Origin of the sequence: Alcanivorax profundi, assembly GCF_003597125.1 — a bacterium.
GTDB lineage: Bacteria > Pseudomonadota > Gammaproteobacteria > Pseudomonadales > Alcanivoracaceae > Alcanivorax > Alcanivorax profundi.
This window is the reverse complement of sequence record NZ_QYYA01000002.1, coordinates 856,477-969,377: the sequence shown is the minus strand read 5'-3', so window position 1 is coordinate 969,377 and position 112,901 is coordinate 856,477. Positions and strand designations below refer to the sequence as shown.

Annotated in this window: 108 protein-coding genes and 1 riboswitch (1 of these 109 running past the window's edge); of the genes, 44 read left to right on the top strand and 64 right to left on the bottom strand. The window is 59.0% G+C overall.

What is annotated here, in order from left to right; all coding sequences use genetic code 11:
- A protein-coding gene (locus D4A39_RS09805; RefSeq protein WP_022985462.1) for a 5-formyltetrahydrofolate cyclo-ligase crosses the window boundary here: on the top strand, positions 1 to 148 show its 3' portion. Its footprint begins 434 nt before the window's first position; the window shows 148 of its 582 coding nt (coding positions 435-582); its start codon lies off the left edge, out of view; it ends in the stop codon at positions 146 to 148.
- Here D4A39_RS09805 and D4A39_RS17770 read toward each other — a convergent pair.
- Both D4A39_RS17770 and ilvA read right to left on the bottom strand, forming a co-directional pair.
- Positions 129 to 278 carry a hypothetical protein gene (locus tag D4A39_RS17770; protein ID WP_022985463.1) on the bottom strand — a complete coding sequence of 50 codons (150 nt, stop codon included), beginning with the start codon at positions 276 to 278 and terminating at the stop codon, positions 129 to 131. The genes D4A39_RS09805 and D4A39_RS17770 overlap by 20 nt on opposite strands.
- A gap of 309 nt (positions 279 to 587) precedes the next feature.
- On the bottom strand, positions 588 to 2,105 hold the full coding sequence (gene ilvA / locus D4A39_RS09800; protein ID WP_022985464.1) for a threonine ammonia-lyase, biosynthetic: 1,518 nt from the start codon (positions 2,103 to 2,105) through the stop codon (positions 588 to 590).
- Positions 2,106 to 2,270: 165 nt separating this feature from the next.
- Here ilvA and rpiA point away from each other — a divergent pair, with 165 nt between their 5' ends.
- On the top strand, positions 2,271 to 2,924 hold the full coding sequence (rpiA, locus tag D4A39_RS09795) for a ribose-5-phosphate isomerase RpiA (protein WP_119917989.1): 654 nt from the start codon (positions 2,271 to 2,273) through the stop codon (positions 2,922 to 2,924).
- Between the two features lie 28 nt (positions 2,925 to 2,952).
- Here rpiA and D4A39_RS09790 read toward each other — a convergent pair whose 3' ends face one another.
- The 3 genes from D4A39_RS09790 to D4A39_RS09780 form a co-directional block, all read right to left on the bottom strand.
- On the bottom strand, positions 2,953 to 3,240 hold the full coding sequence (locus D4A39_RS09790; RefSeq protein ID WP_119917988.1) for a hypothetical protein: 288 nt from the start codon (positions 3,238 to 3,240) through the stop codon (positions 2,953 to 2,955).
- A 73-nt stretch (positions 3,241 to 3,313) separates the two neighbouring features.
- A complete protein-coding gene (locus D4A39_RS09785; protein ID WP_233552452.1) occupies positions 3,314 to 3,799 on the bottom strand; it encodes a hypothetical protein in 486 nt (161 codons plus the stop codon).
- 123 nt (positions 3,800 to 3,922) lie between these two features.
- On the bottom strand, positions 3,923 to 4,873 hold the full coding sequence (locus tag D4A39_RS09780) for an alpha/beta hydrolase (protein ID WP_119917987.1): 951 nt from the start codon (positions 4,871 to 4,873) through the stop codon (positions 3,923 to 3,925).
- A gap of 84 nt (positions 4,874 to 4,957) precedes the next feature.
- On the opposite strand from D4A39_RS09780, the gene D4A39_RS09775 reads away from it, so the two are divergent.
- Complete coding sequence (locus D4A39_RS09775) at positions 4,958 to 5,599, top strand: flavin reductase family protein (RefSeq protein ID WP_233552451.1); 642 nt, start codon at positions 4,958 to 4,960, stop codon at positions 5,597 to 5,599.
- 16 nt (positions 5,600 to 5,615) lie between these two features.
- On the opposite strand, the gene D4A39_RS09770 is transcribed toward D4A39_RS09775, so the two are convergent.
- Positions 5,616 to 5,954, bottom strand: a complete 339-nt coding sequence (locus D4A39_RS09770) for a hypothetical protein (RefSeq protein WP_147393903.1) — start codon at positions 5,952 to 5,954, stop codon at positions 5,616 to 5,618.
- Positions 5,955 to 6,104: 150 nt separating this feature from the next.
- Between D4A39_RS09770 and D4A39_RS09765 the strand changes: the two genes are divergently transcribed.
- Entirely contained in the window at positions 6,105 to 6,536 is a 432-nt protein-coding gene (locus tag D4A39_RS09765) for an META domain-containing protein (RefSeq protein WP_199699440.1), read from the top strand.
- A 413-nt stretch (positions 6,537 to 6,949) separates the two neighbouring features.
- Here the strand turns inward: D4A39_RS09765 and fba are convergent, their stop codons facing one another.
- From fba to tkt, 4 genes are all read right to left on the bottom strand, one after another.
- The gene (fba, locus tag D4A39_RS09760) at positions 6,950 to 8,014 is read right to left on the bottom strand and encodes a class II fructose-bisphosphate aldolase (RefSeq protein ID WP_022985472.1); all 1,065 of its coding nucleotides are present in this window, start codon (positions 8,012 to 8,014) and stop codon (positions 6,950 to 6,952) included.
- A 92-nt stretch (positions 8,015 to 8,106) separates the two neighbouring features.
- Positions 8,107 to 9,270 carry a phosphoglycerate kinase gene (locus D4A39_RS09755; RefSeq protein ID WP_022985473.1) on the bottom strand — a complete coding sequence of 388 codons (1,164 nt, stop codon included), beginning with the start codon at positions 9,268 to 9,270 and terminating at the stop codon, positions 8,107 to 8,109.
- Between the two features lie 73 nt (positions 9,271 to 9,343).
- On the bottom strand, positions 9,344 to 10,363 hold the full coding sequence (locus D4A39_RS09750) for a type I glyceraldehyde-3-phosphate dehydrogenase (RefSeq protein WP_022985474.1): 1,020 nt from the start codon (positions 10,361 to 10,363) through the stop codon (positions 9,344 to 9,346).
- A gap of 34 nt (positions 10,364 to 10,397) precedes the next feature.
- Positions 10,398 to 12,398, bottom strand: a complete 2,001-nt coding sequence (tkt, locus tag D4A39_RS09745) for a transketolase (protein ID WP_022985475.1) — start codon at positions 12,396 to 12,398, stop codon at positions 10,398 to 10,400.
- A gap of 184 nt (positions 12,399 to 12,582) precedes the next feature.
- On the opposite strand from tkt, the gene D4A39_RS09740 reads away from it, so the two are divergent.
- From D4A39_RS09740 to D4A39_RS09720, 5 genes are all read left to right on the top strand, one after another.
- Positions 12,583 to 13,563 carry a metalloregulator ArsR/SmtB family transcription factor gene (locus D4A39_RS09740; RefSeq protein ID WP_119917985.1) on the top strand — a complete coding sequence of 327 codons (981 nt, stop codon included), beginning with the start codon at positions 12,583 to 12,585 and terminating at the stop codon, positions 13,561 to 13,563.
- A gap of 149 nt (positions 13,564 to 13,712) precedes the next feature.
- Positions 13,713 to 14,861, top strand: a complete 1,149-nt coding sequence (gene metK / locus D4A39_RS09735; RefSeq protein ID WP_022985477.1) for a methionine adenosyltransferase — start codon at positions 13,713 to 13,715, stop codon at positions 14,859 to 14,861.
- A gap of 87 nt (positions 14,862 to 14,948) precedes the next feature.
- A riboswitch (S-adenosyl-L-homocysteine riboswitch) is annotated at positions 14,949 to 15,026 on the top strand.
- Positions 15,027 to 15,046: 20 nt separating this feature from the next.
- Positions 15,047 to 16,435, top strand: a complete 1,389-nt coding sequence (gene ahcY / locus D4A39_RS09730; RefSeq protein WP_119917984.1) for an adenosylhomocysteinase — start codon at positions 15,047 to 15,049, stop codon at positions 16,433 to 16,435.
- Positions 16,436 to 16,548: 113 nt separating this feature from the next.
- Positions 16,549 to 17,376: a methylenetetrahydrofolate reductase [NAD(P)H] gene (metF, locus tag D4A39_RS09725; protein ID WP_119917983.1), complete on the top strand. Its 828-nt coding sequence runs from the start codon at positions 16,549 to 16,551 to the stop codon at positions 17,374 to 17,376.
- Positions 17,377 to 17,645: 269 nt separating this feature from the next.
- Positions 17,646 to 19,133, top strand: a complete 1,488-nt coding sequence (locus D4A39_RS09720) for a YifB family Mg chelatase-like AAA ATPase (protein WP_022985480.1) — start codon at positions 17,646 to 17,648, stop codon at positions 19,131 to 19,133.
- Between the two features lie 12 nt (positions 19,134 to 19,145).
- On the opposite strand, the gene D4A39_RS09715 is transcribed toward D4A39_RS09720, so the two are convergent.
- Positions 19,146 to 19,775 carry an OmpA family protein gene (locus tag D4A39_RS09715; protein ID WP_022985481.1) on the bottom strand — a complete coding sequence of 210 codons (630 nt, stop codon included), beginning with the start codon at positions 19,773 to 19,775 and terminating at the stop codon, positions 19,146 to 19,148.
- A gap of 10 nt (positions 19,776 to 19,785) precedes the next feature.
- Positions 19,786 to 24,921 (bottom strand): autotransporter outer membrane beta-barrel domain-containing protein, encoded by a 5,136-nt coding sequence (locus D4A39_RS09710; protein ID WP_147393902.1) that lies wholly within the window; start codon positions 24,919 to 24,921, stop codon positions 19,786 to 19,788.
- A 148-nt stretch (positions 24,922 to 25,069) separates the two neighbouring features.
- Here D4A39_RS09710 and D4A39_RS09705 point away from each other — a divergent pair, with 148 nt between their 5' ends.
- Positions 25,070 to 26,029, top strand: coding sequence for a helix-turn-helix transcriptional regulator (locus tag D4A39_RS09705; RefSeq protein ID WP_022985483.1), 960 nt, complete (start codon positions 25,070 to 25,072; stop codon positions 26,027 to 26,029).
- A 302-nt stretch (positions 26,030 to 26,331) separates the two neighbouring features.
- Here D4A39_RS09705 and D4A39_RS09700 read toward each other — a convergent pair whose 3' ends face one another.
- The 4 genes from D4A39_RS09700 to D4A39_RS09685 form a co-directional block, all read right to left on the bottom strand.
- Entirely contained in the window at positions 26,332 to 27,531 is a 1,200-nt protein-coding gene (locus tag D4A39_RS09700) for an acyl-CoA dehydrogenase family protein (RefSeq protein ID WP_022985484.1), read from the bottom strand.
- 33 nt (positions 27,532 to 27,564) lie between these two features.
- Complete coding sequence (locus D4A39_RS09695) at positions 27,565 to 28,320, bottom strand: SDR family NAD(P)-dependent oxidoreductase (protein ID WP_022985485.1); 756 nt, start codon at positions 28,318 to 28,320, stop codon at positions 27,565 to 27,567.
- 74 nt (positions 28,321 to 28,394) lie between these two features.
- Positions 28,395 to 28,883 (bottom strand): NUDIX hydrolase, encoded by a 489-nt coding sequence (locus D4A39_RS09690; protein ID WP_119917981.1) that lies wholly within the window; start codon positions 28,881 to 28,883, stop codon positions 28,395 to 28,397.
- A 224-nt stretch (positions 28,884 to 29,107) separates the two neighbouring features.
- Entirely contained in the window at positions 29,108 to 30,136 is a 1,029-nt protein-coding gene (locus tag D4A39_RS09685) for an AraC family transcriptional regulator (RefSeq protein ID WP_022985487.1), read from the bottom strand.
- 139 nt (positions 30,137 to 30,275) lie between these two features.
- Here D4A39_RS09685 and D4A39_RS09680 point away from each other — a divergent pair, with 139 nt between their 5' ends.
- Positions 30,276 to 31,340, top strand: coding sequence for a fatty acid desaturase family protein (locus D4A39_RS09680; RefSeq protein ID WP_022985488.1), 1,065 nt, complete (start codon positions 30,276 to 30,278; stop codon positions 31,338 to 31,340).
- Between the two features lie 65 nt (positions 31,341 to 31,405).
- Here the strand turns inward: D4A39_RS09680 and D4A39_RS09675 are convergent, their stop codons facing one another.
- Complete coding sequence (locus D4A39_RS09675) at positions 31,406 to 32,095, bottom strand: pseudouridine synthase (protein WP_022985489.1); 690 nt, start codon at positions 32,093 to 32,095, stop codon at positions 31,406 to 31,408.
- 113 nt (positions 32,096 to 32,208) lie between these two features.
- Between D4A39_RS09675 and rep the strand changes: the two genes are divergently transcribed.
- Positions 32,209 to 34,230 (top strand): DNA helicase Rep, encoded by a 2,022-nt coding sequence (gene rep / locus D4A39_RS09670; protein WP_022985490.1) that lies wholly within the window; start codon positions 32,209 to 32,211, stop codon positions 34,228 to 34,230.
- Positions 34,231 to 34,275: 45 nt separating this feature from the next.
- Here rep and D4A39_RS09665 read toward each other — a convergent pair whose 3' ends face one another.
- Positions 34,276 to 35,145, bottom strand: coding sequence for a LysR substrate-binding domain-containing protein (locus tag D4A39_RS09665; protein ID WP_022985491.1), 870 nt, complete (start codon positions 35,143 to 35,145; stop codon positions 34,276 to 34,278).
- A gap of 245 nt (positions 35,146 to 35,390) precedes the next feature.
- Here D4A39_RS09665 and D4A39_RS09660 point away from each other — a divergent pair, with 245 nt between their 5' ends.
- Together D4A39_RS09660 and fghA are read left to right on the top strand one after the other, a co-directional pair.
- The gene (locus D4A39_RS09660) at positions 35,391 to 36,500 is read left to right on the top strand and encodes an S-(hydroxymethyl)glutathione dehydrogenase/class III alcohol dehydrogenase (protein ID WP_022985492.1); all 1,110 of its coding nucleotides are present in this window, start codon (positions 35,391 to 35,393) and stop codon (positions 36,498 to 36,500) included.
- 78 nt (positions 36,501 to 36,578) lie between these two features.
- Complete coding sequence (fghA, locus tag D4A39_RS09655) at positions 36,579 to 37,421, top strand: S-formylglutathione hydrolase (RefSeq protein WP_022985493.1); 843 nt, start codon at positions 36,579 to 36,581, stop codon at positions 37,419 to 37,421.
- A gap of 58 nt (positions 37,422 to 37,479) precedes the next feature.
- Here the strand turns inward: fghA and D4A39_RS09650 are convergent, their stop codons facing one another.
- Genes D4A39_RS09650 through D4A39_RS09640 form a run of 3 tightly spaced genes read right to left on the bottom strand, consistent with a single transcriptional unit; the run spans position 37,480 to position 39,864 of the window.
- A complete protein-coding gene (locus D4A39_RS09650) occupies positions 37,480 to 37,827 on the bottom strand; it encodes a hypothetical protein (protein ID WP_022985494.1) in 348 nt (115 codons plus the stop codon).
- Complete coding sequence (locus D4A39_RS09645; RefSeq protein ID WP_022985495.1) at positions 37,817 to 38,818, bottom strand: phosphotransferase family protein; 1,002 nt, start codon at positions 38,816 to 38,818, stop codon at positions 37,817 to 37,819. Before D4A39_RS09645 ends, D4A39_RS09650 begins: the two co-directional genes overlap by 11 nt.
- The gene (locus D4A39_RS09640) at positions 38,818 to 39,864 is read right to left on the bottom strand and encodes a DUF7064 domain-containing protein (protein WP_119917980.1); all 1,047 of its coding nucleotides are present in this window, start codon (positions 39,862 to 39,864) and stop codon (positions 38,818 to 38,820) included. The genes D4A39_RS09645 and D4A39_RS09640 overlap by 1 nt, the downstream gene beginning before the upstream one ends.
- Positions 39,865 to 40,019: 155 nt before the next feature.
- On the opposite strand from D4A39_RS09640, the gene D4A39_RS09635 reads away from it, so the two are divergent.
- Positions 40,020 to 40,544, top strand: a complete 525-nt coding sequence (locus D4A39_RS09635) for a hypothetical protein (protein WP_022985497.1) — start codon at positions 40,020 to 40,022, stop codon at positions 40,542 to 40,544.
- Positions 40,545 to 40,779: 235 nt separating this feature from the next.
- Here D4A39_RS09635 and D4A39_RS09630 read toward each other — a convergent pair whose 3' ends face one another.
- On the bottom strand, positions 40,780 to 41,760 hold the full coding sequence (locus tag D4A39_RS09630) for an NAD(P)H-dependent flavin oxidoreductase (RefSeq protein ID WP_022985498.1): 981 nt from the start codon (positions 41,758 to 41,760) through the stop codon (positions 40,780 to 40,782).
- Between the two features lie 203 nt (positions 41,761 to 41,963).
- Positions 41,964 to 42,971 carry an AraC family transcriptional regulator gene (locus D4A39_RS09625; protein ID WP_022985499.1) on the bottom strand — a complete coding sequence of 336 codons (1,008 nt, stop codon included), beginning with the start codon at positions 42,969 to 42,971 and terminating at the stop codon, positions 41,964 to 41,966.
- A gap of 92 nt (positions 42,972 to 43,063) precedes the next feature.
- On the opposite strand from D4A39_RS09625, the gene D4A39_RS09620 reads away from it, so the two are divergent.
- Positions 43,064 to 44,041, top strand: coding sequence for a sterol desaturase family protein (locus D4A39_RS09620; protein WP_031226494.1), 978 nt, complete (start codon positions 43,064 to 43,066; stop codon positions 44,039 to 44,041).
- Positions 44,042 to 44,142: 101 nt separating this feature from the next.
- On the opposite strand, the gene D4A39_RS09615 is transcribed toward D4A39_RS09620, so the two are convergent.
- The 5 genes from D4A39_RS09615 to D4A39_RS09595 form a co-directional block, all read right to left on the bottom strand.
- Positions 44,143 to 45,477 carry an MATE family efflux transporter gene (locus D4A39_RS09615; protein WP_031226495.1) on the bottom strand — a complete coding sequence of 445 codons (1,335 nt, stop codon included), beginning with the start codon at positions 45,475 to 45,477 and terminating at the stop codon, positions 44,143 to 44,145.
- Positions 45,478 to 45,658: 181 nt separating this feature from the next.
- Positions 45,659 to 46,747, bottom strand: a complete 1,089-nt coding sequence (locus tag D4A39_RS09610) for a hypothetical protein (protein WP_022985502.1) — start codon at positions 46,745 to 46,747, stop codon at positions 45,659 to 45,661.
- 77 nt (positions 46,748 to 46,824) lie between these two features.
- Entirely contained in the window at positions 46,825 to 47,721 is an 897-nt protein-coding gene (locus tag D4A39_RS09605; RefSeq protein WP_022985503.1) for an alpha/beta fold hydrolase, read from the bottom strand.
- A 59-nt stretch (positions 47,722 to 47,780) separates the two neighbouring features.
- A complete protein-coding gene (ppnP, locus tag D4A39_RS09600; RefSeq protein ID WP_022985504.1) occupies positions 47,781 to 48,062 on the bottom strand; it encodes a pyrimidine/purine nucleoside phosphorylase in 282 nt (93 codons plus the stop codon).
- 63 nt (positions 48,063 to 48,125) lie between these two features.
- Complete coding sequence (locus D4A39_RS09595) at positions 48,126 to 48,512, bottom strand: OsmC family protein (protein WP_022985505.1); 387 nt, start codon at positions 48,510 to 48,512, stop codon at positions 48,126 to 48,128.
- A 118-nt stretch (positions 48,513 to 48,630) separates the two neighbouring features.
- Here D4A39_RS09595 and D4A39_RS09590 point away from each other — a divergent pair, with 118 nt between their 5' ends.
- Entirely contained in the window at positions 48,631 to 49,581 is a 951-nt protein-coding gene (locus D4A39_RS09590) for a pirin family protein (protein ID WP_022985506.1), read from the top strand.
- Here the strand turns inward: D4A39_RS09590 and D4A39_RS09585 are convergent, their stop codons facing one another.
- The 7 genes from D4A39_RS09585 to D4A39_RS09555 form a co-directional block, all read right to left on the bottom strand.
- Positions 49,582 to 50,328: a DUF4397 domain-containing protein gene (locus D4A39_RS09585; protein ID WP_022985507.1), complete on the bottom strand. Its 747-nt coding sequence runs from the start codon at positions 50,326 to 50,328 to the stop codon at positions 49,582 to 49,584.
- Positions 50,329 to 50,441: 113 nt separating this feature from the next.
- Entirely contained in the window at positions 50,442 to 51,185 is a 744-nt protein-coding gene (locus tag D4A39_RS09580; protein WP_022985508.1) for a DUF4397 domain-containing protein, read from the bottom strand.
- On the bottom strand, positions 51,182 to 52,285 hold the full coding sequence (locus D4A39_RS09575; protein ID WP_119917979.1) for an AI-2E family transporter: 1,104 nt from the start codon (positions 52,283 to 52,285) through the stop codon (positions 51,182 to 51,184). The genes D4A39_RS09580 and D4A39_RS09575 overlap by 4 nt, the downstream gene beginning before the upstream one ends.
- A 13-nt stretch (positions 52,286 to 52,298) precedes the next feature.
- Positions 52,299 to 53,279, bottom strand: coding sequence for a calcium/sodium antiporter (locus tag D4A39_RS09570; RefSeq protein ID WP_022985510.1), 981 nt, complete (start codon positions 53,277 to 53,279; stop codon positions 52,299 to 52,301).
- A 197-nt stretch (positions 53,280 to 53,476) separates the two neighbouring features.
- Positions 53,477 to 56,545, bottom strand: coding sequence for an efflux RND transporter permease subunit (locus D4A39_RS09565; protein WP_102791886.1), 3,069 nt, complete (start codon positions 56,543 to 56,545; stop codon positions 53,477 to 53,479).
- A gap of 3 nt (positions 56,546 to 56,548) precedes the next feature.
- Positions 56,549 to 57,616: an efflux RND transporter periplasmic adaptor subunit gene (locus D4A39_RS09560; protein WP_119917978.1), complete on the bottom strand. Its 1,068-nt coding sequence runs from the start codon at positions 57,614 to 57,616 to the stop codon at positions 56,549 to 56,551.
- A gap of 368 nt (positions 57,617 to 57,984) precedes the next feature.
- A complete protein-coding gene (locus D4A39_RS09555; RefSeq protein WP_022985513.1) occupies positions 57,985 to 58,431 on the bottom strand; it encodes a Dps family protein in 447 nt (148 codons plus the stop codon).
- Positions 58,432 to 58,650: 219 nt separating this feature from the next.
- Here D4A39_RS09555 and trhA point away from each other — a divergent pair, with 219 nt between their 5' ends.
- The 5 genes from trhA to D4A39_RS17885 all read left to right on the top strand — a co-directional run bounded on the left by trhA (position 58,651) and on the right by D4A39_RS17885 (position 60,888).
- Entirely contained in the window at positions 58,651 to 59,325 is a 675-nt protein-coding gene (gene trhA / locus D4A39_RS09550) for a PAQR family membrane homeostasis protein TrhA (protein ID WP_031226497.1), read from the top strand.
- Between the two features lie 89 nt (positions 59,326 to 59,414).
- Positions 59,415 to 59,735 carry an ArsR/SmtB family transcription factor gene (locus D4A39_RS09545; protein ID WP_119917977.1) on the top strand — a complete coding sequence of 107 codons (321 nt, stop codon included), beginning with the start codon at positions 59,415 to 59,417 and terminating at the stop codon, positions 59,733 to 59,735.
- Positions 59,732 to 60,169 (top strand): YeeE/YedE family protein, encoded by a 438-nt coding sequence (locus tag D4A39_RS09540; protein ID WP_119917976.1) that lies wholly within the window; start codon positions 59,732 to 59,734, stop codon positions 60,167 to 60,169. Before D4A39_RS09545 ends, D4A39_RS09540 begins: the two co-directional genes overlap by 4 nt.
- Positions 60,169 to 60,597 (top strand): DUF6691 family protein, encoded by a 429-nt coding sequence (locus D4A39_RS09535; RefSeq protein ID WP_119917975.1) that lies wholly within the window; start codon positions 60,169 to 60,171, stop codon positions 60,595 to 60,597. The genes D4A39_RS09540 and D4A39_RS09535 overlap by 1 nt, the downstream gene beginning before the upstream one ends.
- A gap of 132 nt (positions 60,598 to 60,729) precedes the next feature.
- Positions 60,730 to 60,888: a hypothetical protein gene (locus D4A39_RS17885; protein ID WP_022985518.1), complete on the top strand. Its 159-nt coding sequence runs from the start codon at positions 60,730 to 60,732 to the stop codon at positions 60,886 to 60,888.
- Positions 60,889 to 60,891: 3 nt separating this feature from the next.
- Here the strand turns inward: D4A39_RS17885 and D4A39_RS09530 are convergent, their stop codons facing one another.
- Both D4A39_RS09530 and D4A39_RS09525 read right to left on the bottom strand, forming a co-directional pair.
- Positions 60,892 to 61,368 (bottom strand): glutathione peroxidase, encoded by a 477-nt coding sequence (locus tag D4A39_RS09530; protein ID WP_022985519.1) that lies wholly within the window; start codon positions 61,366 to 61,368, stop codon positions 60,892 to 60,894.
- Positions 61,369 to 61,405: 37 nt separating this feature from the next.
- On the bottom strand, positions 61,406 to 62,077 hold the full coding sequence (locus tag D4A39_RS09525; protein ID WP_022985520.1) for a type 1 glutamine amidotransferase domain-containing protein: 672 nt from the start codon (positions 62,075 to 62,077) through the stop codon (positions 61,406 to 61,408).
- A 119-nt stretch (positions 62,078 to 62,196) separates the two neighbouring features.
- Here D4A39_RS09525 and D4A39_RS09520 point away from each other — a divergent pair, with 119 nt between their 5' ends.
- The gene (locus D4A39_RS09520; RefSeq protein WP_119917974.1) at positions 62,197 to 63,546 is read left to right on the top strand and encodes a deoxyguanosinetriphosphate triphosphohydrolase; all 1,350 of its coding nucleotides are present in this window, start codon (positions 62,197 to 62,199) and stop codon (positions 63,544 to 63,546) included.
- 102 nt (positions 63,547 to 63,648) lie between these two features.
- On the opposite strand, the gene D4A39_RS09515 is transcribed toward D4A39_RS09520, so the two are convergent.
- From D4A39_RS09515 to D4A39_RS09485, 7 genes are all read right to left on the bottom strand, one after another.
- Positions 63,649 to 64,353, bottom strand: a complete 705-nt coding sequence (locus D4A39_RS09515; protein WP_119917973.1) for a hypothetical protein — start codon at positions 64,351 to 64,353, stop codon at positions 63,649 to 63,651.
- A gap of 40 nt (positions 64,354 to 64,393) precedes the next feature.
- Positions 64,394 to 66,583: an InlB B-repeat-containing protein gene (locus D4A39_RS09510; protein WP_119917972.1), complete on the bottom strand. Its 2,190-nt coding sequence runs from the start codon at positions 66,581 to 66,583 to the stop codon at positions 64,394 to 64,396.
- A gap of 119 nt (positions 66,584 to 66,702) precedes the next feature.
- Positions 66,703 to 67,203 (bottom strand): NUDIX hydrolase, encoded by a 501-nt coding sequence (locus D4A39_RS09505; protein WP_119917971.1) that lies wholly within the window; start codon positions 67,201 to 67,203, stop codon positions 66,703 to 66,705.
- A gap of 239 nt (positions 67,204 to 67,442) precedes the next feature.
- Positions 67,443 to 68,345, bottom strand: a complete 903-nt coding sequence (locus D4A39_RS09500) for an endonuclease/exonuclease/phosphatase family protein (protein ID WP_119917970.1) — start codon at positions 68,343 to 68,345, stop codon at positions 67,443 to 67,445.
- A 3-nt stretch (positions 68,346 to 68,348) separates the two neighbouring features.
- Positions 68,349 to 68,984, bottom strand: coding sequence for a thiol:disulfide interchange protein DsbA/DsbL (locus D4A39_RS09495; RefSeq protein WP_022985526.1), 636 nt, complete (start codon positions 68,982 to 68,984; stop codon positions 68,349 to 68,351).
- 194 nt (positions 68,985 to 69,178) lie between these two features.
- Complete coding sequence (locus D4A39_RS09490; protein WP_022985527.1) at positions 69,179 to 69,829, bottom strand: c-type cytochrome; 651 nt, start codon at positions 69,827 to 69,829, stop codon at positions 69,179 to 69,181.
- Positions 69,830 to 69,853: 24 nt separating this feature from the next.
- Complete coding sequence (locus D4A39_RS09485) at positions 69,854 to 70,120, bottom strand: c-type cytochrome (RefSeq protein ID WP_022985528.1); 267 nt, start codon at positions 70,118 to 70,120, stop codon at positions 69,854 to 69,856.
- 206 nt (positions 70,121 to 70,326) lie between these two features.
- Here D4A39_RS09485 and yihA point away from each other — a divergent pair, with 206 nt between their 5' ends.
- Positions 70,327 to 70,977 carry a ribosome biogenesis GTP-binding protein YihA/YsxC gene (yihA, locus tag D4A39_RS09480; protein ID WP_022985529.1) on the top strand — a complete coding sequence of 217 codons (651 nt, stop codon included), beginning with the start codon at positions 70,327 to 70,329 and terminating at the stop codon, positions 70,975 to 70,977.
- Positions 70,978 to 71,802: 825 nt separating this feature from the next.
- Here the strand turns inward: yihA and D4A39_RS09475 are convergent.
- Genes D4A39_RS09475 through D4A39_RS09450 form a run of 6 tightly spaced genes read right to left on the bottom strand, consistent with a single transcriptional unit; the run spans position 71,803 to position 77,552 of the window.
- Positions 71,803 to 72,135 (bottom strand): Na+/H+ antiporter subunit G, encoded by a 333-nt coding sequence (locus D4A39_RS09475; RefSeq protein WP_022985530.1) that lies wholly within the window; start codon positions 72,133 to 72,135, stop codon positions 71,803 to 71,805.
- 30 nt (positions 72,136 to 72,165) lie between these two features.
- Positions 72,166 to 72,435: a K+/H+ antiporter subunit F gene (locus tag D4A39_RS09470; protein ID WP_022985531.1), complete on the bottom strand. Its 270-nt coding sequence runs from the start codon at positions 72,433 to 72,435 to the stop codon at positions 72,166 to 72,168.
- A complete protein-coding gene (locus D4A39_RS09465) occupies positions 72,429 to 72,926 on the bottom strand; it encodes a Na+/H+ antiporter subunit E (RefSeq protein WP_119917969.1) in 498 nt (165 codons plus the stop codon). The genes D4A39_RS09470 and D4A39_RS09465 overlap by 7 nt, the downstream gene beginning before the upstream one ends.
- Positions 72,923 to 74,401 carry a monovalent cation/H+ antiporter subunit D gene (locus tag D4A39_RS09460; protein WP_119917968.1) on the bottom strand — a complete coding sequence of 493 codons (1,479 nt, stop codon included), beginning with the start codon at positions 74,399 to 74,401 and terminating at the stop codon, positions 72,923 to 72,925. The genes D4A39_RS09465 and D4A39_RS09460 overlap by 4 nt, the downstream gene beginning before the upstream one ends.
- Entirely contained in the window at positions 74,398 to 74,754 is a 357-nt protein-coding gene (locus D4A39_RS09455; protein WP_022985534.1) for a Na+/H+ antiporter subunit C, read from the bottom strand. The genes D4A39_RS09460 and D4A39_RS09455 overlap by 4 nt, the downstream gene beginning before the upstream one ends.
- A complete protein-coding gene (locus D4A39_RS09450; RefSeq protein WP_119917967.1) occupies positions 74,754 to 77,552 on the bottom strand; it encodes a monovalent cation/H+ antiporter subunit A in 2,799 nt (932 codons plus the stop codon). The genes D4A39_RS09455 and D4A39_RS09450 overlap by 1 nt, the downstream gene beginning before the upstream one ends.
- A 199-nt stretch (positions 77,553 to 77,751) precedes the next feature.
- Here D4A39_RS09450 and D4A39_RS17765 point away from each other — a divergent pair, with 199 nt between their 5' ends.
- Both D4A39_RS17765 and polA read left to right on the top strand, forming a co-directional pair.
- Positions 77,752 to 77,889, top strand: coding sequence for a hypothetical protein (locus tag D4A39_RS17765; RefSeq protein ID WP_158586926.1), 138 nt, complete (start codon positions 77,752 to 77,754; stop codon positions 77,887 to 77,889).
- 229 nt (positions 77,890 to 78,118) lie between these two features.
- Positions 78,119 to 80,887 (top strand): DNA polymerase I, encoded by a 2,769-nt coding sequence (polA, locus tag D4A39_RS09445; protein WP_119917966.1) that lies wholly within the window; start codon positions 78,119 to 78,121, stop codon positions 80,885 to 80,887.
- 67 nt (positions 80,888 to 80,954) lie between these two features.
- Here the strand turns inward: polA and D4A39_RS18230 are convergent, their stop codons facing one another.
- A complete protein-coding gene (locus tag D4A39_RS18230; RefSeq protein WP_199699438.1) occupies positions 80,955 to 81,347 on the bottom strand; it encodes an SIR2 family protein in 393 nt (130 codons plus the stop codon).
- Between the two features lie 242 nt (positions 81,348 to 81,589).
- Here D4A39_RS18230 and D4A39_RS18225 point away from each other — a divergent pair, with 242 nt between their 5' ends.
- Positions 81,590 to 81,775 (top strand): zinc ribbon-containing protein, encoded by a 186-nt coding sequence (locus D4A39_RS18225; RefSeq protein ID WP_368731517.1) that lies wholly within the window; start codon positions 81,590 to 81,592, stop codon positions 81,773 to 81,775.
- Between the two features lie 257 nt (positions 81,776 to 82,032).
- Here the strand turns inward: D4A39_RS18225 and D4A39_RS09430 are convergent, their stop codons facing one another.
- Both D4A39_RS09430 and D4A39_RS09425 read right to left on the bottom strand, forming a co-directional pair.
- Positions 82,033 to 82,119: a YHYH domain-containing protein gene (locus D4A39_RS09430; protein WP_232222028.1), complete on the bottom strand. Its 87-nt coding sequence runs from the start codon at positions 82,117 to 82,119 to the stop codon at positions 82,033 to 82,035.
- A gap of 153 nt (positions 82,120 to 82,272) precedes the next feature.
- Positions 82,273 to 82,632: a winged helix-turn-helix transcriptional regulator gene (locus D4A39_RS09425; RefSeq protein WP_022985539.1), complete on the bottom strand. Its 360-nt coding sequence runs from the start codon at positions 82,630 to 82,632 to the stop codon at positions 82,273 to 82,275.
- A 131-nt stretch (positions 82,633 to 82,763) separates the two neighbouring features.
- Between D4A39_RS09425 and D4A39_RS09420 the strand changes: the two genes are divergently transcribed.
- From D4A39_RS09420 to D4A39_RS09405, 4 genes are all read left to right on the top strand, one after another.
- Positions 82,764 to 83,357, top strand: coding sequence for an NAD(P)H-dependent oxidoreductase (locus D4A39_RS09420; protein WP_119917965.1), 594 nt, complete (start codon positions 82,764 to 82,766; stop codon positions 83,355 to 83,357).
- A 13-nt stretch (positions 83,358 to 83,370) separates the two neighbouring features.
- Positions 83,371 to 83,748, top strand: coding sequence for a cupin domain-containing protein (locus D4A39_RS09415; protein WP_119917964.1), 378 nt, complete (start codon positions 83,371 to 83,373; stop codon positions 83,746 to 83,748).
- Positions 83,749 to 83,809: 61 nt separating this feature from the next.
- Positions 83,810 to 84,211: a GFA family protein gene (locus D4A39_RS09410; protein ID WP_119917963.1), complete on the top strand. Its 402-nt coding sequence runs from the start codon at positions 83,810 to 83,812 to the stop codon at positions 84,209 to 84,211.
- Positions 84,212 to 84,459: 248 nt separating this feature from the next.
- A complete protein-coding gene (locus D4A39_RS09405) occupies positions 84,460 to 85,209 on the top strand; it encodes an outer membrane protein (RefSeq protein WP_022985543.1) in 750 nt (249 codons plus the stop codon).
- Positions 85,210 to 85,281: 72 nt separating this feature from the next.
- Here D4A39_RS09405 and D4A39_RS09400 read toward each other — a convergent pair whose 3' ends face one another.
- On the bottom strand, positions 85,282 to 85,734 hold the full coding sequence (locus tag D4A39_RS09400; RefSeq protein ID WP_022985544.1) for a pilin: 453 nt from the start codon (positions 85,732 to 85,734) through the stop codon (positions 85,282 to 85,284).
- Between the two features lie 515 nt (positions 85,735 to 86,249).
- On the opposite strand from D4A39_RS09400, the gene D4A39_RS09395 reads away from it, so the two are divergent.
- Together D4A39_RS09395 and D4A39_RS09390 are read left to right on the top strand one after the other, a co-directional pair.
- The gene (locus D4A39_RS09395; protein WP_119917962.1) at positions 86,250 to 87,539 is read left to right on the top strand and encodes a hypothetical protein; all 1,290 of its coding nucleotides are present in this window, start codon (positions 86,250 to 86,252) and stop codon (positions 87,537 to 87,539) included.
- Entirely contained in the window at positions 87,536 to 88,414 is an 879-nt protein-coding gene (locus tag D4A39_RS09390) for a hypothetical protein (RefSeq protein WP_119917961.1), read from the top strand. The genes D4A39_RS09395 and D4A39_RS09390 overlap by 4 nt, the downstream gene beginning before the upstream one ends.
- A 108-nt stretch (positions 88,415 to 88,522) precedes the next feature.
- On the opposite strand, the gene katG is transcribed toward D4A39_RS09390, so the two are convergent.
- The gene (gene katG / locus D4A39_RS09385) at positions 88,523 to 90,703 is read right to left on the bottom strand and encodes a catalase/peroxidase HPI (protein WP_022985547.1); all 2,181 of its coding nucleotides are present in this window, start codon (positions 90,701 to 90,703) and stop codon (positions 88,523 to 88,525) included.
- A 238-nt stretch (positions 90,704 to 90,941) separates the two neighbouring features.
- On the opposite strand from katG, the gene D4A39_RS09380 reads away from it, so the two are divergent.
- The 3 genes from D4A39_RS09380 (at position 90,942) to D4A39_RS09370 (ending at position 95,732) form a co-directional block, all read left to right on the top strand.
- The gene (locus D4A39_RS09380) at positions 90,942 to 92,120 is read left to right on the top strand and encodes an efflux RND transporter periplasmic adaptor subunit (protein ID WP_022985548.1); all 1,179 of its coding nucleotides are present in this window, start codon (positions 90,942 to 90,944) and stop codon (positions 92,118 to 92,120) included.
- Complete coding sequence (locus D4A39_RS09375) at positions 92,117 to 95,260, top strand: efflux RND transporter permease subunit (protein WP_119917960.1); 3,144 nt, start codon at positions 92,117 to 92,119, stop codon at positions 95,258 to 95,260. The genes D4A39_RS09380 and D4A39_RS09375 overlap by 4 nt, the downstream gene beginning before the upstream one ends.
- Positions 95,261 to 95,333: 73 nt before the next feature.
- Positions 95,334 to 95,732, top strand: coding sequence for a sulfatase-like hydrolase/transferase (locus D4A39_RS09370; protein WP_022985550.1), 399 nt, complete (start codon positions 95,334 to 95,336; stop codon positions 95,730 to 95,732).
- Between the two features lie 19 nt (positions 95,733 to 95,751).
- Here the strand turns inward: D4A39_RS09370 and D4A39_RS09365 are convergent, their stop codons facing one another.
- Genes D4A39_RS09365 through rph form a run of 3 tightly spaced genes read right to left on the bottom strand, consistent with a single transcriptional unit; the run spans position 95,752 to position 97,741 of the window.
- Entirely contained in the window at positions 95,752 to 96,366 is a 615-nt protein-coding gene (locus tag D4A39_RS09365) for a hypothetical protein (protein WP_022985551.1), read from the bottom strand.
- Between the two features lie 4 nt (positions 96,367 to 96,370).
- Positions 96,371 to 97,021: an orotate phosphoribosyltransferase gene (gene pyrE, locus D4A39_RS09360; RefSeq protein WP_022985552.1), complete on the bottom strand. Its 651-nt coding sequence runs from the start codon at positions 97,019 to 97,021 to the stop codon at positions 96,371 to 96,373.
- Between the two features lie 3 nt (positions 97,022 to 97,024).
- Positions 97,025 to 97,741 (bottom strand): ribonuclease PH, encoded by a 717-nt coding sequence (rph, locus tag D4A39_RS09355; protein WP_022985553.1) that lies wholly within the window; start codon positions 97,739 to 97,741, stop codon positions 97,025 to 97,027.
- A gap of 159 nt (positions 97,742 to 97,900) precedes the next feature.
- On the opposite strand from rph, the gene D4A39_RS09350 reads away from it, so the two are divergent.
- Positions 97,901 to 98,764 (top strand): YicC/YloC family endoribonuclease, encoded by an 864-nt coding sequence (locus D4A39_RS09350; RefSeq protein WP_022986093.1) that lies wholly within the window; start codon positions 97,901 to 97,903, stop codon positions 98,762 to 98,764.
- A 3-nt stretch (positions 98,765 to 98,767) separates the two neighbouring features.
- On the top strand, positions 98,768 to 99,271 hold the full coding sequence (locus D4A39_RS09345) for a CPCC family cysteine-rich protein (protein WP_119917959.1): 504 nt from the start codon (positions 98,768 to 98,770) through the stop codon (positions 99,269 to 99,271).
- Here the strand turns inward: D4A39_RS09345 and D4A39_RS09340 are convergent.
- Positions 99,268 to 100,215 (bottom strand): LysR family transcriptional regulator, encoded by a 948-nt coding sequence (locus tag D4A39_RS09340; RefSeq protein WP_022986091.1) that lies wholly within the window; start codon positions 100,213 to 100,215, stop codon positions 99,268 to 99,270. The two genes, D4A39_RS09345 and D4A39_RS09340, sit on opposite strands and share 4 nt — an antisense overlap.
- 243 nt (positions 100,216 to 100,458) lie before the next feature.
- Here D4A39_RS09340 and D4A39_RS09335 point away from each other — a divergent pair, with 243 nt between their 5' ends.
- The gene (locus D4A39_RS09335) at positions 100,459 to 101,874 is read left to right on the top strand and encodes an acetyl-CoA carboxylase biotin carboxylase subunit (protein WP_022986090.1); all 1,416 of its coding nucleotides are present in this window, start codon (positions 100,459 to 100,461) and stop codon (positions 101,872 to 101,874) included.
- A 26-nt stretch (positions 101,875 to 101,900) separates the two neighbouring features.
- Positions 101,901 to 103,718 carry a sodium-extruding oxaloacetate decarboxylase subunit alpha gene (oadA, locus tag D4A39_RS09330; protein ID WP_119917958.1) on the top strand — a complete coding sequence of 606 codons (1,818 nt, stop codon included), beginning with the start codon at positions 101,901 to 101,903 and terminating at the stop codon, positions 103,716 to 103,718.
- A 354-nt stretch (positions 103,719 to 104,072) separates the two neighbouring features.
- Here the strand turns inward: oadA and D4A39_RS09325 are convergent, their stop codons facing one another.
- On the bottom strand, positions 104,073 to 105,476 hold the full coding sequence (locus D4A39_RS09325; RefSeq protein WP_102792315.1) for an aldehyde dehydrogenase: 1,404 nt from the start codon (positions 105,474 to 105,476) through the stop codon (positions 104,073 to 104,075).
- A 319-nt stretch (positions 105,477 to 105,795) separates the two neighbouring features.
- Between D4A39_RS09325 and D4A39_RS09320 the strand changes: the two genes are divergently transcribed.
- On the top strand, positions 105,796 to 106,965 hold the full coding sequence (locus D4A39_RS09320; protein WP_119917957.1) for an amidohydrolase family protein: 1,170 nt from the start codon (positions 105,796 to 105,798) through the stop codon (positions 106,963 to 106,965).
- A gap of 17 nt (positions 106,966 to 106,982) precedes the next feature.
- Positions 106,983 to 108,410 (top strand): putative porin, encoded by a 1,428-nt coding sequence (locus tag D4A39_RS09315; RefSeq protein ID WP_022986086.1) that lies wholly within the window; start codon positions 106,983 to 106,985, stop codon positions 108,408 to 108,410.
- A 103-nt stretch (positions 108,411 to 108,513) separates the two neighbouring features.
- On the opposite strand, the gene D4A39_RS09310 is transcribed toward D4A39_RS09315, so the two are convergent.
- Both D4A39_RS09310 and D4A39_RS09305 read right to left on the bottom strand, forming a co-directional pair.
- Complete coding sequence (locus D4A39_RS09310; RefSeq protein ID WP_022986085.1) at positions 108,514 to 108,780, bottom strand: hypothetical protein; 267 nt, start codon at positions 108,778 to 108,780, stop codon at positions 108,514 to 108,516.
- Positions 108,781 to 108,794: 14 nt separating this feature from the next.
- Positions 108,795 to 109,754 (bottom strand): hypothetical protein, encoded by a 960-nt coding sequence (locus tag D4A39_RS09305; protein WP_119917956.1) that lies wholly within the window; start codon positions 109,752 to 109,754, stop codon positions 108,795 to 108,797.
- Positions 109,755 to 109,985: 231 nt separating this feature from the next.
- Between D4A39_RS09305 and D4A39_RS09300 the strand changes: the two genes are divergently transcribed.
- The gene (locus tag D4A39_RS09300) at positions 109,986 to 110,471 is read left to right on the top strand and encodes a YajQ family cyclic di-GMP-binding protein (protein WP_022986083.1); all 486 of its coding nucleotides are present in this window, start codon (positions 109,986 to 109,988) and stop codon (positions 110,469 to 110,471) included.
- A 51-nt stretch (positions 110,472 to 110,522) separates the two neighbouring features.
- On the opposite strand, the gene D4A39_RS09295 is transcribed toward D4A39_RS09300, so the two are convergent.
- Together D4A39_RS09295 and D4A39_RS09290 are read right to left on the bottom strand one after the other, a co-directional pair.
- Positions 110,523 to 110,837 (bottom strand): hypothetical protein, encoded by a 315-nt coding sequence (locus D4A39_RS09295; protein WP_022986082.1) that lies wholly within the window; start codon positions 110,835 to 110,837, stop codon positions 110,523 to 110,525.
- Positions 110,838 to 110,957: 120 nt separating this feature from the next.
- Complete coding sequence (locus tag D4A39_RS09290) at positions 110,958 to 112,205, bottom strand: oxygenase MpaB family protein (RefSeq protein ID WP_022986081.1); 1,248 nt, start codon at positions 112,203 to 112,205, stop codon at positions 110,958 to 110,960.
- Positions 112,206 to 112,544: 339 nt separating this feature from the next.
- On the opposite strand from D4A39_RS09290, the gene D4A39_RS09285 reads away from it, so the two are divergent.
- Positions 112,545 to 112,883 (top strand): hypothetical protein, encoded by a 339-nt coding sequence (locus D4A39_RS09285; RefSeq protein WP_233552450.1) that lies wholly within the window; start codon positions 112,545 to 112,547, stop codon positions 112,881 to 112,883.
- Positions 112,884 to 112,901 lie beyond the last annotated feature (18 nt).

The window sequence follows — 112,901 nt, the reverse complement described above, 5'->3', positions numbered from 1 at the left end:
CCGCACGCTGGCAGACATGGCAAGGCGACCGCGACGACCGAGGCTGGTGGCGGTGGGGTACGATTTTCAGCGAGTGGAAAAAGGTGTGATACCGCTGGCCCCGTGGGACCAGCCGGTGGATCTGACCGTTACTGCTGGCTGTGGCTGACGACGATGCCCGCACTGTCAGCGTAGTGCTGATAGTCCGGCTCATTGCCACCGTGGGTGAGACTACTCACCAACACGCCAAGCCCAAACACGATTGCCAGTAGCACCAAGGCATCCGGCTTCTTCTTCATTGTTTTTCCCCAAAGTGGTACAGCAATATGAAAAAAGTGACCCAAAAGTATTAACAGGATTGTCACTTTAGTCTGATCGGCGTGCAGAAAATGCCAACCGGGTCAAAATTTGACCATTGCGAAATGTAAAGTCAAGCAGTTATGGCGCTCTGTTGACGCTTCTTAACAGAACTTACTCATAACTGATGCCAACCGCCCTCATCAATATGCATTCATGCGCACATTGATGCCGGCCTAAAACGCCAGACGCCCCGCTTTTGCGGGGCGTCCGGGAGTGTGTGACCACCGACTTGCGGTCAAGTTCATCGTTCAATTCAAAAACAACCGATACGCCGGGTTATCGCTTTCTTCCACCATGGGATAGGGCACTTTTTTTACATCTGCCAGAAAGTGCGCCTGTTGCGCCTCGGCCACCTGAAAGCCCACCAACACCCGCCCATAGGCCGCACCGTGGTTGCGGTAATGGAACAGACTGATATTCCACTTGCCACCCAGTGACTGCAAAAACGCCATCAAGGCGCCTGGCCGTTCGGGGAATTCAACCCGGAAAAGTCGCTCCTGCAGGTCTTGCCGCGGGGTATGACCACCCACCAGATGGCGGATATGCAGCTTGGCCATTTCGTTGCCACTCAGATCCACCACCGGATAGCCCTTTTCGGTGAGTTCCTGCATCAGGGCCTGCAGCGCCTTGCCCCCGGGCTTGAGCTGGATGCCAACGAAGATATTGGCATCGCGGTCATCGCTGTAACGATAGTTGAATTCGGTAATACCCCGGCGCCCCAGCGCCTGACAGAACGCCTTGAACGCACCGGGTTTCTCCGGGATCGTCACCGCCAGAATGGCTTCCCGCTGCTCACCCAGCTCGGCCCGCTCGGAGACATGGCGCAAGCGGTCAAAGTTCACGTTGGCGCCACTTTGGATCGCCACCAGGGTCTGGTTCTCGACGCCGTGTTTCGCTACCCAGTTTTTCAGACCGGCCAGCGCCAATGCGCCAGCAGGTTCACAGATCGCCCGCGTATCTTCAAAGGCATCCTTGATGGCCGCACAGATCTCATCGGTGGTCGCGGTAATCACTTCATCCACCGTGTCCTTGAGCACCCGGTAGGTTTCCTTGCCGATCTGCCGCACTGCCACCCCATCGGCAAACAAGCCGACCTCCTTGAGCGTGACCCGGCGTTTCTTGTCCATGGCGGCTTTCAGGCAGGCCGCATCTTCAGGCTCCACCGCGATGATCTTGACGTCCGGGCGTACGTATTTCACATAGGCGGCCACGCCTGCCGCCAGACCACCCCCACCCACCGGGATAAAGATGGCGTCCAGCTCACGACTTTGCTGACGGAGAATTTCCATGGCCACCGTGCCCTGCCCGGCGATCACATCCGGATCATCGTAAGGGTGCACGAAGGTCAGACCATCGCGCGCCTCCAGCTTGCGGGCATGCGCCAGTGCTTCGTCAAAGCTGTCTCCGTGCAGCACCGCCTTGCCGCCATGATTACGCACGGAATTAACCTTGATGTCCGGGGTGGTACGCGGCATCACGATGGTCGCCTTGACCCCCATGGACGTTGCCGCCAGCGCCATGCCCTGAGCGTGGTTACCCGCCGAGGCACAGATGACCCCACGGTCAAGCTGCTCCTGGTTCAACTGGCACAATTTGTTGTAGGCGCCTCGAAGCTTGAAAGAAAACACCGGTTGCAGATCTTCACGCTTGAGCAGTACACGATTGCCGATACGTTTGGAAATCAACGGTGCTGCATGAATGGGCGTCTCCACTGCCACGTCATAGACGCGGGACTGCAGTATCCGTTTAACGTATTTGTCGAGCATCGAAGGGTCCGGGTTGGTGTGACAATTTTAAGCCCATGGGCAAAGACACTAGTCTAGGGGGTGGCTGGAACAAATGCGATAGCCTGGGGTCGAGTCCCTGCAATGGCTGGCTTATAATCGCTGCACATCCCCCGATAATTCACACCGATCTCAAAGGATCAGTTCATGGATCAGGATACGCTGAAAAAACAGGTGGCCGAAGCCGCGTTGCGCTTTGTGCCGGAAGGCGAATTCATCGGCGTCGGCACCGGTTCCACTGCCAACTTCTTCATTGATGGCCTGGCCACCATGAAAGATCGCATCAAAGGAGCGGTTGCCAGCTCTGATGCCACCGCCGCGCGACTGCAGGCCCACGGCATTGATGTGGTCTCCCTGAATGACGTCGACCGCCTGCCGGTGTATGTGGATGGTGCCGACGAAGTGAACCGCCATCGGGAAATGATCAAGGGGGGCGGTGGCGCACTGACACGAGAAAAGATTGTCGCGGCAGTAGCAGACCAGTTTATCTGCATTGTCGATGGCAGCAAGCAGGTCAAACGATTGGGCAAGTTTCCACTACCGGTAGAAGTGATTCCCATGGCCCGCTCTCATGTCGCCCGCAAGCTGGTCGCGCTGGGCGGTCAACCCCAATACCGGGAAGGCTTTGTCACCGATAACGGAAACCTCATTCTGGACGTACATAATCTGGACATTCTCAACCCCATCGAGCTGGAAGAGGCCCTCAACAACATCGTTGGCGTAGTCACCAACGGCCTGTTCGCCAAACGCCCCGCCAATGTGGTTCTGGTAGGCGACAAGGGCGGCGTCAGCGAATATTGAGCTCATTGCCCGGCAACCAGGACAACCGCTATGAGTCAGGCTGGCGGCCAGGGTTGAGATTTTTCATCATCTCATCACGGCGCTGCTGAATGTTGTCCTGGAGCGCCTTCTCCCGGGATTCAGCACGCTCACGATGGGCATCACGCTGATCCTGCATTTGCCGTTGCTCTCTTTGCCGTTGTGCTTCGGCTGCGTACCCGGCAGTCCCACCCTGTGCAGCCGGTCGCCCACTCTGCGCTTCCAGGCCTGCTGCGCAGACCATGGGCGCAAGCACTATTGCAACGAACAGAACCACCGCTTTTCGATACCCTGTCATGTGAATACTCCTGCCTGAAACAACAAAGGCCGCAACGGGTGCGGCCTGGGTTAACGTAGCTAGCGAGGGACAGTTAATCCCAGAAGTTGTACCATGGTTTCGCCTTGCCTTTGGCGCTGGCATTTGCCTCGCCAGCGTCACCTGCCTCGACACTGGCACTGACTTCAGCGCCGGCACCCGCATCCAGCGCTTCTTTTGCAGCATCGCGTTGCGCTTTGGCATTGTCTTTTGCCGCTTCAGCGCGGGCCTGGCCGTCATCACGGTGTGCCTCGCCCTTTGCTTTCATTTCATCACGCTTGGTTTTCATCTCCGCTTTCTTGGCATCACGACGCGCTTCCATCTCTGCCTTGGTAGCATCGTGCTTGTCTTCCATGGCCCGCTTGTGCGCCTTGGCGTCCGCTTTGGCCTGATCGCGCTGATCACGCACTTGCTGCTCTACAGCCTTGGCATCCGCTTCTGCATTCATCGCCGCGTTCACTCCGGCATTGATATCAGCAATCGCCACCTGGCTCATCATTGCCGCACCGGCCGTCAGGGCCAACATCACTTTCTTGTCCATTACTCTCTCCTTGGGCCGTGCTTTCCAGCACGCATAAACACGTCAAACACACCTTAACGACAGTGTGGCAGTCCGTGCTTCAGCACAAGTAACAAAGCGTAAAATTGGGCAACCTGACATCTGCTATCCGAGATGCTCATCAAGAATGGAAAAAATTTTCTGACGAAATTCTTCTGCTTCATTCGCCAGTTGATGGCGCGCCCCTGGCAGCATATGAATCTGGGGATCCTCAAATTTTTGGCGAATAACACTCAGGTTGTAACGCCAGTCAACCGTTTCATCCAGATCCCCCTGAATCACCACCGGGGAAAATTTTATCCGAGTTGCTTTCTCGAAACCCGGCAACCATTTTTTCAGCGCACCAACCCAAATGGCCGATACCCGTCTCGCCTGAAGGGGATCTTTTCTTTCCAGAAAATCCAGAAAATCCGGATCATTGGAATTGATGGTAAACACCCGTTTTATGCTTTTCGCAAAGGGGCTGATCAACGTGTGCAACCAACGGCCGGTGCTCCACTTGAAAGGCCGAACCAGTGGCGCCAGCAGAATCACTTTTTCAAAAGGATTATCATCGCCATCACCACGACTGGTCAGGTAATCCATGATGATGGCACCACCGGTACTCTGGGCAATCACATGCCAGGGGCGAGGAAGATGATTCGCCGCCAGCGACAGACACTGCTCCAGTACATCCCGGTAAGTGCGGAAATCATCAATCACGGCTTGCGCACCAGAGCTTAAGCCATGACCCGGCAAATCATAGGCCAGCACCGCATAACCCAATTCGAGTACATGGCCGATGACATGCCGGTACAGCCCAACATGGTCGAAGTAACCATGGCACACCAGCACCGTACCGCGGGGATGTTTGGGACGCCATGCATGCACTGAAAGCTGATGACCTGCCGCCTCGAAATAACCAAACCCATGCTCCAGTTCCGGTAGATGGTCGGCAAAGTTCAGACCGTAGTAGGCAACGTATTGCCTGCTGGCATCACTGAGCGGGTCAAATTGCTCCCAGTTCAGGGGCTGCCAATCTTGCAGAATATGGTCACGATCAAAAGGGTTATCCATGGCCGGCCAGGCATCTCCACGGGTTGCTCACGGTATCTACCGATAATACGGTGCGAAAACCAACAGAAAAAGTGACGTAACAGAATGGCTTCTACAATGCAGTTCGATGAGCAACATCTCAAGGGCATGGATCCACGGCAGCGAGTGAATCTGGTCAACAGCCTCTCCGGCTTCAAGAGCGCGAATCTGCTAGCCACCCGGTCCGCCACCGGGCAGGAAAACGTTTCCATTGTCAGCTCCTGCTTTCATCTTGGCGCGGATCCGGCATTGATGGGAATGATCATCCGCCCCCATTCCGTAGACCGGCACAGCCTGGAATACCTTCAGGAAACCGGCGTCTATACCCTCAATCAGGTGCACAAGGATATCGTCGCCCAAGCCCACCAGACCTCCGCCCGCTACCCGCGCGAGGTGTCGGAATTCGATGCCACCGGCCTGACACCAGAGTACCTGGCCGACTTTGCCGCCCCCTTCGTTTTGGAAGCGCACATCAAACTGGGCATGGCCGTGGCGGAAGTTCAGGAATTGGCGATTAATGGAACCGTGCTGGTGATCGGAGAAATCCGCTTCGTCACCTTGCCGGCAGGCGTCATGGCAGACGACGGTTATGTGGACATTGAGGCCGCCGGTACAGTCGCGCTGTCCGGCCTCGACAGCTATCACCGCACACAGCGCGAAGGGCGCTGGCAATACGCCAAGCCCGACAAGGCTCCCGCGACCTATTAGGGTCGCAATACTCTTCTCATCCCTGAGCGGTCAGGGCCAGCACAGCCCACCAGGCGGTGAGAGCCAGAATCGGCAGCGACAACACCAGACCCCACCAAACCAGGCGGTTCGCCCATGGATTCAGGGTACGGTAACGCAGGGCAAACCCCTGCGAAGCCGGGACTGGCAAGAGCAGGATGGCAAAGCCCCAAAGCCAGAGCTTTTGCCCAAACGCCGTGATCATCAGAGTCAGCCAGCCCATCCAGAGTAACCCGACACCCACCGCGGAAAGGATCGCCAACGGCACTACCAGCCAGGGGTGCTGGGTGTAATACTCCAGAAAGGTATTGAGCATGGCGTTTTCCTGAGGGTTCATGGCATGACCAGAGCATTGTGCCTTCTGCCGCGTTAGCGTCAACGGCTACGCACCCTTTCCTTGTCCTGAATCAAGACACTATCGAAACTAATCAGCAAAACGGCACACTAATCTTTTGACAGGATCATGGATCATCACAGGAGCCATCACATGACGCCACGACTTCCCCATATGCTGCTGGCCGTTTCCGCCACCATACTGGCCGCCTGCAGCACCCCTTCCGGCAGGTCAACAGAAAAGGCGGCCATGCTTGAACATGAACAGCTCGCCGGGGCAGCCTGGCAGGTGCAACAGCTGAATGGCCAGCCCGTCACCAACGCCACCCTTACCCTGAACTTTCATGAGCCCGGTAAACTGGCTGGCAAGGCTGCCTGCAACAACTACATGGCAAGCTACGAGCAGCTCCCTTCCCGGTTCTCGATCCAGACCGGCGGCATGACCATGAAAGCGTGTCCGCCACCGCTGATGGACCTGGAAAAGCAATTTATGAAAGCACTGAAAAGTATCGATAGCGCCACCATTGATGATCAGGGAACATTGTTACTGAGTGGAGAGGGTGTAGAAATCAAGGCGACGCGGTAATAGGCCTGACGTCTGACGCCAAGAATGAAACCGCTGTGGGAACGTAGCGCAGCGGAGTAACGCACGGAGTGCGGCCCCGAAGGGGTGAGCGCAGCGAATAACTTGCCTGCAAGCAATCCTGCCAACCGCGAGGTAAAGATTTCCAAAACGGGTTTCAACGATCAGAAAACCCCCTGCCAAGCACGTGGGTTGCGGGTCCGCCTCCCGAAACGCGCGATTCGGAACTCGAAACGACGCCCTCGCTTAGACTCGGATCGCCTGCTGGCAGGCTCCTACAGCGGCTCCGAACCAGCGCTTTCGAACCACTAAAAAGGCCGCACCCGATATTCGGGCGCGGCCTTTTTGTTTTCCGCTGGCAACCACCTAAACCGCGTTCTTGCCTGTTGCGTGAAGCGTGGTACGTGCAGCGTCTCTTATTTGACCCGCGGATCCAGCTCGCCGGATTCGTAACGCTGGAACATTTCTTCCAGGTTGATCGGCTTGATCTTGCTGGCGTTCCCGGCAGTGCCAAACGCTTCGTAACGGGCGATACAGATATCGCGCATGGCAGTGACAGATTCCTTAAGGTATTTGCGCGGATCGAACTCGGCGGTGTTATTCGCCAGAAAACGACGAATCGCACCGGTAGAGGCCAGACGCAGGTCGGTGTCGATGTTGACCTTGCGCACACCGTACTTGATGCCTTCCTGAATCTCTTCTACCGGCACCCCGTAAGTTTCCGGAATTTCGCCACCGAATTCGTTGATCACCGCCAGCCAGTCCTGCGGCACAGAAGAGGAACCGTGCATTACCAGGTGAGTATCCGGAATACGCGCGTGGATCGCCTTGATCTGCTCGATGGCCAGAATGTCACCGGTGGGCGGACGGGTGAACTTGTAAGCACCATGGCTGGTGCCGATGGCGATGGCCAGGGCATCCACCTTGGTCTTCTTCACGAAGTCAGCAGCTTCTTCCGGGTCAGTGAGCATCTGCTCGTGGGTCAGTTTGCCCGCCGCGCCGATGCCATCTTCTTCACCGGCTTCGCCGGTTTCCAGGGAACCCAGACAGCCCAGTTCGCCTTCCACAGACACGCCACAGGCGTGAGCCATTTCCACGGTACGACGGGTCACGTCCACGTTGTACTCGTAGTCGGTGGGGGTCTTGCCGTCTTCACCCAGGGAACCATCCATCATCACCGAGGAGAAACCCAGCTGGATAGAACGCTGGCACACCGCAGGGCTGGTGCCGTGATCCTGGTGCATCACCACCGGGATATGGGGGAATTCTTCTACCGCCGCCAGAATCAGGTGACGCAGGAAAGGGGCGCCGGCGTATTTACGCGCGCCGGCAGACGCCTGCACGATCACCGGGGAATCGGTCTTGTCCGCCGCTTCCATGATGGCGCGCATCTGTTCCAGGTTGTTTACGTTGAAAGCCGGAACGCCATAGCCAAACTCGGCGGCGTGATCCAGCAGCTGACGCATGCTTACAAGTGCCATTGTCGTTTCCCCTTCGTCTATTCCTGTGCAGGACGACTGCGCCCTGCCTTGAAAACCCGCCGGACGTCCAATCTCAGACGCCCGATCCACCATTAATCTTTCGCTCGTGCTTCCAGCATGGCCACCGCAGGGAGCACCTTGCCTTCCACAAATTCCAGGAAGGCACCGCCACCGGTGGAGATATAGCTGATTTTTTCGCTGATACCGTACTTGTCCACGGCGGCCAGGGTGTCACCCCCGCCAGCGATGGAGAACGCATCGGAGTCGGCAATGGCTTCCGCCATTTCGCGGGTGCCTTCACCAAACTGATCAAACTCGAACACGCCCACCGGGCCATTCCAGATAATGGTTTTGGCTTCTTTCATCAGCGCCGCCACGATGTGGGCCGTCTGCGGGCCAATGTCGAGAATCATGTCATCGTCGGCCACGTCTTCCACTTTCTTGGTGACCGCTTCTGCAGACTCGGCAAATTCCTTGGCAGTGACCACGTCCACCGGGATCGGGATATGCACCTTGTCAGCAATATTTTTGGCCGCCGGAATCAGGTCCGCTTCATACAGGGACTTGCCCACCGGATGCCCGGCAGCCGCCAGAAAGGTATTGGCAATACCGCCACCCACCACCAGCTGATCGACCTTGTCGGACAGGGCCTCCAGCACTTCCAGCTTGGTGGACACCTTGGAACCACCGACGATGGCCACCAGGGGTTTTTCCGGATTCTGCAGAGCCTTGCCCAGTGCATCCAGTTCATTGGCCAGCAGCGGGCCCGCGCAGGCCACCGAAGCGAATTTACCCACCCCGTGGGTAGACGCCTGGGCACGGTGCGCCGTGCCAAACGCATCCATCACATAGATATCACACAGTGCCGCCATTTTTTGTGACAGCGCGTCATCGTCTTTCTTTTCGCCCTTGTTGAAGCGAACGTTCTCGCACAGCACGACCTGGCCGGCATCCACCTCAACACCGTCCAGCCAGTCCTTCACCAGCGGCACGTCACGGCCGAGCAGCGTACCCAGGTGATCCGCCACCGGCTGCAAGGAAAACTCCTCGGCGTACTCGCCCTCGGTGGGACGTCCCAGATGGGACATCAGCATCACCTTGGCTCCCGCCTTGAGGGCATGCTCAATGGTCGGCAGAGAGGCACGGATACGAGCATCGCTGGTGACCTTGCCGTCTTTCACCGGCACGTTCAGGTCTTCACGGATCAGAACGCGTTTGCCTGCCAGATCCAGGTCGGTCATGCGCTTGAAGTTCATGGTCTTGCTACCTCGTTTGGAACCATCCGCTGAGGATGATGCTGTCGTCTCGGTTTACAGATTCTTGCAAACGTCAGTCATCCGACGCTTGTTCGGCCATGGCCGCCACCCAGTCCAACAGGCGGTTGGCATAGCCCCATTCGTTGTCGTACCAGGCCACCACCTGCACCATGTCGCCCTGCACCCGGGTCTGGGTGACATCGACAATGGCGGATTCCGGGCGGTGATTGAAATCCACGCTGACCAGCGGGGCGTCATTGTAGCCAATCAGACCACCAGACGCTGTTGCCTGTTGGTGTAACCACGGGTTGAGACTGGCTTCGTCCGGTGTCTGTTCCAGTCGCAACGTCAACTCCACCATGGCCACGTTAAGGGTAGGCACACGGATGGAGCTGCCACTGATCTTGCCTTCCAGCTGCGGCAGCACCTGCTGCACCGCGCCAATGGCACTGCTGGTGGTGGGCACGATGTTCTGTGCCCCGGCCCGACCCCGGCGTGGATCCCGGTGGACATGGTCCAGCAGGGTCTGATCCGAGGTGTAGGCATGGATTTCCTTCATCAGCACCTGCTGAATCCCGAAGCTTTCATCCAGCCGTGCCAGCAAGGGAGCAATGCAATGGGTGGTGCAGGAACCCGCAGACATCACCTTGTGGTCGGCCGCCACCGTCTCGTGGTTGACCCCATAGACCACCACCTGATCGGCTTGATCAAACGGCACGGCGCCAATAATCACTTTCTTCGCCCCCGCGTCCAGGTGCCGCGATGCGCCGGCATGGCTGCGAAAATGGCCGGAGCATTCCAGTACCAGATCCACCTCCATCTCGGCCCACGGCAACTGTTCCGGCTTGGGCTGCTCCAGCAGGCGCGGCGCTTGCTGGCCAATGCGCAGCATGCCTTCGATCAGTTCCGCCGGCTCCGCCAGACGTCCGTGGGTGGTGTCGTAGCGGGTCAGGTAGAGCAGATCTTCCGGCCGCCCCTTGTCGTTGATCGCCACCAGGCTGAACGGCGCCTGCCACCCCGCCCCCTCGCGCTCGGCGAGGGCACGAACAAAGGAACGACCGATACGGCCATAGCCGTTGATGGCAATCCTCATAGCAGTCTGACGTCCGGCACCCGGCCCGTTTCTATCAAAGCAAGGACTCCACAGCACCCTGCACCGCTTCGGCGGTGATGCCAAAGTGCTTGAACAAATCACCGGCCGGGGCAGAAGCGCCGAAGCTGGTCATGCCGACCACCTTGCCGTCCAGGCCAACAAAGCGATACCAGTAATCGGCGATGGCCGCTTCGACCGCTACACGGGCGCGCACGGAAGAGGGCAGTACGCTTTCCTGATAGGCCGCGTCCTGTGCCAGAAACTCTTCCACGCAGGGCATGGACACCACACGAATGTTCTTGCCCGCCAGCGCTTCGGCCGCTTTCACTGCCAGCTCAACCTCGGAGCCGGTGGCGATGATGATCGCATCGGGGGTGCCTTCGCCGGTCTGCAGCAGGGTATAGCCGCCCTTCTCGATCGCGGCCAGCTGCTCACTGCCACGCGCCATGCAGGGCAACCCCTGACGGGAGAAGATCAGGGAAGAGGGGCCGTCCTGACGGAGGATCGCTTTCTTCCAGGACACGGCAGATTCCACCGTGTCACAGGGACGCCAGGTGCGCATGTTCGGTGTCAGGCGCAGGTTGGCAATCTGTTCGATGGGCTGGTGAGTCGGACCATCTTCACCCAAACCAATGGAATCGTGGGTGTACACCAGAATGTTCGGCTGGTGCATCAGTGCGGCCATACGTACGGCATTCCGGGCGTATTCCATAAACACCAGGAAGGTCCCGCCGTAAGGACGCAGGCCGCCGTGCAGGCACAGGCCGTTCTGCACTGCGGTCATGCCGAATTCACGCACACCGTAGTGAATGTAATTGCCGCTGGCATCTTCGGCGCTTACCGGCTTGCAGCCTTTCCACAGGGTATTGTTGGAGCCGGCCAGGTCGGCAGAGCCACCGGCCAGTTCCGGCAACAGCGGGCCGAAAGCATCCAGGGCATTCTGGCTGGCCTTACGGGTGGCCACTTTTTCGCCCTTTTCCTGACACTCGCGGATATAGGCATCGGCCTGCTCGGCAAAATCTGCCGGCAGCTCGCCCGCCTGACGGCGCAGGAATTCAGCGGCCAGCTCTGGATATGCGGCTTTATACGCCTCGAAGCGCTGCTGCCACTCGCCTTGCGCTGCCGCACCGGTATCGCTGGCATCCCAGGCCTGCTTGATGTCTGCAGGAATCTCGAACGGCCCGTGCTGCCAGCCCAGCTCCTTGCGGGTCAGGGCGATTTCGTCGTCACCCAGCGCAGCACCGTGAGACTCTTCCTTGCCTTGCTTGTTGGGACTACCAAAACCAATGATGGTCTTGCAGCAGATCAGGGTCGGCTGGTCGGTGTTGGCGCGGGCATTCTCGATGGCGACCTTCACCTCTTCGGCATTGTGGCCATCCACATTGGGAATCACCTGCCAGCCATAGGCACGGAAACGCTCCACGGTGTCGTCGGTGAACCAGCCTTCCACTTCACCGTCGATGGAGATGCCATTGTCGTCGTAGAAGGCAATCAGCTTGCCCAGCCCCAGAGTGCCCGCCAGGGAGCAGGCCTCATGGGAAATGCCTTCCATCATGCAGCCGTCACCCAGGAAACAGTAGGTGTTGTGATCCACGATAGTGTGGCCGTCACGATTGAACTGACCGGCCAGCATCTTCTCGGCCAGCGCCATGCCCACGGCGTTGGCAATGCCCTGCCCCAGCGGGCCTGTGGTGGTCTCGATTCCTGGGGCATCGCCGTATTCCGGGTGACCGGCAGTGGGGCTGCCCAACTGACGAAAATTCTTGATGTCCTCGATGCTGACCCCGTAACCGGACAGGTGCAGCAGGGAATACAGCAGCATGGAGCCGTGGCCATTGGACAGCACAAAGCGGTCACGATCGGCCCAGGTCGGGTCCTGCGGGTTGTGCTTCAGGAAACCGCGCCATAACACCTCGGCGATATCGGCCATCCCCATGGGGGCGCCGGGGTGGCCGGAGTTGGCTTTTTGAACCGCATCCATGCTCAGGGCACGGATGGCATTGGCGAGATCACGGCTGGCGGGGGCACTGGACATGCAGGGCTCCAAACTGACTGGTGGCTGAAAAGGGGCGCTATTGTCCCTCAAGGGCGGGTTACGGGCAAATGTGATGAAGGCGAACAGCCCCGGGGACCACAGACCAGACCGGCACCTCGATCCGGCATGACAACCTATATCAATTTATTTTGATTTAGGTGTGAAATGCCGTAGACTCCGCTCCATGACTGCATTGGCCGCCACCCCTCCGGCACTGCCGGACATCACCGATCATCTGGCGGGCTTTCTCAAGGCCGCTGGTGATCCGTTGCGTCTGCAGGTTTTGCAGGTGCTTGGCCAGAGCAGTTTTGGCGTTCTGGAGCTGTGCGACATCATGGCCATGAAACAATCCGGCATGAGCCATCACCTGAAAGTGTTGGCCAGAGGCGGCCTGGTCGAAAAGCGGCGGGAAGGCAACTCCATTTTCTACCGCCGCCGCCTGCCCCAGGCGGAGAACGTAGAAGGCGCCATTCACAGCGCCTTGCTGGACGAACTGGATGATGGGGCTCTGGACGACGCCGTGGCTGCGCGTCTGGAGCAGGTCCAGCAGCAACGGGCCGAGCAGAGCCGGGCGTTTTTTGCCCGCCATGCGGAGCAGCATGACGCCCAGCAAGAGCTGATTGCCGATTACGAGCAATACGCCGAGCAGGCCTGCGAGCTGTTGTTGCGCGCCTGCCCCGAGGGCAAACGCGCTCTGGAGATCGGCCCCGGTGACGGCCGCTTTCTCTGCGAACTGGCCGGGCACTTTGAACAGGTAACGGGGCTGGACAATGCCCAGGCCATGCTCGAACGTGCCCGCAAGACCGTCGCCAAACGGTCAAATGTGCAACTGATACTGGGTGACTGGCCCGATAGCGCCCGCACCCTGCCCACGGTGGATGCCGTGGTGCTGAACATGGTGCTGCACCACCTGCCTGCCCCGGCCAGTGCCCTTCGCGCCGCCTCACGGCAGCTGAATGATGGCGGCACCCTGCTGATCACCGACCTGTGTCATCACGATCAGCACTGGGCCCACGAAGCCTGTGGCGATTTCTGGCTCGGCTTCGAGGAAGCCGATCTGGTGGACTGGGCCGGCCGCGCAGGCCTGGCCTTACAGGAAAGTCAGTTCCTGGCACTGCGAAATGGGTTTCAGGTGCAAGTGAGAACATTCAAGCGCCTCGATTAGGGCACGAAGATTGTTCCAGGTGTTATTACTTGGAGAGGGGTCGGACATCTGACATCGAAAGTCAGGGGACGAAATCCAACCCGCTCTGTTTTTTAGCGTAAGACTTCTGACGTCCGACGTCAGACCAGCAACCAAGGAGCACTCCAGCAATGAGTGAATATTCCATCTTTACCTCCGAGTCCGTGTCCGAAGGCCATCCCGATAAAATGGCTGACCAGATCTCGGACGCCATTCTGGATGCCATCATCAAGGATGACCCCCAGGCACGCGTTGCCGTGGAAACCCTGGTGAAAACCGGCATGGCCGTTGTCGCCGGTGAAGTACGTACCAATACCTATGTGGAACTGGAAGACATCGTTCGCCAGGTGATCCTGGACATCGGTTACGACAGTTCCGAAAAAGGCTTCGACGGTGCCAGCTGTGCGGTACTGAACGGCATTGGCAAGCAGTCTGCCGATATCGCCATCGGCGTGGACGAAGCAGAAGACAAGGATCTGGGCGCAGGCGATCAGGGCCTGATGTTCGGCTTTGCCACCAACGAAACCGACACCCTGATGCCGGCACCGGTGTATTTCTCTCACCGTCTGGTGGAGCGTCAGGCAGAACTGCGCAAGAACGGCACCCTGCCGTGGCTGCGTCCGGACGCCAAGAGCCAGGTCACCCTGCGCTATGACAACGGCAAGCCGGTGGCCGTGGAGGCCGTGGTGCTGTCCACCCAGCACGCGCCGGAGATCAAGCTGGCCGAGCTGCGCGAAGCGGTGATGGAAGAAATCATCAAACCGGTATTGCCGGAAGAGTGGCTGCACAAGGACACCCTGTACCACGTCAACCCCACCGGTATCTTCGTGATCGGCGGCCCCATGGGCGACTGTGGCCTCACTGGCCGCAAGATCATTGTGGACACCTATGGCGGCATGGCCCGTCACGGTGGTGGCGCGTTCTCCGGCAAAGATCCGTCCAAAGTGGACCGCAGCGCGGCTTACGCCGGTCGCTATGTCGCCAAGAACATTGTTGCTGCTGGCCTGGCCAGCAAGTGTGAGATTCAGGTGAGCTACGCCATCGGTGTGGCCGAGCCCACCTCTATCTCCATCAACACCTTTGGCACAGGCAAGCTCAGCGACGAGGCCATCGTGACACTGGTACGCGAACACTTCGACCTGCGTCCGCGCGGCATCATCGAGATGCTTGACCTGCGCAAGCCGATCTATCGCCCCACCGCCAGCTACGGCCACTTCGGCCGCGAAGGCTTCAGCTGGGAAAAAACCGACAAAGCCGAGGCACTGGCCAAGGCACTGTAAAACCTGCCGCAGGAGTGGCGCGTCGCTGCAAATTGCCGAGAGGCTTTCACGGCTCACGCGCCACTCCTGCAACACAATTTTGACTCACCCCGCGAGGGGCGCTGCAGCGGCTGGACCGCGAGGCTCGCCAGGTGAGTTCACACGATAGAACGGCGCCCATTCGTCATAAACGAATGGAGACTCTCATGAACGCGAAAGCGGACACCTTTACCGACTATAAAGTCGCTGACATTTCCCTGGCCGCCTATGGCCGCTCCGAAATCGATATCGCCGAAACCGAAATGCCGGCCCTGATCGCCATCCGCGAAAAGTACCGTGCCGAGCAGCCGCTGAAAGGCGCTCGCATCATCGGTTGTATCCACATGACCATCCAGACCGCCGTGCTGATCGAGACTCTGCAGGCACTGGGCGCGGAAGTGCGCTGGTCCTCCTGCAACATCTTCTCCACCCAGGATCACGCCGCTGCCGCCATCGCTGCTGCCGGCACGCCGGTCTTTGCCTGGAAAGGCGAAACCGAAGAAGAGTACATGTGGTGTATCGAGCAGACCTGTCGCGACGGTAACGGCGAACTGTGGGAAGCCAACATGATCCTGGATGATGGTGGCGACCTGACCGGCTACATCCACGAGACTTACCCGCAGATGCTGGACAGCATCCACGGCATCACCGAAGAAACCACCACCGGTGTGCACCGCCTGTACGAAATGCTCAAGAAAGGCACCCTGAAAGTGCCGGCGGTGAACGTGAATGATTCCGTCACCAAGAGCAAGAACGACAACAAGTACGGCTGTCGTCACTCTCTTAACGACGCCATCAAGCGCGGCACCGACCACCTGCTGTCCGGCAAGAAGGCCCTAGTCGTCGGTTACGGCGATGTGGGCAAGGGCTCTGCCCAGTCCCTGCGTCAGGAAGGCATGATCGTGCGCGTTACCGAAGCCGATCCGATCTGTGCCATGCAGGCCTGCATGGACGGTTTCGAAGTGGTGAGCGCCTACAACAATGGCGTGAATGACGGCACTGCAGCCTCTGTGAACGCCGAGCTGCTGGGTACCACCGACCTGATCGTGACCACCACCGGTAACTTCAATGTCTGTGACGCCAACATGCTCAAGGCGCTGAAGAAAGGGGCTGTGGTCTCCAACATCGGTCACTTCGACAACGAAGTGGACACCGCTTTCATGCGCGAAACCTGGGAATGGGAAGAAGTGAAGCCACAGGTGCACAAGGTGTGGCGTAACAAGGCCGAAGGCGACTTCCTGCTGCTGCTGTCTGAAGGCCGCCTGGTGAATCTGGGCAACGCCACCGGTCACCCCAGCCGTATCATGGATGGCTCGTTCGCCAACCAGGTGCTGGCGCAGATGTACCTGTTCGACCAGGCCTACGCCAGCCACTCCGACACCGTGAAAGCAAACATGCTCAAGGTGGAAGTACTGCCCAAACATCTGGACGAAGAAGTCGCCCGTTACATGGTGGAAGGTTTCGGTGGCGTAATCACCCAACTCACCAAAGAGCAGGCTGACTACATCGGCGTGGACGTGAACGGCCCGTACAAGCCCGAGCATTACAAATACTAAGTCGGACGTCTGACGTCGGAAGTCGGATGCCAAAAGCATCAGACCGCCGACGTCCGACCCGGCCATCGAAAGCACTACGCTTTCAACAACGACAAACGCAAATGGCAAGCACCATGAAACGAATCAGTTTTGAATTTTTTCCGCCGAAAACCGATGCGGGAAAAGAGAAACTACTGGCAACACAGAAGAAATTGCTGGCCAAGAATCCGGACTTTTTTTCCTGCACCTTTGGTGCCGGGGGCTCCACCCGTGACAACACTCGCGATATGGTCAACAAGCTGCGCGCGCAGCATGGCGACACTGCTCCGCACCTGAGCTGTATCGGCCAGAGCAGGGACGAAATCCTGGAACTGGTGAACGGTTACAAGGAGGCCGGCGTCACCCGCATCGTTGCCCTTCGTGGCGACCTGCCTTCCGGCATGGGCTATGCGCAAAGTGAAATAAAGTACGCCGACGAGCTGGTGGCCCTGATCCGCCAGGAAACCGGCGATCACTTTCAACTGGAAGTGGCCGCCTACCCGGAAATGCACCCGGAAGCACGCAGCTTCGCCGACGACATTGATCACTTCAAACGCAAGATAGACGCCGGCGCCAACAGCGGACTGACGCAGTATTTCTACAACGCCGACGCCTATGGTTACTACCTGGATGCGCTGCAGAAAATTGGCTGCGACGCGCCGGTTTACCCTGGCATCATGCCGATCCTGAACGTGGCCAACTTGCTGCGTTTCTCTGCTAACTGCGGTGCTGACGTGCCTCGCTGGCTGAGCTGCAAACTCAACGACCTCAAGGATGATGATGCCGCGGTAAAAGCCTATGGCGAAGAGGTGGTCACCCGCCTGTGCGAGCGACTGCTGGCCATGGGAGCTCCGGGACTGCACTTCTACACCATGAACCAGGCCGGCCCCAACCTGCGTATCCTCGACAACCTGGGACTGTGATGTAACCCCCGGAAGTGGTGACGCCTCTATATCAGGGTCACCACCGAGGGCACAGAGATCACCGAGACAACACAGGCATCTCTGTGGGTACGCCCCATACCGGATTGGTCCTCATCACCAGCAAGGGTTCATGAAATCCCGCCACTCCGCGATACGCCATTTCTTACGCGTTACGATCCAGCGTCTTACAGCGTTTGACGGTGAACGCGCACAGCGTTATTGCCCACCGACTTCTACACTGCGTCCTGTCTCAATGACCGGAAGAACGTGTGACCCACGCCTTGCTCTACAGCCGCGCCCCGGTGGGCATTGATGCCCACGAAGTGCGCGTGGAAACCCACCTTGCTCCGGGCCTGCCGGCCTTCACCATTGTCGGCATGGGCGACACGGCCGTGCGCGAGAGCCGCGACCGTGTACGGTCCGCGCTGGTCAACAGTGGCTTCGACTTTCCCCAACGGCGCATTACCGTCAGCCTGGCCCCTGCCGACCTGCCCAAGGATGGCGGCCGCTTTGACCTGGCCATTGCCCTTGGCATTCTGGTGGCCAGCGGCCAGCTGGGTACCGTCGCTACCGACCGCTATGAATTCATTGGTGAGTTATCCCTCAACGGTCAGCTCAACCCGGTATCCGGCATGCTGCCTTCCTCGCTGGCCTGCCTGGCGGAAGATCGCAGCCTGATCGTCGCTGCCGATAATGCCGAAGAAGCCAGCCTGCCCGGCACCCCCACTCTGGCTGCCAGCCAACTCGCCCGTATTGCGGCCCACCTGACCGGCCAGCAGCCCCTGGAACCCCATCCCTGTCAGCCTCCCTCCCAGCAACGGAACGAAGGAGGCTGCCTGTCCGAAATTCGCGGGCAACAAACGGCTAAACGGGTACTGGAAATTGCTGCCGCGGGTGGCCACTCGCTGTTATTGTGCGGGCCGCCTGGTGCAGGCAAAAGCATGCTGGCCTCCCGCCTGCCCGGCCTGATGCCTCCCATGCGCACCCGACAGGCCCTGGAAGTGGCCGCCATCCACTCACTGAAACAACCCCGCAGCAGCCAACAGTTTTACCAGCGGCCCTACCGGGCACCCCACCACACCTCATCGGCCACCGCCCTGGTCGGTGGCGGCAGCTACCCGCGACCGGGCGAAATCTCCCTTGCCCATCACGGTATTCTGTTTCTCGATGAGTTACCCGAGTTTGACAGAAAGGTGCTGGAGGTCATGCGAGAGCCATTGGAGACCGGCGAAGTCAGCATTGCCCGTGCCGCCCAGCAGCTCACTTTCCCCGCCCGCTTTCAGCTCATTGCCGCCATGAACCCCTGTCCCTGCGGGTACCTCGGCGACCCGGACAAAAGCTGCGGTTATCGCTGTGAAAAAGCCAAACGTTACCAGGGGAAATTGTCCGGGCCGTTGCTGGACAGAATTGATCTTCATCTGGATGTTCCGGCCGTCAATGCCAAAGAATTGCTGGGCGACCGGGAAGGCGAAACCAGTGAGCAGGTCGCAAGTCGGGTACGCCTCGCCTGGCAACGCCAATGGCAGCGCCAGCAATGCCTCAACCGGGAGCTGCGCAGCGACAAACTGGACCCGATGCTGCGGCCTCATCGCGACTGGCTGGCAGGCGTCATGAACCGCCTTGGCCTTTCCGCCCGCGCCCTGCACCGCAGCGCCAGAGTGGCGCGCACCATTGCCGATCTGGCCGGCAGCGCAGAGGTGGAACGCGATCACCTGCGCGAAGCATTAAGCTATCGGCAGAACGTGCAGCAGGGCTAACGAATTTCGGTCTTATTGAATACGCAACTCGACCCGTCGATCTTGCTGATAGCAGGCTCTCATCTCATCAGCCGGTACCGACTGGCAATGCAGCCCCGAAACGCCCGCATCCTCGCCGTGACCCTCGACCTGCAGAGCAGCAGTACTGTCACCTTGTTCTTCCCACCAGCGAGCTACCGCTCGCGCACGCTGTTCAGCGAGGTTCCGGTTATAACCGGCAGGCCCCAACGGGTCACTGTAGCCATTCACCGTCACCACCACCTCCCCTTCAAGCTTGGCCACCGCCTGGTACCAGGCTTTCAGCGCGATCCGGGCTGCCTCGCCCAGCACCGCTGAGTCAAACGCAAAGGTCACCCGCACAGGCGCCGGTGCGACATTCTCTGCGACTGCGTCGCGGCTTGACGCTTCACCCTCCACTGCCACAACCGGCTCCCCTGTGATAGCCACATCACATGCTGGCACCGCCTTGTCTTCCGTCCAGTCCGCCGTCCGCCAACAATGGCCGTCGGCGGTTTTCAACAACTGACCCTTTCCGTCGGTGCGATACCCCGGCCAGGGATCGTCAGGCGCCTTGCCCGCACAGCCCCCCAGAACCAGAGCGGCACAGCTGGCCACAGCCGCCAACACGTTGCTTTTTCTCATGGTTAATTCCTTACCAGGTCAGGTTGGCGCTGAGCAAGCCACCGTGGCTTTCGGTGTCTCCACCAAAGCGCCCTCGATACCCCAGCCAGAGGGAAAAATCCGCCGTCATAAACCATTCGGCACCGGCATTGGCGGCCAGCTGGGTATCGTCCTGGTCGGCGCCGTACACGGTGAAGCCCTGCTGCGCGCCGGCAAAGCGAGCAGTCTGTTCGGCCTGGGTATCGCCAAAGGGTTGCACCACCGCCAACCCGCCTTCTGCCACCAGCCAGTCGCCCCCCACCACAAAGGCGCGTGACAGGTCCGCCCCCAGCCAGGCTTCGCCACTGTTTAGCTCACTGTCGTCCACAGTCAGGCCGGCGATGCCGCCGCCGGTTTCGCGAAAGCCGTCCCGCTCGATACGGGTCATGGAAACCATCGCGTAGGGATGCAAACCATTTTCCCCCCAGGCCAGGTCCCAACCGGATTCCAGCGCCACCCGCAGGGCATCCACGCTGCTGTCCGATTCCGCCGGTGCCCCCATGACAATGCGCTGCTGGGACACATCGCTGCTGCCATAACTCAGATCGCCGCGCAGGAACCAGGCCCCCGCACTGCTCCAGCGGCCATACAGGCCAGCAAACCACGAGGACACATCACCATCGGCCTGACGATTGTCGTAATCCAGCGTGCCATCCGCACTTCCCGCTGCAACACCTAGCAGCCAGTGATCCCACTGATGATCGACACCCAGTGCTAGCTGGTCTCCCCGGAAAGCATAGGCTGCATTGCCGATATCTTCCTGGCTATCCTCTTCAAAACGGGAGGATTGGGCCTGCACCCAGACACCGTTACGCTTGCCCACTGCTCCAGCACTCGCGGTCTGGTTTACCGAACTGGCTGCGGCGGCCTGCGCATAAGGATTGGAAGGCGCCGCCAGCGCCTGCAGTTTTCGTGACAAGCGTGTGTCCATGCCGCCGCCGGAATGACCACCGGCATTTCGGCCACGCTGACGCATGCCGATGGCGAATCGTTGCTGCAGTTGCTGCCCAGCCGTTAAACCCGCCAGCAAACTGTCACCACTGAATGCCTGGAACGCATCAGCCGCCTGCGTTTTGCTCATCTGCAAGACCTTCCGATAGAGACTGTGGGTAATGGGCATGCCATCCACATTCAAGGCTACCGCACGCTGGTTTTCAGTCAGTGCGGCGCTGGCAAACGACAGATCATTGCGCAGCAATTCCAGCGACGCGGTATTGCTGCCGTAGCTCAATACCGGGTTCAGGAAGGCATAGTTAGACGTAACACCATCGAACTGGCCGTTGATGCCACCGGCAGCGTTGAGAAAGGTATAGGTGCTAAAAGGCTGGTAGGTGCCGTCGTTGCCCACATGCAGCACCGAGCCTGCCAGATTGGCCTGGCCGCTGACCTCGATCCGGTCGCTGTTGATGCTGGCCGGATCCACTTCCAGTGCCAACTGACTGCCACTGTTGAAAGTCAGGTCACCGTTGATGTTCAAGGTGCCAATGGAGTTGCCTGCGGCCAACGTACCACCGGACTCAATGGTGGTATCCCCCACTTGGCCTGTACCGCCGAGCACGGCGTTGTTTTCTACAGTAAAGGTACTATTGCTCCAGTTGCTGTTGGCGTTGACGCGCCCCTGCTGAATGACGGTATTGCCGCTGAAGGCAACCGCATCCTGCTCCAAACTCACGGCTCCACTGCCGGTTTTTTCCAGGTCGCCGCTACCGGACAGGGTGTTGTCAAAAATACCGTCCGCCGCTTGATCCAGCACCAGTCGAGACTGGTTCTCGATGGTGGCGCTGCCAAAGGCATTCGCGTCACCGATCAAGGCGCCATTAAGTAGACGGAAATCGCCGCTGAACAGCGCATTATTACCGGTCAGTCGAACCTCGCCCCCGCCGCCCATATTGATCAAGCCGGAGCCGGACAGGTCATTGCCCAGCTCGGCTTGCCCGGCATCTAGCAGCGCAAGATAAGCGTTATTCTCGATGAAACCGGAGCCCAATGCGCTGACCTCACCCTGCACAATGCCGCCGGCAATCATTAGGCCGCCGGAGAAGTCATTGCTGCCTTCCAGGTCCAGGGTGTTGGGGCCCTTCACGATTAGCGCCCCGGTACCGCTCAGGTCGCTGCGGATAGTCGCATCCTGATACATCACGAGGGTGCCGCCCTGGCTGCCCAGTGCCAGTTGATAACGATTGAAGAGGCTGGTCATTGCTGCCCCCTCTACATGGAACGCACCACCGTCCAGAACAAGGCGGTTACTGGCATCCCCCAACGCGTCATGCTGCACAGTACGCAAGGTGCCGGCAGTGATAACGGTGTCTCCGACATAGTCGTTGCTGCCCCCCAGTACCAGCGTGCCTTCTCCGGTTTTCATCAAGCCGTTGCTGCCACTGATTACACTGCTGATAGAGGCTTCGTAGCCACTACTGGCCGCACTGCCATCGCCAACACGAATTTCACCGCCCGCACCAGTCAGCGTGAGGCCGTCACCCTCTACGTGGTAACCATCGCTGGCGAACTGAATCCCTTGCGCTTGCACCGCGCCATCCGCGTCGGACACCGTTACCGTGCCGGCATCCCCCGCAAAGATGGCAAAGCCCGGGCTGGGGATCATGGGGCCGGTGACGGTGCCAGTGGCATCGGCCCAGACAGAGTTACTGGCCGTCCAGGTGCCGTTGCCTCCGCCCTGGGTGGTGCCGCTTGCCAAGCCGTTGGCATTCCAGAAATTCAGCGTCATGTCGCCGGTGTTGAGCAGATTGATCTGCCCGGGGCCGGACAGGTATTGCAGGGTGAGTGATGAGTCCGGGTTGGCCAGTTGCAGGCCGCCGTTGCTTTCGGAAAGCGTGCCGGTGTAATCAAACAGGCGATACAACCCCGGGCCGAAACTGCCAGCATCGTTGAGCGTCAGCGTCGTGCCATTGATGGCCAGATCACCGTTCACGGAGACACTGTCACTGGAACCCGGCGTGGAGAAATCACCGCTTGGCGCACCGAACTGGAAATCCAGCAAACTGCCCTGTTCCAGGGTCAGATTACCGTTGATAGTGAGCGCACCCAGACCATCCCCCGGTGCCAGAGTACCGCCTGACAGTACGGTGGTATTGCCCAGCGAACCATTACCGCCCAGCAGGCCGCCATTGCGGACAGACATCATCAGGCCATTCATGGCACCGTTTACGTACATCCCGCCTTCGTAGACACGGCCCTCGCCGTTAATGGCATGGTTTGCCGACAGATAAAAATTGCCGTCACCGAATTTGAAGAGATTGCCGTTGCCGGAGATCACGCCATCGTAGTGATAGTCGTTACCCCGATCGATGATGAGGTTACTGGCTGCTGAACCATTGAAGACCACGTCCCCAATGATAGATCCCGTATTCCCCCCGTTTCCCAGTGTCAGCTGAAACAACTTGTCAGTGCTTCCAGAGATATAGGTCGTCCCCGTAAAGTCATGATCCGCCGTCCAGATGATGCGGCTGTCAAACAGGTTGACGTCTCCGCCACCCGAAATCCTGCCGTCATACTGGCCCGTACTGTTGTAGAAGTAGGTTAATGCTGAGACAGCATCCAGAAGGATGTCACCGGCAAAGGTATTGGCCGAAAACACGTTCACCATGCCATTCAGGATAAGAGTAAGCCCGGTGTAAGTCTGCGGGTTGCGGACGAAGATCGGCCCTCCCTGCCAGGACACATCGCCACTGCCACTGATCTGGCCGTAATAATCTGATACTCCCAGAGAATCCATCACTCGTAAATGCGCATCGTTGCGGATATCACCACCAAGAGTGCTCAGCTCACCACTCAGTGTTCCTTCCCGCACCCACCAGTCCTGAGCGCTTGCGCCTGTCAGCGTCCAGTTGCTGACACCGGTTTTTTCGTACCCTTCAAAACCCTGAAAGGTAACTCCCACAACACTCGTATCGAAGGTGCCATCATCATCCCCGCCCAGCGCCAGCACATCAATGCTGCCATCGGCCAGCACATTGCCACCCAAGCTGTAACCGCTTTCCAGGGTCAGGCGGTTGTAGCCACCGGCAAAGTGAATGGCGGTGGACTGGTTGGCCCCGGGGTTCACGGCCCCCGCCAGGGTCATATCCAGATCGGCCCCGGTGATACCGTATCCGCCGATACCATGGGTGCCCGGAGAGCCACCGGTTCCGCCCTGGCCCCCATCCCCGCCTACAACCCGCGCACCGGCACTGATGGTGATTTCGGCACTCGCGTCGGCCTGAATGCCTGCGCCGCCGTCTCCGCCATCGCCGCCAATGCCCTCCGCACCGCCCGCGCCGCCGTCGCCACCGTTACCGCCAAGAAATTCCGCACCGTTGAACAGGGTGAAGCGATCCCCCGCAGAGGTGATATGCAATCCGGCCCCGCCATTGCCGCCGTTACCGCCATTACCGTAAAAGTAATCCGAGAAACCGCCCGCCCCGCCATCACCGCCCGAGGTATCAAAGGTGAAGTAGTAATCCCCTGGACTGAGGACAGAACCAGCGCCGCCATCACCGCCGTCACCACCATGGCTAAAGGGGCGCGAGGCATCCCCCAAGGAACCAGGCAGGTTCACAAAATTAATCCCCGTGGCCGAAATTGGCGTGCCCGTGATATTGGTAATCTGCAGATCCAGGAAGTTCTGCGCGCCCTCGATGATTAGCTGGTCACCGCCCGACCCGCTTTCAGTCACACTGGCGCTCATCTCAAAGGGGGTGATGATCTGGTCAATGGCTGCGGCCAGATCAATCAGTTTATCGCCCGTATTGATGGTGATATTGGTAACAACACCATTCACCGTGACGCGGAGTTGGTCACCATTATTGATACCCGCCAGGGAGGTCAGATCCGTTATGTCCGCGTCAATACCGGTTGTGGTCGACGCTTCATAGGCAGGAGCGTCCGAGTAAACAAGACTGGCACCATCGCCACCGTTGCCCCCATCATCAAACGGCCCGCCGTCACTGCCATCCTGCCCCTGCCCACCGGTCACACCGTCATGCCCACTGCCATCGGTACCATCCGCCGCCGCGCTTGCTGCTCCCGGCAGCAGCAACAAGAACGCCAGCGCCGTCCCGAAAGCACACAGTATTTCTGCGCGAACAGCGCGAGACTCGCCACCATGGTGACGTCGATTAAAAAAAGACATGACCTACCCCGACATGATTTTTTTGCTTCTGCGTTGTAGGGTAGAGATCGGCTTGAGTGAGAACCACTTGCTGCCTATGTCATTTTCCGGGGTTTTATCATTTTCCCGGGGCTTTCATTCTTTTTAGTGCCTTCAGGCCATTTTCATTATGGAAAATCAAAACAACAACGAAACGCCATCCAGCCTGGTGGTAGCCCATATGAATGGTGGCCAGACCTTTGATCTGCCCGGCATTCGCGGACGCATGGAGCGGCTGCAGTTTGCCAGCGGCATGGTGCTGTACCGCATGGAATACGAAGCCCTGGATGACTGCCATGTGCAGGTACAGAACAGTTTCAGTGAGCCCTGGATCGGCTCCGCCATGCACCTGCAAGGCCATTCTGAATTGAGTTACCCCAATGGCAACACCTTCAGCCTGAGCAACGATTCCGCCTTGCTGATGCGTGTGGATCCATCAGGCAGCCGCTTCCGGTTGTTCAAGGGGCAACTGATTCGCCATGTGGGCGTGGCATCCACGCTTGCGCCCTTGCTGGAGCGCTTCGGTGGCGAACTACCGGAAAAGCTATCGCTTTTTCGCGACGAAAATTTTGGCGAGATTCAGATTGGCCAGTCGTTTTCCCCCAGCAGCCGTTTACGGCAACTGGGCGGAAACCTGTTTGATCACAACGCCCGCGGCACTGCCCGCATGCTGAAACTGGAAGGTATTGCCAACCTGTTTCTGGCAGAAATCATCGAGCTATTCTGTGATGATGACTTTAATGAAGATCGCATTATTGTCTGGGAAAAGCAGGCGCTGACGGATATCATCAACCACATCGAAAACCATCTTCACGATGACCTTTCCATCGCCCCCCTGGCTAGCCAGGGGGGCATGACGGAGAGTCGTCTGGATCAACTTTTCCGGCAAAAGTTTCACCTCAGTTGTGCCGAATATGTGCGCAACGAAAGAATGACCGCCGCCAATCGCTGGCTGGAAGGTGGCGAGCTATCGGTGAAGGAAGTCAGCGAAAAAATCGGCTACAGCCACGTCAGCAATTTCTCCCGCGCCTACCGCGCGCGGTTCGGCGAAACCCCGGCTCGAACATTGCGCCGGGCGACCAACGGGTAACACCAATCAAAAAAATCTGGCGCTCTTTAGGTGCGTCGCTTGAGACGCCAACCGGGCACAGCGAGGCGAACGAAGGGTGTTTTCAGTACATACCTAACGAACCCGTATATCTCTGATCGCCCTCTGCCGATTCCGTGCTTCGCACGGTTCGTTCCTCAAGCGGAACTCCTACAATAATCGTTTGAGCGGCACTCACGATTCTGGCACTAAAAAAGCCCCGCAAATGCAGGGCTTTTTAGTTTTGCATGATCCGTGGTGCGTGAAGCGTGTTGCGTCTCACGTATTGCCGCTGCGAAGCAGCGCTACACGCCCCACTTGAAGAAACCGCGTTTCTCTTTCAGATAGAAACGGGACAGCACCATCTTGTGCACCTCGCTGGCGCCGTCTACCAAACGGGCCTGACGGGCATAGCGGTAGATCCACTCCAGCAGGGTATCCTTGGAGTAACCGCGAGCACCGCACAGCTGAATGGCGGTATCCGCGGCCTTGTGCAGAGTATCGGCCACGTGGATCTTGGCCATGGAAATTTCTTTCTTGGCGAAGTCACCCTGATCCAGCATCCAGGCAGCCTGCATGGTCAGCAGACGGCCCACTTCGATTTCCTTGGCCACATCACCGAGCATCCACTGCACGCCTTCGTGCTCGGCCAGCGTGGTGCCGAAGCTCATGCGGTTTTCCACATAGCCTGCCGCTTCTTCCATGCAGCGCTTGGCCAGACCCAGCCAACGCATGCAGTGGGTAAGACGGGCCGTGCCCAGACGGATCTGGGTAACCTTGAGACCGTCGCCCACTTCCAGCAGGCGGTTTTCGTCCGGAATCACCAGCCCATCGAATTTCAGTTCACAGTGACCACCGTGCTCTTCCGGACCCATGATCGGGATACGACGTACCACTTCCCAACCGGGCTGGTCGGCATCGAACAGGAACGCCGTCAAACCCTTGCGCGGATCGTCGCTGGTCTTGGCGATCAGGATAAAGGTCTGCGCTCCTTCGGCACCCGTAATAAACCATTTGCGGCCATTGATGACCCAGTTGTCACCGTCTTTGGTGGCGGTGGTATAGGTCAGTGACGGGTCAGAACCGCAACCGCCATCGGGCTCGGTCATGGCAAATGCGGAACGCACCTTGCCGTCGATCAACGGCTGCAACCAGCGCGCTTTTTGTTCGTCGTTGAGAATCTTGTTGAGCAGGATCATGGTGCCGTCATCCGGCGGCGCGCAGTTGAACACCACCGGGCCAAACGGACTGCGAGCCGCTTCTTCATACAGCACGGCCATGCCGGCCACACCCACGTCCTGGCCACCACGTTCTTTGGGCAACTGGAAACCCCACAGGCCCTGGGCCTTGGCTTTGTCGCGCAGTGCGTCGACCACGCTTTCCTTGAAGTTTTCGTGCTCGTCGTAGTTCGCCTTGTCGCTTTCCAGCGGCATGATTTCCGCTTCAACAAACGCCGCCACTTTCTGACGCAGGTTTTCGATTTCCGGGCTCAGGGAGAAATCCATGATCTGTCCTCGGTGAATTCAGTGAAACGCTGTTTACAGCGTATTGCAGAGGTGCCCGCCATCCACGGCAATGATGGCACCCGTCATGTAGGAAGACGCATCCGATGCCAGCAACAGCAGCGGGCCGACCAGTTCATCGATTTGTCCGAGACGGCGATAGGGGATGCGCTTGAGCATTTTTTCTGCCTGCGGGCTATCGAAGAAATCCTTGTTGATATCGGTTTCGACATAGCCGGGGCAAATGGCGTTACAACGAATGTTGTAGCGGGCAAAATCCAGTGCCAGGGATTTGGTCAGCTGCACCACCGCCGCCTTCGATGCGGTGTATGCCGCAACACGGCCACCCACACGCAACCCCAGAATCGAGGCAATGTTGACCAGGCTGCCAGGACGCTGATCCTGCTTCCATTTCTGGATCGCAAACTTGGAGACCGCCCAGACCCCTTTCAGGTTGGTGTCCACTACCGCATCCCACTCTTCTTCGGTGAGACTGTCAGTGGGGCCTTCGTGGGAAATGCCCGCGTTATTCACCACCACATCCACTGGCGGCATGCTGTCGAAGGCGGCACCCACACTGGCGTGATCACTCACGTCCATGGCCACCACCGTGGCCTCACGGCCAAGCTTGCGCACCGCCTCTGCGGTCTGTTCGAGCTTTTCCACTCGACGGGCCGCCAGCACCACATCCGCCCCTTCCTCTGCCAGGGCAACGGCAAAGCGGGCACCAAAACCACTGGAGGCACCGGTAATCAAAATTCGTTTGCCGGCCACACTGAATCGCTGGGTCATAACGCTCTCAACTCTTTCCTGCTAGAGGGGGAAACGCTACCCAGCGGCACCGTGGATCACAAGGACGAAAACGCTCAGAAGGTCGATGACAACAGCAAGGAAAGGGCATGGCGGGTATCCGGCGTTGCCTCCGGCAGGGCCAGTGCCTGGCTGGCTGACATCCACTTCACGTCAACCACTTCGTCACTCAGGGACACCGCCTGCTGACAGACCGTTACCGACGCCAGCGCCCCCCAGACCTGATGGTGCGGATTGGCGAACCAGAACCATTGCCAACGGGAAAATTGGCGGCGCACACCCAGCTCTTCATGCAATTCCCGGCTGAGCCCACGGGCCACGGATTCATCCGGACGCATCACCCCACCCGCAGCAAGATCCCAGCCGCACGGGTAGAAGTGCTTGTCTGCCGACCGTTGCTGCACACAGATGCGCCCGGCCAGATCCTGCACCACCACATAAGAGGCACGATGCATCAACCGCTGACGCTGCATGCGCCCGCGCTGGCAACTGCCAATGGGACGATTGTGTCGGGAGACCAGCAGGACGGGTTCGTGATTGCTCATGGTCGTTGTTATTCACGAGGGTGGACGGGCCACACTAGCGTTATGGGCGAGTGATTGCCAGATGAGACTCTCTGCGCGTCAACCACCGTGGCAGCGGCCGTTCGACCGCGATACCCACACATTGGAAAAGATCGCGGTGGGACCACCGCTCCCACAGGACAAAACGGCCCACAAAGGAAAACGGTTTTCCACAGCCGTCTATGTGTGGTGCGTGAAGATACGAATCAGGGCTGGAAATGGCTCGGCGGATGACCGGTCCACTTACGGAAGGCTCGGGCGAAGTTGCTGGGGTCGGCATAGCCCAACCGCATGGCCACCTGTTGCACGGTGATGTTGGCCTGCAGGTAGCCCATGGCCTTGGTCATGCGGACTTCTTCCAGCAGCGAGCGATAACTGACACCCAGGGCGTTCAGGTACCGGCGCAGGGTCCGGGAGGTCACATGGAAGTTACTGGCCAGCTGTTCCAGGCTGGGCAGCATGCCTTCGGCCTGCATCAGACGGGCGCGCACCCGGCTGGCCCAATCCTGGTCTGCCTCCAGGCGCTGCAGCTCTTCTTCGCACTTCTGCGCGGCCATCTGCCGGGAGGCCGGATCCGACAGGGTGAAGGGCTCGTCCAGCAAGCGCGACGGCAGACGCAGCGCGGCGACGTCGGCATCGAACTCCACGGGCATGTCCAGAAGCTGGTGATACCGCTCCGCATGGGCCGGCGCCGGATACGGCAGCTCCAGTACCGCGCCCCGGAACCGGTCGCCCAGCAGGTAGCGAATCCCGCCAACCACGGCGGCCACCACCACTTCCAGATACGTCTCACGGATGTCGCCCAGCGGTACGCTTTCGATCAGGCAGAAACGCACCCCGGCATCCGTGGGCTCAATACGCGGGACACACAAACGGGTGCGGGTGCGGAAATAGCGCTCCAGCAAGCGCAGGGCATCGCCCAGATCCGCACTGCTGATCGCCGCATAGCCCAGCAGGCCGTGCGCCGTCAGTGTCAGCTGCTGGCCCAGAGTCAGGCCCAGCGCCGGGTTGCCGGTCATCTCGCGGGCGCCCACCATCACCCGGCGGAACTGCTCAAAGCGCAGTGCCGGCTCCGGGTTGTACACCTCGGCTTCGTTCAGGCCAACGCGATTGAGCAGGCGGCGGGTGTCCACACCCACGTCCGCAATCAGCTCCACCAGGTTCCGTACGTAGTTGACGGGAACCGGTGAACGGCCAGTGCCGGGGTCCAGTTGTATGAAGCGTTCGCGACTCATGCCCTCTACTATACGCTACTTCTACCCCTGTCCGAAAATGACCGAATACTGTCCAGCCCTGCACTTCGCCTGAATACGACTGTTCACCAAAATGCGCAGCATCAAGATTCCCTGCCGGTGCTCGCACCAAGGACCGAAGATGAACAGCAACCAAGCCAGCTACAGCCGCCAGTTTGGCGCCGACGACGCCCGCGCTATCCGTGATGCCGTGAAAAAGGATCTGGGGCCGGACACCTTCCGCGCCCGCCCCCGTCGCGCCCTGTGGTTCATCCCCATGACCAGCATCATCGTGGCCAGTCTGACCGCCATCCTGATGCTCGACCTGCCCTGGTGGGGCAATCTGCTGCTGAGTCTGTTGGCGGGGCACACCCTGGCCTGCCAGGCCCTGCTGGCCCATGAAGTGCTGCACGGCGCGCTGGGCATGAGCCGCAAGATGCAGGACCTGCTGGGCTGGATCGGCTTCGGGCCGGCGCTGGTGCCGCCGGAATTCTGGCGCCGCTGGCACAACGTGGCCCACCACGCGCACACCAATCTGGGCGACAAGGACCCGGATTCGTTCGGCACCCTGGTGCGCTACGAAAAGCACCCCGGCACCGCCAACTTCACCAAGCTCGCCCCCGGTGGACGTACCTGGTACAGCTACCTGTTCCTGTTCTATTCCTTCATGTTCCATGCCCAGCTGGTGCTGCGCATGCAGACCCGCAAGCGTGAGGAGTTCAAGGGATTCAACCGCACCAAGGCCATTCGCCAGTCGTACCTGTGCATGGCGGCGTGGATTGCCCTGGCCATCCTGTCCGGCCCGCTGGCGGTCTTTACCGTGCTGATTCCCATGGCGATCATCAACTTCATCGGGCAAAGCTACATTCTCACCAACCACATGCTGCGCCCACAGATGGACAACAACCACCCGGTGGATAACTCCATGAGCGTGCGCGCCTGGCGCTGGATCGACCCGTTGCACTTCCACTTCAGCCACCATGTGGAGCATCACCTGTTCCCGAAAATGGGCTCGGACCAGGCACCGAAAGTGCGCGCCTGGCTGCAACAGGAAATGCCGGACCGTTATGTCTGCCCCAGCCATGTGAAAGCGGTGGCGATGCTCTACAAAACCCCGCGCGTTTATAAAGATGCCAAAACCCTGATCGACCCGCTCAACCCGGAGCGCACCGTCGACGTGATGGAGCTGCAGGGACAGCTGGGGTAAAACGCACTTTCTGCAGGAGCTGGCTTGCAAGCAAGCTCCTGCAGTGAGAAACAGCGATCAGCCCATCACACGCCAGCGATCTCTTCCTCGGTGAGCTGACGGTACTCACCGGGGGCCAAGGCGGCGTCGAGAGCGATCTCGCCGATCTGTTCGCGATGCAGCCCGATCACCTTGTTGCCCCGGGCCGCCAGCATCCGCTTCACCTGGTGGTAACGCCCCTCGGTAATCGTCAACAACAGCTCCCGTTCGCTCACCCGCACTGCCGTGGCCGGCAAGGTAGGCTTGTCTTCGCCGCGCAACAGAACGCCGTCACGCAGTGACTGCAGGTCTTGCTCACTCAGGGGATCTGCACAGCGCACCCGGTAGCGTTTGGCGCAGGCATGATTGGGGGACGTCAATCGATGGGACCAGTCGCCGTCGCTGGTGAGCAGCACCAGCCCGGTGGTGTCCCTGTCCAGTCGCCCGGCGGGGTGCACATCACGGCGCAGCTCCCCCGGCAGCAGATCCAGCACCGTACGATGCTCCGGATCATCCGTGGAACACACCACCCCGGCAGGCTTGTGCAGCATCAGATAGCGCGCCCCCGGCAACGTCACCGGCTCGCCGCGCAACCATACCCCTTGCCCGCTGATCAGCGGGGTATTTGCTTTGGGCCGGGGCTCGCCCTCCACCTGCACCTCGCCACGGCCGATCAGCACCTTGACCTGCTTGCGACTGAGGCCAGTACTGTGGGCAAGAAAATAATCCAGGCGCATGGTGGGTCCGTTCACGACAAGTGGGCGATCAACTGACATCCGGTATCTGGAGTGCAGCCACGACGCTGGTATCATACCCGCCTTTGCCCCACTCCCGAACCGGACTGCACCCCATGAGCAAACTCAATCCCCGCCAACAGGAAGCCGTGCACTACGCCGATGGCCCCTTGCTGGTGCTGGCCGGGGCCGGTTCCGGAAAGACCAGCGTGATCACCCGCAAGATCGCCTGGCTGATCCAGGAGCGGGGCATGTCGGCGCGGCACATCGCGGCGGTGACCTTTACCAACAAAGCCGCCCGTGAAATGAAAGAACGGGTGCAGTCCCTGGTGAGTCGCGACCTGACCCGGGGCCTGATCGTCTCCACTTTCCACAATCTGGGTCTGCGCATTCTCAAGTCCGAGCTGAAAGCCTGCGGCCTGCGCAATGGCTTTTCCATTCTCGATGGCGCCGATAGCAAGGAGATCCTCAAGGAAATTCTTCGCCAGGGTGACTCCGAGCGGGACCTGGACGCGGTGGACGTGATCCACAAGCACATCTCCGACTGGAAGAACGCACTGGTATTGCCGGAGGAAGCGGTGAGCACCGCCGACTCCGACGAGACCCTGCGGGCCGCCATGGCCTACGGGGGTTACGACCGCATGCTGCGGGTGTGCAACGCGGTGGACTTTGATGACCTGATTTTGATGCCGGCACGCATGTTCAAGGAGCAGCCGCGCATTCTGGAAAAGTGGCGTAACCGTATCCAGTATCTGCTCGTGGATGAGTACCAGGACACCAATGGCGCCCAGTACGAGCTGGTAAAAATGCTGACCCTGCCAGAGGGCAAGTTCACCGTGGTGGGCGATGACGATCAGTCCATTTATGCCTGGCGCGGAGCCCGCCCGGAAAACCTGGCACAGCTGCAGGAAGACTGGCCCGCACTGAAAGTCGTCAAGCTGGAACAGAATTACCGCTCTACCGGCCGCATTCTGAAGGCCGCCAATACCGTCATCGACAATAACCCTCACGTATTCGAAAAAACCCTGTGGTCCGATTACGGCTACGGCGAACCGATTCGCTTTTCTGCCCTGCGCGATGAAGATGCCGAAACCGAATGGATCGCCAGCGACATCTTCCACCGCCGATTACAGCACGGCCTCAAGTGGAAAGACTTTGCCATTCTTTATCGCGGCAATTTCCAGTCACGCATTCTGGAAATGAAACTGCAGAGCCTGTCGATCCCGTACAAGGTATCCGGCGGCACCAGCTTCTTCTCGCGCAGCGAGATCAAGGACCTGATGTGCTACCTGCGGCTGCTGGTCAATCCGGATGACGACAATGCTTTCCTGCGCATCATCAATACGCCACGCCGCGAAATCGGCCCGACCACACTGGAAAAGCTGGCCACCTGGGCGCTCAAACGTGAGCAAGGCCTCTACCATGTCTGCGATGATTTTGCGCTCAGCGAGGTGATGGCACCCAAGTCCGCCGAGAAGCTGCAGAAATTCAAGGCATGGCTGGATGCCAAGCGCGAGTTCTGCTTTGGCCAGAACAGTTTGCAGGCCGTTAACGAACTGATTTCCGACATCGACTACGAAGGCTGGCTGATGCAGAACGCCTCCAGCCCGCGCATTGGTGAAAAGCGCATCGAAAACGTCTGGCAGCTGGTTCGCAGCATTGAACGTATGCTGGAAAAGCAGGAAGAGGAAGACGACGGCGCCAGCGACCTGGAGGCCGTGATCAAGAAACTGGTGCTGCTGGACATGCTCGAGCAACAGGAAGAAGAAGACGATTCCGACCGGGTGCAACTGATGACCCTGCACGCCTCCAAAGGGCTGGAATTTCCCCACGTTTACATGATGGGCGTAGAAGAAGAGCTGTTGCCGCATCGCACCAGTATCGAGGAAGACAACATCGTCGAAGAGCGACGCCTGATGTATGTGGGTATTACCCGTGCCCGCGAGACCCTGGCCATGACACAGGCCCTGACCCGCAAACAGTACGGCGAAAAAATCGATACCGCCGCCAGCCGTTTCCTGGAAGAAATTCCCCAGGAAGATATCGACTACCTTGGCATCGGCGTACAGAAAGACGAAGCCAAAGAAGATGCGGTAGCCGAAGCCAGCATCGCCAACCTGCGCGCCCTGCTGGATTGATCACGTTCTGTTTGGTGCGCCGCGGGGTCGTGGCTGAAGCGATTTTCAGGCAAACGACGCCACCAGAAAATCCACAAACTGCCGGACCTTGGGTGACAGGTGACGGTGGCGCGGGTACACCACCCAGACGGCAGTGTGGGTGCACGCATACTGGTCAAGCACACTGACCAGCGCGCCACTTTCCAGATCGGCTTCCACGTAATAATCCGGCAGCTGCACCAGCCCTAACCCCTTTCGCGCCGCATCCAGTAACGCCACCCCGGAGTTGCCCTGCCAGTTCCCCTGCACTTTCAGGTGACGGTGCTGGCCATCCACATCAAAGCTCCACTGGCTGGCGGACCCGCGCAAACAATTATGCCGGCCCAGCTCACCCAGGGTATGGGGGCGGGCATGGCGTTGAAAGTAGCCTGCCGACCCCACCACATACTCCCGACGGGCACACAGCTTGCGCGCAATCAGCGACGAATCAGGCAAGGCGCCCGTGCGAATCGCCACATCGAACCCCTCATCAACGATATCCACCCGGCGGTTGGTGAAATCCAGCTGCACAGACAACTGCGGGTGCCGGTCCAGAAAGTCATTCACCAACGGAGCGATAAAACGCTCGCCGAAGGTCGTCGCACAGGTGAGCTTGAGCACCCCGGTGGGGCTCTGCTGGAAATCACTGATTGCTGCCAGGGCCTCCTGAAAGCCATCGAACAACTGGCCACAGTGCTCAAAGTACACCTGGCCGGCATCCGTGAGCGTCAGGCGGCGCGTGGTCCGGTACAACAACTGGGTGCCCAGCTGGGTTTCCAGTCTCGCCACCAAGCGGCTGACATGGGAACTGGACACGCCCAGATGTCGCGCCGCATGCGCAAAAGAGCCGCGACGCACCACTTCCACAAACGCTTCAATTCGGTCCCAGTGCTGCATAAAGCCCCCGACCCGCTCCTGGACAGGGCGGGTGAATGAGAGATGGAAGGTCGGACATCAGGCAAATTGCTCTGCGTTATTATTGCTCAACAGCAACAATCTATTGCCATATTGTGCCTTATCCCTTCATTCGTGTCTGCGTATAGTGAATCCATCACTCGCCGGCCACGGCAGGGCGGACATCGGCACCGACCGATCGCCACCACCGCCGGCTCTCCCGACCCTCGGTTATTACTGGAGTTACCATGAAGTCACGCGCCGCCGTTGCCTGGGAAGCAGGCAAACCCCTGGTCATTGAAGAAGTCGACGTGGCCGGCCCCAAGGCCGGTGAAGTGCTGGTACAGATCGTTGCCACCGGCGTGTGCCACACCGATGCCTACACCCTGTCCGGCAAGGATCCGGAAGGGATCTTCCCCTCCATCCTCGGCCACGAAGGCGCCGGCATCGTGCAGGAAGTGGGCGAAGGGGTGACCAGCCTCAAGCCGGGCGACCACGTGATCCCGCTCTACACCGCCGAATGCCGCCAGTGTAAATTCTGCCTCAGCGGCAAGACCAACCTGTGCCAGGCGGTGCGTGCCACCCAGGGCCAGGGCTTGATGCCCGACAGCACCAGCCGCTTCTCCATGAATGGCAAGATGCTGCACCACTACATGGGCACCAGCACCTTCTCTGAATACACCGTCGTGCCGGAAATTTCCCTGGCCAAGGTGAGCAAGGAAGCGCCCATGGACAAGATCTGTCTGCTCGGCTGCGGTGTCACCACCGGCATTGGTGCCGTGTTGAATACCGCCAAGGTGGAGCCCGGGTCCACGGTCGCCGTATTCGGCCTGGGCGGTATCGGCCTGTCGGTGATTCAGGGTGCGGTGATGGCCAAGGCCGAGCGCATCATTGCCATCGACGTGAACGACAGCAAGGAAACCATGGCGCGCCAGTTTGGCGCCACCGACTTCATCAACCCCACCCAGTACAGCGACCCGATTCAGGATGTGATCGTGGAGCTGACTGATGGCGGTGTGGACTATTCCTTTGAGTGCATCGGTAACGTCAATGTGATGCGTTCCGCGCTGGAGTGCTGCCACAAGGGCTGGGGCGAATCCGTGATCATTGGCGTGGCCGGTGCCGGCGAAGAAATTGCCACCCGTCCGTTCCAGCTGGTCACCGGCCGGGTCTGGAAAGGCTCCGCTTTCGGTGGCGTTAAAGGCCGTACCGAACTGCCGGGCTATGTGGATCGCTACATGAAAGGCGAAATCAAACTGGATGAATTCGTGACCCACACCATGGGCCTGGAAGACATCAACAAAGCCTTTGATCTGATGCACGAAGGCAAGAGCATCCGCTCTGTCATCTTGTTCTAGAACACCTACACGCAACACGCTTCACGCTAACACGCCCATACGCGTGACAGCGTGAGGCGTGCCAGCGAGGGATTATTCATGTCCGATATCGAACTGGTTTCCGCCACCAAGTCCTTCGGTGGCTGGCTGAAACGCTACAAGCACCGCAGTACCGTACTGAACTGCGACATGATCTTTGCCATTTACCTGCCCCCTGCGGCAGAAGAGCACCCCGTACCACTGCTGTGGTGGCTCTCCGGCCTTACCTGCACGGACGAAAACTTCATGCAGAAAGCGGGCGCACAACGCACGGCGGCAGAACTTGGGTTGGCCATCGTCTGCCCGGATACCAGCCCCCGCGGCAGTGACTTGCCGGGCGAACACGACAGCTATGATTTTGGATCCGGTGCCGGCTTTTATGTGAACGCCACCCAGGCTCCGTGGAACCAGCATTACCGCATGTATGACTACGTCACCAGCGAATTGCCCGCCCTGGTGAGCGCGCACTTTCCGCTGAATGGCAAGCAGGCCATTAGCGGTCATTCCATGGGCGGACATGGTGCTCTGATCTGCGCGCTGAAAAACCCTGGCCGCTACACCTCCGTCTCGGCCTTTGCCCCCATCTGCAATCCGGGCCAATGCCCGTGGGGCGAAAAGGCACTGGGCGGCTACCTGGGAGACAACCGGGAACTGTGGCATGAATGGGACAGCTGTGAACTGATCAAGGCCCAGGGTAGCGACCTGCCGTTACTGGTCGATCAAGGGGACGCTGACAACTTCTACGTGGACGGACAACTGCGCCCCGAGGCCCTGGCCGCCGCCTGCGAAGAGGCCAGCGTGCCATGCACCCTGAGACTGCAGCCGGGCTACGACCATTCCTACTTCTTTATCGCCAGCTTTATTGATGAACATCTGCGCTATCACGCAGAGAAGTTACAGTAGCATTACCCGCGGGCACAACCGTGCCCGCAGCCCGAAGCTCCCGCTTGAGGGGCGAACCTCAAAGCGGGTAACGGGGGTTGTCGATAGCCAGTTTTTCTTCGGCCAGGGGAAGCCAGAGGCTCAGAATTTTCTGCAATGCATCAGGCAACACGCCTTGCGAAAACGCCTCTGCCAACGTGGCAGCATCGCTGTCTTTCAGACCCAGAATGTCCGCGCTTTGCTTGATCACCTCGCGTTCGTTTTTCTGATAGCGCGGCGATAGCGTCGCTTCCCGGGCCAGCAACGCCTCCAGATGGCGAATGATCTTGCCGTAGTAGTCATCGACCCGGGAATCCGCATCCGGCTGCTGACGGTAGGCGGCAATGGCAGCCACCAACTCACTGGCGGTGGGGCGATTAAGGGGCATGGTTCAGCTCCGTGAGATCCTGCAGGCAGACCAGCATGTCGTATTCCGTTTCCGCCACGCGGCGGCCAATGGCGGCGCGCTCCAGGCTGGGCACATGACCGCGCAGGTAACTGTACGCCTGGTACTGACAGATCACCCCCCACTTGAAGGTGCCGAGCAATTCCCAATAACGGGCATGGAGCGGGTCCACGGTGATGCCCGTGGCGGCCTGGTAGGCGAGGTATAAGGCCTCGCGGCTGTCGATACCGGCAACAGGCAGGTGACGACGACCAAAGCGCCAGGCGTTCACGCACAGCCAGCCCAGGTCTTCCATGGGGTCGCCCAGGTGCGTCAGCTCCCAGTCCAGCACGCCCTGCAAACCGTTGTCCGTGATCAGAAAATTTCCCAACCGGAAATCCCCGTGCACGAGCGCCGGGGACGCACATTCCGGGGCATTGGCTTTCAGCCAGCCATAGACCAGGGAAAAAACAGGCAAGGCTTCACCGTAATCCTGATGCATGGCGTACAGTTGCTCTACCTGGGTCAGGGCATCCTGCACCGGCAAGCCGTCCAAGACAGCGGGCGGGGTACGGTGAATGGCCGCCAGCGCCTGTGCCGCCTGCTGGCAAAAACCGTCCCGTGCCGGGCGGTAGCGATCGTCCTTCAACAACACCGGCGGTAGCGATTCACCGGGTAGCGCTTCCATCAGGTAGCCCTCCCCCAGTCCTTCCTGCCCCGACAGAATGGTCACTACCCTGGCCACCGGGCAGCCCGCTTCCCCCGCAGCCTGCTGGGCACGGGCCTCCCAGGTTTTGCCCGGCGCCATGCCAAGATCTTCGGCGCCGGCATCCAGCCGCAGAATCCAGTCCTGTGGCTGCCCGTCCAGTGTAGCCTGCACACGCCAGGTATCGGCCGACGCGCCCGCGGTCAGGCGACGACAACGGCTAATCTCGACCTGCCCTGCCAGCCGTGCCGGCAAGACCTGCCCGATACGCTCTGCGGTAATGGCCATCAGCAGTGGCGGCCTACTGGCACACCCTCGACGATCTGGTTCAGGTACTCCGACATGCCATAGCCGGTGAGCCCATCACAATGAAAGCGGCTCATGGCTTCGGTAATACGGGTATGACGCCACTCGCCGGCATCAGTCTGGCGACGGTTACGCAGGGGAATGAGCGCCAGCGACTTCCCTTCTATCTGATACTCCCTGCCACTGACCGTACGCAGGGACACAGACTGGGCCGTCGCCTGATCGCGGCCATCGAGGGTGGACGACAGTGTTGCGGTTTCCACCAGATCGTACGCCGCCTCACTGCCATCCCGGGTGTCGTACACCATGCCCCAGATATGCCGGCGACCGCTGGCCATCTGCACAATGGACACGTTGACGGCAAAGTCCTCACGGAACACCAGCGGCAACCAGCGATACCAGTACAGGTTTTGCCAGTAGCGCGGCCCCCAGGAATGATCGCGCAGCCCAAACCCGTTCAGGGCGAAGGCTTCGCCATCGATCGTGACCTCACCCTGCCCTTTCATGTGCTGCTCGTAATGGCCGCGGGCAAAGGATTCGTCCGGGTCTTCCTCAATCGGGTTACCGTTATCATCCACCGCTTCGCCACCGTACACCGGCGTCATACCCGTGAAGGTGAGCGATGCACTGACCTTTACCCGCGGGTTATTGGCAAACGCCTGCTTGGGGTCTTCCATTTGCTGGGGATCATCCAGCAGGCAGGCCTCCCCCTGGTAATGCAGCTTCAGGGTTTTGAACGGCTCGACCACCTCGAAGCGCATGCCCCCGGCCTCCAGCGCCTCATTGCTGTCGATGGACACACGCCGGAACATGAAGGCCACGCGCCCGTCAGGAAGATAAAAACAGAACGACATTTCCGCATGGCCTTCATTGGGCCGATTCCCGACACGAAACCAGCCACCGCAGGCCTGATCGTGATCAAACAGATTGATGTACATGCTTTCGTTGAAGTTGCTGGCAGCTTCAATGGGGTGCATGTATTCGTCTTCCGGTTCCAGCCGGATGTGCGCATTCTTGCCGAGATCCATTCCGTGTCTCCTGCGTGATTTTTTTCTTTCCCTCAGGGTGAAAGCTTCCCCTTCCATTTGCACTGACAAGGGCTGACAAACGCCCTTGGCGAATTGGTCATGTCACCACCGGACCGGCCCGCGTAGATTGAAGAAAAAAAGAGGGATCACACCCGATGGAAGAACTTCGCCAGCTACTGCTGCCCTGGTATCTACAAATCAAGTTTGTTCATTTACTTTTCGTGATGATCTGGAGTTTCAGTACGGCGGTGGCCTACACCTGGTACGTGAAATCGGCCTGGCTGGCCTGGCAACGCACCCCGGATGACCCCCACCGGCTGGAACGTCGCAACTGGACCATGGAACAGTTCGACCGGGGCGCATCGCTGGAACACATCGCCTTCCCGATCGTGCTGGCCACCGGCGCACTCATGGTATGGCTTACCGGTTGGGGAATGGACTCCCACTGGCTGATGGTCAAGCTGGCCATCGTCATCGGCATCTTCATCCCGGTGGAAGTGTTTGATTACTGGATTTCGCATTTCGGAGGCAGCAAGAAACAATGGCGCCTGAAAGGCGACATGAAGCGCTATGAAAAGCTGATGCAGTGGCACTGGCTGTTCTTTCGCATCAGCACCCCGCTGGTGATGATTTTTATTCCGATGATTATTTATCTGGCGGTGACCAAGCCGGGGTTTTAGCTGTGAGCTGTGGGCTTTCAACAGCATAATCCGGGAGTGAGAGGTTGGCTCGTTCGTGCGCCCTAACATTTAACAACGGCTATCGTGCCGCCACCGAGCGTAGCGAATAACCGGCGCTCCTACGGAGGGTATGGGAATGTTTCGTGTTGCGTGTTGCGACCGCAAAGCGGGCAAAAAAAAGCCAGGGGAAAACCCCTGGCTGGACTCGGGAGAGCGAGTTTAAAACCGGGAACGTTTAGCCGTCGATGAAACCGGCCAGACGTTGTTTGATGGTGGCATTACACTCGGTAATGATGTCATCAATAATTTCTGCACAGCTCGGGTAGCTGTCGATCAGGCCCTGAACAATACCGGAGGTCCAGATACCACCATCGATTTCGCCAGAGGTCAGCGCGGCCTTGCCTTTCACACCGGCCACCAGGTCAACGATGTATTCGAACTTCATGTCCTGACCTTTCTCACGCTCAATCTCGTTTACCTTGGTGGCAACGGCGTTCTTGAACACGCGAGCGGTATTGTTCAGCGGACGGAAGATCAGCGCGGTGTCCAGCTCGGACGCTTCGGCGATGGCCTTCTTCATGTTCTCGTGAACCGGCGCTTCTGCAGAGGCCAGGAAACGGGTTCCCATATTGATGCCATCCGCACCCAGGGCCAGACAGGCGGCCATCTGGGCACCGGTACCAATACCCCCGGAAGCCAGCATCGGGATCTTCAGCACCTTGGCTGCGGCAGGCAGCAATACCAGGTTGGGAATGTCATCTTCACCGGGGTGGCCGGCACACTCGAAGCCGTCCACTGACACCGCCGCCACACCGACTTTCTCGGCCTTCAGGGCGTGACGTACAGAGGTACACTTATGAACAACCTTGACGCCCGCATCGGCAAACAACGGCATGAAGGGTTCCGGGTTACGGCCAGCGGTTTCGACCACCGGAATGCCGTTTTCACAGATCACGCGCGCGTATTCTTCGTAGGGAACCGGCTTGATGGTGGGCAGGATGGTCAGGTTCACGCCGAAGGGCTTGTCGGTCATTTCCTTGCAGCGCTTGATTTCCTTGTCCAGATCTTCCGGAGTAGGCTGGGTCAGGCCGGTGATGATGCCCAGACCACCGGCGTTGGATACCGCGGCTGCCAATTCGGCGTAGCCCACGTTCTGCATGCCGCCCTGTACGATCGGATACTGGATGCCCAGCAATTCAGTAATACGCGTTTTCATGGGTGTGTTCCCCTGCTGAATTCACAACTGCCCCACAGGGCGTGATGGCAGCAAGGTAAACAAGATGCGTATCAATCAGCAATGACAGGATTGTTCAGGGGCCCGGACAGTTTTGATAGCGGCGTCTCGCCAATCACATTAACTCGCTGTTTTCTCTGACTTTAGGCCCCATTTCCCCTACACATCCTGTGACGCTTTCGTGCTCAACCTTGCAATCCCCGCAGCTGACGGCGGGCCACTGCCGGTGTGCTGCCGGTCCATTGGCGCCAGGCTCGGCTGAACGCGCTGTGCTCGGAAAACCCCAGCAGCAGGGCAATGTCCCCCAGCGTGAGGGACGGGTCGGCCAGGTAGTGGCGTCCCAATTGCTCGCGGGTCCGGTCAAGCAGTGCGCGCCAGGTCAGCTGACGTTCCGCCAATCGACGCTGCAGGGTGCGTACCGACATGTGCAGCGTGGCCGCCAGCCGCGGCAGCGTGACCTTGCCCTCGGGCATCAGCCTCACCATGGCCTGTTGCAGGGCACGATCGAAGCTGTCGGAGTCCGGTAGCGCCAGCAGCATGGCGCTGGCCTGGCGGTCCAGCAGGCTGCGCATGCTGGGGTCGCTATGCGGGAGTGGCAGGGTCAGCAGATGCACCGGGAACACCACCTGGGTCCAGGGTTGCGCAAAACGCACCGGGCAGCCAAAGAACGCCTCATGGGCGGCGCATGCCGCTGCCGACGGGGTCGCGAAGGGAAAATCCACCGCCAGCGGAGCGGGCGGATCGTCCAGCTGGCGACGCAGAAACGCCACCAGGCTGGCGATGGCCACGGTGTCTGCCAACTCACCGGTGGAGTCCTCCCCCGACCAGCGCAGCATCATGGTGTCGCCCTCGGCATGCACCTCGACCAGATTCTGGCCGTAGAACAGGGATTCATAGCGCTGGTACGCCAGCATGGCTTCGCCAAGGGTCCGACAGGTGAGCAACAGGTACCCCAGCACGCCAACATGGCGCGGCTGAATCCGCGCACCGATGGCCAGCCCCGGTGCAGGCCGGCCCGGCCGTAGCGCCACCGCCTGCGCCAGCATGTCTTGCCAGAGTGGAATCGGCACCACATCGGCACTGCTACGGCTATCGAGCAAGGTACGCAGTTCAGGGGCCGGCAGATTCTCCTGGTCCAGCCAATCCGTCAGCAGCTGGATCCAGGCTCCGGTCACCCGCATGGGGGTTGCCATGGGCGATTATCCGTTTGTCGTTTGGCATCGATTGTCAAAAATACGGCATGCATCGTCAATACCTGCCGTCAGCTGCCGCCCATAATGCCTGCATGACAACAACGCATAACGGTGGAGGCCCCATGGTGCTGCTGGAATGGTTCGAGGATGTACTGCGTGAGAGTGGATTGATGCCACTGTGGGAAGCCGTTTCCCCCTGGCTGGCCCTGGACGAGCGGCAGTTGATCTTTGTGGTTGCCACGCCCGTGTTTATCGGCCTGTTCCTGTGGGAGTACCGAAAGATCCGCCATAACCCGGCACTGGCCAATGGCCGCGAGTCCCTGCTCAACTTCCTGCTAGGCGCGGGCTACCAGACCACCGAACTGTTGTTCGCCGGCCTGATCGCGTTCCCGGTCTATGCCTTTGCCTTCCACCACCGGCTCATGGACATCGAATTGAGCTGGGCGACGGCCTTGCTGTTGTGGGTGCTGGTGGATTTCTTCTATTACTGGTTCCATCGCACCTCCCATCGGGTGCGCTGGTTCTGGGCCGCCCACGTCACCCATCATTCTTCCGAGCGCATGAACTTCTCCACCGCCATGCGCCAGAACGCCACCAATATCTTCAATGGTGGCTGGCTGTTCTACGTGCCGCTGGCCTTCGTGGGTTTCAATCCGGTATGGATCGGGGTCTGCTATGCCCTGTCGCTGGTGTACCAGTACTTCATCCACACCACCCTGGTGGACAAGCTTCACCCGGCCATTGAAGCTGTCTTCAATACCCCAAGCCACCACCGTGTTCATCACGGCCGCAACCCGGAATACATCGATCAGAACTACGCCGGTGTCTTCATTGTCTGGGACAAGATGTTCGGCACCTTCGTGGAGGAAAAACAGGATTTGCCGGTGGAATACGGCATCACCCGCCCGGTCTACAGCAACAGTCTGATCGTCAACTGGTGCCACGAATACGCCGACATGTTCAAAGCCATGGCAAAACGCGGCCCCCTCACCCAGCGCCTGAAACACCTGTGGAAACCACCGGAGTGGGAGAGGGAAAGCAGTGAACAGTTAACCGTGAAAAGTGAATAGCTGCGCGAGCAACCTTTTCGGTTTTCAACGCATGAGGCCGCGCCCAACGTCTGGACGCGGCCTCATGCGTTCTAAAACCCCGGGTCGCTTCCGCGACGCTGTTAACTGTTCACGGAAGAAAGCGCCTGTCGATACATCCCCCACGCCATCACACCAGCCATCAGGTTGCCAAAGGCCGCGCCCAGGGCGAGGCCGCCGAAGTCGCCGAGGTGGAAGCCCAGCCATAACAGCGGCAGGTAGCACAGGAACAGACGCAGGAAGGAAATCAACATGGCACGCATGGGCCAGCCGAGGGCATTACTGGCTGAGACCACCAGCATGCAGACACCCAGCAAACCATAGCTGGGAGGCAGCCAGCGAATCAGCACGGTGAGGTAGGCCTGCACCGGGGCCGAGTCTACCAACATCCCGGCCAGCGGCCCGGCCAGGACCGCCAGCAACAGCCCCAGCAGCACCTGCCAACCCACCACCATGGCCGCGCCCACTTTCATCAGCCGTTGCACGGTGTCCCAGTCATTGCTGCCGTAGCAACGCCCCAGCCAGGGCGGCAGTGCCATGGTCATGCCCAGCACCAGAACGATGGAGAAGCTCTCCAGACGACTGGCCATCCCCCAGGCAGCCACCGCCTGGTCCCCACTGCGCGCCACCAGCGCGGTGGCCAGCATGGCCGCCAAGGGGGGCATCAGCTGGCTGATCATCGCTGGCCCGGCAATATGAAAAAACGGCAGGGCCGAGTCGCGCATCTGCTGCAACATGCCCTCACGTTGCACCCAGCCCTTGCCCTTCAGAGACAGCACCAGCAGCACGCCCCCCAGCGCAAACGCCAACAGGGTCGCCAGTGCCGCCCCCGGCAGACCGAAACCCTGCCACTCCCCCACCCCGAAAATCAGCAGCGGGTCGAGCACCAGATTGAGCAGGCTGGTGACCACCATCATCAGACCCGGGAAGCGGGTATTGCCGTGGGCCCGGAACAGGCTGTAGCCAAAATACACCACACCGCCCACCCACATGGCAGGCAATTGCAGGGCCCAATAGGGGCGAATCAACGTCTGGATTTCCGGCGACGCCCCCAACAGGGTGAACACCGGGGTCTGTACCAGCCACAACAGCCCCACCAGCAACCCCTGGAGCACGCCACCGCCGACCAGCACCAGCGCCCCCAGCCGGTTGGCTTCGGTCTGCTTGCCGGCGCCGATGGAGCGTGAAATCAGCGCGGCAATGGCGATGCCCACCCCCACCTGCACCCCGATCACCAGAAACGCCAACGGGAAGGTAAAGGACTGGGCCGCCAGCGGCGCCGTGCCCAACCGCGCCACAAAAATGCTGTCGACCAGATGAAACCCGAGCAACGACATCACCCCCAGCGCCATGGGCCAGGTCTGCTGCCACAACTGGCGGGCAAGCGCGGTATTGGAAAGAGAAGCAGTTGAGTTCAAAGGCACGCTCGGCGGGTGGTAGAGGGTAGGGGGAGACTAGCAGGGGTTCAGTGAACAGTTAACAGTTGCGCGAGCAACCTTTCCGGTTTTTCAACACATGAGGCCGCGCCCAACGTCTGGACGCGGCCTCATGCGTTCAACAACCCCAGGTCGCTTCCGCGACGCTGTTCACTATTCACTGTTAACTGTTCACTACCTTCAACCGCTCTTCCCATTTGCCGGTTTCCACCAGCTCCAGGAATTCATCACCGAGGCGCTCGCTTTCGGCGATGGCGGTTTTCCAGTATTGCTCGCGGCCGGCGTCGTCGCCGAGGTAATGCTTGAAGTCGGTACGGTCTGGTAGCTTGCCGTGGGGCAGGCTGGCCAGGTACTCGGGGGACGGCGAGACCAGCAGCATTCGACGCAAGCGGTGCGGGTCGCCGTTACGCCAACGCAAAGGCTTGTCGAACCAGCCGGGGATGACCCGGTCTGTAAAGTGCGGGTACAGCACAATGCCGTTGCTCTGGTAAGGCAGATCCAGGTGATAGTCGAGCATGCCTCCATCGCGGTACACCCCTTCAGGCGCACCAGGAAACTCGGTGACGCCATCGAGCACCATGGGAATGGCAGCGCTGGCCAGCAAGGCAGCACGCAGGTTATCGGCGGACAGCGGGATACGGTGGGTGGTGAAGTCATTCAGCGGCCCCAGTGGCAACGGCGCGTCGCCACTGCACACCAGCCCCCGCTCCATGAACAGACCGGTGGCACGACGGCTGAACAGATTGGTTCCGATCAGGCCAGCCAGCCCCAGGCCCAGACCCAGCGGCCCCTGATGAGCCATCAAGCCGCGGCTACGGATCACCACAATCACCAGCCGGTAATCGGAATGACGGAGAATATGCTGATCCCGGTCCTGCAACAGTTCGGACAACATGGCCGCGCAGCGGCGGGATACGTCCGTGGCAGTAATGCCCTTGGGGAAACGTTGACGGGTATAAAGCTCCGCCAGGCGGTCCAGCGCCGCTGCCGGGTCCTGACTCATGCTGATGGCGGCGAAACGCCAGCTGCCAATAGACGCACCGATCAGGGTCCGCGGCACACGGGCACGTGTCAGGAAGTCGCCGAACACGGCCTTGTCCAGGCCATTGATGCCCAGCGCCTTGGGACCCCCTGCCGCCCCGGGCAACAGATCCACATCCTCGGGGCGCAAGCCGTGTTCGCGCAGATGGGCAATCGCCTCGCTGCCAGCACGCAGGGTCAGTGAAGGTGCAGAGGAATGAATGGCGGCCACCCCGATCTCCCGTTCAGGCGTTGTCTGTGACGCCCGCATGGTACCGACAATCCGCCAATTTGCGAAACCCGATTCCGTTATTCGTTTAAAAAACGTCCCAGGGCGCGGGTGAACGCCACCGGCTGACTCATCAGTGGCACATGCCCCGCCTTGTCCAGCACCACATGGCGGGCACGGATATGGCGGGCAAACTCAGCCTGCCCGGCTGCAGGGTATAGCGGTGACAACGCTCCCGTGAGCACCGTAGCCGGAACAGGGAAGTTACCGGAGGTGGTGCGATAGTCATGGGTATGGGACAGGTACGCGCGCAGGTAGGCACGCAGATCCGCCACATCGGCCACCGGCAGCAGCCGGGCCCACATCCCGGACCAGCGCCGGGTGGACTGGTAGGCAGAGCGGAGTTCGGGCCGCCCTGCGACCTGGGAAAAGATATCCAGCAACTGCCCCAATACCGCCTCTCTCAGCCCCGTGGCAAGACGGTTGAGAGGGCCTGCGTCAGGGGCACCGTCCAACAAGGCCAACAGCGCTTCCAGCTGGGAAAAAAAACGCACCTGCTGGTCACCAAACAGCCCATAGGCCCAATCACTGCCATTGGCAATGCAGGGCGACTGATCGATGTGCAGGTAACGGCGAACCGGAGTGAAATCGCCATAGCCATGCCAATGGAGGCTGGTGGTGGCACCCAGCGAATACCCCACCAGTGAGAAGTCACTCAGACCGAAATGGCTGACCAGGTCTTCCATATCCTGCATGTGATTATGAAACACATCAGGCTGGTTGAAACGCACCCGGGAAGAGCCACCCGCACCGCGAAAATCTGGCAGAAAGAATTGATAGCGCCGCGTAAACGGCAGTACAAAAGGCAGCCAGTCCCGGCCTTGCATGCCCAAACCATGCAGCATCAGCACAGGCTGACCACGGCCGATAATTCTTACCTGTAGTGATTCACCATCCCTGGCCGGGAAAAACGGCATCCCTTCCCCCCCCTTTGCGCTCTTATTGTGGTGTTGCTTTTTTGGTCGTGCCGTGGCGATCAGCCATACAGGCACAGGTACGCCGTATCTACCGCTACCTTTACCTGAAACTTGCTGTTGGCTTCCACTTCGAAGGTCTCACCGGCAGCAAAGGTCTGCCAATCGGTCGCGCCCGGCAGTTGCACCGTCAGGGCCCCGCTGACCACGGTCATCACTTCGTGCTGGCTGGTGCCGAATTCGTAATCGCCCGGGGCCATTACGCCCACGGTGGCCGGCTTGGTTTCGGTTTGAAAGGCAATGGATGCCACCTTGGCATCGAAGTATTCGTTGACCTTGAACATGGCAAACGCCTCCGTTGAATCAATGGAGGCGCGAGTATGCCAAAAGAGCGTGGCGGGCGCCGCTTATTTCCACTGTGTCGCGACTGCCGTGCCTTGCAGCAAGGTACGGGTTACCGGGGTCCTGGCGGCAATCTCCAGCAAGCGTTCTTGCTGGGCTACCTCCAGCTCACCACTGCAGTGAAGGGTGCGCTCAATATGCTCGCCCCCTTCTTCGTCCCGGTAAAAACGCAGGTCCACGTGGATCTCACCGAGCGACCAGCCCTTTCGCTCGGCATACATGCGTAAAGTGATCGAAGTGCAGGCCCCAAGGCCTGAGAGCAGCAATTCATAAGGGTTCGGCCCCTGGTCATCACCACCCAGCGCAGCACTCTCATCGGCACTCAGCTGATGATGGCGGGCATGGATCGCCTGCTGGTATTTGTGCGTGCTGTGAACGGCGACTGTTGCCATGCTGAGCTCCTGTCTGCGAGAAGATGAGCCACACCCGAGGGGCGGCCTTTGCTTTGCGATCTGTGAGTACCATACTCCTGAAACAGGCTGCCGCGAACACACTGCCCTGGAGGTCACCATGAGCAATACCGGTCACGACGGTGAAGTGGTGGAATGCCCCAACCTCACCACCACCCTGACACTCAATGCTGTTGCCTCACGCCGGAGCATTCTCGGTAATGGCCTGCCCATCATTCGCCACCTGCCCAGTCGCACTCAACGATTGATCGGCCCCTGGTGCTTTCTTGATCACATCGGCCCCACCTCCCTCAATCCGGATAACGCGGTGGATGTGGGCACCCACCCCCATACCGGCCTGCAAACTGTCACCTGGCTATTCGAAGGCGCATTGCTGCACAAGGACAGCCTGGGGTATGAGCAAATCATTGAGCCCGGCGAACTCAACCTGATGACCGCCGGCTACGGCATCTGCCACTCCGAAGAAAGCCCGCCGGGGTTTAGCGGCCCCATGCATGGCCTGCAATTCTGGATTGCCCTGCCTGCCGAGCACGAAGACACCGCTCCGGCCTTTTCCCATCACCGTGACCTGCCCCAATGGGAACAGGACTGCGCCCAGCTTACTCTGGTTGTCGGCGAGCTGAACGGCCACCGATCCCCGGCCCAGGTCTTTTCACCGCTGGTGGGGGCGGACATCGTCGCTCGCGAAGGCGGCGAGTTGTCGCTGGCCGTGCCTGAGCACTTTGAGCTGGGATTGTGCATCAACGCAGGGGGGGCGACTCTGGAGGGATCCACACTGGAAACCGGCGAGCTCTACTATCTGGGGCAGGGACGGGATCGACTACGGCTGTCGCTGGATCCCGGCAGCCGGCTCATGCTGCTCGGCGGTGAGCCCCTGAGCCAGCCGGTATTGCTGTGGTGGAATTTTGTGGGCCGCGACCAGACCCGGCTGGAAAACGCCCTCAAGGACTGGCAACAGTGGCCAAACACACGTTTTGGTGATGTACCCGCCTACCAGGGCGGGCCCCTAAAGGCCCCCGCCCTGGACCCGACGGTGAGACTGAAAGGATGATCAGCCCGCATCCACTTCCTGACAGTACAGGGCGACACCCGTACTGTCCGGGGCGGGATGGGCAATGATCGCATCGTAGCTTCTGCCCAGCTGAATCGAACAGCTGCGATCCACCGCACTGGCTGCGCCCACCTGCAATGTCACGGTCAGCGTGGAGGATGATTCAGGCGCGCCGGTCTGGTAGCTACTGACCGCGCCGTAGTCCAACCCGGAGGCCAGGGTCGAGGCACCCACCGAAACGTCGATGTTCTGGTCTGCCTTGTCGGCCAGGGCATGAACAAAACGAACCCGAACCTGACCGGCGTCAACAGAGGCGGGGATCTGCTCATATGCCTTGAGCTTCGGCACTTGATCGCCACTGCCGGCCAGTAACCCCATCAGCACCAGGGTATAGTTTTCCCCGGCGGCAAGGGCAATCCCGGTGTCATCGACCAGAGTGGCAGTGGCGTTATTGATATCGAAAAGCACGGTTTCCGTATCCGACTCCAGCTTGAATGCCATGCCGTCTTGCTCGGTAGTCGAGTACTCACGGGCTTCAAACAGGGGCCCGGAAAGATCATTGCGAATAATCACATCGACAGTGGTGTCTTGCTGCTCATTGCCACTGCCACTCTGGTCGCCCAGTTGATTGTGGAAATAGATCCCGGTGCGCTCACGGAGAAACGATTCCACATCGTCATCACTATCACCGCCACACCCTGACAGCACCACCGTTCCGGCCAGTGCAAGCCAACCCCATTTCTGCATACTTCCTCCCAAATACTCGCGTTCTGAAGCGGCCATCGAGCTAACGATGAACCGAATTCGTTATTGTCGCAGGTAGGAAACAGAAATACGAAGAAAGTTCCAGCTAACCTGATTCAGCTATAGGGCTGGCAGTAAATCGAAATCTGATCATCGTCACTGTCAAAGCGCGTATAGGCGATGATGGCATCGTAGCTTCGGCCACTGCTGACATTACAGCTGACCTGGTCAATCAGGATACCCTGGGTCTGGTTGTTGACGTCCACTTGCAGGGTGCCACCCGCAGAGAGAGTGGTGTAACTGCTGGCGCTGCCATACTCCAGATCTGATGCAAGCTGCTGGGTGCCGCCGGGCAAGGTCACACTGAGGTCATCACCGGACAAGCGGGAAAGGGTATTGATAAAACGCACCCGAATCTGGCCACTGGCCACATCTACATCCTGGTAACGAAAACTTCTTAATTGGCGATTATCGAGTGTCGTGTCCCCCATCATTACCACCGTATAGCGGTCACCGGCTACCAGCGTCTGGTTGATCGGCCCATTGATCAGTGTTGTCCCTGAACTACGGCCACGAACATCAAACTGGAGGTTTTCGTTGTCGTCATCCAGCTCGATCTGGTTGCTGCTGACATTACCCGATTCGGTATAGCCACGATCCTCGCTGAGGGGGGTATTCATGTCGTCCACATAAAAATCCACCACCACATCATCACTACTGCCGCCAGAGCTCTGGGTTAGCTGGTTGTGGAAATACAGGCGGGTGCTGTCGCCAAAGATATCCTCGTCTTCATCACAGCCGAAGGCAGACAAACCGGCTATGGAAGCCGCCAGCACCATGCGCAGAAAAATCACGGTCATTCACTCCCGGAGCGGTCTGACTGCTGTTCCAACAACGCAGCAGCAGGTTCGCCCTCATTGAATTCACGAATAAAGATACCCCAGAACGCCACAAACAACGCAGCCAGAAGGGGACCAAGAGCGAACCCGGTAATCCCGAACATGGCCAGCCCGCCCAGGGTGGAAAACAGCACCACGTAATCCGGCAACTTGGTATCCCGCCCCACCAGGATCGGACGCAAGATATTATCGACCAGACCGATCACGAAGATACCGTAAAGCAACAACACGGTAGCACTGATCACGTCACCCACGGCATACAGATACACCGCCACCGGCAACCAGATAAGGCCAGCACCTACCGCAGGGATCAATGACAGCACCGCCATCACTACCCCCCACAAAAACGCACCCGGAATTCCGAGCCACCAGAAGATCAACCCACCCAGGGCCCCCTGGGTAATGGCCACCACCAGATTGCCCTTGATGGTGGCACGGGTGACTTCGGCAAACTTGGCGAAAAGCAGCTTCTCGCGTTCGTCACCCAATGGCAGGGCACGAATCAGCATGGCCGCCATGGCGTCGCCATCACGCAACAGGAAAAACGCCAGATACAACATCAGGGCCAGGTTGAGGAAAAACTGGAAAGTATTCTGCCCCACGGCCAGTGCCCGTTTGGCAAGAAACTGTCCGGCGCCGGTAAAGGCCTGGACCGCCTGTTGTTTGATGCGCTCCAGATCAATATCAAAGCGCTCGGCCAACGCTTGTATCCCGGGAAACGCCTGCTTGATCTTGTCGACGTAGTCGGCCAGGTTGACCTCGCCACTCTGGACTTTCTGGAACAACCCGACCCCTTCTGTGACAAAAGACGTTGCCACGAACAACACCGGAATAATCACCAGCACCACGCACAGGGTGAGCGTTAACAAGGCCACCAGGTTGCGCCGATTGGGCCAGCGCGCCAGCACACGCTTCTGGAACGGATAGAAGATCACGCTGATGGCACAGGCCCAGAAAATGGGGGCAAAGAAGGGCTGCATCATCAGGGCAAATACCAGACTTACCCCAATCAATGAAAACAGAAATGCGCGGCGTTCCAGCTTGTCAGACGTCCCTGCCATGATTGAATCCTTGTTATGCAGCGGTCACCAGCAGACTGGTCCCCAGATAGGCCATATAGGCCACATACACCACCAGCAAACCGACCCCGTTGCTGCGGGTGATTTGCCCCTTGCGGCCCCACAGGCCAAAGCCCATCACAAACAACGCCAGCGTCAGCGCCATCATCAGGCCCCAGTCCCGCTGCAGCACACCGGGCTCCACCGCCATCGGGCTAATGGCACCGGCAATACCGACCACGCCGAGGGTATTGAACAGGTTCGAGCCTAGCACGTTGCCGAAGGCGATATCGTGTTCGTTCTTTTTCACCGCCGCGATACTGGACGCCAGCTCCGGCAGCGAGGTGCCAATGGCCACGATGGTCAGGCCGATGATCAGATCACTGACCCCAAGGCTCTGGGCAATGAACACCGCTCCCCACACCAGCAGCCGCGAGCTGGCCACCAGCAGGATCAGCCCTACCACCAGCCAGAACAGCGCTTTTTTCAAAGGTAACGGATGGTCGGCCAGATCTGTTTCCACCTCGCCACCGAGCACATCCCCCTTGCCGCTCATGGCCGCGTAGATCGACCACCCCATCAGCACCGCCAGCAGCGCAATCAGAATCCAGGCATCGGTGCGGGTGATATTGCCGTCGATGAGCTGGTAACCGGCAATCAGGGTAATCACGGCCAGAATCGGCAACTCTTTCTTGAGGATCGCGGAGTTCACCGCAATGGGGCTGATTACCGCCACCACCCCCAGAATCAGGGCGATATTGGAAATATTGGAACCGTAGGCGTTACCCAGTGCCAGGGAAGGATTGCCTTCGAGGGCGGCCAGCGCCGATACCACCATCTCCGGCGCCGAGGTACCGAAACCGACAATCAGCATGCCGATCAGCAACGGCGGCATACCCGCATGGGCCGCCGTGCCCGCAGCCCCTTCCACAAATTTGTCGGCACTCCACACCAGCAGAATCAGCCCGCCAATCACGGCGGCAATGGCCAGCAACATCGGTACTCCTTGGGGTCATGTAGTCGTCAGGCTGGCACATTGTGGCAGAGAGCCGGGACAGAGGCACCCTTGAGACGCAAGTTTCGACAGGCCGAGCCGGCACGCTTGCCGGCCAGCGATGCGGCCCTGTTAACCCGGCATCGCTGGCAGGCAAGCTGCCCCAGAAATCAGCATCCCTGCCCCGGGGCCGTCACGACTCACACATGCTGATCCTTACCCGGCTTGATGCCATAGGCGAGGGTATACAGCACCGGGATCACGATCAGGGTCAGCACGGTGGCAAAGCCCAGACCAAACATGATTACCACGGCCATGGACTCGAAGAAGGCGTCGAACAGCAACGGCACCATGCCAAGGATGGTAGTAATTGCCGCCATGCAGACCGGCCGCACCCGGGAAATGGACGCCAGCACCACTGCCTCGAACGGCTCGCGACTCTCCATTTCGAGCTTGATCTGCTCCACCAGCACAATGCCGTTCTTGACCAGCATCCCGGACAGACTGAGGAAGCCCAACAGCGCCATGAAACCGAACGGCGCATTAAGCAGCAACAAGCCCAGGGTCACCCCGATAATCGCCAGCGGCACCGTGGCCCAGATCACCAGTGGCTGGCGCAGGGAGTCAAACAGCAACATGGTGATGATGAACATGAACAGATAGCCCATTGGCAGGCTGCCAAACACCGCCGCCTGGGCATCACTGGAGGCCTCATATTCGCCCCCCCAGGTGAGGGAATACCCCGGCGGCAGCTCCAGCGCCGCAATCGCCGGGCGAATCCGTCGCAATACCTGGTCTGCGGTTTCCTCACCCAGCACATCGGGCTCCGCCTGCACCGTCAGGGTACGCTTGCGATCGCGACGCATGATCAACGCGTTTTCCCACTCGGTCTCGAAGTCACCTACCACCTGACTAATGGGAATGTAGGTGGAATAGACCGGCGACCAGACCTGCACATCGTTGAGATTATTGGCGCTTAACCGTTCATCATCCGGCGGCCGCGCCACAATCGGCAGCAACTTGCTGCCATCACGGTACAGGCCCACCGTGCGGCCACTGAAGTTCAGCGCCAGGGTATTATCCAGATCCTCACGGCTGATCCCGGCCCGCCGGGCCTGGGCTTCCAGAAACTGCGGACGAATCACCTTTTCCTGCTGACGCCAGTCGTGGCGGATACTTTCCAGCGCGCCATCGTCGGCCATGATGGCCTGCGCTTTCAGGCCCAGCTCGCGCAACACCGTGGGATCCGGGCCACTGAAACGCGCCTCGATAGAGGCCGCCGGGCTGGGCCCGATCATCAGCCGCTTCACCTTGGCAAACGCCTGCAGATGTTCACTGCGGATCAAGTCACGGGTCGCGGCCAGGGCCGGATCAATGCTGTCACGGTCTTTCACTTCCACAATCAGCTGGGCGTAACTGGGGTAACTTTTTTCCGGCGCGTAAGGCAGCATGAAACGGGCCGCCCCCTGACCAATGGTGGTGGTCACCTGGGTGACGCTGTCCATCTCCAGTAACGAACGCTCCAGACGCTCGGATGCCTCACGGGTAGCGCGAATATCACTGCCCTGGGGCAGCCAGTAATCCACCAGGAACATGGGCGTGTTGGACGGCGGAAAGAACGCCTGCTTGACGAAACCGAAGCCCAGCACCGCCAGCACCAGCAACACCCCCATGCCGGACAGCGTCAGTACCCGATGATGGATGGCCCGGTCCAGCAAGCGCCTGTACAAGACAAACACCCGGCCCTTGTAGGGATCCTCGGCTTCTCCATCTGCACCGCCCACATCCTTGTCACTGAAGAACTGTTCGGCGAAAAACGGCACCAGGGTAATCGCGGTAATCCAGCTTAACAGCAGGGAAATCAGCAACACCCAGAACAGGCTGTTGGTGTACTCGCCGGTGGCATCATCAGACAACCCAATCGGAGCAAAGGCCATAATGGCAATCACTGTGGCGCCCAGCAGCGGCCAGACGGTCTGCTTCACCACCTCGCTGGCGGCCTGCAATTTGGACAGCCCACGCTTCATGCCCACCAGGATCCCTTCGGTGACCACGATGGCGTTATCCACCAGCATCCCCAGCGCAATAATCAGCGCCCCCAGGGAGATTCGCTGCAGATCAATGGCCAGCATTTTCATCACGATGAACGTGCCCAGGATGGTCAGCAGCAGCACGCCCCCCATCAGCACCCCGGAACGCAAGCCCATGAACACCAGCAAGACCGCTATCACGATGGCCACGGCTTCGCCGAGATTCAGCATGAAGGCGCTGACCGACTTGTCCACTTCGTTGGGCTGGTTATAGACGGTGGCCAGCTCCATGCCGGCTGGGCGCTGGTATTCCAGTTCCGCCAGACGCTGGTCCACTCTTGCCCCCACGTCCACCACATTGACCCCTGAAGCGAACGAAATGCCCAGCGTCAGCGACGGCCCTCCATTAAAGCGATACAGGTGTCCCGGCACTTCCGCATAGCCGCGCTCGATGGTGGCCACATCCCGCAGGTACACCAGCTCGTCGGCCCCCGGGTCGGAGATAAGCAAATTCCCCATGGCCTGAACCGTGGGGAATTCACCAGTGGGGTAGATGCGGATGTATTCGTCACCCACCCGCACCTTGCCCGCCGGATTCACCGTATTCTGGGTCTGCAGCAGGCCGAAAATACGGTCAGGGCTGATGCCCAGTGAAGCCAGTCGGGTCCGGGAGATTTCCACCAGCACCTGCTCTTCACGCTGACCGCCGACCACCACCTTGCCGACCCCTTCCACCAGCACCAGCTCACGGGTCAGGTAGTCCGCGTAATCCTGCATGTCTTGATAGCGGTACCCTTCGCCGGTAATGGCCAGCAGAATGCCGTACACATCGCCAAAATCATCTATTACCTGAATGGTGCCTGCGCCCGGGGGTAGCTGGCCCTGCAGGTCGGTCATCTTGTGACGCAACTCATCCCAGATCTGCTTGAGCTGACTGGCCCGATAGCGCGGTTTCATTTCCACCTGCACCTGGGACAGGCCATTGCTGGAAATGGAGGTGACGTTCTTCACGTAGGGCAAGCTCTGGATGGCACGCTCCACCGGCAGCGTCACCTCCTCTTCGACCTGGCGAGGCGAAGCACCCGCATACTGGGTGATCACCATGGCAATCTTGAGCGTGAACTCCGGGTCTTCCAGCTGTCCCAGGCGGGTAAAACTGATGGCCCCGCCGACCAACAGAATCAGGGTGAACAGCCAGCTGACCACCTTGTGGCGGATGCTGTACTCGGCGATGTTCATCACTTACAGGCCCCGCTCTTTCACCAGTTCACGGACCGCCTGTCCATCCTTGAGATGGTGCACCCCGGCGCTGACAATACGGTCACCCGCGGCCAGACCATCAGTGATTTCGACACCGTCACCCACGACCTGCCCCAACGTCACGCCAGTGGCAGAAACCGTTCCGGCGTCCGCATCAAACAACCAGACAAAGGCGCCGTCTTCACCGTCCTTGTTGAACACCGCCTCCACCGGCACCTGGGGCCAAGTGGTGGACTCACGCATGATCTGGCTGAGGTCGATCGCCACATCCACACTCATGCCCGGCAGCACCATGATGCCGTCCGGGTTGGGCATGGTCAGGGTAATAATGTAAGTCTGGGTGCGATCGTCGGCGCTGGCCTCATGTTCCTTGTAGCTGGCCTTGAACACCTTGTCCGGTGCGCCTTCAAAGCGCAGGTCCGGCTGGTAATCATCACCATCCTTTTTGAGGTTGGTAAAGAACCGCTCCGACACCGCAAATTCGATATCGATGTTCTTGTTGCCTTGCAGGTACAGGATCGGCTCCTTGGCCTGCACAAACTGGTAATTTTCTACGTGGGTGCGTGCAACCGTGCCGGCATAGGGCGCTTTCAGCCGGGTATAGTTCACGTTGTCCCGGGCCAGACTCAGTGCCGCTTCCGCCTGACGGCGCTTGGCCTGAATTTCATCGAACTGGGCTTCGGAAATCACCCCACGCTCATGCAGGCTGATGCTGCGCTGGTACTGACTGTTGGCCAGATCATACTGGGCCTGACGGTCGGCCAGCTGGTTACGGAAGTCCGCCGGATCCAGCGCCGCCAGCAACTGCCCTTTCTTGACCTCTTCACCGGCACGGACCGGAAACTTCACCAGCTGCCCGGACACCCGAAACGCCAGCTCAGAGCCTTCGGTGGCCACGACCTTGCCCGGGTAATGGCGCAATTGCCCTTCTGCGGTACTGTCCACCGTAAAGAGTTTCACCGGCTGGGGCTGTGTAGCCACTGGTTCCGGCTCATCCGCACACCCCCACAGCGCTAGGGTCAGACCCAGCAATGCCCAGACACGTTGCATGTTGCTCTCCCGAATCCTTGTTTGGTACTTGCTAGTACCATTATCACACAGCTTGTTGGTCATCCGTAAACAAACTTCAACTCAGGCTAACCATTGTGGCCCGTGATGAATGTGATGTCTTTGTTGACTCGGGACACGCAGACACGTGGACAGGCCGGGTGGCGTACCATAAAAAAGAAGGCCGGCAGATGCCGGCCAAGGGGGGAAGAGGGTTGGCCCTGTACCGCCACATCCAGTGGCGGCCCTGGGCCGGACGGTGAGCGCATCACGCGTCATTGGGTTGCCTCGATAGGCAATGACGACATGATAGTCACCGGCTATTCAGAAGAACATTTGATTACCACTATCCCGGCAATCAGTGCTGACTATCAGCCCAGATGGGCAGATAGCATCCACGCAGCCTTCTCGTGGATCTCGATACGGTCACTGGCGACCGCACCCGAGCCCTCATCTTCATGCTCTGCTGCGAGTTTCAACACCCTGTTGGCCCGTTCGGCCACAGTGCGATGATCCGCCGCCAGCTCCTTGATCATGTCACTGGCTGCCGGATCTCCATCGGCATCGTTCACGGTGGACAGCTTCGCAAATTCGCCATAGCTGCCCGGCGCCTTCCAGCCCAGGGCACGAATGCGTTCGGCGATGGTGTCCACGGCTTCGGCCAGCTCCACGTACTGCTCTTCGAACAGCAGATGCAGGCTATGGAACATGGGGCCGGTCACATTCCAGTGATACTTGTGGGTCTTCAGGTACAAGGTGTAGCTCTCGGCCAACAGCTTGCTCAACTCTTCTGCCACTTGCTTGTTGTGCTCGATCATCCTGTCCTCCATCTGCTTGATCAGAATCTGGTTGGGCCAGGCTGGCCCGTACCCAAGCCTTGATGTCAGCAACCCCTCTTTTCAACCTGGCATGAAAAGGGTTTTACGATGACTTTACGAAAGGCTGTCCGAAATGGCGCTTTACAGGGGGTTTTGCCACTCGGCATCATGCAGACTCTTTTCCAGAAACGTTTCACCGATCATCGCCAGAGGGCCTCAATGGCTGCCACCCCGACCCCGGAACCGCCCTACTCGATCCTTGAAGAATGGTTGAATGGACTGACCCACGGCATTGGGGTGGCGCTGAGCATCGCCGGTACCGTGGTCTTGATCGTCGCCGCCAGCATGATGGGCGATCCCTGGAAAATCGTCGGGTTCAGCATTTTTGGCGCCAGCCTGATTTTGCTCTACAGCGCCAGCACCCTGTACCACAGCCTGCGCAGCCCAAAACTGCGCGCGGCCTTCAAGATGCTCGACCACTGCGCCATTTACGGGCTGATTGCCGGCACCTACACCCCCTTCCTGCTGGTGAACCTGCGCGGCCAGACGGGCTGGATTCTGTTTGCAGTGATCTGGGCGCTGGCGCTCACCGGCATTGGACTCAAGGCCCTGTACGGCCACCGCTTCAAGATGCTGCGCGTCGGCATTTACCTGGCCATGGGCTGGCTGATCCTGTTTGCCTCCAACGATCTGACCACCAAGCTCAACGACACTGGCTTCTGGCTGGTTCTGGCGGGCGGTATCACTTATACGGTAGGCGTGGTCTTCTACCTGGCGGACCGCATCATCCCCTTCAACCATGCTATCTGGCACCTGTTTGTCGTCGGCGGCAGCGTCTGCCATTTCTTTGCCATGTACTACGGCGTACTGCCATTCGAGCCTGCCGCGACATGAACCGCTTCGTCCCCAGTGCCTTGTCTCCGACACATCAAATAATATATATTATTTGATAATGTATTATGTTTAGTACCGAAAGGACTGTCATGCAACCCGATCCCGCCCTGCTGCGCACCAACGCCTGCGCCGCCAGCCAGATGCTCAAGGCCCTGTCTCACCCCGACAGATTGATGCTGCTCTGCCAACTGGCCGATGGCAAGGAACGCAGTGTCAGCGAACTGGAAACGCTGACGGCGCTTTACCAGCCCTCGCTATCCCAACAACTGGGAGTATTACGACGGGAAGGATTGATTGCCCCCCGCCGTGAAGGCAAGCAGATGTTTTACCGGGTCGCCGATACCCGCGCACTGGCCATTTTGCACACCCTGTACCAACAGTTCTGTGCGGAAACGGAGACAACGCCATGACCATTGACTGGCAGGCCTTTACCCCCTGGAGCGCCCTGGGTGGTGGCGCCCTGATCGGGCTCTCCGCTGCCTGGCTATTACATGCCAATGGCCGCATCGCAGGCATCAGCGGTATTGTCGGCGGACTGCTGCAACGGCCCGCCGGTGACCACGGCTGGCGGCTGGCCTTCATTGCTGGCCTGTTGACCGCCCCGCTGGTCTGGACGCTGTTTGCACCACTGCCAGCGCTGGTGATCGACGCAGACTGGCCCGTGTTGGTCATCGCCGGGCTGGTGGTCGGTATCAGCACCCGCTACGGCGCCGGCTGCACCAGCGGTCACGGGGTGTGTGGCCTGTCGCGGCTGTCACCACGATCGATGGCCGCCACCGTCGCCTTCATGGCCAGCGGCTTCGTGACCGTCTATGTGATTCGTCACCTGTGGGGAGGCCTGTAATGCGGGGCCATCATTTTGCAGCGTTTATCGCCGGGCTTGCCTTCGGGGTCGGCCTGCTTCTCGCCGGCATGGCCAACCCCGCCAAGGTGCTGGCCTTCCTGGATCTCGCCGGTCACTGGGACCCGTCTCTGGCACTGGTCATGGGCGCCGCCATACCGGTATCAGCCGTGGGCGTGTACCTGGCCCGTCAACGCAGCGCCCCCTTCTTCGCGCGGGCATTTCAGCTACCCACCCGTCGCACACTGGACAAACGACTGGTTCTTGGCGCCCTGGGATTTGGTATTGGCTGGGGGCTGGCCGGGTTCTGCCCGGGGCCGGCGCTGGTCGCGTCAGGCACCGGCAGCGCCAAAGCCATGATCTTTGTCGCCGCAATGCTGAGCGGGATGTTGATCTTTGAGGGGCTGGAGCGTCGCAAGGCGAGCCCCTAGCAGGGGCAAGGACACTATGTCCAATATGGCAGGCTGAGGGCTTGACCTAGAATCAGCGGGAACGGTGAACATTGATCGGGCAAGGTGCCCGGCTCTGTTCTGCGTCTCCACTGCCTTGAGAGAGCACACACCATGAACTGGGTCCCGATCATTCTGCTCGTGTTCAAGCTGGTCGTATTCGGCGTCGGCATGTTCTTCGCCATCAAATGGCATTACGACCAGGACAAGAAACTGAAGAAGCAGGCACGCTCCCCTGCCGTTGCGAGAGAGGAGCGCGACGCAAGACGCTGATGCCTACAGCAGCTTCTCGATGTCCTTGCGGATTGCTTCCGGCTTGTCGGTGGGGGCATAGCGCTTGATCACCTTGCCCTCCTTGTTCACCAGAAACTTGGTGAAATTCCACTTGATGCCCTTGCTGCCCAGCACCCCTGGCGCTTCCTGCTTCAGGTAGGTGTACAACGGGTGGGCGTTGTCACCATTCACATCGATCTTGTCGAACATGGTGAAACTGACGCCGTAGTTTTTCTGACAGAACGCCCCGATTTCATCCGCCGCGCCCGGCTCCTGCTTGCCAAACTGGTTACAGGGAAACCCGAGGATCTCCAGCCCCTTGTCCTTGAGGTCGTCATAAAGGCCTTCCAGCCCTTCAAACTGCGGCGTGAAACCGCATTTGCTGGCGGTATTCACAATCAGCATGACCTTGCCCTGGAAATCAGCCAGGTTTTTCTCATCGCCACTCAAGGTGGTAGCAGAATAATCGTAGATCCCCATCGTTTCTCCGTTTCCCTGTTTTGCCGGATACCGGCGGTTACTCTGAAAGCGCGTTAATGACCGCCCGGGCCACCGCCTCACTGGACTGTGGATTCTGGCCGGTTACCAGCTTGCCATCCGTGATCGCGTGCGCAACAAACTTGTCAGCCAGATCCAGTGTTGCCCCCAACTCTTCCAGTCGGGTGGCCAACAGGAACGGCATCACTTCATCCAGCCCGACCTCACGCTCTTCCTCGTTGGTGAAGCAGGCAACGGTACGGTTCTGTACCAGCGGGGAGCCATCTTCATTACGCAACCCCACCAGCGCCGCCGGGCCATGACACACCGCGCCCAGCAGGCCGCCATCCGCCCAGGTACGCTCCATCACCGCGGCCACCAACGGATTATCCGGCATATCGAACATGGCGCCATGGCCACCCGGGACAAAGACACCGCTAAAACCGTCTTCCCAGACATCCTCCAGCGCACGGGTATCCTGCAGCTGATCGATCGCCTCGCTCCATTGCGTCTTCTGGTCATCATCGGGAACCGAATTCGGGTCCACCGGGATCTTGCCTCCGCGAGGGCTGGCCACCACCAGCGGCACCTGTTGTTCCCGGAACAGCAGATAAGGGACGGCGAACTCCTCCAGCCACAGCCCTGTTTGCTGCCCCTGCCCCATCTGGGATGCGCTGGTGACCAGCATCAGTAACGGTTTATCCAGACTCATGAAGACCTCCCTTGCCGTATATTCTGTTCATCACAGCACCGCCCGTGGCAACATGCCGTGAGTGATTACCGTGGGACTTTGCCACGCGTTTCTCAAGGGATAACCGAGACTTTTACAATATGGATTGGCACGTACTGTTGAACAAGGCCCGCCTGGGCGGACGAAGCGCCAAGGACGAAAGCGGCCGTACCGCCTTCCTGCGTGACCATGACAAGATCATATTTTCCGGGGCCTTCCGCCGGCTGGCCCGCAAGACCCAGGTGCACCCGCTGGCCACCAACGACCATGTCCACAACCGCCTGACCCATTCCCTGGAAGTGTCGTGCGTTGGCCGCACCCTGGGTATCCGCGCCGGTGAGCGGCTGCATAGCAAGCATTTACTCCCCGACACCATCAGTGCCACCGACTTCGGCGACATCGTCCAGTCTGCGTGTCTGGCCCACGACATTGGCAACCCGCCGTTTGGGCATACTGGCGAGCGCGCCATTCGCGCCTGGTTCCAGGAACGGGGTCAGCACTTTCTGGACCTGCTACCGACACGCCAGCAAAGCGACCTGACGTTTTTCGAGGGTAATGCCCAGGGGTTTCGCATCCTCACCAAAAGCGAATATCACCAGTATGACGACGGCATGCGTCTCACCTACGCCACGCTCGCCACTTTCCTCAAGTACCCCTGGCTGTCTGCCGATGCCTCGGAGAGTAACAAACCCGGCAAATACAGCGCCTTCGTCTCAGAAGCATCCGCTTTCCAGGAAGTGGCAACGGCAACCGGCCTGCGTGAACTTTCCCCTGGACGCTACTGCCGCCATCCGCTGGCGTTCCTGATGGAGGCGGCAGATGATTTCTGCTACGCCATCATTGATCTGGAAGATGGTCTGGAAATGGACCTGCTGCACTGGGATGAAGTCTACGCCTTGCTGCAGCCTGCTCTCCCCGATACCCGTGAGGTCAGCGAACTGATTCATTCCGACCTGCGCGATGGCCGCAAGGCGGCGCTATTGCGCGGCAAGATCATCGAGCGATTTATTGAAGCAGGGGTCGAAGCGTTTGTCGCCAACCATGAACGTCTGTTACTCGGCCGCATGGAGGGGGATCTGATCAGCCATTGCGAACCGGCGGTGCGGGATGTAGTGGAGAACGCCAAACAACTGGCCCGCTCAAAAGTGTTCGAGCATCCCCGCAAGATCGAACTGGAAATTGGAGCCTTCGAAGTCATGGGCGCCCTGCTCGACGGGCTGATCGAAGCCGCCGTATCCCACGCTCGTAACAGTGCCAGAAACTATCGCCATGAACGCATCATCGATCTGATTGGCCGTCACAGCTTCCCCGATAATCTGGAACAATTACCGGAGCAGGAAAGGATCTATCAATGCATCATGCGGGCACTGGATTTTCTGGCGGGCATGACAGACAACTACGCCACTTATCTGGCTAAACAGTTTTCGGGAATGGCGGAGACGCGTTACTAACCCGAAAACGCCCCCTCTACACAAAACGAGACGCTCTACGGCTACTTCCAGGACACAAAAAAGGGGGCAAATGCCCCCTTCCTCGTTCAGTTTCAATGCGGATTATTCCACCACGGGCAAACGCACCCCGATAGCGATTGAATGCTCGTAATCACTATTGGTGCCGTACTCGTCGCTCTCCTGCTCAATAGAAGAACTCGTCAGAATAATCAGCTCTCCATTCATGGAAACCAGGAAATCCTCACTGTCTTCTTCTTCCGGGAACGTCACGGCGAGCACGTTGCCATCCAACGACCAACTACCCTGGTTAGTGAATGTCTCGGGGCCATCAACAAAGTCATCTACACGGTGCTCACAGACAAACGTATCAGGCTGGGTTTCTTCGCAATCATCTTTGTCCAGACCGATTTCCCGACCCGCTTCCTGCCATTGCTCAGACAGGCTGCCATCCTCGTTGAACGTAATCACGCTGGTACCGCCAAAGCCCTCAAGATAGCCAGAGCTATGGGGGCTCAAGGCGTCATGATGGGTACCGATAATATTGCCCACAAACATTACCTTGTAAGTGGAGCCCGCAATCTTGTCTTCCAGGGAACCACCGGTGCCAGCTGCGTCTTCCAGCGCGGAAATACGCTCATTATTGTCATTGATCGCAGAAATAAGCGCCGCAAAGTTGCCATTCACCTCGCTCGCCAACGCCGGGGTGTTGGCGTTGAATTGCGTTACATCACCTTCAGTCACTTCCGAAGCCATCGCATTGGCGCTCAGCACGGCGGCGGTGAGGCCAGTCAGAATCATCTTTTTCATGTCTCTTACCCTCTAAGGTTATGTCCTTTAACCAATGGCCTCACTGCCAGTTGGCTTGATCCCAGTTAAATTCGTTCCAGAACGCGCCGGTTGGGCCCGAACCGTCTTCCACAAAACTCACCACCACCTCACAGTCCGCAACAATCTCACCGGTGGTATAGGTTGTGCCGTCCACATTCAGGGAGCCGCCACAGCCACTGATGGTATTGACCTCATAGCCTTCACTCGGGGTGACGGTCAGCTCCCTGACATCGCCGTGCCCCACACCCTCCAGGTTCTCGCCGGAAATCATCCCGTTGTCACCCTGTACCGTGGCGGTAACGGTGTAAGTCTTCTCTTCGAAGGTCGCTTCCACTGAACAGGCAGCAGTAATGGTGGATGTGGTAAAGGTGTTGCCCTCAAGTGTCCCCCCACAACCGGTCACACCGGTCAGCTGATAGCCTTCATCTGCGGTCACCGTGAATACCTGGCTATCGCCGTGGTTAACCATGGGGTTGGCTGGCGAGAAGCTGCCATTGGCTGCGATCGTGGTTACCTGGTATTGCAGCGGATCGAAAGTCACTGCCACGGAACAATTGCCTGTGATGCCCGCAGTGGTGTAAGTGCTGCCTTCCAGGCTGCCGCCACAGGTGCCACCAACGGCGCCAATCTGGTGCCCTTCGTCAGGCGTCAGCGTAAAGCTGGCCGAACTACCATGCTCAACCGTTGCACTGGATTGCGAGGCGGTGCCATTGCCCGTGACTTGGGCAGTCACGGTATAGCTCATCAGACTCAGTACCGCTTCTACCTGACAGGCTTCAGTCACCGGGCCAACGGTGTAGCCACCATTCTGGCCGGTAGCAGCAACCTCACAGGTATCCCCAGCCACCGAGTCCACCTGGTAGCCCATCATCGCAGTCAGTGTCAGCGAACCATTCTGGCCATGGCCTACCGTCAGCGAATCAGGATCAAAACTCCCTTCACCCACGACATTGGTCGTTACCGCATATTGTTTCAGGGCAAAGCTCGGGGTGAGAGTACAGGCTGCCGTGATCGGCCCCGTTGTGTACGTGGTCCCTTCAAGCGAACCCCCACACCCCTCTACGCCCAGCAGGTCATAGCCTTCATCGATACTGATCTCGAACTCGGTGCTGTCACCGTGATCCACCAGCGCCGAACCGGGCAGCACCGCGCCACCCGTCACCGAAGCTGTGCTCACTTCGTATTCATTAATGACAAACGATACAGACAGACTACAGGTGGCCTCGATGACATCGGTGGTAAAGATCCCGCCCTCCAGGTCCCCGTCACAACCTGTCACCGTATCAATGCTGTAACCGGTGTCCGGTGTAATGGTGAAGTCGACCGTGGCACCGCCCAACACCGACACCGACGCCGGCGACACGCTACCGTTGCTACCGGCTGCAGCGGACAGCGTGTAGCTAGCGACACCAAGCTCTTCATTCTCGGACGCGTAGTCGTTGATCGCATCCACCAGATCACTGCTGCTGGTATCTGGCAGGGTCCCGGCATTGTCACCGATGGTGATATTGCTCCCGTCCTTCTTGCCATCCACGACGCCATCGGAGGCATCCTCAATGAGCGCGATCACGGTTTCAAACGGGTCGGTAGAGCCGCTCAGGGTGTTCGCCTGGGTAGAGAGCCCTCCCAGCACCGCAGCGTACTGCTTGGCGGCGGCATCATCGCCGCTGGTTGCAGGAACGGTAGTCAGCGGATCGAAAGACACCCCCAGCACGTCGTCAAGCACATCACGACCTGCGTTGACGCCATCATCCAGGGTTGCTTCCGCGTTGGCCGCCAGGTGCTCACGGGCGGCCCGCACCAGCAATTCGCTCACCGGCGTTACCGCTGCAGTCTCCGCCCCTGCGGGGAGGAACGAGTTCAAACTACCCGCATTGACGGTGGCGCCTGTGGCTTCATCCTCATAGGTGCCTCCTGACGCCTCGATCAACAGTGGGCGAGCCACCGAGTCCGGAATCGTCACGGACCAGCTGCCATCCGCCGCGGTGGTGATCGGACCGGCGACCGCGTCCCCGGTCTTGTTGCCTGTGGCATCCATGCTGTAGAGGTAAAGTGTTGCGCCAGCGACAGGCCCCTTGGTCACGGCACCGTCCACGCTGGACTTTGCAGACGGCGTCGACGAGGCATCGCCACTGCTGCCTCCACCGCCGCCGCATCCGGCGATGGCAATGGCCATCGCCAGGCTGGCGATTCTGAATGTTCCCTTCATGTGTGATATCTCCAATCACCCCGATTGACGTTGCCCAATCATTAGAAGGGAGTCATATACCGTGCGCATCACCCATATGGGGTATGCACTGCAGTACCGGCCTTAAACCGCTAACAGAATCAGGGGGAAGGAGGCAGCGACAGCTGTTCGTCGAGCACATTGAGGAAAAGTTCGAACTGGTAGGGAAAGCGCCAATCATCCTTGCGTAATTGCGCCGGGGAATACCACCCCATGGCGCTTACCTCCAGCCGTGATGACTCCGGCACAGGGAGAGGAGCGTTGACAGTCTGCGCGTCTGCGGGATAACAACGATAAAGATGAAAACCGTTCTTCATCACCCGTACACGCGGCCCGACCACCACCTCAATCCCTGTCTCTTCACGGGTTTCCCGATAAGCGGTGCACTGTGCCAGTTCACCGGCCTCCAGCGTCCCGCCCGGCACACCCAGCTTGCCGCCCCAGCGATGTGTAATCAGCAACACCTTGTCGTCCTGAACAATCAGACAACCTGCATTGGCACGGCGATCATCCTCTTCACCCGGCACGCGCGGGCAATCCGCCAGGGCCCCAAACGCGGGCAGCAGAAGCAGGGCAACGATGATCAAACGATTGAGGGTCATGAGGACAGCCTGACGCTTTCAAATGACGCTGTCATGGCATTTTGCTGGCTGTTTTTTTTGGGGGGGGAGGGCTAATCCAGCGCTCTGGAAGAGTGAACAGTTAACAGTGAATAGTGAACAGCGAAAACGACACCCGGTTTTCAAGCGCCTGCACTCCCTTAAACAGTAGTGCGCGGCCTCAGGCCGTTGAGTAAGCCCAATACGCTAACGCGCAACTGTTCACTGTTAACTATTCACTGTTAACTGATCAGCGGCAGCCGGTGTTCCCGGGTCGCGGCAATCACCTCGTCAGGCACAATGATTTCGGTGGCCAGTGGCAGGTGATCCGAGAGTCGGCAGTCTTCCAGTACCCGTGTGTGCTGGCTCTCCAGACCCGGAGACAAGAGGATATGGTCGATGTGGCGGTCCGGTGCCCAGCTGGGATAGGTGTTGAGGTTGTCCGCTTCCACGGTAACCAGTCCCAGCTCTGCCAATGGTGATGCATACAGGTGCTCAAGGCGGCAGTTAAAGTCGCCCATCATCACCACATACTTGTAGTCGCGCAGCATCCGTTTCAGGTAAGCCAGCTGGGTATTACGCACCTTCTCTCCCAGCGCCAGATGCGCCACCACCACCACCAACGGCTGGATGGGGTGACCATACTTGATCACGATGGCACCCCGCCCGGGCAAGCCAGGCAAACGGTGATCGGTGACTTCGAAGGGCTGCAAACGGCTCAGAAAGCCGTTGCTGAACTGGCCGAGGCGGCCAAGATTACGATTGAGCTGCTGATGCCAGAACGCAAAATCGCCCATGGAGGCCAGATGCACCAGCTGGTTCATGTTACGCGAACGCAGGCTGCCACCATCCACTTCCTGCAGGCCCACCACGTCAAAGTGGCTGAGCACCCCGGCAATCTGTTCGATGGTCTCGATACTGCGCGGGTGCGCAACAAGATGCTTCCAGCTGCCAGTGATGTAGTCACCGAACTTCTGGCTACCGATGCCGGCCTGAATGTTGAAGCTGAGCAACTTCAGGCGATTATCGGGTAATAGCACTTCACGGGTCTGGCGCGTCTTGCGAGCGCCCTCCCGAACGAAGGAAAAGCCCGCAGGGCGGGCTTTCCAGTCACGGTACGCGGTGCGAGCCTTATCCAGCAGCATGGATCAACCGCCGTTCTTTTCCTTGTTGGCCAGATATTCGATGACCTGGAACAGCTCATTATTGTCTTTCAGGTTCTGGCGCAGGATCAGGTACTTGCCGTTCACCACAAAGTTCGGCACACCAGGAATCTTGTAGGTGCGGGTCAGGGCGTCCGCCTGACGGATCTTGGTGGACACCCCGAACGAGCTGTACAGCTTGTTGAACTGCTCTGGCTCTACACCGTACTTACGGAAAAAGTTGGCCAGTGCTGGCTCGCTGAACAAGGGCTCGCGGTGCTTGTGAATCGCATCAAACAGCGGCGCGTGGATCTGGTCTACCAGCCCCATGGCCTCTTCCACATAATAGGCACGAGCCAGCGGCTCGGCGTTACGCAGGAAAAGAACCGGAGTGCGAACATAGTCGATATAGTCCGGCTTTTCCTCCAACCAGGCATCTACTGCCGGCTCCAGGGAGTAACAGTGGGGGCAGCCGTAGGAGAAAAACTCCCGCACTTCTACCTTGCTGGGGTCATCCACGCTCCCGGGCACATCCAGGATCTTGTAGTGGGTATCCACGGCGAAACGGGCATGATCATCAGCGGCAGAGGCCGCAGTAACCAGTCCCAACGTCAGCAGCAAAGCCGTCACAAAGCGAAGCATTCATCCTCTCCTTTTTGTTAATGTCCGGTAGTGTGACCACCGGCAGGCATTTTTTATCCTGAAACGCACCGTAATAACGCCTTTTCTACCGATCAGGTAAGGCGTTGTTCGGATACGCCCCGGTATCTTTTCACGTTAGCCACAAAAAAGGCAGCCCGAAGGCTGCCTTTTCTACAAACCGTAACCGGATAGCCTTACTTGGACAGCCCGGAAATGAAGCTGGCCACGGCCTTGATCTGGGTATCGCTCATTTCTGCCGCGATAGTCTGCATCATACCCGGCTCTTCGCCGCTAGCATCGTTGGTGCGCTTGATCAGGTTATCACCCAGATCATTACGGCCCGCGGCACGGAACGCCTTGAGCTGGTCTTCCACGTACTGGGCATTCTGACCTGCCAGGTGCGGGTACTGGGCCGCATCAATGCCCTGGCCTGCCGGGCCATGACAGCCGGAACAGGCGGGAAGATTATTGCCTGCGTCACCGCCACGGTAGAGCCGCTCGCCCAGCTCGACCAGGTCCGGATTGGCCTGACCGGCTTCCGCTTCCTGGGCTGCGTAATAGGCCGCGATGTCCTGCATGTCCTGCTCACTCATGCCTGCTACCTGACCCGCCATGATGGCATTGTCACGTGCACCGGACTTGAAATCCTGCAGCTGCTTGACCAGGTAGGCTTCGCCCTGCCCAGCCAGTTTCGGGTACATGGCGATCGTGGCGTTACCGCCCTGACCGTGGCAAGCCGCACACGGGGCCGCTTTGGCTTCACCGGCTTCAGCATCACCGGCCGCCATGGCCGGGGTGGCTACCACAGCAGCAGCCAGCAGCACGAACAGTTTTGCAAACTTCATGGCCTATCCTTAAACAACAGCGTCTTATTTGGCTTTTGACATGTACTCGATCAGAGCACGGTATTCTTCATCGCTACAGTCGTTGCACATGCCTTTGGGCGGCATGGCGTTAAACCCTTCTCTGGCGTGCTTCACCATGGTGTCCATGCCTTTTTCCAGGCGGGGCTTCCAGGCAGCTTCATCGTGGGATTTTGGCGCACCGGCGGCGCCGTTGGAATGACAGAAAGTGCAGCTACTGGCGTAACGTTCCTCAACCGTTGCTGCATGTGCAGCCCCCACGGTCAGAACCATTGCTAAACCTGCTACCCAACCCTTCATATCGTGTCCTCTGCTAAGCTGGCATCACCGCTGGCGAAGTGGGTTTGCCTTTCCGGGCAAACCCTTGTAGAACGTCCGCGGTCTCACCCTGACCGAGACCGGCGCCGGGATTATATACCAGTCTTGCAGGTCCCGTCATATTCCATGTGAATGGTAAGGATAAACAATAGAGGCCCAGAATGGCACAGCACCCCGTGGAAACCCTGCTGCATCAGGCCCGCTTTCTGCAAAGCGCCCAGCGCCTGGATCAGTGCCCGGCGGATGAAGGCCGGGAAGTGGCCTTTGCCGGCCGCTCCAATGCCGGCAAATCCAGCGCCATCAACCGTCTGACCAGCCAGCGCACCCTGGCCAGAACTTCCAAGACCCCGGGCCGTACCCAGCTAATCAACTTCTTTGAGCTGGATGACACCCGCCGGCTGGTTGACCTGCCCGGATACGGCTACGCCAAAGTCGCCAAGACCAAGCGCAACGAGTGGCAACAACACCTGGATCATTACCTGGCTGAACGCCAGGCGCTGATTGGCCTGGTCTTGATGATGGACATCCGCCATCCGCTCAAGGACTTCGATCTGCTGATGCTGGAATGGTCTGCCCAGGCCAACATGCCTCTGCACATTCTCATGACCAAGGCCGACAAGCTGAAATTCGGTGCCGCCAAGAGCACCCTGCTCAAGGTCAAGAGCCAGCTCAAGAACCACCCCGCCCCGTTGAGCCTGCAATTGTTCTCGGCCACCAATGGTACAGGCTGCGAAGACGCCTGGAACAAGCTGGGTGAATGGCTGGAGGTGGAGGGGTTCGGAGCCGATCAGCCTGTGACGCCCGAGGCCTGACGCCAATCCCACAGGAGCGGTCGTTCGACCGCGAAACACCCTCCGCAGCGAATCGCGGTGGAACCACCGGTCCCACAGTGAAATCGGGATTTTGGGGTCTGGGTCTGCGGCGCCTGACTTTTCTCCAGGCAAAAAAAATCCCTGGCAGCAATCTAGGGGGAAGGGAACGACTGTGCTGCCAGGGAGGCTTGCCGCCCCGGTCTTTTTGGGGGAAAAGACCGGGGACATTAGCGACGAACCGGTGAGGGTACTGGGGGATCGGGGGTTCCGGCCCGTCGCTGTAGATAAGATGCCCGCTTTCCCGGAAAGTTCCATCCCCCCGAAAGTATTTTTTGCAGACTTTTTTCCATCCTGTCGATCTGCGTCACAAAACTGGCGAGAAATGGCACCTCGGCCCCCTCTCGGTGCATAAAGGCGCCGGGCAAATACGGCCCGAGGGGGCTAGTTCATTGAATAAAAAGCAATTCTTTCAGGCAGGAAAAAGTGGCACAGCAGTTGCTTAATGATTAACCAAACACGCTTCTCTTGTCTGGCAGCCTAAACGCCAGGCAAAAAAAATCCCTGGCAGCAATCTTGGGGGAAGGGAACGACTGCGCTGCCAGGGAGGCTTGCCGCCCTAATCTCTGGGGAGAGATCAGGGAGTCCAAATAAGCTACGAACCGGCTGAGGGTACTGGGGGATCGGGGGGTGCCAATCCGTAGCTATTTCTTATGACCGCCCCGGTTTTTCGAAAGTTCCAACCCGTCCGAGCTTTTACAAATTTTACGATCGAACTCAGCAGCCCGCCGTAGTAGCGTCACTGGCAGCGGGCAGATCGCAGCTCACCTACTGCTTCCAGGGCTCACCTCGCGTTCCTTTCATCCGCTTGAGATCCCGGTGCATGGCCGCCTTCGCCAACATATGGGCCGATACCGGCGCGGTAATAAACAGGAACAGGGTGATCAATACCTCATGGAGCTGCAGCCCACGCTCCTGCCATGAGAAAAACAGCAACGACGCCACAATGGCACCGCCCACGCCCAGAGTCGTGGCTTTGGTCGGACCGTGCAGCCGGGTGTAGAAGTCCGGCAGCCGTGCCAGGCCAATAGAGCCCACCAGAGCAAACACGCCGCCGATCATCACGAAGGCAGAAACCAGCCACTCAATCAATGTGTCCATCTTGTCTTCTCCTGCAAGCCGCGGCGCGACTCACTCAATAATGTCGCCGCGGGTCACGTACTTGGCCACCGCCACGGTGCTGACAAAACCGATCAGTGCGATCAGCATGGCGGCCTCGAAATAGAGCTTGCTGTCCTGCTGGATGCCGTACAGCACAATAAGAGCAATGCTGTTGATATACATGGTATCCAGCGCCAGCACCCGGTCCGGCAACGATGGACCGAAAATCAATCGGCCCAGATTCAGTAGCCAGGCCAGCACAAACAGGCCCATGGCCAGGGAAATGGCTGTCTCTAGCATTCGAAAATCTCCTTCAGCGGGCGCTCGTAGCGCTGCTTGATCTCCGCCACCAGCGCGTCGGGGTCATCCACATCCAGGGCATGAATCAACAGGGTCTGACGATCCTGGCTCACATCGGCCGACACGGTGCCCGGCGTCAGGGAAATGGTGCTGGCCAGCAAGGCAATGGCAAAGTCATCGTCCAGCTCCACGGGAAATTCCACAAAGCCAGGACGTAACGATTTAAGCGGCCCCAACACCTTGATGGCCACCGACACGTTGGCCACAATGATGTCGTACAGCACCACCACCACAAAGCCAAACATCCGTGGCAGATTGCGAATCCGCGGCACATTCGGCCAGAAGGGGCGGGTCGTCAGCGGCAACAGTACCGCCAGCACCGCCCCCAACAGGGCATGCCCTGCCGTAAAGCCGCTAAGCAGCATCCACGCCAGCCACAAGATCAGACTCAGGCTGGGAAACGGCAGAACACGATCCAGCAAACGACTCATTGCGCACCTCCGCCCAGTACTGCCTGCACATACCCATGAGGCTGACGCAACTGGTCGGCAACCGCCTCTGCCCATTGCAGCCCCGCTTCACCCCACAGGGCCATGGCCGGGCTCAGGGCCAGCAACCACAGCACCGCGAACAAGCGTCGGCGTGATGGCCGCAGGCCTGCACTCTCCCCCGTGGTCCGCCAGAACAAGGTGGACCCGGCACGACTCAGGGCAATCACCCCACATAGCCCGGCCACCAGCAGCAGCACCCAGTAGATCGGTTCCGGCACGGTACGCAGCAAACCCACCTTGCCAATAAAGCCAGACAGGGGTGGCAGACCGATCACCGCGATGGCACCAGCAAAAAACAACAGCGACAGCCGGCCACTACCCAGAATAGCCGGGCCCGCCACCAGGCGATCGCCCACCTCGCCGCGACCCCGGGCCACCAGCCCGGCCAGCAGGAACAGGGCCCCGCAGATCAGCGTGGAGTGCACCAGGTAATACAGGGCCGGCGCCAGCGCCGACCCATACCCGGCAGAAAACGCCGCAATCAGGGTGCCCACCGACATCACCACCAGGTACGCCACCGCCGTCCCCAGACGCTTGGCCCCCAACGCCCCCAGGCAAGCCAACCCCAGGGTAATCAAGCCCAGCCACCACAACGCCTGCTGACCAATGGGCGGTATCGGCGCCACGATCAACGCCATCACCCGGACCATGGCGTAGATGCCTACCTTGGTCATGATGGCAAACAGTGCAGCCACTGCTGGGGTGGCATTGGCGTACGTCGCCGGCAACCAGAAATACAAGGGGAACAGCGCAGCCTTGAGACCGAACACCACCCACAGCAATAGCAACGCCACCGAGAACAGGGTGGTGTCTGCCGCCGGCAGAGACTGGGCCTTCACCGCCACATCCGCCATATTCAGGGTACCCGTGGTGCCATAAATCAGCCCCAACGCAATCAGGAACAGGCCAGAGCCCACCAGATTCAGCACCACATAATGCAGGCCTGCCTTCACCCGCGCCGGGCCACGGCCATGCAGCGCCAGCCCGTAAGAGGCAATCAGCAACACCTCGAAGAACACAAAGAGGTTGAACAGGTCGCCGGTGAGAAAGGCACCATTGATGCCCATCAACTGGAACTGAAACAGCCCGTGAAAGTTGGCCCCTTTGCGGTCATCACCGCAGCTCGCATACAGCAAGGCAGGAAAGGCCAGCACCGCGGTGAGCAACACCATCAAGGCACTGAACCGGTCCAGCACCAGCACGATGCCGAACGGCGCCTCCCAGTTGCCCAGTTTGTAAACGGTATAAGCGCCGTCCCAGGCCTGATTGACCAGCACCACACCCACGGCCAGCAGGGCCGCACAGGAGAGTAGCCCGGTAAAGCGGCGCAGCCGATGGCGTTCGCGCACCTCCAGCAGCAACAGCAACCCCGCCAGACACGGAATCAGAACCGGGGCGATAATCCAGTGACTCATGCCTCGCCCCCCTCATCCTTGCGACCGGGCACGTCATCGCGGCCATCCACGTGATCGGTGTAGTGCTCGCCCTGGCTACGCAAGGCCAGCACCACCAAAAACGCGGTCATGGCAAACCCGATCACGATGGCGGTCAACACCAGCGCCTGGGGCAGGGGGTCGGTGGGGTTCTCGCTCATGCCCACCACCGCCACTTCATCCATCTTCAAGCCACCCATGGAGAACAGGAACACGTTTACGCCATAGCTGAGCAGTGTCAGGCCCATGACCACCGGGAAGGTCCGTGCCCGCAGACACAAATACACCCCGGAGGTCACCAGCACACCAATAATGATTGCAACCAGCAGTTCCATCAGGCGTCCTCCCTCTTGTCATCCAGCAGCGACAGCTTGCCCAGATTGGCCAGCATCAACAGCGTCGCGCCCACTACCGTGAGGAACACCCCGGTATCGAACAGCATGGCGGTGGCCAGCTCGAACTTGCCCACCACCGGCCAGTAAATGTAAGCAAAATCACTGGTCAGGAACGGATAGCCAAAGGCCCAGCTACCGATCCCGGTCAGCCCTGCCAGCAGCACACCCAACGCTACCACCGGGTGGTAATCCCCCGGCATACGGCTATGCACCCAGGCCACGCCCGAAGCCACATACTGCAGCACCAGCGCCACCGACGTGATCAGGCCTGCCACAAAGCCCCCGCCCGGCAGGTTGTGCCCACGCAGGAAGATATACACCGCAATCAGCAAGGCCAGCGGTAGCAGAGGCCGTGAGATCGTCACCAGAATCAGTGGGTGGGCATCTTTCGCCCAGGGGCGGCCCAGCGAATCGTACTTGGCCGAACGCAGCTCCAGATCCTTGAGCAGGGCATAAATACCCATGGCCGCAATCCCCAGCACGGTGATTTCCCCGAAGGTATCGAAACCGCGGAAGTCCACCAGGATCACGTTCACCACATTGGTACCGCCGCCTCCGGGCTTGCTGTTGTCCATGAAAAACTGACTGATGGTGCTGGTTTCGCCGGTCATCACCAGGAACGCCATGACCGCCACGCCCACCCCGCAAATCAGGGCCAGCAGCATGTCGCGCAGTACCCGGATGGAAGACGACTCCGCCTTGGTGCGTACCGGCAGGAAGTACATGGCAAGCATCAGCAACAGCATGGTCACCACTTCCACCGACAGCTGGGTCAATGCCAGATCCGGCGCCGAAAAACGCACAAACAGCAGTGACACCATCAGCCCCACCACGCTCAATGACATGATCGAGGTCATACGATGGCGGTGCAGTATGGTGGTCAGCAACGCCCCCGCCACCAGCATGGCCGTGCAGAGGATCGCCACCCCGTCCATGGGCAGCATCGCCACATCCAGGCTCAGGGACGGCAGCTTGCCAAGCTGGGTCAACAGCACCACTGCCACCAGAGCAATCAGCCAGGCCACATAACTCTGTAGCGACCCGTTCTGGAAACGCTGGGTAATGGCGGCAGACCAGCGCCCCAGGCGCTGCACCTGACCTTCAAAGACCAGCTTGGCATCGATATCAGGCACACGGGAGCGCAGCGCAAACAGACGGCGCCGCTGGGTGTAAACCAGCACCCCACCCACGGTAGCAACAACGCTCATCAGCAACGGCAGGTTAAAACCGTGCCAGATCGACAGGTGATATTCCGGCAGATTGCCGCCCAGCGTCGCTGTGGCCGCCACGGCCAGCAGCCCGGCCACGGTGATCGCCGGGAACACCCCCACCGCCACACACAACGCCACCAGAATTTCCACCGGCACCTTCATGTAGCGCGGCGGCTCATGGGGCGGGTATTTGGGCAGGTTGACCGGTTCGCCATTAAAGAACACATCGTGAATAAAGCGCGCCGAGTAGGCCACCGAGAACACCCCGCCCAGGGTCGCCCCCACCGGCAGAATCCAGCTCAGGGCCCCCAGCTGGTGGGAATCCAGCGTTTCGGCAAAGAACATCTCCTTGGACAGGAAGCCATTCAGCAACGGCACCCCGGCCATGGCTGCCGAGGCCACCATGGCCAACACCGCCGTGTAGGGCATGTACTTCCACAGGCCATTGATGCGGCGCATGTCGCGGGTGCCGGTTTCGTGATCAATGATCCCCGCTGCCATGAACAGGCTGGCCTTGAAGGTCGCGTGGTTGATGATGTGGAACACCGCTGCCACCGCCGCCATCTCGCTGTTCAGACCAAACAGCAGGGTAATCAGGCCCAGATGGCTAATGGTGGAGTACGCCAGCAACCCCTTGAGATCGTGCTGGAACAGGGCCGCAAAAGCGCCCCACAGCAAGGTCAGCATGCCCGCCAGGGACACCAGCTCAAACCACAGGTCGGTGCCGGCCAACGCCGGGTACAGCCGCGCCATCAGGAACACCCCGGCTTTGACCATGGTGGCCGAGTGTAAGTAGGCGCTCACTGGCGTGGGTGCTGCCATGGCGTGGGGCAGCCAGAAATGGAACGGGAACTGGGCGCTCTTGGTGAACACCCCCAGCAACACCAGACAAAGAATCAGCGGGTACCATTCGCTGCCGCGAATCAGTTCACCGCTTTCCAGCACCGTTTGCAGGGAGAACGACCCCACCACGCCACCGATCAACAGCACCCCGGCCAGCAACGCCAGGCCGCCCATGCCGGTCACCGTCATGGCCATGCGCGCACCCTTGCGGGCCCCGGTCTGGTGCCCCCAGAAACCGATCAGCAGAAACGAGCTAAGGCTGGTCAGCTCCCAGAACACCACCAGCAACAGCAGGTTGTCGCTGGTGACCACACCCAGCATGGCACCCATAAAGAGCAGCAGGTAGGCGTAAAAGCGTCCGGCTTTCTCCTTGGCGGAGAGGTAATAGCGGGCATACAGGATCACCAGCAGCCCGATGCCCAATACCAGAAGGGCAAACAGTAATGCCAGGCCATCCAGACGGAAGTCCAGCGACAGATCCAGGCTGGGGATCCAGTTCAGGGTGCTGTGCAGGGTTTCGCCGGCAAACACCTGTCGGGCAGGCGCATAGAGCAGCGCCAGGGCCGTGGCAGGCAACAACGCCGCACCGCAGGCCAACAGGGTTCGGTTCCCCGTGAAACGCTCCACCAATGGCGGCAGAAATGCGCCCAGAAAAGGCAGCATCACCACAAAGGCAAGGTTCATAGATCAATCCGTTGTCATCATCGTAAGGGCGGCAACCCGCCCGCTAGCTTGAACAGGGTAGCTCAGAAAGACAATGACAACGGCGGATCAGGAAAATACGGACGGCGGCCCCGGCGAGGACACTGGGACAGGATGATGCAGCAGGGCTGGACCAGAAACGCGGTCATGGCATCCGTATTGATCGAAAGGAGCGCTGAGTATGCCACGGGTGGGCGGTGGGTGCGATACGACGCACAGCGACAAGCGTCAAGCTGCAAGCGACAACGCGGAGAAACGCCATACCCTGCTGCCAGGCCGTGCCCGCGAACCTGACCGTGGCGCCGAAACCCTTCGTTGAGCAAACGGAATCTCCTACAAGGCCTCCAGCCCCGACCCCGATGACGGCTTTGCAGGCGATTCAACTTGTTGAACGAATACCGCAATGAATCGCGGGCACAGCCTCCCCGGTTAACTGATGCCCAACCCGCGTTGCAGCTTGCAGCTTGAAGCTTGCCGCCCCCCGCCCTGCCGAAACCCGTCAATTCCGCTACACTCTCCCCCTCAGTCATCAGCAGAAGTCGAACCCCATGTCCGCAGCCGAAAAGCCCATCATCCTGGTCGATGGTTCCTCCTACCTTTACCGCGCCTTTCATGCCCTGCCGCCGCTCACCACCTCCAGCGGCCAGCCCACCGGGGCCGTGCGCGGCGTGGCCGCCATGTTGCGCAAACTGATGAAGGACTACGACCCGGAGTACATGGCGGTAATTTTCGACGCCAAGGGCAAGACCTTCCGCGACGACATGTTCGAAGCCTACAAATCCAATCGCCCGCCCATGCCCGATGACCTGCGCGCCCAGGTCCAGCCGCTACACGACCTGATCCGCGCCATGGGCCTGCCGCTGATTATTGAAGAAGGCGTTGAAGCCGACGACGTAATCGGCACCTACGCCCGAATCTTCGGCGAGCAGGGCAAACCGGTGCTGATCTCCACCGGCGACAAGGACATGGCCCAACTGGTCACCGACAAGGTCACCCTGATCAACACCATGAACGACGCCCTTTACGACATCGAAGGCGTGAAGAAAAAGTTCGGCGTGGGGCCCGAGCTGATCATCGACTTCCTCGCCCTCATGGGCGACAAGGTGGACAACATCCCCGGCGTGCCTGGGGTGGGGGAAAAGACCGCCCTCGGCCTGCTGCAGGGCCTGGGCTCCCTCGACACCGTCTACGACAACCTGGACAAGGTCGCCGGACTGAGCTTCCGGGGCGCCAAGACCCTGGGCAAAAAGCTGGAAGAACACAAGGAGATGGCCTTCCTCTCCTACCAACTGGCCACCATCAAGCTGGACTGCGAGGTCAGCGACGACCTCAACGACCTGAAACTGCAAACCCCGGACGCCGAGAAACTGGCCGAGTACTACCGCAGCCTGGAATTCAAGGGCTGGCTCAGTGAACTGCTGGCCGGCAAAGACCCCGCCGCCGAAGACGCCGGTGGCCAGGTCGAGATGGAGGCCGACGACGACACTCCACCCGCCCCCAGTTTCGGGCGCGACGCCTACGACATCGTCTACACCCCGGCGCAGCTGGACAAGTGGATCGACAAGCTGAAAAGCGCCGGGGAATTTTCCTTCGACACCGAAACCACCAGCCTCAACTACATGAATGCCGAACTGGTGGGCTTCTGCGTGGCCGTGGATGACAAGGCCGCCTACATCCCCTTCGGCCACAACTACCCCGGCGCCCCGGACCAGCTCGACAAGCAAGTCGTCATGGACGCCTTCAAACCCCTGCTGGAAGACGCACAGCTAAAGAAAATCGGCCAGAACCTGAAGTACGACATGAGCGTACTCGCCGAAGACGTGGGCATCACCCTGCGCGGCGTGGCCTACGACACCATGCTGGAATCCTACGTGCTGGATTCCGTGGCCACCCGCCACGACATGGATTCCCTGTCCCTGAAATACCTGGGCCGCAAGACCATCAGCTTCGAAGAGATTGCCGGCAAGGGTGCCAAGCAGCTCACCTTCAACCAGGTGGGCCTGCACGAAGCCAGCCGCTACGCCGCCGAAGACGCCGACGTGACCCTGCGCCTGCACCAGACCCTGTGGCCCAAACTGGAAAAGGAAGGTCGCCTGCCGGAGGTATTCCGCGACATCGAACTGCCGCTGGTCACCGTGCTCAGCCGCATCGAGCGCAACGGCACCTACGTGGACGCCACCCTGCTCAAGCACCAGAGCCAGTTCCTGGCCAAGCGCATGGCGGAACTGCAGGAAAAAGCCTTCGACATCGCCGGGCAGGAATTCAACCTGGCCAGCCCCAAACAGCTGGGCGAAATCCTCTACGAAAAACTGGAAATCCCGGTGATCAAAAAGACGCCAAAAGGCGCGCCGTCCACCGCCGAACCGGTGCTGCAGGAACTGGCCCTGGAATACCCCCTGCCCCAGGTGATCATGGATTACCGTGGCGTGGCCAAACTGAAGAACACCTACACCGACAAACTGCCGGAGCTGATCAACCAGCGCACCGGCCGCGTGCACACCTCCTACCACCAGGCGGTGGCCGCCACCGGGCGTCTGTCGTCCAGTGATCCCAACCTGCAGAACATTCCGGTGCGCAGTGAAGAAGGCCGCAAGATCCGTCAGGCGTTTCTCGCTCCGAAAGGAAAGAAAATCGTCGCCTGCGATTACTCCCAGATCGAACTGCGCATCATGGCCCACTTGAGTGGCGACAAGGGCCTCACCGATGCGTTTGAGAAAGGCCTGGATATTCACCGCGCCACCGCCGCCGAAGTGTGGGGCAAGACCCTCGACGACGTCAGCGACAACGACCGCCGCAATGCCAAGGCCATCAACTTCGGCCTCATCTACGGCATGAGCGCCTTCGGCCTGGCCAAACAACTGGGCCTGCCGCGCAAGGAAGCCCAGGACTACATCGATCTCTACTTCGAACGCTACCCGGGCGTAAAACGCTACATGGAAGACACCCGCGCCCAGGCTTCCGAGCAAGGCTACGTGGAAACCCTGTTCGGCCGCCGCCTCTACCTGCCGGAAATCCGCAGCAGCAACGGCCAACGCCGCCAGGCCGCCGAACGCACCGCCATCAACGCCCCCATGCAAGGCACCGCGGCGGACATCATCAAGATGGCCATGATCAAGGTCCACGACTGGCTCGACACCACCGACTTCGACGCCAAGATGATCATGCAGGTGCACGATGAACTGGTGTTTGAAGTGGCAGAGGATCAGGTGGAGGATCTAGTTAAGGAAGTGAAGGCTCGTATGGAGTCAGCGGCAGAGTTGAAGGTGCCGTTGATTGTGGATGCGGGGATTGGGGAGAATTGGGATGAGGCGCATTGAGCGCCTCAGACAGCATCCAAATTGAAGAATATAAGCATCTTTGTTGGATATCATCATAAGTCAATTTCTAAACACCCATCCCAATTTTCTGAAGAATCCTTGGGATCTCATCATATTCTTCATACCAAATCACATTAACTCCTAGCTCGCGCATCACTTCCTCATTCAGGCTATGATGACGATCCAGAAAACGCTTCGAGATACTTACTGGAGCTCGAACAACATTTCTCCCAGATTCTTTCTTGAATTTTTCCAACCCAATTCTCTGCATAAATGCATAGTGTCTAGGCCGATCTAATGATTTGGCTGCGATTTCGAGAAGCCTCCGCAAGTTGGGGTCTGACAACGAAAGACCAACCATCAGGCAAGTTGTCTCTTTGAGACTTGCAAGCTGAACAAGGTTGGACCAGTGGTAAGCCTCTCCATAAATCTGATGGTACCCTTCTTCAGAAAAAACCAACGTCGAACGCTCGAGATTGGAATACCTTGATCGATCCTCAGGAAGCAGTTAAATAGGGGGCACGCATCAAACCATATATCATAACCTGTTGATTATAAATATAAATTAGCCAATCCTTCCACCACAGTGCTACCCAGCTCATCCGCCGATAATGCAACCCGAAACGTCACATCGCAGCACAATCTCAATACTGAGAATTGCGCACAAGCCATCAATTGAGTAGCTTATCAATAGGTCAAAAAATGCACAGGAGATTGACGATGGAACGCTTTCTCAAAAATGTACGACCTCTCAAGTCGACGACCGGGGAAAAACCGGGCAAAGGCTCTTACCAATGCAATAACTGCCAGCAGGTTGTTCACCTAGACGACCAGACCGACAGACTCCCGCCCTGCCCGCGCTGCGGCGAAACAGAGTTTTGGCCTTAAAAAAAGATAAGGAGATCTAACAATGGGAATCAAGCCAGGCCCAAAGCCGAAAGCCAAGTCAACAGGCAAGGAAGATCGACGACAACGGGTAACCCCTGAGAACAAACCCAAGCACAAGGGCCTCAAAACCCATAAGCATAAATCCGGGGACTAAGTGCTCTCAATTATAGGTCAGAAATCGATAAAACCAGGCAGGAATAAAGCCAGGAAAAAATGGAGTTATGCGCGATAGCGATGAAGCTATCGCGCTCCAGAAATCAGTGGCAGTGGTAGGGTTTTTTCCCCGCATGGCATCCATTCGCATCAGTACCACCAGAGTGAGCCAAAGCAGTGCCAGAAACCATCATAACAAGCGCAAGTGCAGCCATTACCTTCTTCATAGTTATCACCTTCCCTAGGTTTTGTAGTTCAACCATACTGCATCTCACAGCCATCCAGGGCAATAACTGAACAGAATGTCAGCCTTTAGCCATTGCAATCGAGGGCCAGTATCCACCCTACCGAATATCATACTTCTCCGACCACAACCGCAGATCCTCCAGGATATCCATCGCACTGCGCCCCAGCTCGGTGAGCTCATAGGTCACGGCGATAGGACGGTCGTTGATGACGGTGCGGAGCACCATGCCGCGGGCCTCCAGCTCCTTGAGGCGCTGGTCGATCATCTTCTTGGTGGCGCCGCCCAGCATGCGGTTCAGATCATTGAAGCGTACCGGGCCATCCTTGAGGTGGTAGATCAGCGAACCGGTCCACTTGCCGCCGATAATGCGCATTCCCCGCTCGATGGCGCAGGGCTCCATGCAGGCATCGATGACTTTTTTTCGGCCATAACCGTCTGTTTCGATGCGACTTTTCATTTTTTCACCGCCGTTTTCACCAGGTTCCCAAAAGGATACTAATTGATCCGCGTCCTTAGGTATAAATAGTATACCTGAAATAGATTGGTAACCAGCAGCCGCTGCCCCTTTACTGTTTCATGGAGAGCCCAATGAGCAAGGTCCTGATCATCAACGCCCACCATCACTACCCGTTTGCCGAGGGCAGACTCAACGCCTCGCTGGTGCAACGGGCCAGCGAACAGCTCCAGGCCAATGGCCACCAGACCCGCATTGTGGAGGTGGACAAGGGCTGGGACGTGGAGCAGGAACTGGCCAATCACCAGTGGGCCGATGTGATCCTGCTGCAGACCCCGGTGAACTGGATGGGGGTGCCGTGGGTGTTCAAGAAGTACATGGACGAGGTGTACACCGCCGGCATGGGTGGGGCGCTGTGCAACGGCGACGGCCGAAGCGAAACCGCCCCCAAGGCCAACTACGGTGCCGGCGGCACGTTGAACGGCAAGCGCTACATGCTCTCATTGACCTTCAACGCCCCCGAAGAAGCCTTTGAGAACCCGCAGGAATACCTGTTCCAGGGCAAGAGCGTGGACGACCTGCTGTTCCCCATGCACATGAACTTCCGCTTCTTCGGCATGACCCCCCTGGACACCTTCGCCTGCTTTGACGTGATGAAGAATGCCCAGGTGGAAAACGACTTTGTGCGTTTCCAGCAGCATCTCGACACCCAGTTCCCGGCCGCCTGAAGGAGTGCCCCTGATGAAGACCTCTGTGATTGCCATTGTGCTGCTGGGCATGGCTCTGAACCTGAGCGCCTGTGCCACCGCCAGCCAGCAGGATCAGCGCTCTGCCCATGTGACTTCCCCCGACCAGTACCGGGTACTGCTGGAGAACGATCAGGTGCTGGTACTGGAGATGGTGTTGGAACCGGGTGAATCCGACCGCCTCCATGACCACCGCGATGAGACCGTGTATTTCCAGCAAGGCGGCTCTCTGCGCATCAGTCTGCCCGGCGGCGAAGCCATGGACGTGACCGTACCCGACGGCCATGTGATGTGGCACGAGGCCTGGACGCACCAGGTGACCAATACGGGCAGCGAGCCGGTGATGGCCATTATTGTGGAAGCGAAACCCTGAACACGAATACCGGTAGGCGGGCCATCGGGCCCGCCATCGTCGCAACGAAAAGGAGCACACCATGACAGAACAGCACCAGGTGCATTGTGATTGTGGTGAGGTGGTCATCACCCTCAACGGCAGCCCCAGAGTGCACGCCCACTGCCACTGCGAAGATTGCCGCAACCTGCTACAGGTGCCCTACCATTCCGTGCTGGCCTGGGACGGCGACCAGGTCAGTGTCAGCAAGGGCAGCGACGCGCTCACCGTATTCCAGTCCCCCACCAGCAACATGACCCGCGCCTTCTGCCAGCACTGTGGCGAGGTGCTCTACAACACCAATGCCATGGGCTGGAAGATCGTTTCGCAATGGCTTTACCGGAAAAACCACAACGATACGCTGCCGGAAAGCTGCCAACCCAACGCGCACTTTTTTTATGACCGCCGCACGGTGAACATTGACGACGTGTTACCCAAGCGCTGACCGCGGGACAGGCATTCCCATGACAACAAGGCCCCACCACCGGCACGCAGCCTGGCACTGCTTCAGGGTGGTGAAAAGCCACCCTTGAGAGCAAGGCCCATGCACCAGGAAACGACCGGACTCTGGCGTGCCCCCATACAGCCGAAAACCACCCAAATGGGCGATATGCAAATAATGAAATCTTGTTATTTTACATTCGGGGGAGCGTCAGTCTGTCGCTCAACGTAATCATTTAGTCAGGTAATCTCATGAAAATGAAATTCACCCTTCTTGCTTCATCTTTGCTTGCCGCCGCCATGCCAACCCTCACTTTCGCTGAATCTGCTTTCTCAGGTTTCCAGGCAGGTGCCGCACTGGGATACCAGGATACCGACATGGATTGGGACACCACTCGCATTACCAGTGCCTTTGACCCGAACGATAGCGGCACCCCGGGATCCGGCGCCTCAGCCTCACTGGACGATTCTGCCTTTGCTTACGGCGTGTTCGGCAGTTACAACATGGCATTGAATGACCAGTGGATTGTGGGGGCAGAACTGGCGTACCAGGGAAGTGATACCAGTGATTCTGTGAGCCCGGTACCCGGCTTTCCAGGTAACCGCTCAGAAGCAGAAGTGGAGGTGAAAGACACCTTTATGCTGGGTCTCAAAGGCGGCTATTTGCTGAATGAAACCATGCTGGCCTATAGCACCCTAAGTGCAACGTTTACGTCTGTCGACGTCAACTCTGACTGTCCGTCCGATGGTGCCATCTGCAACCCGGGCTCGTCCGCCCGCTCCGACAACGATGATGACAACATCACCGGCTGGGCACTGGCTGTTGGGTTGGAAAAATCCTTGTCCAGCACGCTGTCTGTCCGTGCAGAATATCGCTACGCGGACTTTGGCACCGCTGAAGTCGAAGCGGTCAAACAAGCTAACGGGGAATCCTTTGGCGTTGACGCGGATATCGATGTCACCAGCCAGTCTCTGATGCTCGGGGCCGCTTACCGGTTCTAGGCAGTGCGGGCGCAGGAAGCCCTGCGCCCGGTTTTGAATGCGGCTGGCGTGGCGGGGAAGGCCCTTACATCATTAACTGGCACTTCCCTCTTCGGAGCCGCACCCCGCCGGCTGAAACTGGCGTTCAACAGTTGTGGTGCATGTCCACGTACCTGCAGCATCGTGTTCCCAGACCAGCGTTTCACCTGCAATGGCAGATGCCGCATTGCCACCAAACCTTGCTGTCAGTAAGGCCACATTGGTATCCATATCGATGGTCACTACCAGCCCCCCGCCTTGAAAGCTGGCCCCCAAGAGATTGCTGCTCATCCAACCGAAATCACAGCGCGTGTCATCCTTGCCTTCCATTATGCAGGTATCCACCACCGTACGCAGCGCACCCACCTCAGCCATCACGCGCGTAACCTGCGTCTTGGAAACATAGTTTTGATATTGGGGGATCGCCACTGCGGCGAGAATGCCAATAATGGCGACCACAATCATCAGTTCGATGAGGGTGAATCCGTTTTGAGCCTGGTTCTTCATGAGTATTTCTCCCCTGTCCCGGGCATTTCTTATTCAGCAGCCTCCGGTCACCGACCTCGAAGCGCCGCTTTTTTATATGAACAAATGCAGAGATCAGGCCAATTATGGGCTATCTATGATGGAGAACCTTCAGCACGCTAATTCACGGTATTTGCACTGAAAAAAGGGGATACGAACGGCGTTTTTTGTTTTCGCTTTCCCGAAAAAACCCACCTATCACGTCACAAACTGACTAATTTTGTAATCCAAAAAAACCGAACACCATTCATCCCTTAACACCCCAACGCTGCCATTCAATACCTTCGGGCGCCAGTACGCTCCGGACGTCTTTCGCCCTCTCATGGCAATGCCTCCGTGCGTCTCGCCAAAAAAAACACCCTCGCGAAATCTGTTCACTGCCGTGAAACAGGCAGCAGAAATATGTAGAGGAAAGGCCCCATTTGCCGTTTGCCCCGCCATCACCGTGCTAGGCTCCGACGACACTACTGGCATCAATAACAACCAGGAAGGCCATCGTGACCACACCTTATCGCATCATTATCTGGAGCCCGGGAGACATGGGCGGGCGCGCCCTTAAGACCGCACTGACATCGCCCCTCTTTGACGTCGTTGGGGTGAAGGTTTTCAGCCCTCATAAACACGGTGTCGATATTGGCGAGCTGGTAGGCCTGCCTGCCACAGGTATCAAAGCGACAACCCGCAAGGAAGAGATCCTCGCCCTGGATGCTGACTGCGTAATCCACACACCAACCACTCCCGCACTGCTCGAAGGGGCGGATGCGGATGTGGTGGATTTGCTTGCCTCGGGTAAAAACGTGGTATCGGGCGCCTCCTACCACAATCCGTCCATGCACAACTGGCTATCGGAATCCCAACCGGCCCTTTCTGTGTTACGAACCGTAGGCAACATGAAAGTCACTGGAGATGTGTTCGGGCCAAAAGAAAAGCAGGCACTCGCCGCCCTCAAGCAAATCATGAGAGCCATCGACTCCAGCCCCGGCCAACGCTTGCACCCCATACTTGAAAAACTGGCCAACAAGATTGTCGACCGTGTGCTGCCGCGACGCCTGGACGGCGACAAGTTTCAAAGAGCGTGTCTAACTGGCGGTAGTTCCCTGTTCGGCACCGGGCTACACCCCGGAGTCATGGTTGAGCAGGTGTTGCTGCGCCTGGCCAGCCTGATGGACCACGTCGAACAGGTGCATTTTCTCGAAGTCGGTGATTTGTCCGCTGCGCCGGACGGCATGTGGGGCGGCCTGGAAAGTCTCGGCTACGGCATGCCACTGGAATCGGTGGACTCCAACCATGCCATTGCCCTGATGCAACATTTCTATTTCAACGCCGTGCTCGGCAATGTTGCGCACCAACTGTATGGCATCGGCCCTGAACGGATCCGGGTGGAACGTCATGTCTACGCCTGCCCGGCCCGGGTTGAAATTGTGGCCGGCGGAACGGTAATCAAACCCGGAACCGTGGGAGCCATTCATATGACCTACCGCGGGTACATTGATGACAAGCTGTTCATGACTAACGAAGAATGCTGGCACGTGGGAGGCGGCAACGCTCACTTGGGACCGGATCATCCCGACAGTCTGGCAGGTGGCCACCTGATCACCCTGGAGGGCAAGCCCGGCCGCATCACCTTGCGCTCGGAGCCAGAAGATGACTCTTTTGAAGCAGACTGGTCTGCCGTTACCGACATTTCCGTAAAAGCCATTCTCGACAGCATCCCTGCGGTTTGCGCTGCCGCCCCCGGAGTGGTAACCCCGGATCTTGCCCCGCGCTTTCGTCTGGAGGAAGCATGAGCAAAAAACGTCTTTCCATTGCCGTGCTCGGATGCGGCCCTCTGAGCAACACTCTGGCTCAGCACATCAAAGCGGATCCGGCCCTCGCTTTATCCTGCACAACCCCAACCCCACAGCAACTCACTGCCAGCGCGGTGTGCGTCATTTACCTACCGGACGCTGCGGCATCACTCCCAGAGGCGTCCGAGCAGATACAGGCCTTGCTGGCGGAAGGGAAAAACGTCGTCACTCCCCTGCCCGCCAGTGCGCTGGGCAAAGCCGCTATCCTGTCGGCCTGCAAGAAAGGAAATACCACGTTTCATGGCACTGGCGGTTTCCAAAACGCCCTGCCGGTACGTTTCAATCGTGCCTTTGCCGCCATTACACGAGACATCAGCGACATTGCCCTGGTCGAAGAACGCCCCGCCAGTCGCGAATACGCGCAGAATGCCCTCTGCCGAAGTCTTTACCAGGATAGCCTGCACACTCTCAGTGACGCAGTGTTTGGCGATCGGCAAGACAATCTGAGCCCGGACCTGAGCCCGCTCGCTCTTGAGCCCAATGCCAACCCTCCCCGTATCGGCAGCATCTCCAATGCCGAACCACACACGGTGATACGTCGGTCTTTGGGTAACCATGTCAGTTATGATTCATTGTGGTCAGACCCTGACCCGGACAACAACACTCTGCGCTATTCCCTGCACACACGCAGCGCCGATGCGATCGGCCATGCCACCGTGACTCTGGAAGGCGATGGCGAACAGGATCTTTTATGCCATCTGGAGTCACGCCAGTTACTGGCTGCACTTGCCATAACCATCTACAGCGCGCCCGGCATTTTGCACCACGAGCTGGACATCAATGCCGTAAAAGCGGATGACCGGCTGCAGATCTGAAGGCAATCCATTGGGTTCCAGCCTTTTCGAAAAAAAGGCTCACTACGACAGACATAAAAAACGGCGCGCGGATATCCGCACGCCGTTTTGATGTGGAGCACTACAGGGTTACTTCAGATCGAAGCGATCCAGCTCCATTACCTTGGTCCAGGCCGCCACAAAATCTCTGGCGAACTTTTCCTTGGCATCATCACTGGCATAAACCTCAGCCAATGCACGCAACACGGAGTTGGAACCAAATACCAGATCCACACGGGAGCCGGTCCACTTGACTTCACCGCTGTCACGGTCACGGCCTTCAAACGCCTCCTGATCCTTGTCGACCGCTTTCCACTCGGTATTCATGTCGAGCAGGTTGACGAAGAAATCGTTGCTCAGCGTTCCCGGCTTGTCCGTCAGAACACCCTGGCTGCCGCCATCACTGTTGGCACCCAGTACCCGCAAGCCACCGACCAGCACGGTCATTTCCGGGGGAGTCAGGGTCAGCAACTGGGCGCGATCAATCAACAGGTGCTCGGCACCAATGCTGAACTTGCCCTTCTGGTAGTTGCGGAACCCATCCGCCACCGGCTCCATGGGCTCAAACGAAGCCACATCGGTCTGCTCCAGCGAGGCATCCATCCGGCCCGGATTGAAGGGCACGGTCAGATCCACACCCGCATCCCTGGCCGCTTTTTCGATAGCGGCACCACCGGCCAGTACGATCAGGTCCGCCAGCGACACTTTCTTGCTACCCGTATTGAAGTCGCTCTGGATACCTTCCAGCGTCTTGATCACCTTGGCCAACTGTTTGGGCTGGTTTACCTCCCAATCTTTTTGCGGCGCCAAGCGAACACGGGCGCCGTTGGCACCACCACGCTTGTCGCCGCCCCGGAAGGTCGAGGCAGATGCCCAGGCGGTAGAGACCAGCTCGGACACAGACAGGCCGGCATCCAGAATCCTGGCCTTGAGATCCGCAATGTCCTTGCTGTCCACCAGATCGTGATCCACGGCGGGAATCGGATCCTGCCAGATCAGCACTTCCTGCGGCACTTCCGGGCCGAGGTAGCGGTCACGGGGCCCCATGTCACGATGAGTCAGTTTGAACCAGGCGCGGGCAAAGGCATCGGCAAACTGATCCGGGTTGTCCTTGAAGCGACGGGAGATCTTTTCGTACTCCGGATCGAAACGCAGGGACAAATCGGTGGTCAGCATGGTAGGCCGGCGCTTCTTCGACTTGTCGAAGGGGTCCGGAATGACCTCATCGGCATCCTTGGCCACCCACTGGTGGGCGCCAGCCGGACTTTTGGTCAGCTCCCACTCAAAACCGAACAGGTTCTCGAAGAAGTAGTAGCTCCACTTCACCGGCGTCTGTGTCCAGATCACTTCCAGGCCGCTGGTAATCGCATCACCGGCTTTGCCACTGGCATGGTCACTCTTCCAGCCAAATCCTTGCGCGGCCATATCCGCCGCTTCGGGGTCGGCACCTACCAGTTCCGCATCACCGGCACCGTGGGTCTTGCCAAAGGTGTGACCACCCGCAATCAGCGCCACAGTTTCTTCGTCATCCATGGCCATGCGGGCAAAGGTTTCACGAATATCATGGGCGGCGGCTACCGGGTCCGGGTTGGCATTGGGGCCTTCCGGGTTGACGTAGATCAGCCCCATCTGCACTGCTGCCAGCGGGTTTTCCAGATCGCGCTGGCCGGCACGGGATTCGGCGTAGCGCTTGTCGCCATCCAGCCAGCCTTTCTCGGCACCCCAGTAGACATCGTGATCCGGCTCCCAGACATCTTCACGGCCGCCAGCGAAACCAAAGGTTTTGAAGCCCATGGATTCCAGCGCCACGTTACCGGTGAGGATCATCAGGTCTGCCCAGGAAATCTTGCGACCGTACTTCTGCTTCACCGGCCAGATCAGGCGCCGGGCCTTGTCCAGGTTGCCGTTGTCCGGCCAGCTGTTGAGCGGGGCGAAACGCTGCTGGCCACGGCCACCACCGCCGCGGCCATCGGCCAGACGGTAGGTGCCAGCACTGTGCCAGGCCATGCGGATAAACAGGCCGCCGTAGTGACCGAAATCAGCCGGCCACCAGTCTTTGGAATCCGTCATTACCTTGCGAAGATCCGCCTTAACCGCGGCCAGATCCAGCTGGCTAAATTCCTCGGCATAATCGAAGTCCTCGCCCATGGGGTCCGACTTGTTTGAGTGCTGACTCAGCAGGTCCAAACGCAACTGGTTCGGCCACCAGTCCTGGTTTGTGGTCCCGCCGCCAGCGGCATGTGCCACCGGGCACTTGTTTCCGTCAGCCATAACACTTCTCCCTGTCCGTGTTGGTTAGCGCGTTAAATATGGGTCTACCTTAGTCCTCGCTCTTTGATAGCTCTATTCATCTTTGCCAAACAAACCGATAGCTATACCTAATACCTGCAAGCTAACGTGAAACCGCCAACAACCCTGTCACAGGCTTCGTGATAAAGTGGCTCCACAACTAGAACATACAGGGATTCGGTGACGTTGCCACCGACATGCGACACGGAGAAAATTATCCATGCGTTGGATCAAATTCGGCTTACCCCTTACGGCTTTTTTGTTTACCGCCTGTGACGACACACCGCCACCGGCCGCTCCGCCCCCTGAAGTGTTTGTGGTCACGGCCAGCGAACAGCCCTACCAGCCAGAACGCACCTTCACCGCCAGGATTGACTCACGCAGTGATGTGAATATCACCGCCCAGGTGTCCGGCAAACTGACTGCCGTTCACTTTCGGGAAGGGGATGTCGTGGAGGCAGGGGCCCCCTTGTTCGACATCGATCCGGCACCTTATGAAGCCGCGCTGGCCAAAGCCAGAGCCGAACACGAACGAGCCAAAGCCAACCTTCGGGAAGCCAGGAGCAACTTCAGCCGGGCCAACAAGCTGGTGGAGAAGGGTTACATCTCCGACTCGGAGTACGACACACTGAAAGCCCGGCAACAGGAAGCCGACGCGGCCGAGCAATCGGCGAGAGCGGCACTGGAAAGCGCCCAGGTTGACCTCTCCTATACCCACATCACCGCCCCTCAAGCGGGGCGTGTCGGGCGCTCCATCGCCTCGGTAGGCGATGTGGTGAGCCCGGGCTTTGGCACACTGACCACCCTGGTGGGCGGCAATGACATGCAGGCGGTCTTCCAGATTCCCGAAAAATTGCTCACCGAAGCCGCCATGAGCGACAAACAGCCCAAACCTTCCGAGATTGAAGTTGCTCTGGATATGCCCAACGGCAGCCGCTACCCCTACACCGGCAACATTGTTTATGTCTCTAACCGGGTAAACACCAATACCGGCACCGTGGAAGTACGCGCCGCCATGCCCAACCCCCGCGACCTGTTGCGCCCGGGCATGTTCGTGCAAGCCCATGTCCGCCTGATCGACACGCTTCAGGGGCTGATGATTCCACAGGCCGCGTTGCAGGTAGATCAGCAAGGCACCTATGTCTTCACCGTTAACCAGGAAAACCGGGTACTGCGGAACAACCTCATGACGGGAGACCGGTTCGGCGAAAACGTGCTGGTCAGTGAAGGGCTGCAAGCTGGTGACAGGGTGATCTTGCGCGGCATTCAGAAAGTCCGCCCGGGTAGCGAAGTGGTTGCCTCGGACTACAAACCGGCCACCACCGCCCATACTGGCAGCACCCCCGAAAACGCGCCCAGCGGGCAACCAGACAGTGACAGCGAGGGAGACGCCCAGTGATCAGCAGCGTCTTTATTCAACGTCCCAAACTGGCCATGGTGGTGGGCCTGGTGATTACCTTCACCGGGTTGCTGGCCATGAAATTGCTGCCGGTGTCCGAATACCCGGAAGTGGCCCCTCCCCAGATCTCGGTCAGTGCCAGTTGGCCAGGCGCCTCGGCAGCTATCATGGAAGAGTCCGTGGGCCAGGTCATCGAGGATGTGGTCAACGGGGTAGAAGGCATGGAGTACATGTCGTCCAGCTCCTCCAACAACGGCAGCTACTCCCTGGCGATTACCTTTGAGGTCGGCGAAGACCCGGACATGGCCCTGGTGAGAGTCCAGAACCGGGTCAAACTGGCAGAGCCTTCGCTACCGGCAGAGGTCCGGGCCCAGGGGCTCACCATCGACAAGAGCTCTCCGGATATTCTCTTTACCGTCAATCTATATTCCCCGGACGGCTCGCTCGATGAACTGTTCATCGCCAATTACAGCTTGCTGAACGTGCAGAACCCTCTCAAACGTGTCGATGGCGTTTCCGACGTTAGCGTATTCAGCTCAGCAGATTATTCCATGCGCCTGTGGATGGATCCGCCCAAAATGACCGCGCTTGGTATCACCCCGGAAGACATTGCTGCAGCCCTCAATGAGCAGAATGTTCAAGCACCGGCAGGGAAGATTGGCGCTCCGCCCTTTGATGGCAAATTGAGTACGGAATACACCCTGCAGCTGGAGGGCCGACTCAAGGATGTGAAGCAGTTCGAAGACATTATTCTTCGGGCGGATGAAAACGGCGCCATGGTGCGCTTGGGCGATGTGGCCCGAATCGAACTCGGCCAGCTCTCCTACAGTATTGCCGCCAATTACCAGAACCACCCCACCACGGTGATGGCGGCTTATCTGGCCCCGGGCGCCAATGCCCTTGCCACCGGAGACGCACTTAAAGACGCCCTCGAGTCGTTGAGCGAAACCTTCCCTGATGGCCTCGAATACGCCATCGGCTATGACACCACACGCTATGTGGAAGTGGCGATCCAGCAAGTCACATCCTCTCTGATTATGGCTGTCGGTCTGGTCATCCTAATCACCTTTATTTTTCTTGGTGACTGGCGCCCGACGCTGGTCCCCACTGTGGTCATTCCCGTCTCCCTGATCGGTACCCTGGCCGTGATGCTGGTCGCCGATATGTCCATCAACACCATCACCCTGTTCGGTCTGATCCTGGCGATTGGCATCGTGGTGGACGATGCCATCCTGGTCGTCGAAAACACCGACCGGCACTTGCATGAAGATCCGCACATCAGCACCCGCGACGCAGTGACCCGCACCATGGAAGAAGTTACCGGCCCGATCATTGCGACCACACTGGTATTGCTGGCCGTGTTCGTGCCAGTAGCCTTAATGCCCGGGATTACCGGCATCATGTATAACCAGTTCTCGGTCACCATTTGTGTGGCCGTGGTGATTTCATCCATTTGTGCTTTGAGCCTGAGCCCGGCAGTCGCGAGTCTGGTACTACGTCGCGACAAGGGAGAAGCCCGCTGGTACCGTGCGTTCAACAACGGCTTTGCCAAGGTAACCCTGGGCTATTCCCGAATCGTTGCCGGCCTGCTGGGTCGACGCGGACTCACCCTGGCCCTGTATGCGGTCATCATGGTCGGGCTGCTCTTTGCTGCCCGGGCCGTTCCCACGGGTTTTGTCCCAGCGGAAGACAAGGGGTTGCTGCTGGTCAACGTGCAGCTGCCCGACGCGGCCTCTATTAATCGTACCGAAGCGGTGGTGGAACAGGTTCAGACCTTGCTGAACAATGATCCCGCCGTAGAGTCTGCGACGATGATCGCCGGTTTTTCGATGCTGACAGGGGGGGTACAGAGTAATGGCGGGACCGGCTTTGTGGTGCTCAAGCACTGGGATGAACGACCCGATTTCAAGGACATCTCACTGGCCGTTTCCGCACGGGTGACGCAGCAGGCCTATCAGAGTATTCCGGAAGCACAGATTCAATCCTTCCCGCCCCCTTCCGTCCCTGGTATGGGTGCTGTTGGCGGGCTTGAGCTGGTGCTGGAAGACACTCTGGGCCGCAGCCATGCGGAACTGGCCGGCGCCATGCAAATATTGACCGCGGCAGCAAACCAGTCCTCCCTGATTGGTAGCGCCTATACCAGCTTCCGGGCCAATGTCCCCATGTATCGCATCGACATTGATCGCAACAAGGCCAAAACCCTGCAGGTGCCGCTCACCAATATTTTTGCGGCCCTACAAAGCCATTTGGGCTCCAGTTACATCAATGACTTCTCTCTGTTTGGGCGCACATTCCGGGTGATGATGCAGGCAGACCCCAGCTATCGCTCCGACCTCAAGGACCTGGAGCGCCTGTATGCACGCAGCAACAATGGCGACATGGTGCCCTTGTCCACCTTGCTGACCACCGAACCGGTTCTCGGCGCGGATATCAGCAACCGTTACAACCTCTACCGTTCGGCCATCTTGCGTGCCCAGCCTGCTGACGGGGTAGCCAGTGGCGATGCCATGGACGAACTCGAACGCATTGCCGCAGAGGTTTTGCCAGAAGGTTATCAGGTGGAATGGACCGGACAGAGCTATCAGGAACGCAAGGCCGGCAGCCAGATTGGCATCGCCTTCGCTCTGGCCATGGTCTTTATTTACCTTTTCCTGGTTGCCCAGTATGAAAGCTGGTCCGTCCCTGCCGCCATTATTCTGGTGGTGCCCATTGCCGTTGCCGGCGCCATCGGCGGCCTGCTGATGGTGGGACAAATCGGCATTCCTCAACTGGGGGCACTGGATCTGTTCGCCCAGGTGGGGCTGGTGTTGCTCATTGGTCTCGCCGCCAAGAACGCCATCCTGATCGTGGAATTCGCCCGCGAACGGCGCGAGCAGGAAGGGCTGAGCATTCTGGAGGCCGCCGCCGAAGCCGGCCGTCTGCGCTTCCGCGCTGTGTGCATGACGGCCCTCTCCTTTGTGCTGGGCATCCTGCCACTGGCCTTCGCCAGTGGCGCCGGCATGTTCAGTCAGCTTTCACTGGGCCATACGGTGATGTGGGGCATGCTGGCGGCATTGCTGATCGGCACGCCCATGATCCCGGCGTTCTATGCCATCGTGCAGGGCGCGCGTGAAGCGTTGAAGCAACGGCTGTTCAAGTGAATCACCTTCAACATTCTGCCATGCTGGGAGTCGATGATGAGATCACCACACATCTGAAAACAAGGAGAGCCCCATGATCCAAAGGATGTTACTGCTACCCATGCTGCTGTTAACGGCACTGGCCAATACAGCCTGCGCCGAATCCTCAGCCAGCGAAGAGAAGCGTCCCAACATCCTGGTGATCTGGGGTGATGATGTGGGCATGTGGAATATCAGCGCCTACCACCGCGGCATGATGGGGGGCACCACGCCAAACATCGACCGCATCGCCAACGACGGCATGATCTTCATGGATCACTACGCACAAGCCTCCTGCACTGCGGGCCGCGCCGCCTTTATTACCGGGCAATACCCCATGCGGACCGGTCTCAGCACCGTGGGGCTACCCGGGGCAGAACAGGGCCTGCAGGCCAAGGATGTGACGCTGGCAGAACTACTGAAAGCGAAAGGCTATGCCACTGGATCACCGTGACGCGCTGGCGCGGCCCGGCTCAGCGATCGGCGTTAATCTCCTCAAGTCGCTGAATGATCGGAGCATACTCTTCGTTCACTTCGCCGATTTCGACGTCATAGCCCGCCAGCTTTTTTTCCGAGAGCGAAATCTGCCGCTGCAAGCGAACAATCGCGTCCTGAACACCCTCAGGCACATCCTTCCCGCTTTGCTCACTCCGCGCAGCCACCGCAATTTCATCATCCAGCTTCATCTGCAGCTGCGCCAGGTTGTTTTCTTCGTAACTGATCGCCAACTCCAGCGCATCCACTTTGCGGTCGCGGGCTCGCATCGCATCATCCGGGCCAGCGTAGAGCCTTAAAAGAACCGCATCCTCGCGCCTCTGTCTGGCCTGCTGAAGACGGCGCTCCCGCGCCTCTTCATCATTCAGTTTGACGCCATCCACCTCTTCCAGAACCCGGCCATGCTTGTCGATCAGCTGGTAACCCGCCTCGATGGCCGCATTCGACAATGTACGGTTGAGGTGTACGACACCATCGGCTGTGACATGACGAAAATAGGCCCCGTGGGGCAGACGATCACTGGCACGCACACCCGATGCCGACCAGGCAGGTAGCGATAAAGCCAGCACGATGACAACCAAAAGGCTTCGCATTTTGTTATTCCACTCCGTAGCGCTCCCGGTACCCGCGCATCTTCGCCACCATGGGCCCGCTGTCCGGTTGCTGCTCAAGCCAGTCGATAATATCGTTCATTGCCACGATACTGCCGACCGGCACCCCCAATGTCTTTTCCACTTCCTGAATAGCCGACAGCTCGCCCTTGCCGCGCTCCTGACGATCCAGAGCCACCATGACACCCGCCATGGTCGCGTCGGTCTTTTCGAACAAGGCAGCCACTTCTCTGATGGCCGTCCCTGCCGTAATCACATCATCAATCACCAGCACCCGGCCCTGCAGGGGAGCCCCGACCAGCCAGCCGCCTTCGCCATGATCCTTGGCTTCCTTGCGGTTAAAGGCCCAGGGCAAATCCTGACCGTGATGCTCAGCCAGCGCCACCGACACCGCCGCTACCAGCGGGATGCCTTTGTAGGCTGGTCCGAACAACATATCGAATTTCTGGCCAGATGCCATGATCGCATCCGCATAATAGCGCCCCAGCCGCGCCAGTGCTTCACCGGTGTTAAAGGTGCCCGCGTTAAAGAAGTACGGACTGGTGCGACCGGACTTGAGCGTAAACTCACCAAATTTCAGGGCGTCGCGCTCCTGGGCGAAACGCAGGAAATGCTTCTTGTAGTTCTTGATGGTCATGATTTACCAGCCCAATACGCTCTGTTGTGCCTTGATGATGTCATTGATGCCCTTTTCCGCCAGGCCCAGCAGGGTATCGGACTGCTCGCGAGTAAACGGCGCGCCTTCGGCGGAGCCCTGAATCTCGATAAAGCCGCCTTGCTGGGTCATCACTACGTTCATATCAGTCCCGGCGTTGGAATCCTCAGCATAGTCCAGATCCAGCACCGGGGTGTCTTTATAAACGCCCACGGAGACCGCACCGACCAGGCCGTTAAGCGGGTCATCCTTGATCTTCTTGGTTTCCAGCAGGTGGGTAAAGGCATCGACCAGCGCCACGCAGGCACCGGAGATGGAGGCCGTGCGGGTACCGCCATCGGCCTGCAGCACATCGCAGTCCAGATAGATGGTGCGCTCGCCCAGCTTGCTCAGATCCACCGCGGCACGCAGCGAACGGCCGATCAGGCGCTGGATTTCCAGGGTACGCCCCCCCTGCTTGCCACGGGAGGCCTCACGGCCGGAGCGGGTATGGGTGGAGCGGGGCAGCATGCCGTATTCGGCGGTCAGCCAACCCTGGCCCTTGCCTTTCAGGAAGCGTGGCACCCCTTCTTCCACGGACGCGGTACACAGCACCTTGGTGTTCCCGAAGGCCACCAGCACACTGCCCTCGGCATGAACGGTGTAGTTGCGGGTAAAGCTCAGTTCACGCAGTTCATCAGTGGCTCGACCGGAAGGACGCATGGGATCTCCTGAATCATAGAAAACGAAAGGCCGGCCATTGTAGCAAACACCGGCGGCAATGCCTTCCTTGCACCTCCCTCCGTTCAGACTAGACTAGGGAGCCGGCAAGCTCCCACATATCCGGGGCGGCCCTTCCATCGTCAACATTGAGGTTCTCCCATGATCTGCAGCATGACCGCCTTTGCCCGTGCCGACCGCCACCTGCAAGGCTACAGCCTGGCCTGGGAGATTAAATCGGTGAACCACCGCTACCTGGAGGTCAGCCCCCGCCTGCCCGACGCGCTGCGAGGCCTGGAAAATGGCGTGCGCGAGAAGTGCCGCAAGGCGCTGGCCCGTGGCAAGGTGGAAGTGACCCTGCGCTACCAGCAGGACGACAGTGAAGCCAGCCTGGAACTCAACGAAACGCTGGTCAAGCAACTCTCGGATGTGTCCCGCCGGGTCGGCGATATCGTCCAGCACCCCGGCCAGGTCAACCCGATGGAAATCCTCCGTTACCCCGGTGTGCTCAGCAGCCAGGAACTGGATGTGGAGCTGCTGCAGCGCGAAGCCCTGTCGCTGCTGGATGAGGCCCTGCAGGCCCTGATCGACACCCGCGCCCGTGAAGGCGAGCAGCTGGGCAAACTCATCGAGGACCGCCTGGATGGCATCGGCACCCAGGTCGAGATCGTCAAGGCGGCCATTCCACGCATCAAGGAAGCCCAGCGCGAGCGCCTGCGCCACCGCATTCAGGAAGTGGTGGAGTCACCGGACCCGGACCGCCTGGAGCAGGAACTGGTGCTGCTGGCGCAAAAAATGGACGTGGAAGAAGAACTGGATCGGCTGATCACCCATGTGGCGGAAGTGCGCCGCATTCTCAAGAAAGGCGGCCACATTGGCCGCCGGCTGGATTTCCTGATGCAGGAACTCAACCGCGAAGCCAACACCACCGCCAGCAAATCCGTGGACAGCGAAACCACCGCCGCCGCGGTGGAGCTGAAGGTGCTGATCGAGCAAATGCGCGAGCAGATCCAGAATATCGAGTAACCCATGCCCCGACACCCGTGGAACGAGGAGCAGCAGGCAGCCCTGAACCAGCGGCGGGCGCTCTTCGCCACGCGCTATCAGCACATCACCCTGAACAAGCGCCATCGTGTCAATCGCACGGCCTGCCCCTGTTGTGGTTACCCCACGATCGGCGAGCGTGGTCGTTATGAGATTTGCGGCCTGTGTTTCTGGGAAGACGACGGCCAGGATGATGACGATGCCGATACCTGCTGGGGCGGGCCCAATGGTGACTATTCCCTCACCGAGGCGCGCCTCAATGTGCTGCTTCACGACAGCATGTACCACCCGGACAACAACACCACCGTAACCGGGCCCGATACCGCTGAAATCAACGCCATCAAACAGGCGCTGCGCGATCTGTACACACGATTGCCAGTGCAAGCCGATGCAGATTTGCCGGCGGCCTGGAAAACAATCCTGGAACAGGAGCGTACCCTGCGCAAAGCCCGCGACAAACGCTGGAAAGCCCTCCAGGCGCCGCCCTAGCCCTGCAGCGCCTGAAAACGGCCGGCAATGTCCTTGAGATTCTGTTGCACATAATCCACGAACGCCGACATGGCAGGGGTCGGATACTTGCTTTTGGGATACACCACGCACCAGGAACGCCGTAGCGGAAACCCCTCCACCGGCAGCTCCACCAATTGCCCAAGCTGCAGCTCGCTACGCAGGCTCAGCCGCGGCAACACCGCCACCCCCAGCCCCGCCATGACCGCATGTTTGATGGCATCGTTCGCCCCCAGCTCCATAGAGGAGCGCAAGGCCACCCTGTGCTGCTGGCAGAACAGCTCCAGGGTCAAACGGCTACCGGAGCCAGACTCCCGCAACAACAGCTTCTCCCCCAGAAACGTGCTCGCACGGATCGTTTCGGCGGCCGCCAGAGGATGGTCCGGGGCCGCTACCGCGATGAATTCGTTGTCCAGAAACGGCAGAACATTGAGCGGCTTGTCCTCCGGCACGATACCGAGAATCATCAGGTGATCCTCGTTGTCGTCCAGCCGCCGCAACGCTTCGGCCCGGTTCACCACGCGTAAATTCACTGTCACATCCGGGTGGGCTTCCACAAATCCCTTGAGCAGATAGGGCACCACATACTGGGCCGTGTTCACCGCCACCAGCTTCAGCTCACCAGCTACCCGGCCTTGCTGGGCCGCCAGATCCGTCTGCAGGTTTTTCAGGGACTCAAAGATGGCGGCGGCGGTGTCCGCCAACCGCTCGCCGGCGGCGGTGCAGTACAGCTTGCGGCCCACATATTCGAAAACCGGCATGTCCAATGCGGACTCCAGCTGCCGAATCTGGCTACTGACCGCGGGCTGGGTCAACCCCAACTGCTCCCCGGCACGGCTGTAGCTACGATACTGGTGCACCATCAGGAACACCTGTAGCTGGCGAAAGGTGAGACGGCTGGTGAGCTGGTGCAAGGTATGGGGCATGGGATCTCTGGGTATGATTCTGCCAAACACCTTAGGCCAGGGCAGGACAACAAGGTCGACACCTTAAACCAAGATGTTTAGCAGCCGACATTCAACTTCCGATATCAGACCGCCTGCACCCCGCATTAATGCTGGCTTTATCGGCTCTCCATAAGTGATAGCTTATGTTCACCTAGACAGATTCTGATTTCCACTTATGGATTGACCCAAATAGGCTCCTCTTCCTCGATGGAGGAGCTTTACATGCTGAAGAAAGTCCTGATTGCCAACCGGGGCGAGATCGCGGTTCGGATCATTCGTGCCTGTGCCGAGATGGGGATTCGCTCGGTGGCGATCTACACCGAGCCCGACCGCTACGGCCTGCACGTGAAACGTGCGGACGAGGCCTACTCCCTGGGCGACGACCCCATTGCCGGGTATCTGGATCCGCAGAAGATTGTCAGCCTGGCCAAACAGGTGGGCTGCGATGCGATTCATCCGGGCTACGGATTCCTGTCGGAGAACGCCGGGTTTGCCCGCCTGTGTGAAGAACAGGGCGTGCGCTTTATCGGGCCCAAATCCGAGGTCATCCACAAGATGGGTGACAAGACCCAGGCCCGCGACAGCATGCGCGCCGCCGGGGTGCCGGTGACGCCGGGCTCGGAAGGCAACCTGAAGGATCTGGACGACGCCCTGGCCCTGGCCGACGAGATCGGCTACCCGGTGATGCTGAAAGCCACCTCCGGCGGTGGCGGCCGCGGCATCCGCCGTTGCGACAGCGCCGACGAACTGCGCACCCAATACCCGCGGGTGATCAGCGAAGCCACCAAGGCCTTCGGCAGCGCCGAAGTGTTTCTGGAAAAGTGCATCGTCAATCCGCGCCATATCGAGGTGCAGATTCTCGCCGACAGCGACGGCAATGTGATTCATCTGTACGAGCGCGACTGCTCCATCCAGCGGCGTAATCAGAAGCTCATCGAGATTGCTCCCAGCCCCCAGCTCACCCCCGAGCAGCGCAACTACATTGGCGGCCTGGCGGTGACGGCCGCCGAAGCCGTGGGCTACGAAAATGCCGGCACGGTGGAATTCCTGCTCACCGGCAACGAAGTCTACTTCATGGAAATGAACACCCGGGTGCAGGTGGAGCACACCATCACCGAGCAAATCACCGGGGTGGACATTGTCCGCGAGCAGCTGCGCATTGCCGCCGGCCTGCCGCTCAGTTACCGCCAGCAGGACATCAGCTACCGCGGCTTCGCCCTGCAGTTCCGCATTAATGCGGAAGACCCGAAGAACGACTTTCTGCCCAGCTTTGGGCGGGTGAGCCATTACTACGCGCCGGGCGGTCCGGGCGTACGAGTGGATACCGCCATCTATACCGGTTACGAAATTCCGCCTTACTACGATTCCATGTGCCTGAAGCTGGTGGTGTGGGCGCTGCAGTGGGATGACGCCATCGCCCGCGGTGAGCGCGCCCTGGATGACATGCGCCTGCATGGCATCCGCACCACCGCCAGCTACTACAAACAGATTCTCCAGCACCCGGATTTTCGCGCCGCGAATTTCAACACCAGCTTCGTGCCCGAGCATCCGGAACTGCTGCAGTACTCGGAAAAGAAACATCCCACGGAAATGGCGCTGGCCATCGCCACCGCCCTGGCCGCCCACGCCGGCTGGTAATCCGTCGCCGATAACAGGAATTGATCATGAGCAACCGCAACACCAAGAAAGTCGAAATCACCGATGTGATCCTGCGCGACGCCCACCAGTCGCTGATCGCCACCCGCATGCGCACCGAAGACATGCTGCCGATCTGCGAGAAACTGGACAAGGTCGGCTACTGGTCACTGGAAGCCTGGGGCGGCGCCACCTTTGATGCCTGCGTGCGCTTCCTCAAGGAAGATCCATGGGAGCGTCTGCGCAAGTTGCGTGACGCCCTGCCCAACACCCGCCTGCAGATGCTGCTGCGCGGCCAGAACCTGCTGGGCTATCGCCACTACGCCGATGATGTGGTGGAAGCCTTCGTACAGAAATCTGCCGACAACGGCATGGATGTGTTCCGGGTATTCGACGCCCTGAACGATGTGCGCAACCTGGAAACCGCCATGAAGGCGGTGAATAAATCCGGCAAGCATGCCCAGGGCACCCTGTGCTACACCACCAGCCCGGTGCACACCCCGGAGCTGTTTGTGGCCATGGCCAAGCAGCTGCGCGACATGGGCGCGCACTCCATCGCCATCAAGGACATGGCCGGCCTGCTCACCCCCTACGCCACCTACGATCTGGTCAAGGCGCTGAAGGAAGCAGTGGACCTGCCACTGGTACTGCACAGCCACTCCACGGCGGGTCTCGCGCCGTTGTGTCAGCTCAAGGCTATCGAAGCCGGGGTGGATCGGATCGACACCGCCATCTCTGCCTTTGCCAGTGGCACCAGCCACCCGGCCACCGAAGCCATGGTGGCGGCTCTGGCCGGCACCGAGCATGACACGGGTCTGGACCTGACCCTGCTCTCCGAAATCGCCGATTACTTCCGCGAAGTGCGCAAGAAGTATCACCAGTTCGAAAGCGAATTCACCCGCGAAGATGTGTCCGTGCAGATCAACCAGGTACCGGGCGGCATGATGTCCAACCTGGCCAACCAGCTGAAAGAACAGAACGCGCTGGATCGCATCCGCGAAGTGTTCGACGAGATCCCCCGCGTGCGTGCCGATCTCGGTTACCCGCCGCTGGTGACGCCGTCCTCGCAGATCGTCGGCACCCAGGCGGTGTACAACGTGCTCTCCGGTGAGCGCTACAAGACCATCACCAATGAAGTGAAGCGTTACTTCCAGGGTGGCTACGGCCAGGCCCCGGCGCCGGTGAACCCTGACGTGCAGAAAAAGGCCATCGGTAACGAGAGCCCCATGGAAGGTCGTCCGGCGGACCTGCTGTCACCGGAACTGAACAAGCTGCGTAGCGAGATTGGGGAGCTGGCCGGTAACGAGGAAGACGTGCTGACCTTCGCCATGTTCCCGGAGCTGGGCCGCGAGTTCCTGCAGCAGCGTGCCGACGGCACCCTGAAGCCGGAAGCCCTGCTGCCCGAGCCGGTACCCGGCAAACAGAAAGGCAGCGAAGGTACGCCCACCGAATTTATTATTGATGTGCACGGCGAAACCTATGAAGTGGCCATCACCGGGGTGGGCGACGCCGGCAGCGGCAAGCGCAAGCTGTACCTGTCTCTCGATGGTATGCCGGAAGAAACCGTGTTCGAGCCGCTTAACGAATACGCCGCTGAAGGCGGTGGCAGCAAGCGCCGCCGCGCCACCGACCCGGGCCACGTGACCACCGCCATGCCGGGCAACGTGGTGGATGTGCTGGTGAAGGAAGGCGACGTGGTGAAAGCCGGCCAGGGCGTCATGGTGACCGAAGCCATGAAGATGGAAAACGAGATCCAGGCCAATATCGCCGGCACCGTGAAAGCGGTGTATGTGGAAAAGGGCGACCGCGTGACCCCGGGCGAAGTACTGATCGAAATCGAAGCCTGATCCCGGGCTCCCACCCCGGTGGGAGCCATGCCCTTATGACCCACAAGAAAGGTGCTTCGCTGCGCTCGGTGGCGGCGCGATAATCAGACTTATCGCCAGCACAAGACAGCCTTTCTCTATGGGCTCAGCGTGCTTTGTGGTGAAAACGCGTTGATCCAGACCCGCACCCGCGCCGCCACCGAGCGCAGCGAAGGAACGCCCGCAGGGCGGCCCGAAGGGTGAGCGGAGCAAATAACCGACGCTCCTACGGCAAGCAACGAGGAGCCAATCGGGCTTTCCCTCTCATCCGCGATGAACCACAAAAAAGCCCGGCACCATTTCTGGTGCCGGGCTTTTTTGTCGTCCGGAAAAGGCTTACTTGATCATCTTCTTGATCATGTTGACCTTGTCCTTGTACGGGGCATAACGCATCTTGATATCGAACAGGGTGGTGGCCCGCAGAATACCGCGCTTGTGGGAGAACACGTCGAACGAGTTCTTGCCATGGTAGGCCCCCATGCCACTCTCACCCACACCACCGAACGGCAGGTTGGGGTTGGCCACATGCATCACCGTGTTGTTGATGCAGCCGCCACCAAACTGGGTGTTGGCCAGCACCTGATTTTCCACATCGCGGCTTTCGGTGAACAGGTACAGGGCCAGCGGGTATTCCGGCAGCCTCTTGATGTTACCGATCAGCTCTTCAATGGAAGAATAGGTCACCATCGGCAGCACCGGGCCGAAGATTTCTTCCTGCATCACTTCGTCATCCATGCTCACATCCTTGAGCACGGTGGGCGGAATGAACTTGTCTTCCCGGTTGGACTCACCACCGACCAGCACCTTGGCCTTGTCGATCAGGCCAGAGACGCGATCAAAGTGACGCTCGTTGATCATGCGGCCCAGGTCCGGGCTCTGGCTCGGGTTAGTGCCGTACCACTCTTTCAGGGTCGCAACGATTTCCTTTTCCAGATCCGCCTTGATGTCCTTGTGAACATGGATGTGATCCGGTGCCACACAGGTCTGGCCCACGTTCATCATCTTGCCGGCCAGAATACGGCGCACGGCCACTTTCAGGTTGGCATCCTTGTGCACGATGGTCGGGCTCTTGCCACCCAGCTCCAGGGTCACCTTGGTGAGGTGCTTGGCGGCAGCCGCCATGACAATCCGGCCCACCCGCGGGCTACCGGTGAAGAAGATGTGGTCAAAACGCTCTTCCAGCAGCGCATTGGTCACCTCGGTGCTGCCCTTGAAGACCGATACGAAATCTTCGCTGAAGCATTCCTTCATCATCTTCTCCACCACGTCGGCCACGGTGGGATTGAGCGAAGACGGCTTGAGCACCGCGGTGTTACCGGCGGCGATGGCACCGATCAACGGCTGCACCAGCAGCAGGAAGGGATAGTTGTATGGCCCCATCAGCAGGGTCACGCCCTGAGGCGTGGATTCGATACGACTACGGCCCGGCTGCGCCCACAGGGTGGTGCCCACTTTCTGTGGCTTCATCCAGCTCTTGAGGTGCTTGATGGTGTGCTTGAGATCTTCATAGGCGGTACTCATTTCGATGTACGCCTCGAACTCCGGACGACCGATGTCCTGCTTGAGGGCATCGCTGATCTCGGTCTGGTATTTCACCAGGGCATTCTTCAGCTTCTTGAGCTGCTGAACGCGGAATTCATAACTGCGGGTTGCACCGGATTCAAAATAGCGGCGCTGACGAGCCACCGCGTCTGCGGCCCAGCTCTGTTTCAGATTCTCGGTTTCCAGTACGGCACCCATATTCGGCCTCCCAGGTCAGGTGAAGTTCTCCAAGCAACGATGGAGTCTTTCACGGCGCCCACACCCTGACCATGGGCAAACTGCTCTCCACCTGACCAAAAATATCAGCGGCCGGCCTAAACATGCCAAACCTAAACACAAGACCAAAACACGTATACCTTTCAGTCACTTATTGCCCCCCTGCCGTCACTAAAGGTCGCCCCCACCGCGGTGGGTGGTGTGCCCCTGTTCCTGAATCCCGGTACCGGTGGTGGCTAGGGCTCCATCCATCCCCTAGTATCGAACTGTCCACCTGAATGACAATCGGCAAGGGAACGCCATGAAGAAGGATCTGACTAAACGCGCAACGCGGCTTGCCCGTCACAGTTTTCTCGCACTCCCGCTTGCCACCCTGATCTCCGGGTGCACCTCGCTTGGGATCAGCGGAGAAATCCCGAACACCCGTCAACACAACGCACGCACACTGGAATCCCTGACTCAGCCCAGCGACCAGCAAGCCTGTTACGACCGGGAAAAGGAACCCTACACACCACTGGTCGATGCCCACTTTCATCCGCGCCCCTTTGGCGGACCGGCAATCAATGCGGAAAAGCTGCATGCCATGCTTGAAGGGCAAGGGGTTCGCTTTGTGAATTACTTCGGTATTGGCCAGATCCTGGAGCTGGATTCCGGCTGCAACTACTATCTGGATTGCCCCGGCGTCACGGCCATGCCGAGCATCAAGAACGATTTCGTCAACGGCATGGAAACCGTGGCCTACCCAAGTGACAACCTGCACATTACGCTGTCCATGACGTTTATGGATCTGGCTCATCCGGATGACATTGTCAGCCTGATCGAGCTATACGATCGCGAATACCCTGGCATGTTCAGCTGGAGTGGGGAGCTGAATGTGGTCAAGCAAGCCCTGCTGAAAAACAACCACGAACCGGCCTCACTGGAAAACATCGATCAGTGGGGGCCATTTATGGATGTTCTGCGTGAGCGCGGTATCCCGGTCACCTTCCACTCTGACCTGGGCAACGACGCCAACCCCACCCAGTTCCTGCCCCTGATGGAACACATCCTGGAAACCTATCCAAAGAACAAGATCGTCTGGGCGCATATGGGATTATCCAAGGAACTGGGCAATATGGACCCCGCCCGCCACGTGGAGATTCTCAGCGGACTCCTGGACACCTACCCCAAGCTGATGCTGGATATCTCCTGGGACGTGCTCTACAACGAGTACCACCAATGGGGCGAGATTTACATCCCGTTCCTGAATGCTTACTCCACCCGCATTCTACCTGGCACCGATTTTGTCGCCGCCAATTACAAGGCTGACGATCAATACGGCAAGGAGCTGGAAGTCACCAGCAGGGTGTTGCGCGCACTCGATGACGAGGCCTTCGAAAACATCGCCCTCGGCGCCAACTACTTCCGCTTGATGGATCTGAATTACCACGCCCCCAAAGTCTGCCCTGCAGACGACAACGGCAACCGCTGACAATAAGGGATCAGGGAATGCGAAATATCACCTCTATTCCGGCAGCGCTTTGCGCTGCCTTGCTTGCGCCGCCACTAATGGCCGAAACCTCTGACGAGGCAGTACAACGCCAGCTCGAAGAATTGCGCTCCATGCGTCACCACCTTGAGCAACAAAGCCAGGAATTCGATCAACGGATTCAACAGCTGGAAACCGAGCTGTATGGTGACGCGCCGCCTGTCGCCAGTCGCCCCGCAGACAATCCCGGCATCAGCCTTGGCTATCGCCCGGGCAAGGGTTTCAACCTGTTTAACTCGGATATGGGCGAGGTCAATTTCGGGGTATTCAGCTACACCCGTTATCTCAACCAGAAAGACTTTGAGCGCACATATACCGACAGTTTCGGTAACACCAGCAGCATCGATCCGCGCAACGATTTCCAATTCCAGAAAGTGAATATCAGCTTCAAGGGCTGGATCTTCGATCCCAAGCTGCACTACCTGTTTTATACATGGACTTCCAATACCAGTCAGGGGGACCCGGCACAGGTCGTCGTTGCCGGTAACCTTGGCTACCATTTCAATCCGGCCTTCAAGCTCTACGCCGGTATTGGCGCACTGCCCTCTACCCGTTCAACCAACTACACTTTCCCTAACTGGCTCAAGAATGACCACCGAACCATCGCCGATGAATTCTTCCGGGGCTCCTACACCACCGGGGTCTGGGCTGAAGGACAGATCGCCGAAGGACTGCAATACCGAGCCATGCTGGGGAACAATCTCAGCCAGTTGGGGGTCAGCGGCAACCAGCTCGATGACGGGCTCAACACCGCCTCTGGCGCAATATGGTGGATGCCGACTACCGGCGAGTTTGGCCCCGGTGAGGGACTCGGGGATTATGAATTCCACGAAGCAGTGGCGACCCGATTCGGTCTTCATTTCACATATAGCCGGGAAGACGCCCAGGCTCAACCGGGAACCAATTCCTTCGAAAACTCCCAGATTCGCCTGTCCGACGGCACACTGATTTTCCAGGCTGATCCCTTTGGCAACGGCACCGCCATTAATCAGGCCACCTACCGTATGGCCGCCGCGAATGCCGGACTCAAATACCGGGGGTGGTTCCTGGAAGCCGAGTACTACCATCGCCAGGTTGATAACTTTGATGCCAATGGCCCACTTCCCGTCGACGAACTGGAAGACAAGGGCTATCAGGTTCAGGCCTCCATGATGGCGATTCCTAAAGTGCTGCAGCCTTATGTAGCCTACTCGGAAATCCAGGGGGAGTATGGCACCCCGCACGACCTGAGCGTGGGCGTTAACTGGTACCCGTTCAAGCGCAAGGAATTCCGTTTTAACGTACAGGGGCTGTATCTGAAAGATTCTCCTGTGGGCTACAGCAGTGTTCCCTTTCAGGTGGGGGGCAACGGCTGGGCATTCACCACCGATATGGTGCTTGCCTTCTAGTACTACCCACTGAGAGCAACACCAGACGCCACCCATTGGAAAAAAGGGCGGAGGTGCCAGTGCACCCCGCCCTTCTGTTATGTCGCAACCCGTCCCGGGCTGCTTATACCCTGAGATACTTGGCGGCCTTGCTATCCGCCTTTTTGGCCAGCGGCTTCAACTCGGCAATTTTCTTGCAGACCTCCTCACACTCTTCCTTGCTCAACGCATGACCTTCCACCGCCTTGTGCAGCTGGGACATGTAATTGTCCAGCACGGAAATCACGGAAAGATGGACCACCGGCGCAATGGATGCTTTCTTTTTTTGCGGTCGCTGTTGACGGTGCGCCTGCTCCCAGCGCTTTTCAAATTCCTTGTGGTTCAGTGACATGATTTTCTCCTCACTCAGAACGTCAATTTGCTGACGCTGATCGCGTCCAGTGCCAGTTCACCGCCCGTAATCCCTTCCAGGGAGACCGGCAGACTGATGTCATTGATGGACACCTTGCCCAGATCGGCGGCCAGGCTGGCATCGCTCAACGTCATACTCCCCACATTGAGATGCACGGTCGGTGTCACCGCCACACTCACCTTGAGAATACCCACGTCGATGCCCAGCGACTTGTCTGATGCCGTGGCATCTGCCTTGAACGATCCGCTGGTCGCCGCCGGCATGCTGATTGACGGGATGGCCACGTTTTCCAGGCTGGCACCCGGCAAACGGAGGGACTGAACAGGCGCAGCCCGATTGACACGCAGCGCCTCGCCAGCGGCGGACGGTACCGTCACGGAACTCAGGGTCAGATCGCCGACGCCCATCCCTGAAATGGTCAACCCCGCCCCTGGCAGGCTCAGCTTGTCGAGACGCACCCCCGCGAGCTCCAGACTCCCCAGATCCAGCTGATCAATAGGACGCATGTCCGCCACCAGGCCAGGAATATCGATAGTGGGGATCTGCAGGTTGATATCCCCCAGGTCCGGCACCGTGATCGTACCCAGGTCCACCGGGATATCCAGGCTGCCCATATCCTCGCTGCCATCCCAGCTGCCGATCCAGCCAAGGTCAATTTCCCAATTCAACCGGAATCCCAGCTCCACAATGCTGCGCACCTGGTTGAGTACTGCCTTGGCGTTATTGACGCTGGCAGAGCCATTCTCCACCTTGAGACTGCCAATACTGGCGCTCCCCAGATTGACTTTTTCTACCTTGAGATTATTGAGCGTACCGCTATCGACGCTGACCTGATCAATGGCGATTTTCCGGGAAACCTGGGCCCCAATCAGCCCCAGACGGGTGAGTAAATCCCTGGACACCGGCAGGGAGTCCAGCAGACTGTCGGCAGACAGTCGTTCTTTCAGTGACATGGATATTGCCTCCTGGCAGGGTTTCAAGGCCATGCAGTCCTGCATGGCGAGGCCAACATAACCCCAACGGCTAACCCAGCCTATTCATCCAAAGGACTAATTCCCTGTAAATTGAACGCCGTTGGCATAGCGCAAGCAGATCCTCTGCTGCAGCACCCGCCCCCGCTCCAATCACGCCCTATTGCACGCTATAATGGCCAGCCCATCAGGTCCCAGGAGTGAAATCGAGCCATGCCCTCTTTTGATATTGTTTCCGAAGTGGATGAAGTCGCCCTGCGTCACGCAACGGAAAACGCCAACCGGGAACTGGCCAGCCGGTTCGACTTTCGCGGCGTAGAGGCCAGCATCGAGCAGAGCGGGCTGGCGGTTACCTTCAAGACCGAGTCCGATTTCCAGGTTCAGCAGCTGGAAGAGATTTTCACCAAGAATGCGGTCAAGCAGGGAATCAGCCCGGCAGGCGCCGACCGCCCTGACAAACCGGAACACAGTGGCAAGACGTTTTCACTGACCCTGACTTTCCGCCAGGGCATTGATCAGCCGACAGCCAAACAACTGGTCAAGCTGATCAAGGAAGCCAAACTGAAAGTCCAGGCCTCCATTCAGGGCGATCAAGTTCGTGTGACAGGCAAGAAACGCGACGACCTGCAAGAAGCCATTGCCGTGGTGAAGGGCTCAAAAATCGAGACCCCGCTACAGTTCAACAACTTCCGCGACTAAACCCTCGTGCCGCAGACCATTGCGGTCTGCGGCATACTTCTGCTGGCGACTTTAACCGCAGCTTCCCCGCACCTCATTCCAGCTCCAGCCAAGAATGTAATCAATGCTGCCGCTGATGCCATGGAAAGAATCCGTTTCCGAGGTGGAGGGCTCCGCCTTTTCACGGTTGACCTGGCGATGTCCGGTCGTGCTTTGATAGCAATAGTTCACGTATACCGTCTGGTTACAGTTGTTCTTGAGCGTCATCAAATAACGCTGCCCCTTATCATGCTGCACACTGACGGAAGCGCAGTACTGGGGGCTGGCCAATGCAGGCACCGACATCACCAGCAGCACCAACCCGATCACACCCTTAATGCGTTTCATACATCCCCCTCATAATGACGTTGTGTGGTGACACCCAACGATCGGGTATCGCCACCAGACTAGCCTTGAAGGGGGAAAGCCCACATCCCCCATATGAGGGATACGCAGCTGTGATAAGGGTTAACGAAACAGTTTTTTGACCGGTGTGAAGGTCGTATCCGCCTTCAGTTTTTTGACCTGCTCGGGAAACGCGTTTTTGCGCGCCTTTTCACCCACCCACATAAGCATCCGGTTAGACCCGGGCGTAGCCTTTCGAACCAGCTCAGCGCCCATCCGCAGCGGCGCCTGGGCAGGCCAGAAATATTTCGTCAGGGTGCGGGGCAAACCCAGTTTGTCAGCGGCTTCGTCACCAAGAATATATCGGGTATAACCCGCTCGCAGGGTGTACTCCAGCTTGCCGATATTTTCCTGTAGCCAGCCCTCGCGCCCCTGTAACGAGGCATTTGCCAGCGCCTCCCCCAGACGGCGAGTGTCATCATCACTGTCACCGATGGTGGCGATCAGGTGATACAGCGCTCGCATGCTATCCTGCTCATTGGTCGGCAGAATGCGTTCGTCCACGCCCATCAGGTACCCCACATAACGCCACAGGTGAACAACGGCCTCTCGTTCACGACGGCTGAAAAGATAACCCAATGCACGAAGCCCTGTGAGGAAGATCACCGAGAACTCCAGAATGGTCCCCATCGAATCCCACTGATTCAGGGGGTAGCCCCAGCGCATATCCCAACTATCGGATTTGACCAGCATGTTGCGCACCTGCGCATGCATCAAGCGCACGCGCACCGCACTTTTGAACCCTTCCTTATCGCGCTCAAGGCCTCCGGGAGTGTTCACGTCCATCCAGAATTTTCCGGTTTCTACCAACCTCCGGTTGGCCATACGATCCAGTTGTCCGGTAAACACCAGCGGTTTTGCTGCCGCTCCGGCCAGATACCCACCCATCAACGACATATTGCGCAACACCAGCTCACCAGAGATGCCCACCCGATAGGACACCTCACATCCCAGTCGAAGCAGTTCACGGTCCAGCCAAATGGGCTCGTGGTCTATCTGCTTGAACAGGGAACGCAGCTCAGCGGGGGCGTCGGATACCGTGTCTATACCGTGCTCCAGCGCCTGATCCAGCAATTTTCGCCCCTCACCCGCCGGCAACCGGCCATACATGGCAACGACAGCATCAGCCAGGGGATCACCGGAAAGAATCGACTCACGAATCACCGTCATCTGTTTGGGTGTGGGATGGGGATCGGAGCCCAATATCCACCGGAACAAGGTACGGACCTTTCGCACCTCAGCACGGTTAGGGTTGCCAACGCGGTTCAGCTTGGCGGGATCCAGCGGCAATTCCTGCATCATGGAAGTCATGATTCTCTCCTCGCCAGAAACACTGACAAAAGGGGTAGGTTCTTGTTGCAGTACCATGTCGCTGAATAATCATAATGGCAATGAAACTGCGGAAAGAATGTCCCTGTATGACAGAAACAGAATTCACTTTTTTATCCACCCGTAACTTGCTAGCGTCACGTTTTAAAACACAAGGACAATTCTATGACTTCCTCGCTCAATCAGGCTGCCCGCCGTATGACACTGCTATGGTTTGTAGTGCTTTCGGGGCCTTTACTTATTGGCCTGGGAACCTGCTTTCTGGTCTGGGTCGCTGGATATAGCGCCCCTGCCACACTTTTCCCAGAGGAAACATTGCGCATGGCAGCTATGGGCGCCATGGCGCTGATGCTTACCATCAGCAGACCTCTGCGTAACGTTTTGCTCTCACCCGGTGCCATCGCCAAACGCCCTCTCCGTGATCAGCGCCACGCCAATATTGAGCAACAGGCAACGGCTCAAACCCAGGCCAGCATGTTCTTGTTACTGGGATTGCTCGAAACCGTTTCCATGCTGATCGTAGCGTTGAGTCTGATGCAAGCAGATGCCGGACTGGCATTACTCAATGGAGTCTACACACTGGCGCTGGGCATTGTCGCGAAACCGGACTTCGCCCGCCTGATCACGGAAACCCTGAAAACGTTGCGTCAGGCCAGTTGATTATCCGTATAGCATGGG

What these genes read in the sequence shown, in the direction of transcription:
- D4A39_RS17770 (WP_022985463.1), bottom strand. Translation starts at nt 278, where the DNA reads ATGAAGAAGAAGCCGGATGCCTTGGTGCTACTGGCAATCGTGTTTGGG.
- ilvA (WP_022985464.1), bottom strand. Translation starts at nt 2,105, where the DNA reads ATGCTCGACAAATACGTTAAACGGATACTGCAGTCCCGCGTCTATGAC.
- rpiA (WP_119917989.1), top strand. Translation starts at nt 2,271, where the DNA reads ATGGATCAGGATACGCTGAAAAAACAGGTGGCCGAAGCCGCGTTGCGC.
- D4A39_RS09790 (WP_119917988.1), bottom strand. Translation starts at nt 3,240, where the DNA reads ATGACAGGGTATCGAAAAGCGGTGGTTCTGTTCGTTGCAATAGTGCTT.
- D4A39_RS09785 (WP_233552452.1), bottom strand. Translation starts at nt 3,799, where the DNA reads ATGGACAAGAAAGTGATGTTGGCCCTGACGGCCGGTGCGGCAATGATG.
- D4A39_RS09780 (WP_119917987.1), bottom strand. Translation starts at nt 4,873, where the DNA reads ATGGATAACCCTTTTGATCGTGACCATATTCTGCAAGATTGGCAGCCC.
- D4A39_RS09775 (WP_233552451.1), top strand. Translation starts at nt 4,958, where the DNA reads ATGGCTTCTACAATGCAGTTCGATGAGCAACATCTCAAGGGCATGGAT.
- D4A39_RS09770 (WP_147393903.1), bottom strand. Translation starts at nt 5,954, where the DNA reads ATGAACCCTCAGGAAAACGCCATGCTCAATACCTTTCTGGAGTATTAC.
- D4A39_RS09765 (WP_199699440.1), top strand. Translation starts at nt 6,105, where the DNA reads ATGACGCCACGACTTCCCCATATGCTGCTGGCCGTTTCCGCCACCATA.
- fba (WP_022985472.1), bottom strand. Translation starts at nt 8,014, where the DNA reads ATGGCACTTGTAAGCATGCGTCAGCTGCTGGATCACGCCGCCGAGTTT.
- D4A39_RS09755 (WP_022985473.1), bottom strand. Translation starts at nt 9,270, where the DNA reads ATGAACTTCAAGCGCATGACCGACCTGGATCTGGCAGGCAAACGCGTT.
- D4A39_RS09750 (WP_022985474.1), bottom strand. Translation starts at nt 10,363, where the DNA reads ATGAGGATTGCCATCAACGGCTATGGCCGTATCGGTCGTTCCTTTGTT.
- tkt (WP_022985475.1), bottom strand. Translation starts at nt 12,398, where the DNA reads ATGTCCAGTGCCCCCGCCAGCCGTGATCTCGCCAATGCCATCCGTGCC.
- D4A39_RS09740 (WP_119917985.1), top strand. Translation starts at nt 12,583, where the DNA reads ATGACTGCATTGGCCGCCACCCCTCCGGCACTGCCGGACATCACCGAT.
- metK (WP_022985477.1), top strand. Translation starts at nt 13,713, where the DNA reads ATGAGTGAATATTCCATCTTTACCTCCGAGTCCGTGTCCGAAGGCCAT.
- ahcY (WP_119917984.1), top strand. Translation starts at nt 15,047, where the DNA reads ATGAACGCGAAAGCGGACACCTTTACCGACTATAAAGTCGCTGACATT.
- metF (WP_119917983.1), top strand. Translation starts at nt 16,549, where the DNA reads ATGAAACGAATCAGTTTTGAATTTTTTCCGCCGAAAACCGATGCGGGA.
- D4A39_RS09715 (WP_022985481.1), bottom strand. Translation starts at nt 19,775, where the DNA reads ATGAGAAAAAGCAACGTGTTGGCGGCTGTGGCCAGCTGTGCCGCTCTG.
- D4A39_RS09710 (WP_147393902.1), bottom strand. Translation starts at nt 24,921, where the DNA reads ATGTCTTTTTTTAATCGACGTCACCATGGTGGCGAGTCTCGCGCTGTT.
- D4A39_RS09705 (WP_022985483.1), top strand. Translation starts at nt 25,070, where the DNA reads ATGGAAAATCAAAACAACAACGAAACGCCATCCAGCCTGGTGGTAGCC.
- D4A39_RS09700 (WP_022985484.1), bottom strand. Translation starts at nt 27,531, where the DNA reads ATGGATTTCTCCCTGAGCCCGGAAATCGAAAACCTGCGTCAGAAAGTG.
- D4A39_RS09695 (WP_022985485.1), bottom strand. Translation starts at nt 28,320, where the DNA reads ATGACCCAGCGATTCAGTGTGGCCGGCAAACGAATTTTGATTACCGGT.
- D4A39_RS09690 (WP_119917981.1), bottom strand. Translation starts at nt 28,883, where the DNA reads ATGAGCAATCACGAACCCGTCCTGCTGGTCTCCCGACACAATCGTCCC.
- D4A39_RS09685 (WP_022985487.1), bottom strand. Translation starts at nt 30,136, where the DNA reads ATGAGTCGCGAACGCTTCATACAACTGGACCCCGGCACTGGCCGTTCA.
- D4A39_RS09680 (WP_022985488.1), top strand. Translation starts at nt 30,276, where the DNA reads ATGAACAGCAACCAAGCCAGCTACAGCCGCCAGTTTGGCGCCGACGAC.
- D4A39_RS09675 (WP_022985489.1), bottom strand. Translation starts at nt 32,095, where the DNA reads ATGCGCCTGGATTATTTTCTTGCCCACAGTACTGGCCTCAGTCGCAAG.
- rep (WP_022985490.1), top strand. Translation starts at nt 32,209, where the DNA reads ATGAGCAAACTCAATCCCCGCCAACAGGAAGCCGTGCACTACGCCGAT.
- D4A39_RS09665 (WP_022985491.1), bottom strand. Translation starts at nt 35,145, where the DNA reads ATGCAGCACTGGGACCGAATTGAAGCGTTTGTGGAAGTGGTGCGTCGC.
- D4A39_RS09660 (WP_022985492.1), top strand. Translation starts at nt 35,391, where the DNA reads ATGAAGTCACGCGCCGCCGTTGCCTGGGAAGCAGGCAAACCCCTGGTC.
- fghA (WP_022985493.1), top strand. Translation starts at nt 36,579, where the DNA reads ATGTCCGATATCGAACTGGTTTCCGCCACCAAGTCCTTCGGTGGCTGG.
- D4A39_RS09650 (WP_022985494.1), bottom strand. Translation starts at nt 37,827, where the DNA reads ATGCCCCTTAATCGCCCCACCGCCAGTGAGTTGGTGGCTGCCATTGCC.
- D4A39_RS09645 (WP_022985495.1), bottom strand. Translation starts at nt 38,818, where the DNA reads ATGGCCATTACCGCAGAGCGTATCGGGCAGGTCTTGCCGGCACGGCTG.
- D4A39_RS09640 (WP_119917980.1), bottom strand. Translation starts at nt 39,864, where the DNA reads ATGGATCTCGGCAAGAATGCGCACATCCGGCTGGAACCGGAAGACGAA.
- D4A39_RS09635 (WP_022985497.1), top strand. Translation starts at nt 40,020, where the DNA reads ATGGAAGAACTTCGCCAGCTACTGCTGCCCTGGTATCTACAAATCAAG.
- D4A39_RS09630 (WP_022985498.1), bottom strand. Translation starts at nt 41,760, where the DNA reads ATGAAAACGCGTATTACTGAATTGCTGGGCATCCAGTATCCGATCGTA.
- D4A39_RS09625 (WP_022985499.1), bottom strand. Translation starts at nt 42,971, where the DNA reads ATGGCAACCCCCATGCGGGTGACCGGAGCCTGGATCCAGCTGCTGACG.
- D4A39_RS09620 (WP_031226494.1), top strand. Translation starts at nt 43,064, where the DNA reads ATGACAACAACGCATAACGGTGGAGGCCCCATGGTGCTGCTGGAATGG.
- D4A39_RS09605 (WP_022985503.1), bottom strand. Translation starts at nt 47,721, where the DNA reads ATGCCGTTTTTCCCGGCCAGGGATGGTGAATCACTACAGGTAAGAATT.
- ppnP (WP_022985504.1), bottom strand. Translation starts at nt 48,062, where the DNA reads ATGTTCAAGGTCAACGAATACTTCGATGCCAAGGTGGCATCCATTGCC.
- D4A39_RS09595 (WP_022985505.1), bottom strand. Translation starts at nt 48,512, where the DNA reads ATGGCAACAGTCGCCGTTCACAGCACGCACAAATACCAGCAGGCGATC.
- D4A39_RS09590 (WP_022985506.1), top strand. Translation starts at nt 48,631, where the DNA reads ATGAGCAATACCGGTCACGACGGTGAAGTGGTGGAATGCCCCAACCTC.
- D4A39_RS09585 (WP_022985507.1), bottom strand. Translation starts at nt 50,328, where the DNA reads ATGCAGAAATGGGGTTGGCTTGCACTGGCCGGAACGGTGGTGCTGTCA.
- D4A39_RS09580 (WP_022985508.1), bottom strand. Translation starts at nt 51,185, where the DNA reads ATGACCGTGATTTTTCTGCGCATGGTGCTGGCGGCTTCCATAGCCGGT.
- D4A39_RS09575 (WP_119917979.1), bottom strand. Translation starts at nt 52,285, where the DNA reads ATGGCAGGGACGTCTGACAAGCTGGAACGCCGCGCATTTCTGTTTTCA.
- D4A39_RS09570 (WP_022985510.1), bottom strand. Translation starts at nt 53,279, where the DNA reads ATGTTGCTGGCCATTGCCGCCGTGATTGGCGGGCTGATTCTGCTGGTG.
- D4A39_RS09565 (WP_102791886.1), bottom strand. Translation starts at nt 56,545, where the DNA reads ATGAACATCGCCGAGTACAGCATCCGCCACAAGGTGGTCAGCTGGCTG.
- D4A39_RS09560 (WP_119917978.1), bottom strand. Translation starts at nt 57,616, where the DNA reads ATGCAACGTGTCTGGGCATTGCTGGGTCTGACCCTAGCGCTGTGGGGG.
- D4A39_RS09555 (WP_022985513.1), bottom strand. Translation starts at nt 58,431, where the DNA reads ATGATCGAGCACAACAAGCAAGTGGCAGAAGAGTTGAGCAAGCTGTTG.
- trhA (WP_031226497.1), top strand. Translation starts at nt 58,651, where the DNA reads ATGGCTGCCACCCCGACCCCGGAACCGCCCTACTCGATCCTTGAAGAA.
- D4A39_RS09545 (WP_119917977.1), top strand. Translation starts at nt 59,415, where the DNA reads ATGCAACCCGATCCCGCCCTGCTGCGCACCAACGCCTGCGCCGCCAGC.
- D4A39_RS09540 (WP_119917976.1), top strand. Translation starts at nt 59,732, where the DNA reads ATGACCATTGACTGGCAGGCCTTTACCCCCTGGAGCGCCCTGGGTGGT.
- D4A39_RS09535 (WP_119917975.1), top strand. Translation starts at nt 60,169, where the DNA reads ATGCGGGGCCATCATTTTGCAGCGTTTATCGCCGGGCTTGCCTTCGGG.
- D4A39_RS17885 (WP_022985518.1), top strand. Translation starts at nt 60,730, where the DNA reads ATGAACTGGGTCCCGATCATTCTGCTCGTGTTCAAGCTGGTCGTATTC.
- D4A39_RS09530 (WP_022985519.1), bottom strand. Translation starts at nt 61,368, where the DNA reads ATGGGGATCTACGATTATTCTGCTACCACCTTGAGTGGCGATGAGAAA.
- D4A39_RS09525 (WP_022985520.1), bottom strand. Translation starts at nt 62,077, where the DNA reads ATGAGTCTGGATAAACCGTTACTGATGCTGGTCACCAGCGCATCCCAG.
- D4A39_RS09520 (WP_119917974.1), top strand. Translation starts at nt 62,197, where the DNA reads ATGGATTGGCACGTACTGTTGAACAAGGCCCGCCTGGGCGGACGAAGC.
- D4A39_RS09515 (WP_119917973.1), bottom strand. Translation starts at nt 64,353, where the DNA reads ATGAAAAAGATGATTCTGACTGGCCTCACCGCCGCCGTGCTGAGCGCC.
- D4A39_RS09510 (WP_119917972.1), bottom strand. Translation starts at nt 66,583, where the DNA reads ATGAAGGGAACATTCAGAATCGCCAGCCTGGCGATGGCCATTGCCATC.
- D4A39_RS09505 (WP_119917971.1), bottom strand. Translation starts at nt 67,203, where the DNA reads ATGACCCTCAATCGTTTGATCATCGTTGCCCTGCTTCTGCTGCCCGCG.
- D4A39_RS09500 (WP_119917970.1), bottom strand. Translation starts at nt 68,345, where the DNA reads ATGCTGCTGGATAAGGCTCGCACCGCGTACCGTGACTGGAAAGCCCGC.
- D4A39_RS09495 (WP_022985526.1), bottom strand. Translation starts at nt 68,984, where the DNA reads ATGCTTCGCTTTGTGACGGCTTTGCTGCTGACGTTGGGACTGGTTACT.
- D4A39_RS09490 (WP_022985527.1), bottom strand. Translation starts at nt 69,829, where the DNA reads ATGAAGTTTGCAAAACTGTTCGTGCTGCTGGCTGCTGCTGTGGTAGCC.
- D4A39_RS09485 (WP_022985528.1), bottom strand. Translation starts at nt 70,120, where the DNA reads ATGGTTCTGACCGTGGGGGCTGCACATGCAGCAACGGTTGAGGAACGT.
- yihA (WP_022985529.1), top strand. Translation starts at nt 70,327, where the DNA reads ATGGCACAGCACCCCGTGGAAACCCTGCTGCATCAGGCCCGCTTTCTG.
- D4A39_RS09475 (WP_022985530.1), bottom strand. Translation starts at nt 72,135, where the DNA reads ATGGACACATTGATTGAGTGGCTGGTTTCTGCCTTCGTGATGATCGGC.
- D4A39_RS09470 (WP_022985531.1), bottom strand. Translation starts at nt 72,435, where the DNA reads ATGCTAGAGACAGCCATTTCCCTGGCCATGGGCCTGTTTGTGCTGGCC.
- D4A39_RS09465 (WP_119917969.1), bottom strand. Translation starts at nt 72,926, where the DNA reads ATGAGTCGTTTGCTGGATCGTGTTCTGCCGTTTCCCAGCCTGAGTCTG.
- D4A39_RS09460 (WP_119917968.1), bottom strand. Translation starts at nt 74,401, where the DNA reads ATGAGTCACTGGATTATCGCCCCGGTTCTGATTCCGTGTCTGGCGGGG.
- D4A39_RS09455 (WP_022985534.1), bottom strand. Translation starts at nt 74,754, where the DNA reads ATGGAACTGCTGGTTGCAATCATTATTGGTGTGCTGGTGACCTCCGGG.
- D4A39_RS09450 (WP_119917967.1), bottom strand. Translation starts at nt 77,552, where the DNA reads ATGAACCTTGCCTTTGTGGTGATGCTGCCTTTTCTGGGCGCATTTCTG.
- D4A39_RS17765 (WP_158586926.1), top strand. Translation starts at nt 77,752, where the DNA reads ATGCCACGGGTGGGCGGTGGGTGCGATACGACGCACAGCGACAAGCGT.
- polA (WP_119917966.1), top strand. Translation starts at nt 78,119, where the DNA reads ATGTCCGCAGCCGAAAAGCCCATCATCCTGGTCGATGGTTCCTCCTAC.
- D4A39_RS18225 (WP_368731517.1), top strand. Translation starts at nt 81,590, where the DNA reads ATGCACAGGAGATTGACGATGGAACGCTTTCTCAAAAATGTACGACCT.
- D4A39_RS09430 (WP_232222028.1), bottom strand. Translation starts at nt 82,119, where the DNA reads ATGGTTTCTGGCACTGCTTTGGCTCACTCTGGTGGTACTGATGCGAAT.
- D4A39_RS09425 (WP_022985539.1), bottom strand. Translation starts at nt 82,632, where the DNA reads ATGAAAAGTCGCATCGAAACAGACGGTTATGGCCGAAAAAAAGTCATC.
- D4A39_RS09420 (WP_119917965.1), top strand. Translation starts at nt 82,764, where the DNA reads ATGAGCAAGGTCCTGATCATCAACGCCCACCATCACTACCCGTTTGCC.
- D4A39_RS09415 (WP_119917964.1), top strand. Translation starts at nt 83,371, where the DNA reads ATGAAGACCTCTGTGATTGCCATTGTGCTGCTGGGCATGGCTCTGAAC.
- D4A39_RS09410 (WP_119917963.1), top strand. Translation starts at nt 83,810, where the DNA reads ATGACAGAACAGCACCAGGTGCATTGTGATTGTGGTGAGGTGGTCATC.
- D4A39_RS09405 (WP_022985543.1), top strand. Translation starts at nt 84,460, where the DNA reads ATGAAAATGAAATTCACCCTTCTTGCTTCATCTTTGCTTGCCGCCGCC.
- D4A39_RS09400 (WP_022985544.1), bottom strand. Translation starts at nt 85,734, where the DNA reads ATGAAGAACCAGGCTCAAAACGGATTCACCCTCATCGAACTGATGATT.
- D4A39_RS09390 (WP_119917961.1), top strand. Translation starts at nt 87,536, where the DNA reads ATGAGCAAAAAACGTCTTTCCATTGCCGTGCTCGGATGCGGCCCTCTG.
- katG (WP_022985547.1), bottom strand. Translation starts at nt 90,703, where the DNA reads ATGGCTGACGGAAACAAGTGCCCGGTGGCACATGCCGCTGGCGGCGGG.
- D4A39_RS09380 (WP_022985548.1), top strand. Translation starts at nt 90,942, where the DNA reads ATGCGTTGGATCAAATTCGGCTTACCCCTTACGGCTTTTTTGTTTACC.
- D4A39_RS09370 (WP_022985550.1), top strand. Translation starts at nt 95,334, where the DNA reads ATGATCCAAAGGATGTTACTGCTACCCATGCTGCTGTTAACGGCACTG.
- D4A39_RS09365 (WP_022985551.1), bottom strand. Translation starts at nt 96,366, where the DNA reads ATGCGAAGCCTTTTGGTTGTCATCGTGCTGGCTTTATCGCTACCTGCC.
- pyrE (WP_022985552.1), bottom strand. Translation starts at nt 97,021, where the DNA reads ATGACCATCAAGAACTACAAGAAGCATTTCCTGCGTTTCGCCCAGGAG.
- rph (WP_022985553.1), bottom strand. Translation starts at nt 97,741, where the DNA reads ATGCGTCCTTCCGGTCGAGCCACTGATGAACTGCGTGAACTGAGCTTT.
- D4A39_RS09350 (WP_022986093.1), top strand. Translation starts at nt 97,901, where the DNA reads ATGATCTGCAGCATGACCGCCTTTGCCCGTGCCGACCGCCACCTGCAA.
- D4A39_RS09345 (WP_119917959.1), top strand. Translation starts at nt 98,768, where the DNA reads ATGCCCCGACACCCGTGGAACGAGGAGCAGCAGGCAGCCCTGAACCAG.
- D4A39_RS09340 (WP_022986091.1), bottom strand. Translation starts at nt 100,215, where the DNA reads ATGCCCCATACCTTGCACCAGCTCACCAGCCGTCTCACCTTTCGCCAG.
- D4A39_RS09335 (WP_022986090.1), top strand. Translation starts at nt 100,459, where the DNA reads ATGCTGAAGAAAGTCCTGATTGCCAACCGGGGCGAGATCGCGGTTCGG.
- oadA (WP_119917958.1), top strand. Translation starts at nt 101,901, where the DNA reads ATGAGCAACCGCAACACCAAGAAAGTCGAAATCACCGATGTGATCCTG.
- D4A39_RS09325 (WP_102792315.1), bottom strand. Translation starts at nt 105,476, where the DNA reads ATGGGTGCCGTACTGGAAACCGAGAATCTGAAACAGAGCTGGGCCGCA.
- D4A39_RS09320 (WP_119917957.1), top strand. Translation starts at nt 105,796, where the DNA reads ATGAAGAAGGATCTGACTAAACGCGCAACGCGGCTTGCCCGTCACAGT.
- D4A39_RS09315 (WP_022986086.1), top strand. Translation starts at nt 106,983, where the DNA reads ATGCGAAATATCACCTCTATTCCGGCAGCGCTTTGCGCTGCCTTGCTT.
- D4A39_RS09310 (WP_022986085.1), bottom strand. Translation starts at nt 108,780, where the DNA reads ATGTCACTGAACCACAAGGAATTTGAAAAGCGCTGGGAGCAGGCGCAC.
- D4A39_RS09305 (WP_119917956.1), bottom strand. Translation starts at nt 109,754, where the DNA reads ATGTCACTGAAAGAACGACTGTCTGCCGACAGTCTGCTGGACTCCCTG.
- D4A39_RS09300 (WP_022986083.1), top strand. Translation starts at nt 109,986, where the DNA reads ATGCCCTCTTTTGATATTGTTTCCGAAGTGGATGAAGTCGCCCTGCGT.
- D4A39_RS09295 (WP_022986082.1), bottom strand. Translation starts at nt 110,837, where the DNA reads ATGAAACGCATTAAGGGTGTGATCGGGTTGGTGCTGCTGGTGATGTCG.
- D4A39_RS09290 (WP_022986081.1), bottom strand. Translation starts at nt 112,205, where the DNA reads ATGACTTCCATGATGCAGGAATTGCCGCTGGATCCCGCCAAGCTGAAC.
- D4A39_RS09285 (WP_233552450.1), top strand. Translation starts at nt 112,545, where the DNA reads ATGGCAGCTATGGGCGCCATGGCGCTGATGCTTACCATCAGCAGACCT.